Annotated in this window: 100 protein-coding genes (2 of these 100 running past the window's edge); 44 read left to right on the top strand and 56 right to left on the bottom strand. The window is 65.4% G+C overall.

The features are described from left to right. The 3 genes in view from AC1PQG_RS10355 to AC1PQG_RS10345 are tightly spaced (at most 36 nt apart) and all read left to right on the top strand, a layout consistent with a single transcriptional unit that may run on beyond the window. Positions 1-634 carry the 3' portion of a trans-sulfuration enzyme family protein gene (locus AC1PQG_RS10355; protein WP_481122483.1) on the top strand. 533 nt of this gene lie to the left of the window's left edge, so 634 of the gene's 1,167 nt are visible here — the last part of the coding sequence; the start codon falls outside the window, past its left edge; its stop codon occupies positions 632-634. 36 nt (positions 635-670) lie between these two features. Continuing rightward, positions 671-1,819, top strand: coding sequence for an FMNH2-dependent alkanesulfonate monooxygenase (gene ssuD, locus AC1PQG_RS10350; RefSeq protein ID WP_481122482.1), 1,149 nt, complete (start codon positions 671-673; stop codon positions 1,817-1,819). Continuing rightward, positions 1,816-2,664: an amidohydrolase family protein gene (locus AC1PQG_RS10345; protein ID WP_481122481.1), complete on the top strand. Its 849-nt coding sequence runs from the start codon at positions 1,816-1,818 to the stop codon at positions 2,662-2,664. Before ssuD (AC1PQG_RS10350) ends, AC1PQG_RS10345 begins: the two co-directional genes overlap by 4 nt. Positions 2,665-2,725: 61 nt before the next feature. Here the strand turns inward: AC1PQG_RS10345 and AC1PQG_RS10340 are convergent, their stop codons facing one another. Beyond that, a complete protein-coding gene (locus tag AC1PQG_RS10340) occupies positions 2,726-3,574 on the bottom strand; it encodes an amidohydrolase family protein (protein ID WP_481122480.1) in 849 nt (282 codons plus the stop codon). A gap of 157 nt (positions 3,575-3,731) precedes the next feature. Continuing rightward, positions 3,732-4,886 (bottom strand): FMNH2-dependent alkanesulfonate monooxygenase, encoded by a 1,155-nt coding sequence (ssuD, locus tag AC1PQG_RS10335; protein WP_481122479.1) that lies wholly within the window; start codon positions 4,884-4,886, stop codon positions 3,732-3,734. Between the two features lie 259 nt (positions 4,887-5,145). Between ssuD (AC1PQG_RS10335) and AC1PQG_RS10330 the strand changes: the two genes are divergently transcribed. From AC1PQG_RS10330 to AC1PQG_RS10315, 4 genes are read left to right on the top strand one after another with little or no spacing between them, the layout of a single operon-like run. After that, the gene (locus AC1PQG_RS10330; RefSeq protein WP_481122478.1) at positions 5,146-6,102 is read left to right on the top strand and encodes a sulfonate ABC transporter substrate-binding protein; all 957 of its coding nucleotides are present in this window, start codon (positions 5,146-5,148) and stop codon (positions 6,100-6,102) included. Positions 6,103-6,127: 25 nt separating this feature from the next. Further along, positions 6,128-6,913 carry an aliphatic sulfonate ABC transporter permease SsuC gene (ssuC, locus tag AC1PQG_RS10325; RefSeq protein WP_481122477.1) on the top strand — a complete coding sequence of 262 codons (786 nt, stop codon included), beginning with the start codon at positions 6,128-6,130 and terminating at the stop codon, positions 6,911-6,913. Between the two features lie 9 nt (positions 6,914-6,922). Then, a complete protein-coding gene (locus AC1PQG_RS10320) occupies positions 6,923-7,762 on the top strand; it encodes an ATP-binding cassette domain-containing protein (RefSeq protein WP_481122476.1) in 840 nt (279 codons plus the stop codon). Further along, complete coding sequence (locus AC1PQG_RS10315) at positions 7,762-8,526, top strand: GntR family transcriptional regulator (RefSeq protein WP_481122475.1); 765 nt, start codon at positions 7,762-7,764, stop codon at positions 8,524-8,526. The genes AC1PQG_RS10320 and AC1PQG_RS10315 overlap by 1 nt, the downstream gene beginning before the upstream one ends. Here the strand turns inward: AC1PQG_RS10315 and AC1PQG_RS10310 are convergent. The 3 genes from AC1PQG_RS10310 to AC1PQG_RS10300 are packed head-to-tail and all read right to left on the bottom strand — an operon-like array spanning position 8,523 to position 13,718. Then, positions 8,523-11,276, bottom strand: coding sequence for an Hsp70 family protein (locus tag AC1PQG_RS10310; protein ID WP_481122474.1), 2,754 nt, complete (start codon positions 11,274-11,276; stop codon positions 8,523-8,525). The genes AC1PQG_RS10315 and AC1PQG_RS10310 overlap by 4 nt on opposite strands. A gap of 10 nt (positions 11,277-11,286) precedes the next feature. Then, on the bottom strand, positions 11,287-13,131 hold the full coding sequence (locus AC1PQG_RS10305) for an Hsp70 family protein (RefSeq protein ID WP_481122473.1): 1,845 nt from the start codon (positions 13,129-13,131) through the stop codon (positions 11,287-11,289). After that, positions 13,128-13,718, bottom strand: a complete 591-nt coding sequence (locus tag AC1PQG_RS10300) for a DUF2760 domain-containing protein (RefSeq protein ID WP_481122472.1) — start codon at positions 13,716-13,718, stop codon at positions 13,128-13,130. Before AC1PQG_RS10300 ends, AC1PQG_RS10305 begins: the two co-directional genes overlap by 4 nt. A 154-nt stretch (positions 13,719-13,872) precedes the next feature. Between AC1PQG_RS10300 and AC1PQG_RS10295 the strand changes: the two genes are divergently transcribed. Then, positions 13,873-14,283, top strand: coding sequence for a cupin domain-containing protein (locus AC1PQG_RS10295; protein ID WP_481122471.1), 411 nt, complete (start codon positions 13,873-13,875; stop codon positions 14,281-14,283). Here AC1PQG_RS10295 and AC1PQG_RS10290 read toward each other — a convergent pair. Next, entirely contained in the window at positions 14,259-14,990 is a 732-nt protein-coding gene (locus AC1PQG_RS10290) for an NAD(P)H-dependent oxidoreductase (RefSeq protein ID WP_481122470.1), read from the bottom strand. The two genes, AC1PQG_RS10295 and AC1PQG_RS10290, sit on opposite strands and share 25 nt — an antisense overlap. Before the next feature lie 120 nt (positions 14,991-15,110). Between AC1PQG_RS10290 and AC1PQG_RS10285 the strand changes: the two genes are divergently transcribed. After that, entirely contained in the window at positions 15,111-16,103 is a 993-nt protein-coding gene (locus AC1PQG_RS10285; RefSeq protein ID WP_481122469.1) for a GlxA family transcriptional regulator, read from the top strand. Between the two features lie 147 nt (positions 16,104-16,250). Beyond that, on the top strand, positions 16,251-18,854 hold the full coding sequence (locus AC1PQG_RS10280) for a hybrid sensor histidine kinase/response regulator (protein WP_481122468.1): 2,604 nt from the start codon (positions 16,251-16,253) through the stop codon (positions 18,852-18,854). Positions 18,855-19,163: 309 nt separating this feature from the next. On the opposite strand, the gene AC1PQG_RS10275 is transcribed toward AC1PQG_RS10280, so the two are convergent. After that, positions 19,164-19,589, bottom strand: coding sequence for a hypothetical protein (locus tag AC1PQG_RS10275; RefSeq protein ID WP_481122467.1), 426 nt, complete (start codon positions 19,587-19,589; stop codon positions 19,164-19,166). Positions 19,590-19,646: 57 nt separating this feature from the next. After that, entirely contained in the window at positions 19,647-19,988 is a 342-nt protein-coding gene (locus AC1PQG_RS10270) for an ATP-grasp domain-containing protein (RefSeq protein WP_481122466.1), read from the bottom strand. A gap of 307 nt (positions 19,989-20,295) precedes the next feature. Here AC1PQG_RS10270 and AC1PQG_RS10265 point away from each other — a divergent pair, with 307 nt between their 5' ends. Next, the gene (locus AC1PQG_RS10265; protein ID WP_481122465.1) at positions 20,296-20,775 is read left to right on the top strand and encodes a VOC family protein; all 480 of its coding nucleotides are present in this window, start codon (positions 20,296-20,298) and stop codon (positions 20,773-20,775) included. A 45-nt stretch (positions 20,776-20,820) separates the two neighbouring features. Here AC1PQG_RS10265 and AC1PQG_RS10260 read toward each other — a convergent pair whose 3' ends face one another. Further along, the gene (locus tag AC1PQG_RS10260) at positions 20,821-21,342 is read right to left on the bottom strand and encodes a metal-dependent hydrolase (protein ID WP_481122464.1); all 522 of its coding nucleotides are present in this window, start codon (positions 21,340-21,342) and stop codon (positions 20,821-20,823) included. Positions 21,343-21,630: 288 nt separating this feature from the next. Between AC1PQG_RS10260 and AC1PQG_RS10255 the strand changes: the two genes are divergently transcribed. From AC1PQG_RS10255 to AC1PQG_RS10240, 4 genes are all read left to right on the top strand, one after another. After that, a complete protein-coding gene (locus AC1PQG_RS10255) occupies positions 21,631-21,963 on the top strand; it encodes a hypothetical protein (protein WP_481122463.1) in 333 nt (110 codons plus the stop codon). A 164-nt stretch (positions 21,964-22,127) separates the two neighbouring features. Continuing rightward, the gene (locus AC1PQG_RS10250; RefSeq protein WP_481122462.1) at positions 22,128-22,646 is read left to right on the top strand and encodes a hypothetical protein; all 519 of its coding nucleotides are present in this window, start codon (positions 22,128-22,130) and stop codon (positions 22,644-22,646) included. Beyond that, the gene (locus tag AC1PQG_RS10245; RefSeq protein WP_481122461.1) at positions 22,643-23,272 is read left to right on the top strand and encodes a hypothetical protein; all 630 of its coding nucleotides are present in this window, start codon (positions 22,643-22,645) and stop codon (positions 23,270-23,272) included. The genes AC1PQG_RS10250 and AC1PQG_RS10245 overlap by 4 nt, the downstream gene beginning before the upstream one ends. An 86-nt stretch (positions 23,273-23,358) precedes the next feature. Further along, on the top strand, positions 23,359-24,033 hold the full coding sequence (locus AC1PQG_RS10240) for a dihydrodipicolinate reductase (RefSeq protein WP_481122460.1): 675 nt from the start codon (positions 23,359-23,361) through the stop codon (positions 24,031-24,033). Between the two features lie 392 nt (positions 24,034-24,425). On the opposite strand, the gene AC1PQG_RS10235 is transcribed toward AC1PQG_RS10240, so the two are convergent. The 4 genes from AC1PQG_RS10235 to AC1PQG_RS10220 form a co-directional block, all read right to left on the bottom strand. Further along, positions 24,426-25,781 (bottom strand): DUF1329 domain-containing protein, encoded by a 1,356-nt coding sequence (locus AC1PQG_RS10235; RefSeq protein WP_481122459.1) that lies wholly within the window; start codon positions 25,779-25,781, stop codon positions 24,426-24,428. 29 nt (positions 25,782-25,810) lie between these two features. After that, complete coding sequence (locus AC1PQG_RS10230; protein WP_481122993.1) at positions 25,811-27,448, bottom strand: DUF1302 domain-containing protein; 1,638 nt, start codon at positions 27,446-27,448, stop codon at positions 25,811-25,813. A 21-nt stretch (positions 27,449-27,469) separates the two neighbouring features. After that, positions 27,470-28,564: a Rieske 2Fe-2S domain-containing protein gene (locus AC1PQG_RS10225; protein WP_481122458.1), complete on the bottom strand. Its 1,095-nt coding sequence runs from the start codon at positions 28,562-28,564 to the stop codon at positions 27,470-27,472. Positions 28,565-28,631: 67 nt separating this feature from the next. Next, positions 28,632-29,582: a PDR/VanB family oxidoreductase gene (locus AC1PQG_RS10220; protein WP_481122457.1), complete on the bottom strand. Its 951-nt coding sequence runs from the start codon at positions 29,580-29,582 to the stop codon at positions 28,632-28,634. Positions 29,583-29,825: 243 nt separating this feature from the next. Between AC1PQG_RS10220 and AC1PQG_RS10215 the strand changes: the two genes are divergently transcribed. Further along, a complete protein-coding gene (locus AC1PQG_RS10215) occupies positions 29,826-31,556 on the top strand; it encodes a sigma 54-interacting transcriptional regulator (protein WP_481122456.1) in 1,731 nt (576 codons plus the stop codon). Positions 31,557-31,570: 14 nt separating this feature from the next. On the opposite strand, the gene AC1PQG_RS10210 is transcribed toward AC1PQG_RS10215, so the two are convergent. From AC1PQG_RS10210 to AC1PQG_RS10195, 4 genes are all read right to left on the bottom strand, one after another. Next, complete coding sequence (locus tag AC1PQG_RS10210) at positions 31,571-31,903, bottom strand: hypothetical protein (RefSeq protein WP_481122455.1); 333 nt, start codon at positions 31,901-31,903, stop codon at positions 31,571-31,573. A gap of 260 nt (positions 31,904-32,163) precedes the next feature. Beyond that, positions 32,164-32,898 (bottom strand): hypothetical protein, encoded by a 735-nt coding sequence (locus tag AC1PQG_RS10205; RefSeq protein WP_481122454.1) that lies wholly within the window; start codon positions 32,896-32,898, stop codon positions 32,164-32,166. Positions 32,899-33,014: 116 nt separating this feature from the next. Beyond that, positions 33,015-35,180 carry a methyl-accepting chemotaxis protein gene (locus tag AC1PQG_RS10200; protein WP_481122453.1) on the bottom strand — a complete coding sequence of 722 codons (2,166 nt, stop codon included), beginning with the start codon at positions 35,178-35,180 and terminating at the stop codon, positions 33,015-33,017. A gap of 164 nt (positions 35,181-35,344) precedes the next feature. Further along, positions 35,345-36,397, bottom strand: a complete 1,053-nt coding sequence (locus tag AC1PQG_RS10195) for a DMT family transporter (RefSeq protein ID WP_481122452.1) — start codon at positions 36,395-36,397, stop codon at positions 35,345-35,347. A gap of 23 nt (positions 36,398-36,420) precedes the next feature. Here AC1PQG_RS10195 and AC1PQG_RS10190 point away from each other — a divergent pair, with 23 nt between their 5' ends. Beyond that, complete coding sequence (locus AC1PQG_RS10190; protein WP_481122451.1) at positions 36,421-36,660, top strand: hypothetical protein; 240 nt, start codon at positions 36,421-36,423, stop codon at positions 36,658-36,660. Continuing rightward, on the top strand, positions 36,657-38,018 hold the full coding sequence (chrA, locus tag AC1PQG_RS10185) for a chromate efflux transporter (protein WP_481122450.1): 1,362 nt from the start codon (positions 36,657-36,659) through the stop codon (positions 38,016-38,018). Before AC1PQG_RS10190 ends, chrA begins: the two co-directional genes overlap by 4 nt. 169 nt (positions 38,019-38,187) lie before the next feature. Here chrA and katG read toward each other — a convergent pair whose 3' ends face one another. Further along, entirely contained in the window at positions 38,188-40,383 is a 2,196-nt protein-coding gene (gene katG / locus AC1PQG_RS10180; RefSeq protein ID WP_481122449.1) for a catalase/peroxidase HPI, read from the bottom strand. Positions 40,384-40,555: 172 nt separating this feature from the next. Beyond that, a complete protein-coding gene (locus AC1PQG_RS10175) occupies positions 40,556-41,671 on the bottom strand; it encodes an HD domain-containing phosphohydrolase (RefSeq protein ID WP_481122448.1) in 1,116 nt (371 codons plus the stop codon). 487 nt (positions 41,672-42,158) lie between these two features. Here AC1PQG_RS10175 and AC1PQG_RS10170 point away from each other — a divergent pair, with 487 nt between their 5' ends. The 4 genes from AC1PQG_RS10170 to AC1PQG_RS10155 all read left to right on the top strand — a co-directional run bounded on the left by AC1PQG_RS10170 (position 42,159) and on the right by AC1PQG_RS10155 (position 49,699). Then, positions 42,159-43,286 (top strand): response regulator, encoded by a 1,128-nt coding sequence (locus AC1PQG_RS10170; RefSeq protein WP_481122447.1) that lies wholly within the window; start codon positions 42,159-42,161, stop codon positions 43,284-43,286. Positions 43,287-43,725: 439 nt separating this feature from the next. Beyond that, positions 43,726-47,514, top strand: a complete 3,789-nt coding sequence (locus AC1PQG_RS10165; RefSeq protein ID WP_481122446.1) for a response regulator — start codon at positions 43,726-43,728, stop codon at positions 47,512-47,514. Then, entirely contained in the window at positions 47,514-48,518 is a 1,005-nt protein-coding gene (locus tag AC1PQG_RS10160; protein ID WP_481122445.1) for a response regulator, read from the top strand. Before AC1PQG_RS10165 ends, AC1PQG_RS10160 begins: the two co-directional genes overlap by 1 nt. Further along, on the top strand, positions 48,515-49,699 hold the full coding sequence (locus tag AC1PQG_RS10155) for a response regulator (RefSeq protein ID WP_481122444.1): 1,185 nt from the start codon (positions 48,515-48,517) through the stop codon (positions 49,697-49,699). The genes AC1PQG_RS10160 and AC1PQG_RS10155 overlap by 4 nt, the downstream gene beginning before the upstream one ends. Positions 49,700-49,742: 43 nt before the next feature. Here AC1PQG_RS10155 and AC1PQG_RS10150 read toward each other — a convergent pair whose 3' ends face one another. From AC1PQG_RS10150 to benA, 11 genes are all read right to left on the bottom strand, one after another. Then, positions 49,743-51,113: a porin gene (locus AC1PQG_RS10150; RefSeq protein ID WP_481122443.1), complete on the bottom strand. Its 1,371-nt coding sequence runs from the start codon at positions 51,111-51,113 to the stop codon at positions 49,743-49,745. A gap of 117 nt (positions 51,114-51,230) precedes the next feature. After that, on the bottom strand, positions 51,231-54,767 hold the full coding sequence (locus tag AC1PQG_RS10145; RefSeq protein WP_481122442.1) for an indolepyruvate ferredoxin oxidoreductase family protein: 3,537 nt from the start codon (positions 54,765-54,767) through the stop codon (positions 51,231-51,233). Between the two features lie 174 nt (positions 54,768-54,941). Further along, a complete protein-coding gene (gene dmpH, locus AC1PQG_RS10140; RefSeq protein ID WP_481122441.1) occupies positions 54,942-55,730 on the bottom strand; it encodes a 2-oxo-3-hexenedioate decarboxylase in 789 nt (262 codons plus the stop codon). A 19-nt stretch (positions 55,731-55,749) separates the two neighbouring features. Further along, positions 55,750-56,532 (bottom strand): 2-oxopent-4-enoate hydratase, encoded by a 783-nt coding sequence (dmpE, locus tag AC1PQG_RS10135; protein WP_079437419.1) that lies wholly within the window; start codon positions 56,530-56,532, stop codon positions 55,750-55,752. A 106-nt stretch (positions 56,533-56,638) separates the two neighbouring features. Beyond that, a complete protein-coding gene (locus AC1PQG_RS10130; protein WP_481122440.1) occupies positions 56,639-58,099 on the bottom strand; it encodes a 2-hydroxymuconic semialdehyde dehydrogenase in 1,461 nt (486 codons plus the stop codon). A 237-nt stretch (positions 58,100-58,336) separates the two neighbouring features. Continuing rightward, entirely contained in the window at positions 58,337-59,284 is a 948-nt protein-coding gene (locus AC1PQG_RS10125) for a catechol 2,3-dioxygenase (protein ID WP_481122439.1), read from the bottom strand. A gap of 44 nt (positions 59,285-59,328) precedes the next feature. Beyond that, positions 59,329-60,645, bottom strand: coding sequence for an MFS transporter (locus AC1PQG_RS10120; RefSeq protein ID WP_481122438.1), 1,317 nt, complete (start codon positions 60,643-60,645; stop codon positions 59,329-59,331). A 55-nt stretch (positions 60,646-60,700) separates the two neighbouring features. Beyond that, a complete protein-coding gene (benD, locus tag AC1PQG_RS10115; RefSeq protein ID WP_481122437.1) occupies positions 60,701-61,486 on the bottom strand; it encodes a benzoate diol dehydrogenase BenD in 786 nt (261 codons plus the stop codon). Further along, positions 61,483-62,499: a benzoate 1,2-dioxygenase electron transfer component BenC gene (gene benC, locus AC1PQG_RS10110; RefSeq protein WP_481122436.1), complete on the bottom strand. Its 1,017-nt coding sequence runs from the start codon at positions 62,497-62,499 to the stop codon at positions 61,483-61,485. Before benC ends, benD begins: the two co-directional genes overlap by 4 nt. 60 nt (positions 62,500-62,559) lie before the next feature. After that, positions 62,560-63,045, bottom strand: coding sequence for a benzoate 1,2-dioxygenase small subunit (gene benB, locus AC1PQG_RS10105; RefSeq protein ID WP_481122435.1), 486 nt, complete (start codon positions 63,043-63,045; stop codon positions 62,560-62,562). Continuing rightward, the gene (gene benA / locus AC1PQG_RS10100) at positions 63,045-64,418 is read right to left on the bottom strand and encodes a benzoate 1,2-dioxygenase large subunit (RefSeq protein WP_481122434.1); all 1,374 of its coding nucleotides are present in this window, start codon (positions 64,416-64,418) and stop codon (positions 63,045-63,047) included. The genes benB and benA overlap by 1 nt, the downstream gene beginning before the upstream one ends. 725 nt (positions 64,419-65,143) lie before the next feature. Between benA and AC1PQG_RS10095 the strand changes: the two genes are divergently transcribed. Continuing rightward, entirely contained in the window at positions 65,144-66,964 is a 1,821-nt protein-coding gene (locus tag AC1PQG_RS10095) for a sigma 54-interacting transcriptional regulator (RefSeq protein ID WP_481122433.1), read from the top strand. Positions 66,965-67,020: 56 nt separating this feature from the next. Here the strand turns inward: AC1PQG_RS10095 and AC1PQG_RS10090 are convergent, their stop codons facing one another. Beyond that, positions 67,021-67,458 (bottom strand): RrF2 family transcriptional regulator, encoded by a 438-nt coding sequence (locus AC1PQG_RS10090; protein WP_481122432.1) that lies wholly within the window; start codon positions 67,456-67,458, stop codon positions 67,021-67,023. A 151-nt stretch (positions 67,459-67,609) separates the two neighbouring features. Here AC1PQG_RS10090 and AC1PQG_RS10085 point away from each other — a divergent pair, with 151 nt between their 5' ends. Further along, entirely contained in the window at positions 67,610-68,266 is a 657-nt protein-coding gene (locus tag AC1PQG_RS10085) for a class II aldolase/adducin family protein (protein WP_481122431.1), read from the top strand. Positions 68,267-68,341: 75 nt separating this feature from the next. Continuing rightward, the gene (locus AC1PQG_RS10080; RefSeq protein WP_481122430.1) at positions 68,342-69,535 is read left to right on the top strand and encodes a globin domain-containing protein; all 1,194 of its coding nucleotides are present in this window, start codon (positions 68,342-68,344) and stop codon (positions 69,533-69,535) included. 49 nt (positions 69,536-69,584) lie between these two features. On the opposite strand, the gene AC1PQG_RS10075 is transcribed toward AC1PQG_RS10080, so the two are convergent. Together AC1PQG_RS10075 and AC1PQG_RS10070 are read right to left on the bottom strand one after the other, a co-directional pair. Then, on the bottom strand, positions 69,585-70,844 hold the full coding sequence (locus tag AC1PQG_RS10075; RefSeq protein WP_481122429.1) for a benzoate/H(+) symporter BenE family transporter: 1,260 nt from the start codon (positions 70,842-70,844) through the stop codon (positions 69,585-69,587). Continuing rightward, positions 70,837-71,808 carry an aldo/keto reductase gene (locus AC1PQG_RS10070; protein ID WP_481122428.1) on the bottom strand — a complete coding sequence of 324 codons (972 nt, stop codon included), beginning with the start codon at positions 71,806-71,808 and terminating at the stop codon, positions 70,837-70,839. Before AC1PQG_RS10070 ends, AC1PQG_RS10075 begins: the two co-directional genes overlap by 8 nt. 118 nt (positions 71,809-71,926) lie before the next feature. Between AC1PQG_RS10070 and AC1PQG_RS10065 the strand changes: the two genes are divergently transcribed. The 4 genes from AC1PQG_RS10065 to AC1PQG_RS10050 all read left to right on the top strand — a co-directional run bounded on the left by AC1PQG_RS10065 (position 71,927) and on the right by AC1PQG_RS10050 (position 76,029). Further along, positions 71,927-72,844 carry a LysR family transcriptional regulator gene (locus AC1PQG_RS10065; protein ID WP_481122427.1) on the top strand — a complete coding sequence of 306 codons (918 nt, stop codon included), beginning with the start codon at positions 71,927-71,929 and terminating at the stop codon, positions 72,842-72,844. A 214-nt stretch (positions 72,845-73,058) separates the two neighbouring features. Continuing rightward, the gene (locus AC1PQG_RS10060; RefSeq protein ID WP_481122426.1) at positions 73,059-73,643 is read left to right on the top strand and encodes a TetR/AcrR family transcriptional regulator; all 585 of its coding nucleotides are present in this window, start codon (positions 73,059-73,061) and stop codon (positions 73,641-73,643) included. A gap of 80 nt (positions 73,644-73,723) precedes the next feature. Next, positions 73,724-74,887 carry an alcohol dehydrogenase gene (yqhD, locus tag AC1PQG_RS10055; protein ID WP_481122425.1) on the top strand — a complete coding sequence of 388 codons (1,164 nt, stop codon included), beginning with the start codon at positions 73,724-73,726 and terminating at the stop codon, positions 74,885-74,887. 53 nt (positions 74,888-74,940) lie between these two features. Beyond that, positions 74,941-76,029 carry an alkene reductase gene (locus AC1PQG_RS10050; protein WP_481122424.1) on the top strand — a complete coding sequence of 363 codons (1,089 nt, stop codon included), beginning with the start codon at positions 74,941-74,943 and terminating at the stop codon, positions 76,027-76,029. Positions 76,030-76,298: 269 nt separating this feature from the next. Here the strand turns inward: AC1PQG_RS10050 and flgB are convergent, their stop codons facing one another. The 15 genes from flgB to paaN form a co-directional block, all read right to left on the bottom strand. After that, positions 76,299-76,892, bottom strand: coding sequence for a flagellar basal body rod protein FlgB (gene flgB / locus AC1PQG_RS10045; protein ID WP_481122423.1), 594 nt, complete (start codon positions 76,890-76,892; stop codon positions 76,299-76,301). A 408-nt stretch (positions 76,893-77,300) separates the two neighbouring features. After that, positions 77,301-78,683, bottom strand: coding sequence for a porin (locus tag AC1PQG_RS10040; RefSeq protein WP_481122422.1), 1,383 nt, complete (start codon positions 78,681-78,683; stop codon positions 77,301-77,303). A 222-nt stretch (positions 78,684-78,905) separates the two neighbouring features. Next, complete coding sequence (paaE, locus tag AC1PQG_RS10035) at positions 78,906-80,003, bottom strand: 1,2-phenylacetyl-CoA epoxidase subunit PaaE (protein WP_481122421.1); 1,098 nt, start codon at positions 80,001-80,003, stop codon at positions 78,906-78,908. Positions 80,004-80,015: 12 nt separating this feature from the next. After that, positions 80,016-80,516 (bottom strand): 1,2-phenylacetyl-CoA epoxidase subunit PaaD, encoded by a 501-nt coding sequence (gene paaD, locus AC1PQG_RS10030; RefSeq protein ID WP_481122420.1) that lies wholly within the window; start codon positions 80,514-80,516, stop codon positions 80,016-80,018. Between the two features lie 10 nt (positions 80,517-80,526). Further along, positions 80,527-81,363, bottom strand: coding sequence for a 1,2-phenylacetyl-CoA epoxidase subunit PaaC (paaC, locus tag AC1PQG_RS10025; RefSeq protein ID WP_481122419.1), 837 nt, complete (start codon positions 81,361-81,363; stop codon positions 80,527-80,529). Next, complete coding sequence (paaB, locus tag AC1PQG_RS10020; RefSeq protein ID WP_481114431.1) at positions 81,363-81,659, bottom strand: 1,2-phenylacetyl-CoA epoxidase subunit PaaB; 297 nt, start codon at positions 81,657-81,659, stop codon at positions 81,363-81,365. The genes paaC and paaB overlap by 1 nt, the downstream gene beginning before the upstream one ends. Then, complete coding sequence (gene paaA, locus AC1PQG_RS10015) at positions 81,656-82,660, bottom strand: 1,2-phenylacetyl-CoA epoxidase subunit PaaA (protein ID WP_481122418.1); 1,005 nt, start codon at positions 82,658-82,660, stop codon at positions 81,656-81,658. Before paaA ends, paaB begins: the two co-directional genes overlap by 4 nt. A 53-nt stretch (positions 82,661-82,713) precedes the next feature. Next, the gene (locus tag AC1PQG_RS10010; RefSeq protein WP_481122417.1) at positions 82,714-83,523 is read right to left on the bottom strand and encodes an enoyl-CoA hydratase-related protein; all 810 of its coding nucleotides are present in this window, start codon (positions 83,521-83,523) and stop codon (positions 82,714-82,716) included. Between the two features lie 24 nt (positions 83,524-83,547). Continuing rightward, the gene (locus AC1PQG_RS10005; RefSeq protein ID WP_481122416.1) at positions 83,548-84,693 is read right to left on the bottom strand and encodes an ABC transporter substrate-binding protein; all 1,146 of its coding nucleotides are present in this window, start codon (positions 84,691-84,693) and stop codon (positions 83,548-83,550) included. Positions 84,694-84,725: 32 nt separating this feature from the next. After that, a complete protein-coding gene (gene pcaF, locus AC1PQG_RS10000; RefSeq protein WP_481122415.1) occupies positions 84,726-85,931 on the bottom strand; it encodes a 3-oxoadipyl-CoA thiolase in 1,206 nt (401 codons plus the stop codon). Between the two features lie 148 nt (positions 85,932-86,079). Beyond that, a complete protein-coding gene (paaK, locus tag AC1PQG_RS09995; RefSeq protein WP_481122414.1) occupies positions 86,080-87,405 on the bottom strand; it encodes a phenylacetate--CoA ligase PaaK in 1,326 nt (441 codons plus the stop codon). Between the two features lie 13 nt (positions 87,406-87,418). Next, positions 87,419-87,868 carry a hydroxyphenylacetyl-CoA thioesterase PaaI gene (gene paaI, locus AC1PQG_RS09990; RefSeq protein WP_481122413.1) on the bottom strand — a complete coding sequence of 150 codons (450 nt, stop codon included), beginning with the start codon at positions 87,866-87,868 and terminating at the stop codon, positions 87,419-87,421. Beyond that, on the bottom strand, positions 87,861-89,393 hold the full coding sequence (gene paaH, locus AC1PQG_RS09985) for a 3-hydroxyacyl-CoA dehydrogenase PaaH (protein WP_481122412.1): 1,533 nt from the start codon (positions 89,391-89,393) through the stop codon (positions 87,861-87,863). The genes paaI and paaH overlap by 8 nt, the downstream gene beginning before the upstream one ends. Then, positions 89,390-90,187, bottom strand: a complete 798-nt coding sequence (gene paaG, locus AC1PQG_RS09980) for a 2-(1,2-epoxy-1,2-dihydrophenyl)acetyl-CoA isomerase PaaG (RefSeq protein WP_481122411.1) — start codon at positions 90,185-90,187, stop codon at positions 89,390-89,392. Before paaG ends, paaH begins: the two co-directional genes overlap by 4 nt. A 12-nt stretch (positions 90,188-90,199) precedes the next feature. Continuing rightward, positions 90,200-91,867 (bottom strand): phenylacetic acid degradation protein PaaN, encoded by a 1,668-nt coding sequence (paaN, locus tag AC1PQG_RS09975; protein WP_481122410.1) that lies wholly within the window; start codon positions 91,865-91,867, stop codon positions 90,200-90,202. Between the two features lie 339 nt (positions 91,868-92,206). Here paaN and AC1PQG_RS09970 point away from each other — a divergent pair, with 339 nt between their 5' ends. The 4 genes from AC1PQG_RS09970 (at position 92,207) to AC1PQG_RS09955 (ending at position 95,763) form a co-directional block, all read left to right on the top strand. Further along, complete coding sequence (locus AC1PQG_RS09970) at positions 92,207-93,235, top strand: hypothetical protein (protein WP_481122409.1); 1,029 nt, start codon at positions 92,207-92,209, stop codon at positions 93,233-93,235. A gap of 13 nt (positions 93,236-93,248) precedes the next feature. Further along, complete coding sequence (locus AC1PQG_RS09965) at positions 93,249-94,298, top strand: 2Fe-2S iron-sulfur cluster-binding protein (RefSeq protein ID WP_481122408.1); 1,050 nt, start codon at positions 93,249-93,251, stop codon at positions 94,296-94,298. Positions 94,299-94,395: 97 nt separating this feature from the next. After that, positions 94,396-95,337 carry a phenylacetic acid degradation operon negative regulatory protein PaaX gene (paaX, locus tag AC1PQG_RS09960; RefSeq protein WP_481122407.1) on the top strand — a complete coding sequence of 314 codons (942 nt, stop codon included), beginning with the start codon at positions 94,396-94,398 and terminating at the stop codon, positions 95,335-95,337. A gap of 105 nt (positions 95,338-95,442) precedes the next feature. Further along, positions 95,443-95,763, top strand: coding sequence for an antibiotic biosynthesis monooxygenase family protein (locus AC1PQG_RS09955; protein WP_481122406.1), 321 nt, complete (start codon positions 95,443-95,445; stop codon positions 95,761-95,763). Between the two features lie 9 nt (positions 95,764-95,772). On the opposite strand, the gene paaY is transcribed toward AC1PQG_RS09955, so the two are convergent. Beyond that, on the bottom strand, positions 95,773-96,390 hold the full coding sequence (paaY, locus tag AC1PQG_RS09950) for a phenylacetic acid degradation protein PaaY (protein WP_481122405.1): 618 nt from the start codon (positions 96,388-96,390) through the stop codon (positions 95,773-95,775). An 80-nt stretch (positions 96,391-96,470) separates the two neighbouring features. Here paaY and AC1PQG_RS09945 point away from each other — a divergent pair, with 80 nt between their 5' ends. From AC1PQG_RS09945 to AC1PQG_RS09925, 5 genes are all read left to right on the top strand, one after another. Further along, positions 96,471-97,253 carry an IclR family transcriptional regulator gene (locus AC1PQG_RS09945; RefSeq protein WP_481122404.1) on the top strand — a complete coding sequence of 261 codons (783 nt, stop codon included), beginning with the start codon at positions 96,471-96,473 and terminating at the stop codon, positions 97,251-97,253. A gap of 227 nt (positions 97,254-97,480) precedes the next feature. Beyond that, complete coding sequence (locus tag AC1PQG_RS09940; RefSeq protein WP_481122403.1) at positions 97,481-98,356, top strand: branched-chain amino acid ABC transporter permease; 876 nt, start codon at positions 97,481-97,483, stop codon at positions 98,354-98,356. A 3-nt stretch (positions 98,357-98,359) separates the two neighbouring features. Continuing rightward, complete coding sequence (locus tag AC1PQG_RS09935) at positions 98,360-99,292, top strand: branched-chain amino acid ABC transporter permease (RefSeq protein WP_481122402.1); 933 nt, start codon at positions 98,360-98,362, stop codon at positions 99,290-99,292. Continuing rightward, positions 99,289-100,053, top strand: a complete 765-nt coding sequence (locus tag AC1PQG_RS09930; RefSeq protein WP_481122401.1) for an ABC transporter ATP-binding protein — start codon at positions 99,289-99,291, stop codon at positions 100,051-100,053. The genes AC1PQG_RS09935 and AC1PQG_RS09930 overlap by 4 nt, the downstream gene beginning before the upstream one ends. Before the next feature lie 18 nt (positions 100,054-100,071). Beyond that, positions 100,072-100,869: an ABC transporter ATP-binding protein gene (locus AC1PQG_RS09925; protein WP_481122400.1), complete on the top strand. Its 798-nt coding sequence runs from the start codon at positions 100,072-100,074 to the stop codon at positions 100,867-100,869. Between the two features lie 117 nt (positions 100,870-100,986). On the opposite strand, the gene AC1PQG_RS09920 is transcribed toward AC1PQG_RS09925, so the two are convergent. From AC1PQG_RS09920 to aliA, 3 genes are all read right to left on the bottom strand, one after another. Further along, positions 100,987-102,351: a porin gene (locus tag AC1PQG_RS09920; RefSeq protein WP_481122399.1), complete on the bottom strand. Its 1,365-nt coding sequence runs from the start codon at positions 102,349-102,351 to the stop codon at positions 100,987-100,989. A 69-nt stretch (positions 102,352-102,420) separates the two neighbouring features. Beyond that, positions 102,421-103,194 (bottom strand): enoyl-CoA hydratase, encoded by a 774-nt coding sequence (locus AC1PQG_RS09915; protein ID WP_481122398.1) that lies wholly within the window; start codon positions 103,192-103,194, stop codon positions 102,421-102,423. Between the two features lie 18 nt (positions 103,195-103,212). Then, the gene (gene aliA, locus AC1PQG_RS09910; RefSeq protein ID WP_481122397.1) at positions 103,213-104,829 is read right to left on the bottom strand and encodes a cyclohexanecarboxylate-CoA ligase; all 1,617 of its coding nucleotides are present in this window, start codon (positions 104,827-104,829) and stop codon (positions 103,213-103,215) included. A gap of 397 nt (positions 104,830-105,226) precedes the next feature. Between aliA and aliB the strand changes: the two genes are divergently transcribed. Then, on the top strand, positions 105,227-106,375 hold the full coding sequence (gene aliB, locus AC1PQG_RS09905; RefSeq protein WP_481122396.1) for a cyclohexanecarboxyl-CoA dehydrogenase: 1,149 nt from the start codon (positions 105,227-105,229) through the stop codon (positions 106,373-106,375). A gap of 12 nt (positions 106,376-106,387) precedes the next feature. On the opposite strand, the gene AC1PQG_RS09900 is transcribed toward aliB, so the two are convergent. Beyond that, positions 106,388-106,858 (bottom strand): MarR family winged helix-turn-helix transcriptional regulator, encoded by a 471-nt coding sequence (locus AC1PQG_RS09900; protein WP_481122395.1) that lies wholly within the window; start codon positions 106,856-106,858, stop codon positions 106,388-106,390. A gap of 114 nt (positions 106,859-106,972) precedes the next feature. Here AC1PQG_RS09900 and badH point away from each other — a divergent pair, with 114 nt between their 5' ends. The 5 genes from badH to AC1PQG_RS09875 all read left to right on the top strand — a co-directional run bounded on the left by badH (position 106,973) and on the right by AC1PQG_RS09875 (position 111,814). Beyond that, the gene (gene badH / locus AC1PQG_RS09895; protein WP_481122394.1) at positions 106,973-107,740 is read left to right on the top strand and encodes a 2-hydroxycyclohexanecarboxyl-CoA dehydrogenase; all 768 of its coding nucleotides are present in this window, start codon (positions 106,973-106,975) and stop codon (positions 107,738-107,740) included. Between the two features lie 47 nt (positions 107,741-107,787). Then, the gene (badI, locus tag AC1PQG_RS09890; protein WP_079435991.1) at positions 107,788-108,570 is read left to right on the top strand and encodes a 2-ketocyclohexanecarboxyl-CoA hydrolase; all 783 of its coding nucleotides are present in this window, start codon (positions 107,788-107,790) and stop codon (positions 108,568-108,570) included. A gap of 71 nt (positions 108,571-108,641) precedes the next feature. Next, entirely contained in the window at positions 108,642-109,796 is a 1,155-nt protein-coding gene (locus AC1PQG_RS09885; protein ID WP_481122393.1) for an acyl-CoA dehydrogenase family protein, read from the top strand. Between the two features lie 58 nt (positions 109,797-109,854). Next, complete coding sequence (locus AC1PQG_RS09880) at positions 109,855-111,030, top strand: acyl-CoA dehydrogenase (RefSeq protein WP_481122392.1); 1,176 nt, start codon at positions 109,855-109,857, stop codon at positions 111,028-111,030. Positions 111,031-111,127: 97 nt separating this feature from the next. Continuing rightward, positions 111,128-111,814 (top strand): nitroreductase, encoded by a 687-nt coding sequence (locus AC1PQG_RS09875; protein WP_481122391.1) that lies wholly within the window; start codon positions 111,128-111,130, stop codon positions 111,812-111,814. Positions 111,815-111,915: 101 nt separating this feature from the next. On the opposite strand, the gene maiA is transcribed toward AC1PQG_RS09875, so the two are convergent. The 3 genes in view from maiA to AC1PQG_RS09860 are tightly spaced (at most 53 nt apart) and all read right to left on the bottom strand, a layout consistent with a single transcriptional unit that may run on beyond the window. Next, positions 111,916-112,554 carry a maleylacetoacetate isomerase gene (gene maiA / locus AC1PQG_RS09870; protein WP_481122390.1) on the bottom strand — a complete coding sequence of 213 codons (639 nt, stop codon included), beginning with the start codon at positions 112,552-112,554 and terminating at the stop codon, positions 111,916-111,918. 13 nt (positions 112,555-112,567) lie between these two features. Further along, positions 112,568-113,884, bottom strand: a complete 1,317-nt coding sequence (fahA, locus tag AC1PQG_RS09865) for a fumarylacetoacetase (RefSeq protein ID WP_481122389.1) — start codon at positions 113,882-113,884, stop codon at positions 112,568-112,570. Between the two features lie 53 nt (positions 113,885-113,937). Then, a protein-coding gene (locus AC1PQG_RS09860; RefSeq protein ID WP_481122388.1) for a VOC family protein crosses the window boundary here: on the bottom strand, positions 113,938-114,101 show its 3' portion. Its footprint extends 385 nt past the window's final position; 164 of the gene's 549 nt are visible here — the last part of the coding sequence; its start codon lies beyond the right edge, outside the window — the gene reads right to left on this strand; it ends in the stop codon at positions 113,938-113,940.

The following is a 114,101-nucleotide window of genomic DNA, read 5'->3' as shown; positions in this document are numbered from 1 at the left end:
GGTGGCCGTAGACTCCACTGTAGCGACGCCGGTGCATACCCGCCCGCTGGATCTCGGAGCCGACTTCGTGGTCCATTCGGCAACCAAGTACCTGAACGGCCACTCCGATGTGGTCGCCGGCGCGGTGGTCGCCCGCGCCGACTCGGACGACTGGCAGACCATCTGCCAGTACCGCGGCCAGGCCGGCGCGATACTCGGCCCCTTCGAAGCCTGGCTTCTGCTACGGGGCATGCGGACCTTGTTTCCGCGCGTACGGACCGCGAGCCGCTCCGCCCTTCACGTTGCCCAGCGCCTTGCGAAGCACTCGGCGGTGATCGAAGTCCGCTACCCCGGCCTGCCCGGCGATCCAAACCACCCGATCGCCGCACGCCAGATGCGTGACGGCTTCGGCGGCATGCTGTCCTTCCGCGTCAAGGGCGGCGCCATCGGCGCCCGCCGCGTGGCCGGCAGGCTGCGCCTCTTCAAGGAGGCCACGTCCCTCGGCGCGGTGGAGAGCCTGGTCGAGCACCGCGCCCCCGTCGAAGGCCCCGACAGCCTGTGCCCCGACGACCTGTTGCGCCTGTCCATCGGGATAGAGGCCGTAGACGACCTGATCGCCGACCTGGAGCAGGCCCTCGCCGGGATACCGGCATGACACCGCGCCTCCCGATATCAACCCATTAGGACCGTCATGAGTCTCGACATCTTCTGGTTCCTGCCCACCTCGGGCGACACCCGCTATCTGGGCAAATCCAACACCGGTCGCCCGGTCACCCAGGAATACCTGCAGCAGATCGCCGTCGCCGCCGACAACCTCGGCTACGACGGCATCCTGATTCCCACCGGCAGCGGCTGCCTCGACCCCTGGGTGACCGCAGCCAGCATCGCCGGCGCAACCCGGCGCCTGAAGCTGCTGGTCGCCCTGCGCACGGCCCTCACCCGCCCGACCGCCGCCGCGCGCATGGCGGCCACCCTCGACCAAGCCACCCACGGCCGCCTGCTCCTCAACGTGGTGGCGGGCGGTGACTCCACCGAGCTGGCGGCGGACGGCATCTTCCTCGATCACGACGCGCGCTACGCCGAGGCCTCGGAATTCCTGGCAATCTGGCGGCGGCTGCTGCAGGGGGAAACCGTTGACTTCCATGGCGAGCACCACCGCGTGGAAGGCGCCCGGAATTTCTTCGAGGCCGTCCAGCGCCCCTATCCGCCCCTGTATTTCGGGGGATCGTCACCGGCCGCCCACGAGCTGGCCGCCGAGCATGTCGACACCTATCTGACCTGGGGCGAGCCCCCCACCGCCGTCGCTGAAAAGATCGCCGATGTCCGCGCCAGGGCCGCCAGGCATGGCCGGACGGTCAGGTTCGGCGTACGCCTGCATGTGATCGTGCGGGAAACCAACGACGAAGCATGGGCTGCCGCGGAGCGCCTGATCAGCCGCCTAGACGATGAGACAATCGCCAAGTCCCAGGCCCGCTACGCGGCGATGGATTCGGTCGGCCAGCAACGCATGGCCGCCCTGCATGGCGGCCGCCGCGACAAGCTGGAAGTGAGTCCCAACCTGTGGGCCGGCGTCGGCCTGGTGCGTGGCGGCGCCGGCACCGCGCTGGTCGGCGATCCGCAGACCGTGGCCACCCGCCTGAAGGAATACGCCGACCTCGGCGTGAGCAGTTTCGTGCTGTCCGGCTATCCGCACCTGGAAGAAGCCTATCGCTTTGCAGAACTGGTCTTCCCGCTGCTGCCGGGCAAGAAGCCGGTCACCATCCAGGACCACGTGATGACCGGCGGCCCCTTCGATGCCCGGACCGTCAATTCCAACAACACCGAAAAGGTAACCGCATGACCCGCGTCATCGACCTGCGCTGTCGCCCCGCCTACCTGCACGACTTCTTCGGCGCCACGCCGGGAAGCGCCGCCAATGAAACCGCCCGCTGGCTGAACCGCCGCGTCGGCACCCGGGGCGACGACGAACATTACGCCCGTTCCCGGACACCCGCAGGCTTCCTCGCCGAAGTACGGGAAGCCGGCCTCAGCAAGGCCGTGGTCGTCGGCCGCCACACGCCTGGCCAACACCTGCCGATCGACCTGATCCACCGGATCACCGACGGGCACGACGAACTCCTCGGCATCGCCGGCGTGGATCCGCAGTTGCAAGGCCAAGCCGCCGTGGACGAAGCCGAGCGGGCGATCCGCGACCTCGGGCTGGCCGGCATCGACATCGAGCCCGGCTTCGGCGAACCGGCCCGCCACGCCGACGACCCGGTTTACTTCCCGATCTACGAGCTGTGCGCCCACCTCAAGGTGCCGGTCTTCCTGATGAGCGGCCCGACCACGCCGGACCCGCGCTTCAACGATCCGGCCGCCCTGGCCCGCGTGGCGCAAGCCTTCCCCAGCCTGCCCATCGTCTGCTACCACGGCTATTGGCCGAACGTGCAGCAGGCGCTGGGCGTGGCCTTCCGCTACGAGAACATCCACCTCGTACCGGACATGTATCTCTTCGTCGCCGGCAGCCAGGCTTACGTGGACGCGGCCAACGGCTTCCTTGGCGATCAGCTGCTGTTCGGTTCGTCCTATCCCTTCCGGCCCATCCGGCAGAGCATCGACGACTTCCAGCAACTGGGCTTCAAGGAGTCGTTGCTGGACAAACTCCTGTACGGCAACGCCGCCCGCCTGTTCGCCATCGACTGACGCCCAGGCTCCCCGGGCTCGACAGCTGCACCGCCTCGGCCGCTGTCGGGCTCGTCGTCTGCTACAGGCCGAGCAAGCGCGCGGCGTTGTCGTGGAGCAGCTTGGGCAGCACCTCTTCGCGCCAACCGAGGGCCAGGAAATCGTCCACCGTCTGCCGCATCGCACGGAACGGATACGAGGTCGCAAACAGGAACTGGTCCTGCAGTACCCCGTTGGCGGCTTCCACGTAGCGCCGGCCGCCGGGTGCGAACAGATACATGTCCGGCACCAGATAGACGTTCTCGTAGCGGAAGGCCACGCCGACGATTTCATCGGCGCGCGGATAGAAGCCGTGGTAGCAGACGATGGGCAAGTGCGGGAAAGCCCGGGCCACACGCCCCACCGCCGCCGGATCGTTGAAGTCCAGATCCGGCGTGGTCGGGCCGCTCATCAGGCACACCGGCACGCCGAGGCTCTGGCACGCCTCATACAAGGGGAAATACAGGCGGTCGTCCGGCAGCAGGGCCGGGACACCGAAGCCGGGCTCGATATTGACGGCCTTCTGGCCGAGGACGTTCACCGCCCGTTCCACCTCCCGGATGGCCGCCTCGACGCCCGTCGTCTGCGGGTCCACCGACGCCAGGCCGATCAGCTCGGGATGAGGCGACGTCAATGCATGGATGCGGTCGTTGGAGATCCGCAGCCCCGGCGTATCCCGACCGACCACCACCGCACGGTGGATCCCGCTTTCGCGGACCTCCGCCACGTAACCGTCCACCGTCAGGGAGCGGACGAAATGGTCGTCCTGCGTCGAGCCCGTGCGGCGGTTCAGCCATCTGGCGGACTCGAAACTGGCCGTGCCTGGCGTGGCGCCATAAAAATCGTCCAGCAGGGCCGGACGACTGCGGAAATCAATGATCTTCTGGGTCATGGTTCGATAGTCAAACAGGCAAACATGCGCACATCGGCCGGCGCGCTTGCGAACAGGCAGCGGCCTGTCCCACGCGAAGCTGAATGCGCTGATACAGGGTTACGTCGACGAGCCGGTGCTCACCGGCTCGTCGACGACCGATACGTTGGGAGGCGCTTCAGGCTGCGCGGGCGTTCTCCGGCGAAGCGGCAGGGCGCCGGCTGATGCCCTCGAACGGACCACCGGTCACCGCCTCCCCGGCCTGTGCCAGATGGGCCTTGCCGGGCAACAGCGGGAAGACGAGCTCGGCGAAGCGATAGGCTTCTTCCAGATGCGGATAGCCCGACAGCACGAAACTCTCGATCCCGAGATCCGCATATTCGAGCAGGCGCGCCGCCACGGTCTGCGGATCGCCAACCAAGGCCGTACCTGCACCACCGCGCACCAGCCCGACGCCGGCCCACAGGTTGGGACTCACCTCGAGCTTGTCCCGGTTGCCGCCGTGCAGGGCCGTCATGCGCTGCTGGCCGACGGAATCGTAGGCCGAGTAATCCTTCAAGCTGGCCGCGATGGTTTCGTCGTCCACATGGCTGATCAGCTGCTCGGCCGCCGCCCAGGCCTCCTCGTTGGTTTCCCGCACGATCACGTGCAGGCGCACACCGAACTTGACGGTCCGGCCATGCCTGGCCGCCTTGGCGCGGACGTCGGCGATCTTCTCGGCCACCGCTGCAGGCGGCTCGCCCCAGCTCAGATAGGCATCGACGTGCTTGCCCGCCAGCTCATGGGCAGCCGGTGACGAGCCGCCGAAATACACGGGCGGCGTGGGCTTCTGGACCGGCAGGAACTTCTGGCGGGCGTTCTCGACCTTGTGGTACTTGCCCTCGAAATCCACGGTTTCGCCGGACAACAGCTTGCGCCAGATGGTGAGGAACTCGTCGGCCTCCTCGTAGCGCTGGTCGTGATCGAGAAAGATGCCGTCACCGGCCAGCTCGGCTGCGTTACCGCCCGCCACCACGTTGATCATCAGGCGACCATTGGTCGCCCGATCCAGGCTTGCGGCAATCCGTGCGGTGGTGGTCGGCAGGGCCGCCGCGGTCCGCACGGCGACCAGGAACTTCAGGCGCTCGGTCAGCGGCGCCAGCGTGGCTGCCGTGATCCACGGATCTTCGCAGCCGCTGCCGACGGGAATCAGGATGCCGTCGTAGCCGAGGTTGTCGGCCGCGACCGCCACCTGCTGCAGATATTTGTGGGTCACCGGGCGGGCGCCCTTTGTCGTGCCCAGATAGCGTGTGTCGCCGCCCGAAGGCAGGAACCAGAGAAAGTCGAGGCTCAAGGTCGTACTCCAGGAAATAGGTCGTTGTCGGTGCTGCGCAGTGCCGCCAAGTTATCCGCGGCCCTATTTCCGGGGAACCAATTTATTTTAATTAGCTTAGTCAGAACCGGATATAACAGGTTCTGACACGTCACAACTAAATCTAATAAGCTAATTCGGAAAAATTGGTTCGGATGCAATGAGGCCATCCCGATAATGAATGAAAGCCGAATCGCCATTGCCGGTGATTCTTCAATTGATTCATTTCGAGGACTGCACGATGAACCGTTTCAAATCTGCCCGTCGTCACGCTCTGGGTCTCCTTCTGGGCCTGGGCCTGCTGCCCGCCTTCCATGGCGCACAAGCCGCCGAACCCGAGGTGCTGCGCCTCGGCTACCAGAAATACGGCACCCTCGTGCTGCTCAAGGCCCAGGCTTCCCTGGAAAAGCGCCTGGCCCCGCTGGGCGTTTCCGTGAAATGGGTCGAATTCCCCTCCGGGCCGGCTCTGCTCGAAGCCCTGAATGTCGGTGCCATCGATTTCGGCCAGGCCGGCGAAACCCCGCCGATCTTTGCGCAGGCGGCCGGCGCCAATCTCGTCTATGTGGGTAACGAACCGCCCGAACCCGCCGGCGAAGCCATCGTGGTGACGAAGGATTCTCCGCTCAAGACCGTTGCCGAACTGAAGGGCAAGAAGATTGCGCTCAACAAGGGCTCCAATGTCCATTACCTGCTGGTCAGGGTGCTCGAAAAAGCCGGGCTGCAATACAAGGACGTGGAAACCGTCTTTCTGCCCCCGGCCGACGCCCGTGCCGCCTTCGAGCGCGGCAGTGTCGATGCGTGGGTGATCTGGGATCCCTTCCTCGCCGCCGCCGAAAAGCAGATCGGTGCGCGGGTACTGGCCGACGGCAAGGGCGCGGTGAACAACCACGCCTTCTTCCTGGCTTCCCGCCCCTACGCCGAAAAGCACGGCCCGATCCTCACCGCACTACTGGACGAACTGGCCAAGAGCGACCAGTGGGCCAGCCAGAACCGCAAGGAAGTCGCCCGCCAGATTGCCCCCCTGCTCGGCCTGGACCTGGCCACCACCGAACTTGCCGTCAATCGCCAGAACTTCGGCGTCAAACCGATCAGCGATACGGTCGCCGCCGAACAGCAGCGCATTGCCGACACCTTCCATCAGCTGAAGCTGATTCCCAAGCCCGTCCTGGTGAAGGACGCGCTGCTGCCCAAGCGCTGAGGCGCACGGCCGCGGATCGACGATCATGAGCACGCACACCGAAAACCGGCTCTTCAGCCGCGCCGTGCCCTGGATCCTGCCCATCCTGCTGCTCGCCGCCTGGCAGACGGCGAGCAGCCTGGGATGGCTGTCCACCCGCATCCTGCCCGCACCGTGGGATGTGTTGAAGGCCTTCGTCACGCTGGCGGAGTCGGGCGAGCTGTGGAACCACATGCGGATCAGCACCTTGCGGGCCCTGTCCGGCTTCGCGCTCGGCGGCGGCCTGGGCTTGCTGCTCGGGCTGCTCACCGGCAGCCTGCGCAGCGCCGAAACGCTGCTCGACTCCACCTTGCAGATGGTCCGCAACATTCCGCCGCTGGCATTGATCCCGCTGGTGATCCTGTGGTTCGGCATCGACGAGGCGGCCAAGCTGTTCCTGGTTTCCCTGGGCGTGTTCTTCCCGATCTACACCAACACCTTCCACGGCATCCACTCGGTGGACAAGGGGCTCATCGAGATGGGGCGCAGCTACGGCCTGTCCCGCTGGCAGCTGTATCGGGAGGTCATCCTGCCCGGCGCCCTCCCGTCGATCCTGGTCGGTGTGCGCTTTTCCCTCGGCTTCATGTGGGTGATCCTGATCGTCGCCGAAACCATCTCGGCCCAGTCCGGCATCGGCTACATGACGATGAATGCCCGCGAGTTCCTGCAGACCGACGTGGTGCTGGTCGGCATCCTGCTCTACGCCCTGCTCGGCAAGCTCGCCGACATGCTCGCCCGCGGGCTGGAACGCACCAGCCTGCGCTGGCACCCCCGCTATCAGCCCCAACACTGAGTGAGCGCCATGACCTCTCAAACCCCGACACCTCCCACCTTGAAGGCGGTTTCCCACAAGGGCGGCCAGTCCGTCGCCGTCCGCGGCCTGGAAAAGACCTATGGCGTGCGCAAGGTGCTGCAACACCTCGATCTGAGCATCGCCGCCGGCGAGTTCGTGGCCATCGTCGGCCGCAGCGGCTGCGGCAAGAGCACGCTGCTGCGCATCCTCTCCGGCCTGGAATCGCCCACCGCCGGCAGCGTGAGCCTGAACGACGACCAGGCCAATGCCCATGGCGACGTGCGCTTCATGTTCCAGGAGCCCCGGCTGCTGCCGTGGAAATCCGTCATCGCCAACGTGGCCCTCGGGCTCGACAGGCACGCCCGCCCCCAGGCAGAAGAAGCCCTGCGCCACGTCGGCCTTGGAGAACGTGCCGGCGACTGGCCGTCCTCCTTGTCCGGCGGCCAGAAACAGCGGGTGGCGCTGGCCCGCGCCCTGGTCCATGAACCCTCGCTGCTGCTGCTCGACGAGCCCCTCGGAGCCCTCGACGCATTGACGCGCATCGAAATGCAACGCCTCATCGAATCCCTGTGGCAACGCCAGCGCTTCACCGCCGTGCTGGTCACCCACGACGTGGCCGAAGCCGTGGCGCTGGCCGACCGGGTCATCCTGCTCGAAGACGGCCGGGTCGCCCTGGACGAACGAATCGACCTGCCACGCCCCCGCCACCGGGGCAACCCGGCCTTCGCGGCGCAGGAGGAGCTCATCCTCGAGCGGGTACTCAGTTCGGACCCCCTGCAGCAGGACACCGCCAGCAGACAGGCCGACGCGGCCGAGCCCCCCAAACGCCACCTGAGCAGGGTTGCCTGATGAACGGATCCGCACTGAATCCCCGCACACCGCTCGCTCCGCCCGTACCACTCTACGAACAGGTGCGCGAAAGTGTACGCGGCGACATCCTCAACGGCACGCTGCAGCACCACGCCCGCATCCCGTCCGAGAAGGAGTTGATGACCCTCTTCGGCGTGAGCCGGATCACCGTCCGCCAGGCGCTGGGCGACCTGGAGCGGGACGGCATGATCTTCCGCATTCCGGGCAAGGGCTCCTATGTCGCCAAGCCCGAGGAGAAGGCGACCCAGGAACTGGCCCGCCTGCAGGGCTTCGCCGAAGCCATGGCGGAACAAGGCTACTCGGCGCGCAACCGGGTCGTGGGCCTGGCCAAGCTGCCGGCCGACGCACACATTGCCGAGCGCCTGCGCATCCCCGTCGGCGCCCCCGTCACCGAGATCCGCCGCGTGCGCTACCTGGACGACAAGCCGATCTCCTTCGACATCACCTACGTCAGGGAAGAGCTCGGCCGCAGCCTGGCCCGCGAGGACCTCGCCGGCCGCGACCTGTTCCTGATCCTGGAAAAGGACTACGGCCTCCCCCTCGGCCATGCGGACCAGTCCATCCAGGCGCTGATCGCCGACGACACGCTGGCGGCCTATCTGGACGTGCAAACGGGCTCGCCGGTCCTGCACATTGAACGGCTGGCGTTCACGCGGGACGGAACGCCTGTCGAATTCGACTATGTGTATTACCGCGGCGACGCCTTCCGCTACCGGCTCCGCATCGACCGGGAACGGCGCTAGATCAAGCGCAGTCCCGCCGGCAAGGCCTCGCCGAAACTGAGGCGGCTTTCGGCCTCGTCCAGCCGGACGACTTCCCGCAGCATCGTGATCCAGCCCTGGGGCGCACGGATCGCGGTGAGGCGGCGGATCACCTCTTCGCGCAACGCGTCGGGCAGATCCCGACTGCGGTCGCCGGTCAGGCGGGCGATCTGCGCGGCCGCAAAGCCGGCTGCCGGCAGTGCCTTCCAGTCGAGAGCCAGCACGGCCGCCAGCCACTCGGCGCCAATCTCGGGGGGCACGACCTGATGCGCGCTGCCGTACAGCGACGCGCGCGCGCCGACGCGGCCGAGCGCCCAACATGCCTGCGCCCTTTCGGCCGGGCGCTGCAGGCGCTCCACCAGCCATTTGCCGACCTCGATGCGGTGCATTACCGGCACGCCCTCCAGCACCGCGGCCAGCCGCAGCATGTCATCGTAGCTGGCTTGCAGCGGCGCACGGGCGCGCCCTTCGGCGGCGGGCTCCAGATGGCCGGCCAGCACCTCCAGCACCTGCAGTTGCGCGGCTTCGGGAAGGCCTCCCGCCACGCGGCGCCACAAGGTCCACCAGGCGCTCCAGTTGCGGCCCTCGTTGGCATATTGGATGCCTTCCCCAAACAGCGCCCACAGCCGCTCGATACGCCACTCGTCGAGGGCCGCGCCGAGCCCCGGGCGCAGGCAGTAGCCAGCCAGGTTCAACCACACCCGCTCGTGCTCTGCAGAACGGCGCCGACGCCGGGCCCGCTCGAGGAGGGCGTCGAAGAGCGGGCGCAGCAGCGCCGTGTCCCACTCGTCCCGCGGGCCGAGCAGCTGTTCGAGGCGGGTACGCAGCTGGCGCCCCCCTTTTGGGTCTACGTCCTTGCCCTGGCTGCCGAAGACCCCGTCGATGAGCCCGATGGCCTCGACAAGACCGGGAGCAGCCGGCGGCGGGACTTCGGCGGCCTCGCCGCGCAACGCAAAATCCAGCTTCCAGCGGGGGCGGTCCTCGCCGGTGCCGACGCAGTTCATCTCCAGGGTGCCGACTTCCGTCATCGTGGCGCTCAGGCTCACGACCACGCTGCTGCGCCCGCCATGCGATGCAGGCAGCAATGCGGCGACAGGCGGCAGGTGAATGAAATCCGCCTGGTCCGGATCGACCAGATCGCCGGCCTGCCAGGGACTGTCACCACTGGTCGAGACAAGGTGGAAACGCACCGGCCGGCCCAGTTGCAGCGCAAAGCGGCGCTCCGGCAATACCACTTCGCGGCAGGATTCCGTGCCCCGTGGCAGCACGCAGATCGCGCTCCGCCGCCCGTCCTCCTCCAGCACCAGGAAATAGCTGCGCGCCGAGCCGCCGCCGATCGCCGGGCCCAGGCCAGCGCGCGCCTCCCGCACCAGGGCGAAGGCGACAGCACCGCGCGCGACGGCCACATCGGGGGCGTCGTTGTGCAACACGCGCGGCGCACTGCCACGCCAGGCGGTAAGCACGTCCACCAGCCGCCGGCTCAGGGCATCTGCGCGGAACACACCGCCATTGAGCAATACGGTATCCGGCACCGCGAGCCCACCGGCGGGCGGCGCGTCGGGCCCCAGGGCCTCTCTCGCAGCACTCGCATGGCGCTGCAGGAAGGCCGCCAGATGACGGGTGATCGCCGGATCGGCCGGATAAGGCAGGCCGAACTCGACGATCGCCGCCCGGCGCCGCTGCGGCGTTTCATCAGAGCCGCCGACGGGCAGAAAGCCATCGACGACAAGCGCCTCGACTTCGGCGCGGGTCAGCACGACGGAACGCGCCGCGCCGATCAGCCGGGCGCCCTCGCCGAGCAAGGTCACGCTGAGCTGCTCCGGCCCGTCGGCCGCCAGCAGCTGTTCCTTGGCTGCCCGACAGCGCTGCACCAGTTGTGCAAAACGCGCCGCCGACAGGCGCTCGGTGCTCCCTAGGCGGCGCTCGGCAAGATGGGCGAGCGCCATGTCCATGTTGTCGCCGCCGAGCATCAGATGGTCGCCGACGCCGATGCGGGTCAGGCGCGGTACGCCGCCCTCACCCGCCTCCACCTGGACCAGGGTGAGGTCGGTGGTGCCGCCACCCACGTCGCAGACCAGCACCAGACGCGACCCGGCGAGTTCGCTGGCGAGCTGCTCCCGATGGCGGAACAGCCAGTCATGAAAGGCCGCCTGAGGCTCTTCGACAAGGCGTAGCTGCGGCAGGCCGGCCAGCCGCGCGGCTTCAACGGTAAAGGCGCGAGCGCCTTCGTCGAAGGATGCCGGCACCGTGAGCACGATGTCCTGGGCCGCCAGCGGGGCATCCGGAAAACGCGCGTCCCACGCGGCCCGCACATGGGCGAGGTAGCTGGCGCTGGCAGCCACCGGCGATACGCGGGGCACATCATCAGCGGCCCCCCAAGGCAGGATGGGCGCGCTGCGGTCAACGCCCGCGTGGGACAGCCAGCTCTTGGCGCTGGCCACCAGGCGCCCCGGCACCTGGGCACCCAGATCGCGGGCGTAACTACCGATGATCGCCGGCGGGCCTTCATCCCCGTTCGACGCCGCCTGCCACGGCAGGCTCAACGAAGCCGTATCCAGCTCGCCAGGCGCCGGGTGGTAGCGCAGCGAAGGCAGCAGCGGCCGGGCCGCAACCTCGCCGCGGCCGACCAACTGCTCGATGGCCAGCAACTCGATGCGCGCATCGCCCGGCGCCGCGTAGGCGACGACCGTGTTGCTGGTGCCGAGGTCGATGCCTACGGTGTAGCGGCTCACGACTTCCCGCTCAGACGCCACCTTCACCGCGCACGTCGAACTGCACCTTCCAGCGCTCATGGCCGCCGACCGGCAGCGCCTCGAGCTCCAGCGTGCCGGTTTCGGTAATACGGGCATGCAGCTTCACGCGCACGACCTCGCCGGGCACGCGGCCTTCGGCGGGCAGCGTGGCCTCGATCTCCTCCAGCTCCTGCAATTCATCCGGCGCCCAGAAATCCAGCGTGCTGCCGACCTGGTCCTGGCGGCGCACCGACGAGCCGAAGAAGCGGAAGCGCACCGGCTCGCCGACGACCAGGCCGAACTCCTGCTCCGGCAGCGCCGCGTCGGTGCCCTCCTCCATGCCGAAGGGGGCCAGGCACAGGGCCTGCACCGGCGGCTCCATGCCGGGGATCGCCGGCATCGCCGACTCCACCGCCACATAGTAGGCCCGCGCCGTGCCGCCGCGGATCCGCACGCCACGCCCGCGCCGGACATAGCCGTAATAGGCGGCACCGCGCGCCACGGCCAGATCCAGGTCGGCCCCGCCGAGCAGGCGGGCCGGCGCTGCGCCTTCAGACGCCAGCCAGCCGTTGAGGATGTCCAGCACGCGGCCGGCGATGAGCTCGGACTTGAGCACGCCGCCATTGAAGAGCACCGCGGTCGGGTGCAGGAAGCTCGCGTTGGCTCCCGGCGCATCGGCAAAACCTTCCAGTTCTGCCGTCGCGTCGAGCTGACGGCCGAGGAAGGCGGCCAGATGGCGCGTGATCGCCGCGTCCTGCGCATAGGGCAGGCCCAGCTGGGTCAAGGCGCCGCGCGCCCGCGTCTGCGGCCGATCGGTGGCCGCGACCTGCGGGAAGAAGCCGTTGACCAGGCTGGCCGTCAGTTCGTCACGGGTAAGCTCGGTGCGGATCGAACCGCCGATCAGCCTCGAACCGCGGCTCGGCACGACAATGGGCACACTCACCACCGTGGCGTCGGACAGCAGCGTCTCCTTCGCCCCGCGACAGGCATGGGCCAGCGCCCGCGTCTGCCACGGATCGAGCTGGGAGCCCTGGGCGGCGAGCTTGCGTGCGACACCGTAGGCCAGCGCCAGGTCCATGTTGTCGCCGCCGAGCAAGATGTGTTCGCCAACCGCGACCCGGTGCAGTTCCAGGTTGCCTTCCTGCTCCAGCACCGCGATCAGCGACAAGTCGGTGGTGCCACCGCCCACGTCCACCACCAGGATCAGATCGCCTTTGCGCACTTCCTTGCGCCATTGCCCGCCGCTCTTCTGAATCCAACTGTAGAGCGCGGCCTGCGGTTCCTCGAGGAGCGTCATCGGGCCGTAGCCAGCGGCCTGGGCCGCCTCGGCGGTGAGCTCGCGGGCCGCCGGATCGAAGGACGCCGGGATCGTGACGGTCACGTCCTGCTCGGCGAAGGGCGCCTCCGGGTGGGCCAGGTTCCAGGCGTCGCGCAGATGGGACAGGTAGCGGATCGACGCGGTGAGCGGCGAGATGCGCGGCACGTCGGCAGAGGCCTCGGCCGGCAGGATCGCCGCGCGGCGGTCCACGCCCGCGTGGCACAGCCAGCTCTTCGCGCTCGACACCAGACGGATCGGGGTGGCGGCGCCACGGCTGCGTGCAAACTCGCCGACCGCGAAGTCCTGGGTACGCGACCACGGCAGATGGAGATCGCCATCGGCGAGCTCGTCGGCGTGGGGCAGATACAGGAAGGACGGCAGCAGCGGGCGTTCATCCACGGTGCCCGGGCCGCTGAGCTGCGGAATCGCCAGCACCTGCTGGACGGCCTTCTCGCCGTCACTGGCCTCGATGTCCACGTAGGACAGGGCGCAGTGGGTCGTACCGAGATCGATGCCGATCGTGTAGCGGGCGCTCACAGCTCCACCTCGGCCTGGGCAATGATGGACGTATCGTGGCCGTCGGCCAGGCTGGGGAGGCGGCTCTCGGTGACCCGCCAGCCCCGGTGGCTGAGGCTGCCGGTAAAGGGCGGGCTACCCACGACATTGCCGGTCAGGCGCACCGCCGCGGCATCGAAACCTTCGGCCAGCGTGACGCGGCTGCCCTCGCTCTCCTTGCGCACCGGCTCGATGCGGAAGTGCTCGTTCAGTACCTTGCGGCAGCCTTCATGCACGACCCGCGCGGCGGCACCGATATCGGCGTCGGAATACGCGGCGATATCCTCCTGCACGAAGTCGATGAGGCGCGCATCCCTTTGCAACAGCCCCAGGAGCTGCTGTGCCGCCTCATGAGGGGCACGCTGCAACACCGCGGGCGCCACCGGCGCAGCGGGCGCAGCCGGAGCTACAGGTGCTACCGGGGCAACCGGAGCCGGCTGTGGGGCGTGATCAGCGCCGTCCCGCAGGCCCGCGACCCGGGCGGCAAAACCGGAGTCGGTCAGTATGGACAGGAAGCTGCCGCAGGCCAGCGCGATGCGACGCGGGAAGGAAAGCGGAGTTTGAGACATGGGAACACCAAGCTGTTGATTTTGTCGCGTCGCAATATAACCCACTCGGGGCCGACGAACGATTCTTCCGCACTACCTGGCGCTTCCGCCCCGGCTTGGCTAGCTTTACAGCAGCACCCTGCTTTCGCCGTGGTGCCCCCGCAAGGAGCCCCGCATGTCCCCCTCCCGCCCATCCCCGACCGTCGTCGCGGTGCGCCCCGACAGCGAAGTCCTGACCAGCCAGCGGCTACCCTATTTTGTCGGTATTTCCGGCGCCACGGCCGGCAGTGGCGGCTTGTCCATGCATCTGGTGGTGATTCCGCCGGGCGGCATGTTGACGCCCCACCTGCACCGCGGCCACGAGACGGCGATCTACGTCCTCGCCGGACGTGTCGAAACACGCTACGGCCCGGGGCTGCGCGACAGCGTGATCAGCTGCGCCGGCGACTTCCTGTTCATTCCGCCGGAGGTGCCCCATCAGGCCATCAACCTCAGCAACGACGAACCGGCCCGCGCGATCGTCGCCCGCAACGATCCGGCCGAGCAGGACAAGGTCGTGCCTTACGACCCGGCAGACGCGCGCTGAGAGGCCGTGGCGAGGGGCCACAGCCGGTCGTCGTAATCGGAGAGGCTCGGAAACTGCAGCGGCACGTCGCCCTCGATCGTCTGGAGGCGCGTCTTCCAGTCGTCCATGATCCCGTTGCGCGCCTCTTCGCTGATGTAGGGAATGTGCCAGCCGACGAAGGGTGGCAGCACGTCCAGCCCCGCATAGCCCAGCGTACCCTGCAGCAGGTGGCGCAGCATGCCGTCCAGCGGGCCGTGGATGCCTTCCGGCCCGAACATGTGCTCCTGGCCGCCCAGCGTGAGGCCGACCAGCGCACGACGGCCAACCAACCCACCGCGGTCGTAGACGCGCTTGCCGCCATAGACCTGGCCGGACACGAAGACCCGGTCGATCCAGCCCTTCAGCATGGCCGGCGTCGAGAACCAGAAAACCGGGAAGACCAGCACCAGCAGGTCGCACCACAGCAGCTTGTCGAGCTCGGCCTGGATGTCCGCGCTGAGGGTGCCGCTGCCGGCGCCGTGGCGCTGCTCGAGGGCATAGACGCAGTAGTCGGGGTTGGCGCGCGCGCCAAAGTCCGCCGCCGAGGCCACAGGCTGGAAACCCATCGCGTAAAGGTCCGACACCTGCACCTCGTGGCCCTGCCGCTGGAATTCCTCCACCGCCGTCGACTTCATCGCCGTGCAGAAGGACTTCGGCTCGGGGTGGGCGTGGACGATGAACACTTTCATGAACGGGCTCCGTTTCGTCTCTGATGAGTAGGCGGTGATGAATACGGGCACAGTTTAGAAACCGGGCTCCGCTGTGTAGAGTGGCGAAACTGACTATTTCTGTGCGATATCCGCCACTCCATGATCCGCGCCGCGATCCTCGCCTTCGACGAATGCCACGCCTCCAGCGTCGGCGGCTTTGCCGACATCCTGCAGGTCGCCAACGCCCATCTGGCACACCGGCAAGGCGCAGCGGCGGGACAGTTCGAGTGGCAGTTCGTGTCGATCTCGGGGCAGCCCGCCATGGCCAGCAACGGGCTGCCATTGGCGACTCGCCGGCTGGAGCCCAGCGAGCGCTACGACCTCGTCTTCGTTCCCAGCCTGCACTACGGCGGGCGGCAAGCGTTCGAACAGATCCTCGCCGCCCAGGCCGACACCTGCGCCTGGCTGGTGGACCAGTGGCAGGCCGGCGCATGGATCGCCGCCAACTGCACCGGTACCTTCATCCTCGCCCAGACCGGCCTGCTCGACGGCAAGGCGGCGACCACCACCTGGTGGCTGGAGCAGCAATTCCGTGCCCGCTACCCGCAGGTGGACCTGCAACTGCGCTCGGTGATCACCGAGGCGGAGCGGCTGGTCTGCGCCGGCGCGTCAGCCTCCTACCTGCTGCAGGCGATCCGCGTCATCGAGCGCTTCGTCGGGCAGGCCATCGCCTCGCAGGTGGCCCGCAGCATGCTGATCGACGTCAGCCAGACCAGCCAGGTGCCCTACCTGCCGCTGCTAGCCGAACGCGCCCACACCGACGCCCTGGTGGAACGCGCCCAGCAGTGGCTGCAGCGCCACATGACGCAGGAGCTGCGCATCTCGGAGCTGGCTGCCGCGCTGGCCGTCAGCGACCGCACACTGATCCGGCGCTTCAAGGCGGCCCTGCAGCAGACGCCGCTCACCTACCTGCAAGACCTCCGCCTCGAAGCCGCCCGTGCCCTGCTCGAAACCGGCAACCTGAGCGTGGACCTCATCGCCGGCGAAGTCGGCTACACCGACACCAGTTCGTTCTCGCGCCTCTTCCGGCAACGCATCGGCATGAGCCCCGGCGCCTATCGCAACCGCTTCCAGATCAACGCGTTCCCATGATGGCCGCGGCCAAGCCTGCGCGACGGCCACGGTCCATGCTGCCAGGTGTGCGATAGGACACACTTCAGAAAGGTCTGCACATACCCGTTTCGGTGATAATGGTTTCCCGCTTACCCAGCCCGATCCGTCGCACACGCCGCCACCCGTATGCCGTCAGCCCAAGGCGCTCTGCCCAGGTTTTCCAGCCACATCTGGCTGACGCTCGGCCTGTTCTTCGTGATGGTGATGACCTTCGTGGTCTATGTGCGCGCCGAAAAGCAGATCGACCGCGCCAACGAACTGCGCCACCAGTCCTTCCTGCTCGCCGAAGAACTCCGCCAATCGTCCGACGACCTGACGCGCATGGTGCGGACCTACATCGTCACCGGCAATCCGCTGTACAAGGCCCGCTACCAGGAGATCCTCGACATCCGCGACGGCCGGCGTGCCCGTCCGGTGAACTACCAGCACATCTACTGGGATCTGGTCCTCGCCGACGACCACCGCCCACGCCCTGCCGATGCCGCGATGCCGCTGCTGACGCTGATGCAGCAGGCCGGCTTCACCGCGGAAGAGTTCGCCAGACTGCGCAAGGCCAAGGCCAATTCCGACGCGCTGACGCGCACCGAGTTTGCCGCCATGGCCCTCGTCGAGGCCGGTGGTCCCGGAATGACAGCCCAGCGCGAACAAGCCATCCTCATGCTGCACGATGCCGCCTACCACCACGCCAAGGCCGACATCATGGCGCCCATCGGCGAATTCGAAACCATGATGGACCGGCGCACGCTGGAAAGCGTGCACGCTGCTGAAGCCGAGGCCATCCACATCCGCTCCGCCTTCGGGCTGATGTTCGTGCTGCTCGTCGCGCTGGCCTACAGCGTCCATCGCCGCCAGAAGAAGATCCTGGGTGGATCGGTGCTCGACATCTATACCGCCATCGCCGACCTGGGCCGGAAGGATCGGTCTGCAGCCATTCCTCGCGTGAAAGGGATCGAAGGCAGCGTTCTCGACCGCCTCGCCGACACGCAGGATCGCCTGCGCCAACTCAGCACGGAGCGCGCCGATTCGGTTCGCGAACAACTGCGCCTCAACCGGGCCCTGCGCCTGCTGAGTGACTGCAATCTGGCCCTGTTCTCTGCAGAAGACGAAACCCAGCTCCTGTCAGACGTCTGCCGCCAGATCGTCGAGACCGGCGGCTACCAGATGGCCTGGGTCGGCCTCGGCGCAGACGACGCGGACTGCGGCGTGTATCCGGTCGCCCGCTTCGGCAGCCAGGCCGACGAATACTTGTCGAACATCCGCGTATCGTGGAACGAAGAGCTCGCCACCGGGCGCGGCCCCACCGGCACCGCCGTGCGCACCGGGACCACTCAGATCATCCAGCATTTCCAGACCAATCCGCGCATGGCGCCGTGGCGCAGCCACGGTAGCCAATCCGGCTTTCGCTCCAGCATCGCCTTGCCCCTCAACGTCTCCCGCAGAACGATTGGTGCGCTCACCCTGTACGCGGCCGACTGGGACGTGTTCAATCCTGAAGAGGTCGTGCTGCTCGAAGAACTGGCACGCAACCTCGGCTTCGGCATCGAAACCCTGCGTACCCGCGACCAGCGAAAAGCCGCCGAAGCGGCCAGCCGCGCCAAGAGCATGTTCCTCGCCAACATGAGCCACGAGCTGCGCACGCCGATGAACGCCATCCTCGGCATGACCAGCCTCGCCCTGCGTAATGCCGGCACCCCGCGCATGCGTGACCGTCTGGAAAAGATCGGCCAGGCCTCCCGGCACCTGCTGCAGGTCATCAACGACATCCTTGATCTTTCGAAGATCGAGGCGGAGCGCCTGGTGCTGGAGCAGATGCCCTTCACGGTACGCGATGTGATCGGCAACCTGGTGTCACTGATCGGCCACCAGGCCACGGACAAGGGACTGCAGGTCCGCATCGACATGCCGCCGCCGGTTGGCGCGCTGCGCTGCCAGGGCGACCCGCTGCGCATCGGCCAGATCCTCCTCAACCTGACCAGCAACGCGATCAAGTTCACCGAAGAAGGCACCGTCACGATCAGCGTGCGCAGCGTCGAAGAAACGGCGGATCACGTCCACCTGCGTTTTTCGGTCATCGACACCGGTATCGGCATCGCCCCGCAGGACCACGAGCGCCTCTTCAACGCCTTCGAGCAGGCCGACGGCTCGATGACCCGCAAGTACGGCGGCACCGGGCTCGGACTGGCCATCAGCCGGCGGCTCACGCTCCTCATGGGCGGGCAGCTCGGCGTCGACAGCCAGCAGGGCAAAGGCAGCACCTTCTGGCTCGTACTGCCCCTCGACAGGCTGACCGGCAGCGACGACGCGACCGCAACGCCAGCCCATGACGCCGAAACGCAGATACGGGCCAAACACGCCGGTACCCGTGTGCTGCTGGTGGAAGACGAACCCGTCACCCGGGAAGTCGCCCGCGAGATGCTGGAAGAAACCGGCCTCTGCGTCGACGTGGCCGCCGACGGCGAGGAGGCCGTGACCATGGCTGCCCGAAACGCCTACGCACTGATCCTGATGGACATGCAGATGCCGCGCCTGAACGGCCTCGACGCGACCCGCGCGATCCGCAACCAACCCGGCCACGCGACGACGCCTATCCTCGCCATGACCGCCAACGCCTTCGACGAAGACCGTCAGCGCTGCCTCGAAGCCGGCATGAACGACCACCTCGGCAAACCCGTCGAACCCACCGCCCTGTTCGCCACCGTGCTCCGCTGGTTGTCGACGCCGCGGGGCTGACGCGGCGAGCCCTGCCTTTTCGGCGGCAGACATCAGGACGCCCTGCGCGGGCCGCCCCATAAGCCCCTGGAGCACTCCACGGCTCCCCTCGATATTGTCGATCCGCTGGCCCGGCAGTTCGACCATTTCGGCGACGTGATCCTTGGTCGATGCAAACCCTTTGTCAGCGCCTACGACGGACTGCAGAACCTCCGTGTAATCGATGTGCTTCTCCAGGCTGCGCGAACGGGGCGCATCATCGAGGTCCTTTGAACTCCGTCAGTTCGAAGCGACGGCGCGACTTGCAGGCGATGTCTCTCGACCTGCAAGTCAGCCCTGGTGGTTGCCGAGAACATAGCGCACGACGGCCATGGCGAAAGCAAAGCAGAAACCGTAGGTGAAGGTCTCCAGGCGCAAGACTTCCTTCTCTCGGCGCTCCCGCCAAGCACCAACGACTTCCATGATGAGGCCCGCAGCCACGGGCGTAAGCAAAAGGTTAGCAACCCGAAGCCACTGCGCTTCGATAAATAGATTGGGAACCAACCAGATACTGAGGCCGCCGCCGGCTGCGCCAAAGATGAGGTAGCCAACTGCAGCAAGCCATGGCCGAACAGGACGTGGGCGGCGAAAGGGCTCTTTGATCGAGTGGCCGATCAACTCGGCGATGGCCTCCAGGACCAGCTGAAGTAGTAATTCGCCAAAGACCTGAAGGATCCATCCCAGCAGTTGGAGAACGATCTCAACAATGAATTCCACGTGATCTTGGAGGGCAGATGTTTCAGGTAAGGGATAAAGGGGAGCGCCTGGGCTGGATTATTGATCTTCAAGTATGGCTACGAAGCGTGACGCCGGCCAATTCTTTCGGTCTGAAACCTGGCCATCGCCGAGTTCGATCAATCGCGGCCTTCCCTTTGAAGAAAGCACGACATCAACGGAGAAAAATGGGCTATCGATGCGTGCAGCAATGCACTCCACGATTTCGGGAACAACTCCGCTATAGGAAAAGACTTTGCGCTTGAATTCCCCAAGCTCGAAATCCTCTGCGGAGTACAGCGAACAGACCAGTCCCGCCGCTTGAGCAGCACTGAACTCCTCTTCGTACGTCTCATCAGGCCTCTTCTTTTCGAACGGATCACACGGGTAGAGTAGGCGCATGGCTTTTCGGAGTAAGTTGAAGACGACTAACTATCTATTTATCTGGACGGCCAGCTTCGCGAGTGCGCTCGATACCTTCATGGCAGTCTACGAACGAAGGAAGTCTATGTCCATTGGATGAAGATGTTGATCCACCCATGGCTCGCACCACCAATCCAGTAACGGAGCTACTGAAGTTGAGCAATTTCAGAGCTGCCTAGCGGTCTAGCTAGCCGCAGGTCCGCAACCTCAAGGACGGAAACTTGCCCAAGACTTCGGGCTGCCTCCATGGCTCAAGCCCGCCCCCATCACCCGTCGGAGAACGAAAATGGCCAGCAAGAACACGATCTGCCTCTGGTACAACGGCGCCGCGGAGGAAGCCGCCCGGTTCTATGCAGCAACGTTTCCGGACAGTGCGGTGGGCGCGATCCACCGCGCCCCCGGCGACTATCCTTCGGGCACGGAGGGCGATGTCCTGGTGGTCGAGTTCACGGTGATGGGCATCCCGTGTATCGGCCTGAACGGTGGTCCGGGATTTTCGCATAGCGAGGCTTTTTCTTTCCAGGTAGCGACCGACGACCAGGCCGAAACGGATCGCTTGTGGAATGCGATCATCGACAACGGCGGCCAGGAAAGTGCTTGCGGCTGGTGCAAGGACAAGTGGGGCCTGTCGTGGCAGATCACGCCGCGCGCCCTCACGGCCGCCATCGCCGATCCAGATCGCGCGGCGGCCAAGCGGGCTTTCGAGGCGATGATGCAGATGGGCAAGATCGACATCGCGGCAATCGAAGCGGCACGGCGCGGCTGACACGCCTGCTTGCCGGGAGAGCTCCACGCCGCCTCGCCTAGGCGGCTATCGAGCTGCCGAGCGCACGCACTCCATGATCCACGCACAGTGAATCCCGTGGAACCAGACGTAGTCAGCGCAGGCAAAGGCGCCGATCCACGACGCAGCCACGACGAGCAGGTCGCAGCGCCCGCTCTTCCACCAATTGAGGGAATGACGGCAACACAGCCACGGTACGCCGAGGGGGTTGGGCCAGTCCGCCAGCAAATGCATCAACCCGCCGATGGCAAAACCCACTCCCGGCGCTGCCAGCGAAGTTTTACCGAGCTGCTCGTAGGAATAGAAAAGAAGCGCGATCCAGGCCAGGCCCCAATGCGTCAGGGTCCGGTGGGTGATCCATAAACGGCGTGACCTGGACCACCAGGCCACTTCCAGCCAGTCTGGCGCGGTGCTGCCAATAAAGCCCATCACAAAGCTCAACGCGCTCCACATCTGATAAGGGCCACCCGCGCCGGCGTGGGCGACCACCGCTGCCGCGATGACCGCTGCGGCCCAGCCTGTGGCGTGATGCGCTCTGTTTGAAGCCATTGCTCGACGACGTGCATTTCCCGCAAGGGAAAATCGGGGGGTCGTATATTGGCAGAGTATTGAATGAAAATACAGTCCCATACAGTATCGGCGTGTTGTTGCCATGCCGAACCAGGGCCCGCCCGTCATGCCTTGCAACCAAGGGGCAGGACGACGGGAACCGGCGCCAGCACTCACTCTCTGGACATGTACGGACCCGATTCGTATGCTATACAGCTATCAGTCGGGTTTGGAGCAGGCTTTGAACTACATCTCGCTCAACATCGTTTCGGGCAACGGGAGTCACTTTTGACGAAGCAAATCACATTGACCCTGTTTGGGCTGCTCTTTTCGGTCAGTGCGTACTCTCAGGTTGGCAGTTCAACGCTGTGCAATTCCCTTTGCGCCTCCGACAAAAGGGAATGCCGCGCCAATGCCAAGAAAGAGACAGCTTTCGATACCGACCCACCCATTCGATACAAGCCCAATACGCGAGGGACTTTTCCTCAAAACGAAACAGGCTCCCCCCAATTTGACGAAAACCAGGAATTGAGGGGCAGCAGTTTCGCCAGCAGGCTGTCAGAACGGCAGTCCAAGTGCGACCTTACCTATTCCACCTGCATCAAGACCTGCCTTCAGTGAAGAGCATTGGTCCATTTCGTGATCGGTAGCCAGGGTTCCGACACGCGGGATCGGCACGTTATTGACTAATGACCATGCCGACCCCAGGCACATCAAGGCGTGAGCCTTGCGCAAGCAGCATGGCTCCACTATAAGAAATGCATGAGCGTCCTGGGGAGGTTGCCATGAACTCGTGCAAGGTGCGGCGTTGGACGCTGACAGCACTATACAAGGCCACGCTGAGCGCAACCATCGGTATGGTCGGCATATCTGCGGTGCATGCACAGCAGCAGACGCCACCGAGGGCAACGGAGTTGCGGATATATAAGCCCATCGATGCCAGCAAATTGACGGTCGAGAAGCATGAGGCCTTCAAGGCCGATGTGTTCAAGGGCGTCGCACTGTCGCCCGAGCAACAGATGACCGTGCTCGGTAATCTGGGAACCCTGGGGTGTACCCCGACGAAAGTCATGCAGCAGACCTTGCCGACGCCGCCGGGTCTAGCCTCCGGGGAAGCATGCAGAAGCAACTATGCCGGTACGCCGCAGGAATTGCGGGCGCTGCGCAAGGTGCTCACGGAACTGATCCGCAGGAACAATGCCGCCGACATTGCACCTTTCGAGGCGGGCATTCCAAAGGACTGCCCTTACAAGGAACTGTATTACTACCTGGATCTGCTGGCCCAGGTCACGGGAGGGGCGTGAGCATGTCGGTGGCGATACGAGTGCTTGCAGGAGCATGCCTGTGCTCGATACTGCTCGGCAACCCGACGACTACATTTGGGGTGGTCATCGACGTCAGTGGCACGGCAAAGAAATATGAGGTCAGCGCTCAGGAAACGGGCACACCGAACCTGCCTCTGACCCTGGTCGAACTGGACCAGAAGGACCAGGCCGCCCACATCCAGTGGCAACGGGACTACGAGAGACGCGGCTGGGAGTGGCATCTGTTCTCCACGCAACTCCTGTTCTGCATCGTGATGGGAATCGTCGCTTTCGGACTGTGGATCACCTACCTGCAATTCAAGCGCGACTACATGGGCCGGGGCCGGGGCCGGGCCCGCGCCCAAAAGACGGAAGCGGCCCATGCACAGGCCGGGCAGGCGCCGGCCGCCGAGTCCGCCAGCGAGGAGCCCGCACCACCGGCAACAACTAACTCGACGATCAAGATCGGGCCCGCAGGCATGGAGATGACATCGCAGATAGTAGGTCTACTGGTGCTGGCGCTATCGGTGGCTTTCTTTTACTTCTATGTGAAAGAGGTTTACCCCATGCGCGAGATCGAACGCGCCAAGGTGACGCCTTCCGCATCCACCAGCGCGGAACAGTAGAAGGCATCGGCAAGTCCCCAAATCCCCCCAACACAAGCTCACGCCCTTCCCTCACAATCCTCTGCTTTCAATCTCAAGCGGTAGTCATGCAAGTCATCATCGTAGGGGCCGGCAAGCTGGCGAAGGAGCTGCTCGGCTCACTTGAGCTGGACACGCGGCATCAGGTCGTTTCGTGGGAAGAACGGGCACCGGTCGGTGGGCAGGCCATCGTGGTCCATGCGGGGTCGGGACGGGAGTTGGCGGCGGTGGGTGCGTTTTGCGAGGAGACGGCCTCGCCGCTCATCGAGCTGTCTACCGGGTCGGCCGTCGAGGATGGCGAGTTCGCCTTTCCGGTGGTGTTGTGCCCCAACACCAACATCCTGATGCTCAAGTTCATGGCCATGCTGGAGGCCTCCGGGCCGCTCTTCCGGGGTTACGAAATCGAGCTGGTGGAATCCCATCAGGCGTCGAAAACGTCGGTGCCGGGCACAGCCGTGAGCATCGCCCACGCGCTCGGGCTGGCACCGGAGGCGATCCAATCCGTCCGCAAGCCGTCGGTGCAGCACGACACACTGCATATCCCGGAGAACCAGTTGGCCCGCCATGCTTTCCATCGCATCCGCATCGAGGATGGCGCCTGCAGCGTACAGATGGAAACACGCGTCTATGGGGACACGCCCTACGCCAGCGGCGTGGCGCGCATCGTTGAGGCGGTGTACGCCCATCCGCTGGAGAACCGGGTTTATCCAGTGATGGAGTTCATCACCAGGGGCTGGTTATAGGCGTTGGCCCGCTCGCCATGAAAAGTGCCGGCACCGGTTCAGGCTAAACCAGTGCAGCACTTCATAGCGATCGCCGATCCTGGGATGAGTCGCTCCCCGACAACGCAGGACGCCTGCGGTCAGGAAGGGGAACGTCATGTGGAAAGCACTGCCGGCCATCACCGCCACGCTGATCATTGGGGGTTGTGACGGCTCCGCGCGGTCACTCCTGCCCGCGCGGCGATGGAAGCCTCCCAGAAGAGAAGGGTTGCCTACACCTATCAACCACAAAGCACGTTGATCCATGTGGCAGTCGCTCAGCGCTACTTAAATGCAGCCCTCTCGCCCGCAGAGCCGGCTGGGTCGCGGGCCCGAAGCCCCGGGACTCCCAGCCGGACAAGGTTCAATGCGCGTTACCGATCGGCATCCGCAGCAGCAGCGTCGCCGGTAAAGAAGGACTCATTCTTGCGGGACACCACCTTGTAGGTTTCATCCTGGAACAAGCCCTGGACCGTGCTCATCGTCCCCGCCTGGAGGTTATAGATGGTCACCGGCTTGGCCAGAACCGCCGGTACGGCCGGAACGAAGAAGGTGGGAACGACGGAGCTTCGCCACAGCTTGCCCTCCGAGTCATAGCCATCCATCAGCACCAGCAGCCAGGTGTCCTCGTCGAAGTAGTACTTGCGCTTGGGCACCGCGTGGCGCTTGCCGGAAACGACGGTGGCCTCCACTTCCCAGACGCGGTGCAGCTCCCACCGGAGCTTGTTCGAATTGAGGTGGAATTTGTCGAAGGCCTCGGATTCCTTTGCCGTGACGAGTTCGTTGTTGTTGTACGGGATATACATCTCCCGCTTGCCTACGAGCTTCCACTCGAAACGGTCCGGGTGCCCCATGAAGCCCATGACCTCGTCGAAGTAATTGGCGCCCGACGAGACGAAGTCGGGTGTGTCATAGGCTACCGTGGGTGCCCGACGGACGCGGCGTTGCCCGACGAGATACTGCCAGGCCTGGCGCGGGAGCTTGGCATTGATGCTGTCGCGCAGGACCAGGGACTCGCCGGCCTTGAACGGGGGCGCGGTAGTGTTGAAACGCTGCAGGAAATACTCCCCCGTCCAGCCCTTTGCCGAGCCGTCCTTGTAGTAGTAAGGGTGCTGGAAGAAATTGTCGGTGCGCGTCGCCATCGTCCGTGCGCCGTTGGAGGTCCCGACGATGTTCTTGGAGCCGAATTCGACTGACTCGGGTTCGATGCGGAGGATGTAGTTCCAGATCACCTCGATACCGGTCTTGGGGATCGGGAACGGAATACCACCGAAGCAGCCCTCCACCGACATTCCGGCATCCACGGTTTTGCAGCCGGTGGCATTGCGGGCCGTTCCGTCATAGACGTACTGCGGCGCGACGGCCGTGCGATGGGTCGGGAAGACGTTGACGTGATAGCTGTCCGGATATTTCTTCAGCAGCGCCATGGTGCCTTCGGAGAGCTTGCCCGCGTACTGGGCCATGTTCGATGCCGAGATCTGTACGGTGGGCTTTTCTCCCGGAAACAGATTGACCGGAATGTCGCCAACCCGGGGGCCGCTGACTTTGCTGCTCCCGCCGCCGCTCCAGGCAGGGATGCTGCCATCCTTGTTGCCGGCCTTTTCGCCGCCGAGGGGGGTCAGGACCGTCTTGAGCTGGGACGCCTCGTCCGCCGAAACGGAGGCTACGGCCAGCTGGAACGGGAACAGTGTGCTGGCTACGGCCAGACAGATCATTGTTTTGCTCTTCATGTTGGGATTCCTTGTTTGGCGGAATGGGTTCAGAAGCTGCGCTGAACCGACAGCGACACGAAATCGCGGTCGCCATGGAAGTTCTGATAGGAGTTGAGGCCGGTCGTCGTGGCGACGGAGCCCGCGGAGCCCACGTAATGGGTGTAGTTGAGCCCCAGCTGCCAGGCCTTCTGGTACACCGCCTTGGCGCCGACGCTCACGCTGCCGCCATGCTCTGCCGGGAACAACACGCCATTGACCGACGAGCGCCCCCACAGGCCGTAACTCACGCCGACCGGCAATTGCAGATCCGTCTCAGGCAGGACCTGGAAATACTCCGGCGTGAAGACGAACTGCAACGCCCCCGCATCGCGCGTCGCATTGGGGTCGAGCGCCTCGGGGTTGTCGGTGACCCGCAGCCGGCGATTGAAGGCGAATTCGCCGATGAAGGACGCCCCGTCCCACAAGGCATTGGCGCCCAGCACGCTGATGGCCGACAGATTCAGATGCAGCGTGTCGCCCTTGGGGAAACGGGCATTCCGGTCACCATCCGCGGCGGGATCATTGATCGGAAAGACAAAGCTGCCCGCGGCAACCAGCGGCATGTTGGTCCGGTAAGACATTTCCCCCGCGACGTTGGTCTCGCCGACGAGGGTGCTGAAGCTCCCGCCCACCGTGCGGATGTTGCGCCCATAGACCATCACGTAATCCTGCGGCACAACGCCGCCGGCCCCGGCATTGAAGCGGGCATAGAACTGGGGCAGCTTCTCGTGGAAGGTTGCCGCGTAGAGCCCGAACTCGCTGTCGCCGGCCTTGAAGCGAAGCTGCATGCCGCCCTGCCCCGAATTGCCGGGCTCGATGTCCTTGCCGCGCTTCGCCAGCCCGTAGGGGGTGTAGAGGATTTCTCCACCGTCATCCACGAAGTCGGCAAAGCTGAAATAACTGCCTGCCGCCGGCAGGCGGGACTTGCGCCATTCGGGCTGGACGTAGGCGCCAAAGATCACGTCCGGCGTAATCTGCAACTGCACCGAGACCTGGCCGACTGGCCGGGCCACCTCCTTGAACTGGGAGTTCGGCACGGACAGCGCACGTGCCAGATCCAGCGGCGTCTGGGCCCCGGCGATGGCGTTGTTGCCGAAGAACAGGCTCTCCCCATAAAGCTGTGTGAAACGCCCCGCCTTGACGTTGAGGTTCATCTCCCCCAGCGATTTCTTCGTATAGACGAAGGCGTCCAGCAGTTCGGCGTTACGTCCCTGGGCGATACGGGTGTGCTTGTTGAATTCGTCGTAGGGCCCGGTCTGGTTCAGGCCGGCCGCATCGGCGGCACTACGGTCGTTGTGGTGTTGATAAACGTCGTCGTACCACCCCGCCGCGCTGATCCGGAAGCCGCTGTCGCGCTTATAGCGCACACCGAGTTCGGTGAGGATATCGACCCGGTTCGAGATGAGCCCCCGACCGAAATTGCGGTCACCATCATTCGTATTGACCTGCGGCGTCAATCCGGCGGTGCCCGCCGGCGCGACACTCGAATTGACGCTGCGCGCGCGCCAGGCCGTGCTGTATTTGAATGTGTTGTCCCAGGAAATGGCCAGGTCCGGGGAGTCCGTCTCGACGTTGAAGGACAATGCGGGGCCGGACAGGGCCATGCCCGCAGCGGCACAGGCGACCGCCCTTGCCATGAGCTTCATTTGCATGATCACCCTCCCCGCTCAGGCGTGCTCGAGGGCCTGGGAGCTGGACGCGCCCCCTTCGAGAGACACAAGCTCATTGGCGATCACGCTGCGCAAGATCCGACGGGCCCTTACCGCTCCCACATCGCTGGTGAGCAGAACCGGGTTCAGGCTCATCAGATCGGCGTTGCCGATCGCCACGTACTGCGCATCGACATAAGGGCCGTCCTCATCCACGAAGGCGTCGTGCATGCCCTTGACCTTGGCGGCGTTGTACTCGGCGTCCTCGACGAGGTGATTTCTGCGGGTCGCGAAGAAGTAATGGGTCGTGCCGTCCGTTTCCGGCGTCGTGGTGTGCAGGTCGTACTGCCCCACGCAATGCTCGAGATCCAGCGCCCCATCGTCCTGGGTGGCGCCGATCTGCAACTGGACCGTAGAGGGCGCCATGAAGATCACTTCGACAAAATGCCGCGCCTCGGCCATCGGCTCCGGCAGGAACTGGTTCAGGATGAAGATCGGTGGGGTCTGCTTCCATTCCCAGCGGGTGGAAACGGTACTGTTCGTTTCCTTGATCTGCGGCACCTGCGGCGTGAGCTGCCCGCGGGTTGAGATGATTTCCCCGTGCAGGTGGTCGACGTGACTGAGATCCATCACATTGTCGGTGATCAGCTCGTAATAGGTCTTCCGGTGCATGTAGGTGTAACCCACGCCGTTGGGATGCCCTTCGGTCAGCGGGCCGACGTCCGGCAGCCTGGATTCGTCGGCGGGCTCGTCGCCCATCCAGATCCAGATGAAGCCGTAACGCTCGCTCAAGGGAAAGGTGCGGACCCGTGCTGCGCGGGGAATGTGGCCGTTACCGTGAGGATTGCGATTGCAGGCGCCGCTGCAGTCGAACTTCAGGCCGTGGTATTTGCAGACCACGTCGTCACCGCTGCGCACGCCCATGCTGAGCGGCACGAAGCGATGGGGGCAGCGATCGAGCAGCGCCACCGGGCTTCCGTCCTGCGTGCGGTAGATCAGCACGGGGGTGTTGAGAAGCTTGCGGGCAAACAAGTCTTCCGGCCCGACCTCCGATGACAGGGCTGCGACGTACCACGCGTTCTTCAGATACGTGACGCTTCGTGTTGTCTCCATTTTTTTCTCCAGGTGTGAATCCCGGGCGATCGCCCGGTAATGAGATGTGGCGATGCGGCCGCCACGTTTACAAATCGATGAGCAGGCTCGGCGTGCGCGCGCGTGAGCAGCACGGGGTGAAGCAGCGGTTGGCGTCCCGTTCGGCCGCGCTGAGGAAGACGTCCCGATGGTCCGGAACACCATCCAGAACCGGCAGGACGCAGGACCCACAGATGCCCTGCTCGCAGGACAGGGGAACATCGACGCCGTGATCGAGCAGCGCCTGCGCGGCCGTCGTCTGCGCGCCGACCCGGACGGTGATGCCGCGACGGGCCAGCACGAGCTCGAACTCGCCGCCCTCCGTCAGCGGCGCGGCGGATGCCGAGAAATGTTCGAAATGGACGCGGGCATCGCTCCAGCCCGCCTGATCGGCCGCATCGCGGACGTGGCGGATGAAGCCCTCCGGGCCGCAGACATACAGATGCGCCCCGTCGTCACACCCGGAGAGAATCTGCCCGGCGTCGAAGCGGGCTTGATCCGGCTCGCTGTCGTAATAGCAGCGAACCTGCCCAGACCAGGGTGCCTGCGCCAGCAACTCCCGGTACGCGGCACGCTCGGGGCTGCGGGCGCAGTAGTGGAGCTCGAAGTCGCGCCCCTGGCGGTGTAGTTCCTCCGCCATCGCCAGGATCGGGGTAATGCCGATGCCGCCTGCAAGCAGGATCGAGACGGGCGCCGGCACCAGTGGGAACAGGTTGCGGGGGTGGCTGATGGTCAGCGTATCGCCGGGTTTGATGTCCCGGTGCGCGCACGCCGACCCGCCCCGCCCTGCCGGATCGCGGAGAATCGCCACCTCATAGGTGCCGCCGCCGGCATCGGCTCGGCAAAGGGAATATTGACGGACCATGCCATTGGGCAGCGCGATGTCGATGTGCGCCCCTGCGGAATAAGGCGGCAGCGATCCGCCATCTACAGACGTCAGAACAAGACTCAGAACATCAACTGCGGCTTCGCGCTTCTCGAGCACGCGCGCAGCGAGCATGGGTTGAGGACTCAACACAGCCGGGGTCTCCTTTGGGATGAAAGTACGTCGGCCACTTCGGGCTCTTGCCTCTCACTTCGCAAACCCCATGCCACAGCATGAAAATCACTTTAATCTATTGATTGATAGATATTTTTTACACATACATCGATACATGGCTAAAATCTGATTTACTGAAAACAAAAATATCTAGTTTTCTGAAACAGGAATTTTCTGTTTTCAGAAAACAGGAGACCCCGTTACATGCCCCATCCAGCAGCTGCCCACCTGCGCTTCATCCCCCGCGAGATCGATGACAAGGAGATCGCCAGGCACGTCAAGTTCGACCCGGACAGCGGCCAGATCCTGGTGCTGGATCAGCGCATGCTGCTGATCCACGGCTTCACCCTGGCGGCCTTGCGACGGGAATTGATGGAGCGCCTCGGAGGCGAGAGCACCCGTGAGCTGTTCACCCGCCTGGGCTACCAGCAAGGTGCAGAGGACGCCCGCCGACTCCACGCAGCGGAGGGCGGACAAATGGAAAGGACACTCGCCTACGGCCCCCGCTTGCGGGAGATGGAAGGCTTCGTGCGGAACCAGGCCGTCGACCGGGTCCAGTTCAACCAGGAAACCGGGGACTTCTGGAGCGACTATTACTGGGAGTCATCCTGGGAGGCCGAGATACACCGCGCCCAGTTCGGCATCAGCGGCGCGCCGGCGTGCTGGATGATGGTCGGCTACGCCACCGGCTTCACAACGGCGCTGATGGGGCGTCCGATCCTGTGGCGCGAGGTCGAGTGCGTGGCGATGGGACACGCCCGCTGCCGGGTGGTGGGGCAGCCCCTGGAGGAATGCGAAGACGCGGAATCCCACCTGAGCTTCCTGCAGGTCGAACACTTCATCTCCACCCCCAGGCGGCGCAGCGCCAAGCCCGTGTCTTCCGCCGCGCAGAAGGAAGCCCCACAGCAACTGCCCGATCTGATCGGTGCGTCGCACAGCTTCAACGAGGTGGCCTACCTGATAAAACGCGTCGCCCCGACCGACGCCACCGTCCTGCTGACAGGCGAGAGCGGCGTCGGCAAGGAACGCTTCTCGAAGGCGCTGCACGCCCTCGGCCCGAGAGCGGAGAACCCCTTCATCTCCATCAACTGCGCGGCGATTCCTCAGGAGCTGGTGGAGGCCGAACTGTTCGGCGTGGAAAAGGGCGCCTTCACCGGCGCCACGGCCTCACGCCCGGGGCGCTTCGAACGGGCAAGCGGCGGAACGCTGTTTCTCGACGAGATCAGCAGCCTGCCCCTGCATGCCCAGGGGAAATTGCTGCGCGTGATCCAGGAAGGCGAACTCGAACGGGTCGGCGACACGCAGGTCCGCCGGATCGACGTGCGCATCATCGCCGCAACCAACCGCGATCTGCGTAGTGAAGTGGAGGCGGGCCGATTCCGCGAAGACCTCTTTTTCCGGCTGAACGTATTCCCGGTCAAGATTCCCCCGCTGCGGGAACGCCGCGAGGACATTCCACTGCTGGTGGATACCTTCGTCAAACGCTATTCGGCCCGGTTTGGCAAAACCATTGCCGGCCTCACCCAGAGCGCTGGCGAAAAGCTGTGGGCCTACCACTGGCCGGGCAATATCCGCGAACTGGAGAACATCATCGAGCGCGCAGTGATCCTCGCGGAGAACAACGGGAGCATCGACGTGGAGCATCTCTTTTCCGGCGGCGAGCAGGTGCCGGAGACCGCCCCACTCTCCTCGTCCAGCATTCACTCGCCAGCAGGCATCGCACCTCCGCAAGCCGGCATAGAGGCGTCCTTTTCGGTCCGCCAAGCCATCGAACGGATTCTGGACGGGAACATGTCCCTCGAAGAAATCGAGTCCCTGACGATTGCCGAGGCGCTGCGTCGTACCGACGGAAACCTGTCCGCAGCAGCTCGCCTGCTGAAATTGCGGCGTGGCCAGCTGCAGTACCGGGTGGATAAGAGGGCTGGCGAAGTGTGAAGACTCAGGCGTGCTCAGCCAGGAATCATCCCGGCGTAAACATTCTGAGTGTGGGTAACGGACGCCGGTGCGGCTTCGCTGCGCGGCGCGATAGCCGCCCTGGTCTGCATGAGGTCTCCCGCGGTGAACGCGCGTTCGACCAGCGTTGCCAGATGCGCCGAGAAATCCTGAACGCTGGTCTTGCCCTTGACGTGCAGCAGCAGTTGCGTGGCCCCGTCCGTTGTCAGGCCGGCAACGACACCCTCGGCATTGATGCGGTAGCTCACAGAGATGCAACGCTGCCCGGGGATGAGGACTTCGACGCAGGCCACGCCGTCTCGCTCCCCCACCGGAAAATGGAATGCCACGGACTTTGCCTGAAAGACGTATCCCGATGCGGGCGTAATGGCCCCGCCACGTACATAAGCCGGCAATTCCCTGGCCGCAGCGTGACACCGGCACGAAACCACCACAGGCGCCGGCGTCGGCAACTGGCGCACGGCACGCTGCGCGGCTTCGAACGCATCATATGCGTGCGCCAGGCGGGCGGGCCGGTCAAGACACGGAGCGGAGACAGAAAAGACTTGCAGGGTGAGTACCTTTTTCGCGTTTGATATGTGAGCCTAACTCAGAAACATTTCAGCAAGATGTTCGCGGCTATGCCGCTAGGCTTGCCTGACGGCGTCGTAAAGGCAGTCAGGCAATGCTCATCGCACAAAGTTCCAAATCCGGATTCAGGCATTCCGCTGTTTGTCCCCGTGCCTTCGTGTTCGTCACCCGCCAGTGCCAGGACCTGAACCTCCGCGCGAAATCGTCGGGCGGTCCGCTCCCCAATGTCGACCGCCTCCGGAGGCAGCGTTCTGGCCAGGTGGCCGGCATCGTCGTGCCCCGAGGCAACGGCGTACATGAACTGGCCGGCCAGCTGTGCGGCGTCGAGGGGCAGTGTGGGACCTACAGCGATGGCGTCATCCCATTCGCCACGCCGCAAGGCCGCACGCAGCCACGCTGGCGTGAGCGGCAGGCCTTGCTGCAGTTCTCCTTGCGCTTCTTCCGTCGCACTCCGCTCATAAAGGGCGATGAGACAGGCCGTTTCGCCCTCGGGAAGAGGAGGCAGCGAGTGCCCAACGGGCAGGCCGCCCCCGCAGGGAAGCCAGGCGACCGGCGCGTCCGGAAAATCCGACGCGAGGGGAAGCTGGAGCGAGGCGCGCAGGTTCAAGAGCACCGGGACCGCCAGATACTCGGTCGGCTCCTGCGTCAATGAGCAGGTCTGAAGCGTAGCGGCGGACAACGAAGGCACCCCCAACACGGTGTTTTTGTTGGGATCAGATGTTGTGCCGATTGGAAGCCGACGAAAATGAAGCAATTACTTGACTTCGCCAAATTCAGCAAAATCAAGACAGAAGCAAGCTCAGGGCGGAAGGCCGTTCAGATCCTCCCGCCCGAAACACGCGTATCCGGTGACACGCGTGCGGGGAATGATCAACTCCGGATACGGAAGCGCCCAACCAGACCGACCAGATTCGTTGCCTGTTGACGCAGCACCACCGACGCCCGGGAGCAGGTTTCGGCGTCGCCGCTGTTGCGGTTGGTCACGCGATCGATCTCACCGAGGCCGATCGACACTTCGGAAAAGCCGGAAGCCTGCTCCTGCGAAGCCCTGGAAATTTCGGACAGCAGGTTGGAAACCTGGGTCGTCGCGTCCACGATCTCGCCCAGCGCAGTGGCCGTCGTATCGGCGATGGTGGCGCCACGGCGGGTTTTCTCGGCGGAGCCGGAGATCAGGCTGGATGCGCGCTTTGCCGCTTCGGCGCTGCGTGTCGCCAGGTTGCGCACCTCATCGGCGACAACCGCAAAGCCACGCCCGTGCTCCCCGGCGCGGGCGGCTTCAATGGCCGCATTCAGCGCCAGCAGGTTGGTCTGGGTGGTGATCTCGTCGATGACGCGGATGATTTCGTTGATGCTGACGCCGGCCTGTTCGATCTCGCCCATCGCCAAGATCATTTCGCTCATGTGCGTGCTCGCACTCACCGCCGAGCTCTGCGCCGCCTTGGACAGGCCGTCCGCCTGGCTTGCATTGTCGGCGTTGTCCCGCGTCGTGGAGGTCAGCTGCTGCATCGCGGCACCGATCTCCGTCACCGACGACGCGGACCGGGCTGCCCCCGTTGACAGTTCATTGCTGAGATCCGAAACCTGCTCGGCATTGGCGGTGATCTCCCGGGCCCCGTTCTGCAATTGCCCAACGACATCGTTCAGGTTGTCCAGCATCCGCTGCAGCGCCATGCCCAGCTGGTCCCGGTCGGAAGCAAGGTCGATCCGGAGATTCAGATCGCCCTGAGAGATTCGTTCGGCGATATCGGCTCGGGCCTGCAAACGGGCCGCCATATCGTTGAGGGCCACGCCCAGACGGCCGACTTCGTCGTCGGAACGGCTCTCGACGCGACTGGAAAAATCGCCCTGACAGATAGTGTTGGCCAGTTGTTCGGCCTCACGCACAGGACGGGCCAGGGAAGCGGCGGCAAACCACAGGAAGGTCGTGCCACCCACCGCCGCCAGCAAGCCGACCAGCACCTGCCAGCCCGTATACGCCCGGGCCTGGGCCGCGAGGTTGTTGTCCAGCGCGTAGGCTTCCGCCCGCACCACGTCCTTGCTGACCCGGATCAACACCGCCCACGGCTTGCCGGTGCGCCCGAGCTGGATCGGCGCCATTGCCGTGATCAGACCCGTGCTCTCATCGAGGCGCGCATCCGCTTTGCCGGCCTTGATGTCGGCCACCACAGCCGAAACATCCTTGCCGGGCAACAGTTCCTGCAGGGGCTTGCCGATCATCTCGGGCTTTTCGCTGTCGGCGACGATCAGGCCCATGTTGCTGACGATCAGCACTTCGCCCTTGCCGCCGAACAGGCCACGATCCGCCTGCAGGGACAATTCCTGTACGAAGTTCAGGTTGTAGTCGGTTCCGGCCACGCCGACGAACTTGCCGTTGACCATGATCGGCACCGACAGCGTGGTCAGCCAGACCTGGGTTCCCTGGACGATATACGGAAAGGGATCGAGCACGCTTTCCGTATTGGTGTCCCGCGGACCGATATACCAGCCGCCTTTCAGGACACCATTCGGATGCTTGTCCATGGTGTCGTATTCGACCAGTGGCTGAACGGCGATATTGCCTTTGGCGTCCCGATTCCAATAGGGCGTGAAACGCCCGGTCCTTTCGTTATTGCCGGCCTGGCCGGTACGGAATTGCTCGTCGTGGCCGTCCAGCGCGTTCGGCTCCCAGCAGGAATACGTGCCGTTGAAATCCGGATTGTTCTTCAGCACGTTCAAGAGCACGGCGTTGATCTGATTACGCCCCAGGCTCAAGCCGTTTTCTTTTTTTCCTAATTCGAAAACGTGGGCCATGGTCCGCGCCGCATCCAGCGCCACATCGAACTTCGCCTGGATGACGCCAGCCTGGGTTCCGGCAAGTCCTTTCAGGCTGGCGAGCGTGTTCTCCTTCACCAGTCCGCTGACCCGCTCGCTGACGAGTTGCTGCGTGTCGCGCGAGGAATACACGCCGAAACCGACCGTGGATATTACCGAAACGACCAGACACGCCCCGGCAACCGCAGAAATACGATGCTGAATAGATTTGAACTTGATGGCCATACTTTCCCCTTTGACACTCCCCTGTACAACGCCATTTCGAAAGTGCTATGGATTTCAGCGGCACTGCTCCATAACTAGACATTTCTTATGCTTTTGAGCTATTTCGAATAGCCTCGGGCTTATTGCGCAAAATTGATGCCATGTCAGGCCAGCATTTCCCAGCGTCAATGGCGGTGCCCCCGATGGTGCGCATCGGGGAAATGGGCGTGGCTATGGACCATCGGTTCATGGCGATGCCAATGGATATGTCGGATACCAGGGGGAACCGGCGTATCGTGCGCGTGCTGATGGTGCGCATCGTGGATGTGTTCGTGGCTATGCTCCAGCGCCTCGTGGGCGTGGGTGTGTTCATGCCTTTCGGTCAGATGCAGCCAGATTCCCAACGCCATCAGGGCACCAGCGGCCAGCAGCGGGGTCGTGACCGCCTCCCCGCTCGCCACGCCCAGAAGGGCACCGAAAAACGGCGCAACCGAGAAATACGCCCCGGTCCGGGCGGCTCCGAGATGACGCATGCCGACCACGAACAGCACGAGGCTCAGCCCATAGGCCAGCAGACCAACGACCATGGCGGCCTGTGCCAGCCACCAACCCGGCAGCTCGGCCCCCAGCAGCAAGCCCAGGGCCAGATTGACGCTACCGGCCGCCAACCCTTTGACCGCGGCAATCCAGGTCGCATCGGCCAGCGCGAGCTTGCGCGTCAGGTTGTTGTCGATGGCCCAGCACAAACAGGCGCCCAGAATCGCCAGTGCCGGCAGCATTCCGGCGAACCGCGCTTCTCCCGGCCAGCTCAGGATCACCGCACCGCCCGCAATGGCGAGCATCCCGACGGCGATACGCCGATCGACATTCTCCTTGAAGCCCCCCCATGCCAGCAGCGCGGACAACACACCTTCCGCATTCAGCAGGAGCGCGGCGCCGGATGCCGGCATTCCGGACAGCCCGAACATCAGCAGGACCGGTCCGGCGACTCCGCCCGACAGCACGGCGCCCGCCAACCAACCGGCTTCGCCCTTCTGCAGCGAAACTGACTGGGCCCGGGTCACCAGGCGATAGAAACCCAGACCGATTCCGGAGCCCAGATAGAACAGGCCGGCAAGCACCCAGGGACTGACGGCGTGGAGGAACCATTTGGCAATCGGAGCGCTGGCGCCAAACAGCAACGCAGCGACAAGCGCGGCCACCACGCCTGGGTTGAAAGCATGACTCTGCGAACTCATGACGGCAAGAACGGAGACCGGGCTTGAATTGTGGCACGCCAGTCAGGCTGCTTCGTTACGCGCAACTCAAGAACAAATTTGTAGATTTATCTCCCAAAGCGTGGAGTACATTCACGACCATCTGGATTGCACTCATCACCAACCTGCCCATGGAGAACACCACCGTTCGCGACAACATCCGCGATGACGGTCAGCTCCTGGAGCTCGCTAGCCACATCTTTGACGCTGTCATGGCCTCCTTCGAGAAAGATCCGAAACCATGAACACCCCCCTGGCAGCCAAACCCGCATCCTTCGACGGCGCCCCCATCGAAGTCAGCTTCTGGCAGGCCTTCCTGTTCTGGCTGAAGCTCGGCTTCATCAGCTTCGGCGGCCCCGCGGGGCAGATTGCCATCATGCACCAGGAGCTGGTGGAGCGCCGGCGCTGGATTTCGGAACGGCGCTTCCTGCATGCGCTCAATTACTGCATGGTGCTCCCCGGCCCGGAAGCGCAGCAGTTGGCCACCTACATCGGCTGGCTGCTGCACCGAACCTGGGGCGGCGTCGTGGCCGGCGGGCTGTTCGTGCTGCCGTCCCTGTTCATCCTAATCGGCCTGTCGTGGGTCTATGTCGCGTACGGCGATGTGCCGCTGATCGCCGGCCTGTTCTACGGCATCAAACCGGCGGTCACCGCCATCGTCATGCACGCGGCGCACCGCATCGGCTCCCGCGCACTCAAGAACAAAGTGCTGTGGTCGATTGCCGCCGCTTCGTTCGCGGCCATCTTCGCGCTCAACGTGCCGTTCCCAGCCATCGTGGCCGCGGCGGCAGTACTCGGCTACTTTGGCGGCCGAATCGCGCCGGACAAGTTCACGGCCGGCGGCGCGCACGGCAAGACCGACAAATCCTTCGGCCGGGCACTCATCGACGACGACACGCCGACGCCCGAACATGCACGCTTCAGCTGGAAGAAGCTGACGAACGTCGCCATGGCGGGCGGCCTGTTGTGGCTGCTGCCGATGGGCCTTCTCACCGCCGCTTACGGCTGGAGCCATACGCTGACGCAGATGGGCTGGTTCTTCACCAAGGCCGCCATGCTGACCTTCGGTGGTGCCTACGCCGTACTGCCCTACGTGTATCAGGGCGCCGTCGGCCACTACGGCTGGCTGACGCCGACGCAGATGATCGACGGCCTCGCCCTCGGTGAAACGACGCCGGGGCCGCTGATCATGGTCGTCACTTTCGTCGGTTTCGTCGGCGGCTACGTGAAGGCGGTGTTCGGTCCGGGCAGCCTGTTCCTGGCCGGCGCCGTGGCCGCCACGCTGGTCACCTGGTTCACCTTCCTGCCGTCCTTCGTGTTCATCCTGATGGGCGGCCCCTTCATCGAGACGACCCACAACGACCTTAAATTCACGGCGCCGCTGACGGCGATCACTGCCGCGGTGGTGGGCGTCATCCTCAATCTGGCGCTGTTCTTCGGCTACCACGTACTGTGGCCAAAGGGCTTCGGGGGCACCTTCGAGTGGATGTCGGCACTCATCGCCCTCGGGGCCGCCATCGCCCTGTTCCGCTTCAAGGCCAACGTGATTCATGTCATTGCGGGGTGCGCGCTCGTCGGCCTCCTACTGAAGACGCTGCAGTGATCGGCTGGCCGCCGTTGCCGAACGGTGACGCCCTGTTTGCAGCCGGAGGGCTTGGCGCCCCGCGGGTGGCGTGCGGGAAGATGCCTTCAAGCCGGCAATTCCCCACACGCTCCACCCAGCATCAGGATGGAAGCCATCTCCCGGCCTTGGAGCCTGGGTGGCACGGCGCTCAAGCGAGATCGAAACGATCCAGGTTCATCACCTTGTCCCAGGCCGCCACGAAGTCACGCACGAACTTGCCCTGCGCATCACTCTGGGCATACACCTCGGCCAAGGCGCGCAGCTGCGAGTTGGAACCAAAGACGAGGTCGACACGCGTGCCGGTCCATTTGACCTCCCCGCTCTTGCGGTCACGCCCCTCGAAAATATCGGCGGCGTCGGACGTCGGCTTCCACTCGGTCCCCATATCCACCAGATTGACGAAAAAGTCGTTCGTCAGTTGCCCTGCCCGTGCGGTGAACACACCGTGCTTCGATCCGCCCACATTGCCCCCCAGCACGCGCAGGCCACCGACCAGCACGGTCATTTCCGGCGCGCTGAGCTTCAGCAACTGGGCCTTGTCCACCAGCAGGGTTTCAGCCGGCACGCGGAAGGCCTGCTTCTGGTAGTTGCGGAAACCGTCGGCCTGGGGCTCCAGCACGGCGAAGGATTCCGCGTCGGTCTGTTCCGCCAGCGCGTCGCCGCGGCCCGGCGTGAATGGCACTTCGATGGAATGTCCGGCGGCCTTGGCGGCGCTCTCGACGGCCGCACAACCACCCAGCACGATCAGGTCGGCGAGGGACACCTTCTTGCCGCCGCCCTGCGCACTGTTGAAGCCCTGCTGGATCTCTCCCAGCGTTGCCAGCACCTTGGCCAGCTTCGCCGGCTCGTTGGCCTCCCAATCCTTCTGCGGGGCCAGACGGATGCGGGCGCCGTTGGCTCCACCGCGCTTGTCGGAGCCCCGGAAGGTGGACGCGGAAGCCCAGGCCGTCGACACGAGCTCGGAAATGGACAAGCCCGATGCGAGTATCTTCGCCTTCAGCGCGGCGATATCGGCCGCATCGACGAGCGGGTGATCGACCGCCGGGATCGGGTCCTGCCAGATCAGGTCTTCGGCCGGCACTTCCGGGCCGAGATAGCGCACCTTCGGCCCCATATCACGGTGCGTGAGCTTGAACCAAGCGCGTGCAAAGGCTTCGGCAAAAGCCTGCGGGTCCTTGTGGTAGCGGCGGGCAATCGGCTCGTAGATCGGGTCGAAGCGCAAGGACAGGTCGGCGGTGGTCATCATCGGCCGGTGCTTGATGGACGGGTCGTGGGCGTCCGGGATCAGATCCTCATCCTTGACGTCCTTGGCCAGCCATTGCGAGGCACCCGCCGGGCTCTTGACGAGCTCCCACTCATAGCCGAACAGCGTATCGAAATAGCCGTTGTCCCAGGTGGTGGGATTGGGCTTCCAGGCGCCCTCGATGCCGCTGGTGGTCGTGTCGATGCCCTTGCCGCTGCCAAGGCTGTTCTTCCATCCAAGGCCCATCTGTTCGAGCGGAGCGCCTTCCGGCTCAGGCCCGACGAGTTTCGGGTCACCAGCGCCATGGGCCTTGCCGAAAGTGTGGCCGCCGGCCACCAGCGCAACGGTTTCCTCGTCGTTCATGGCCATGCGGGCGAAGGTCTCGCGTACGTCGCGGCCGGAGCCGACCGGGTCCGGATTGCCGTTGGGGCCTTCCGGGTTCACGTAGATGAGGCCCATCTGGACCGCAGCCAGCGGGTTGGCGAGATCGCGCTCGCCACTGTAGCGCTTGTCACCCAGCCATTCGGTCTCCGGCCCCCAATAGATGTCTTCCTCCGGCTGCCAGATATCGACGCGGCCTCCACCGAAGCCGAAGGTCTTGAAGCCCATGGACTCCAGCGCCACGTTGCCGGCCAGGATGATCAGGTCAGCCCACGACAGCGCGTTGCCGTACTTCTGCTTGACCGGCCACAGCAGGCGGCGGGCCTTGTCCAGGTTGCCGTTGTCGGGCCAGCTATTGACCGGCGCGAAGCGCTGGTTGCCGGTACCGCCGCCGCCCCGCCCGTCGGCGGTTCGGTAGGTGCCGGCGCTGTGCCAGGCCATGCGGATGAACAGGCCGCCGTAATGGCCCCAGTCCGCCGGCCACCAGTCCTGCGAGTCGGTCATCAGCGCAGTCAGATCCTGCTTGACCGCCTTCAGGTCGAGCTTGCCGAAGGCTTCGGCATAGTTGAAGCCCGGATCCATCGGGTTCGAGGCCGGGGCATGCTGGTGCAGGATCCCCAGGTTGAGTTGCTTCGGCCACCAGTCCCGGTTGGAGCGCACGCCGGCCGTCGCCGGAGCGCCGTGCATGCCGGAAAACGGGCACTTTTGTTGTTCGCTCATGGTCGTCTCCTCCTCGTCTAAACACACCAAGGACTTGCGGAACGAGAAACAAGTTCCACCTGATGGACAGCTTAGCAGCGGCCCATGGAGATACCATTTGCTTTGCCTTATCCCGGTGATATGCGGCGCCTATCCTCACCGTGACAGCCGCTGAAGCCTGCTCTGCGGTGCCTCAGCAGTACGCCGCACCGGCTTCGGGTCGGATGCCCTCGCCTTCGGGGTCGCCGTACAGGCGCTGGATATCATCGATGCTCGACAGGCAGGCCAGGAAACTACGCACCACGTCGGGATCGAAGTGGGTGCCGCTGCTGGCCACGATGTGGCCGATGGCCTCTTCCTTGGACCAGGCCTGCTTGTAAGGACGCTTCGAGATCAGGGCGTCGTAAACGTCGCAGATTGCCGCAATGCGCCCCTCGAGCGGAATCTCACTGCCGCGCAGGCCAACGGGATAGCCCGATCCGTCCCACTTCTCATGATGTGTGAGTGCGATCCGCCGCGCCATCCCGATCACCTCGGCGGGATGTTCGGGGATGATGTCACCACCGATCTCCGGGTGCTGGCGCATCACGTTCATCTCGTCGGAAGTCAGCCGACCCGGCTTCAGCAGGATGCTGTCGGGGACGCCGATCTTGCCCACGTCGTGCAGCGGACTCGCCACGCGCAGCATCTCGGCCCAACGTTCATCCTTGCCGTAGGACAGCGCAACGGCCTCGCACATCCGGCTCATACGGACGATGTGCTCGCCTGTTTCGTTATCCCGATACTCCCCCGCACGGGCGAGGCTCATGTTCAATTGGTGAGCCATTTCCTCCACGTGGGAGAGCATGGTGTCGTAATAGACATAAGTGGCAAGCCCCATGTCCATGAACACCACATTGGTCACCGCGTTCATGTAACGCAGGCGTGTCTCGCGGCTATCGGGAATCGCTGCCTGCACAATGCAGGTCAGTTCATTGAGCACGATGGCGTAAGCGCCCATGTAGAGCCGCAGATCCACACCGAGCTGATGATGGGTGCGACCGATGCGCCGGGCAGCGGATAAATAATCGTCGTCGAAATTACCGGCGAAGACATGCTTTAGCCAGTGATCCTTCTGGCTGCGCCGCGCCCTGACGAGTGTCTCCTCATTGCCGAAAGCCCGCGCCGACACGCTGCTGGCTTTCAGCCTCGCGTACAGCACATCCAGGATTTGATCGATACTGGCCTCGATAAGCGGGAGAAATTCCTTGAGGGTATCCAACACATCCCCGTCGATCGACAGGAATTCGCACCACTGATCCAACTTCATTTGCATCGATCAAGCCCAAGCAGACCCGGTTATCAAAAAAAGCGAAAAAATGAAAATTTTTATATTGTCAGGGACAGATTCTAATCGCCGTCAGAACACCGGTCGGTTGATAAAAATCAACCGGCGCGGCCCCCAAATCCACTACCGAGCCCCATCCCGTTAAATAATTCTCGCTGTACCTTTCTCTCCAGCGAAATGCATCAAGCCGGAAGATCCGCACCAGACAATGTTCGCGGGCTTGTCATTATGACGAGAAATACTCCCTGGCGACGCCCGGCATGCAGAAAGATCCACCTATTATGAATACGCTCACCCAATAGCCATGGATGCGGCTTCCCCAACAGCAGATCAGCAAGCACCGAAATGCACGAACCACGGCCCGTCCAGGCGGATCTCCATGCTAATCTCGCACCGGCTGAAGTAAGGTAAGCGCATGCTCGCGCCCCGACCGAAAACCACATCAAGGCGTGAGAGGCCAGGAATTACCATGGGTGAAAAGGTTCGTATTGCGATCGTCGATGACAATTCTCCGCAACGCTTCATTCTGAGCAAACTGTTGGGCAATGACTATGCGGTCGAGACCTTCGAAAACGGCGATGCCTTTCTCGCCAGCACTGACGCTTTCGCGGTCGTGCTGCTCGACATCGGCATGCCCGGCCTGGATGGCTACGACACCTGCAGGGCGTTGCGCAAACGGCCCGGCGGCGACGCAACGACCGTCATCTTCGTATCCGCCCACGACACCGCGGACGACCGGATTGCAGCCTACGAGGCGGGCGGCGACGATTACATACTGAAGCCGGTTGCGGCCCATGAGTTGCGCCACAAGCTGCACAGCATCGCCGCCCACCGGACAGCGATCCATGCCCTCACCCGCCAATCGAGCACCGCCCAGGTCCTGGTCCAGAAAGCCTTCAGCCGGGTCGGGGATCTGAGCACGGTAGTGGACGCCCTGCGCAAGCTCGCAACCCTGGGCAGCCATGAAGCCATTGCCGAGTTGTTCATCGGTATTCTCGGGGCTTGGGATCTGAACGGCGCGGTACGGGTGATCAGCCACGACGGCCCGCTGGATCGCACGACCGATGGCCCACTGTCACCGCTGGCTGCCTCCGTACTCGCCACCCGGCGCGACTCGGAACACCTCTTCGAGTTCGGTAGCCGTGCGCTCGTCACCTACCCGCACATCGCTATCCTGATTCATAACCTGCCGACCGACGAGCCTGAACGACGATCAAGCCTGCGCGAGCATCTATCGACGCTGACGGAATGCGCCGATCTGCGCCTGCATGACATCGAGGCCCTGAATGGTCAGCCCATCGAGGCCAACGATGGACTCCCCCAACTGGCCGAATTCGGCCGGATATTGGCGCAGATCGCGGAGCAAAGTCGCGACAATCTGTCCCAAGGGCAGCACCTGCTTGTCGAACCACTGGAAAATCTCGAACGCGCGCTGGACAGCATGAGCCTGACGGACATCCAGCGGACCTATCTGGACGATTTGTTCCGGGCTGCCCAGGATGATTTTCATCGATATTTCGATCGGGCCACCGACATTGACCTGGAATTCCGGGAAGTCGTGGGGCGCCTGCTGAAGCAGGCAGCCAACAGGCGCTGACCAGCACCTCGAAGGCCGCACGCCCGGCGGAAGAAAATCGCAGCGGGCATGGCGTCGTACTCCTGACTGCAGCCGCCAAAATACAGGAAGAACATCCTCCCGTGACACCCGGCAGGGAAACCCTTATCCCGTATCGGGTATATTCATCGTGCTCCGGGCCTGCAGGGACAAGCCGGGCTCGCCCGTGCATTCCCAGCAAGGCATATCCCGAATTGTGTCCCATTGCACTACCTCCCAGCATTCACCGGGAATACTATTGGCAGAAAGAAAAAGCCGGTCGATTTTTCTCGGATGAATCCAGGAGTCCAGAATCAGTTCCATTTATTTCATTTCGAAAGACCCCGAAAGCATTGGTGAAATAGACAGGCGCTATCTTCTCATCCAGTTCCTGTCCATTTTTCTGCCGGTAGCGCTGATCGTCATCGGGGGCGCCTGGCTGTTGGGACGTTCTTCGGAGCAGGCCGCGGTCACGCCGATCCTTGCGCACGAACAAGAGCATGTATCGGCAGCCCGTCGTCGCCTGGAGGAAGACCTCGCCTTTCCCCTAGACCATATCCGCAGTCTGGTGACGGAGCCCCCGATCCGCAATGCCTACCTGTCCCCGTCCAGGGAGACGCTCGCGGCAATGCAGGAGGCTTTCATCACGCTACTGTCGCGCAACCCGGGCTACAGCTCGGTTCGCTGGATTGACCAGGATGGCCAGGAGCGGGTTCGCGTCGACTGGAACGGCGTCGACGGAAGACCCCTGCCGCGTACCCAACTCCAGAACAAGCGCGACCGCTACTTCTTCAAGGACATCATGGGGATGCGGGACAACCTGGCCTACATCTCCCCCCTCGATCTGTTGATGGAAGGCACTCACATCGTCGAGCCCTACACGCCGACGCTCAGGGTCGGGCAGCGCGTGTTCGACGAGCACGGCAAGGTCCGTGGCTTCCTGCTGATCAATCTTGCCGCACGCAATAACATCGAGACGTTCATCAAGAGCGCTGCACCGCTCGCCTCCCGCTTGCAGTTGCTCAATGAAGACGGCTATTGGCTGCGAAGCACCGATCCGACAGAGGAATGGGGGTTCATGCTGAAGCGCCCCCACACCTTCGGTACTCGCTATCCCGAGGCCTGGCGGGCCGTCACGGCTACAGACAAAGGGCAGCAACGGATCGCGGACGATATCTGGACGTGGTCCACCATCGCGTTGTCGAAAAGCTATGAGGGCCGCGTCGAAACCCGCAATATCTGGACAGTGATCAGCCGCCTGCCGGAGGAGAGCCTCGCTGAGGTGCGCTGGAACGTCTGGTCGCACATCTCGGTCGGCACACTCCTCCTCCTGACCCTGTTTGCAGTCGGATGTCGCAGACTGGTCATCTCGAACGCTCAGCGTAACGCGTTTCACAACGCCGAGCAGATCGCCCGTGAGGAAGCCCGGGCCACCCAACTACTCTATCAGGCTCAGCAGAACTTCCAGGTCGTCTTCGAAGCCAACTCCAACGGCCTCGCGGTGGTGGATGCGAACGGCAGGATCGTCATGGCCAACCGGGAGTTGAGCCGGATATTCGGCTATGCCCATGAGGAGTTGATCGGGCACCCTCTCAATCTCCTGCTACCGGATGAAAGCCGTGACGTGCATACGTCCTTTCTTGCCGCCTATTTCCGCCAACCGTTCAACCGCAAGATGGGCAAGGGCGATGCCCTTTACGGCAAGCGCAAGAATGCCAGCCTGTTTCCGATTGAAGTCGGTCTGAGCCACTTCCGCGACAACAACCAGGATTTCGCACTGGCCAATGTGGCCGACTTCACAGAACGCAACCGCGCGGACGAACTCGAGAAATTCCGCGGCAGCGCACTGCAGCTCATTGTCGAGGGGGCGCCCTTGGAGCAGATCCTCAATACCATCGTACACGGCATCGAAAAAATAGACCCGACTGCCCTGTGCAGCATCCTGCTGATCGGCCCAGGCGGTGGACAGCGCCTGCACACCGCGGCCTCCAGTCTGCCCACCTTCTACATGAAGGCCATCGACGGACTCCCCATAGCCCCGGGCGAAGGAGCCTGCGGCACAGCAGCCCACACCGGCGAGCGGGTGATCGTCGAGGACGTCCAGACCCACCCCTACTGGACGAAGTATCGGGACGTCGCAGCGCAGGCCGGGCTCGCCTCATGCTGGTCCGAACCCATAAGGGATTCAAGCCAGCACGTGCTGGGGACCTTTGCCATCTACCACCGCACGCCATGCATCCCAACCCATAACGACATCCAGCTTGTCTGCCATGTGTCGACGCTGGTCTCCCTAGCCATCGAGCGCAAGTATGCCGAGGTCACGCTGGCCGACTACCGGGACCACCTGGAGAATCTGGTAGAGGAACGTTCGCGCACCATCAAGAAACTCAACAAGCAGCTCGAAAGACGGGTCGAGGAAGCCGAGGACGCCAACCGGGCGAAAAGCACCTTCCTCGCCAACATGTCCCACGAGATTCGCACCCCGCTGAATGTGATCATCGGCTTCTCCCAACTGCTCAAGAAGCCCATGGCGGGAACTAAACACGCAATCCGGCTCGACGAGATCGTCTCCGCGGGACATCACCTGCTGGCGATCATCAATGACATCCTCGACCTGTCCAAGATCGATGCTGAGCAGATACACCTGCAGAATCTGCCATTCCGCGTTCCGACGGTTATTGATAGCGCCTACAGCATGCTCACCATTCAGGCGGAGGAAAAAGGCCTCAAGCTGCGCCGGGAAATTGACGATCGCCTTAACGACACGGTCGTCATCGGCGACGCCATTAGACTCGGGCAGATCCTCATCAATTTCATCAACAACGCAGTCAAGTTCAGCGACCGGGGAAATATCGTCATTCGTGCCCGGCTTGGAGCGCTTCACGATGGCGTGGTTGAAGTAAGTTTCGAGGTGGAGGACGAGGGTATCGGCATTTCCGATGAACAGCAGACCCGCCTCTTCCAGGCCTTCAGCCAGGCAGACACATCCACATCACGAAAATATGGTGGAACCGGACTGGGGCTGGTCATCTCACGCAAACTCGCCATGCTGATGGGGGGGGACGCTGGTGTACGCAGCCAGCCTGGGGTAGGCAGCACGTTCTGGTTTAAGGTCCGGCTATCCCTCGGAACCCCGGACATGTTGCGCCAGACTTCCGGGCCGGAGACGGACGACGCGCCAATACGCACCAACGCCCGGGTTCTCCTCGTGGAAGACAACGAACTCAACCAGGATGTGGCACAGGAAATCCTCGCCGAGTCCGGACTCACTGCGGACATTGCCAACCATGGAGCGGAAGCGCTTGAAATGGTCCGACTCAAGACCTACGACCTCATCCTGATGGACATGCAAATGCCTGTCATGGACGGGCTGGAGGCCACCCGGCGTATCCGGGCTCTGCCGGGTTGCGAGACCATCCCGATCATCGCGATGACGGCCAACGCCTTCGAAGAAGACCGCAATCGCTGCAGGGACGCCGGCATGAGCGACTTCGTATCCAAACCTGTCGAACCCCCCTCACTTTACCGAACCCTGCTCCATTGGCTGGGCACAGACACAACCATGTCCCCTTCTCTAGACGCATCACGCACTGCAACACCCCCCCCCCCTGAGCCCCCGGCCCCGCCCACAGCAACCGACAAGCCATCGGCGGCCCAGGGACTGGCCGTCATTGCTGTCGAGCGTGGCGTCTTGATGTGGGGAAGCACGGAAAAACACCACCGCTTCCTGCAGAAATTCGTCGACCAGTTCGGCGACTTTGCAACGCGACTGGACGCGGCGGCGAGCGACGCCGACCGAGCCGCCCTCGTGCATAAGCTCCGGGGGGCCGCAGCCAACATCGGCCTGGAATGGCTGGCGGATACAGCCCGCACCCTCGAACTGCAGCTCAAGCAGGAGCAGGACTGCAGCGCCGCCCTCGAAGCGTTCAGGCTGGCACTGTCCGCCACCCTGGCGCACATCGCCGCCACGGTAACCGGCGATGAAGCCGTGCCGAGTCATCCACAGCCAACGCCTGCAGTCCTGCAGCCCCTCTTCGAACAAATACGCGTGGCGCTGCAGAAGGACACGCCGGACGATGTGGAACCCCTCCTCGCGCAACTCAGGTCTCAAGTCCCCGAGGAGCCATTGAAGACACTGACCGACACTGTGTCCCGCTACGACTTCCGCGGCGCCGAACGCGCACTTTCCGCACTGGCCCAAGCTTGCGGCCTAATCGACGGAGGCCGGTGATGGCAGTCGGCCCGATCCTCGTCGTCGACGACGAACCCCTGAACCTGGATGCCATTCGCGAGGCCCTCAAGGCCAGCTATCGGCTGGTGTTTGCCACCAGCGGCAGCGACGCCCTTGCTGCCACGCGGCGGCACAAGCCGTCCCTGATCCTGCTCGACATCCAGATGCCTGGCATGGACGGCTACGAGGTCTGCCGGCAGCTGAAGGCCGATCCGCGTACCGCCGCGATCCCGGTCGTCTTCGTGACCAGCCTGTCGGAAACCCCGGACGAGACCTACGGCTTCCAGGTCGGCGCGGTGGACTACATCACCAAGCCCATCCACCCGGCGATCGTCCAGGCGCGTGTCGCAAACCAGCTCAACCTGGTGCGAGCCTCCGAACTCGAGCAGAGCCACCGGGACGCCATCAGCATGCTCGGCGAAGCCGGGCACTTCAACGATACCGACACCGGCCTGCACATCTGGCGGATGGCGGCCTACGCTCGCGCCATCGCCGCAGCCGCGGGCTGGAGCGATGAGGCCTGCGCGCTGCTGGAACTGGCCGCCCCAATGCACGACACCGGCAAGATCGGCATCCCCGGAACTGTACTGCGCAAACCCGGCAAACTCGATGCGGAGGAATGGGTCGTCATGCGCACCCACACCACCATCGGTCACGAGATCCTCAGCAAGAGCAAGGCGCCGGTTTTCCAGCTGGCGGCCGAGCTTGCTCTACGCCACCACGAGAAATGGGATGGTAGCGGCTACCCGGACGGCCTCTCCGGCAGCGCCATTCCCGAATCGGCGCGCATCGTCGCGCTGGCGGACGTTTTCGATGCGCTGACGATGAAACGGCCATACAAGGATGCCTGGCCCTTGGAACGCGTGATAACGTTCGTCGAAGAAAACTCGGGAACCCATTTCGAGCCACGTCTGATAGAGATATTTACCGCAATCCTCCCGCAGCTTCTGCAAATCAAGGAGACCTGGGACGCACGGGAGAACGCCACGGAAACGCAAACATGAGTGAGGACCTGTTTGACACCGACAGCACGCCCCGGGCGCGAGTGATGATCGTCGACGACGACGAAATTTCCGCCAGCCTGCTCGAGAGCCTGCTGGAGGACGAATTCGAGACCTGTACCCTTCCATCAGGTGAAGCCTGCCTCGACCATGTGATCCGCTTCAGCCCCGATGTGGTGCTACTGGACATCCAGATGGACGGCATCGACGGCTACGAGACCTGCCGCCGCCTGCACACACTGGAAGAGTGGTCATCACCCACCGATCAGCCGGTGGTCATCTTCTTCTCCGGTCACGACACCCTGGAAGAGCGTCTCAAGGCCTACGAATCGGGTGGCGACGACTTCATCGCCAAGCCGCCGGCACCGGAGGAAGTATTGAGCAAGGTCCGCGCACTGGTCACGCTGGTGGCCGAGCGCAAGCGCGTGCAGTCCGAAAAAGATTCCATGCAGAAGATGGCCATGTCCTTTCTCACCAATCTGGGGGAGAGCGGCGTGGCGCTGCAGTTCCTGCGCAGCGGCCTGGCCTGCACGGATATGGCCGATCTGGCGCGCCTGACGATTGCCGCCCTGCGCGACTACGACCTGGATGCCAACGTGCAACTCGGCGCCCCTGGCCGGACCAAGACTTTCGTCCCGTCAGGGACCGCGACACCGCTGGAGGAATCGGTGTTCGAGCAGGTTCGCAAGATGGAACGCATCTTCCAGTTCCGCCGCAAGATCGTCATCAACTATCCCCATGTCTCCATCCTCGTCAATAACTTCCCGATTGAGGACGAAGAGCGCTGCGGGCGTCTGCGCGATCACCTGGCAATCATTGCCGAGGGCTGTGAGGCGAGCATGCTGGCGCTGCTACGCGATACCGAGATACGAACCCGGACGGCCCTGCTGCAGGACACTGCAGCCGGCGTGGAACACGCCATCGTCACCCTGCGCGAGCAGTACCGGGCCTTGCAGGCGGAAACCCGCCTGAGCCTGCATGACCTCAACCAGTTCTTCGCCAAGGAACTGATGTATCTCGGCCTGTCGGACGTCCAGGAAGAGCAGATGCTGGCCATGCTGTCCCGTGGGATCGAACAGACGATGACGGCCTTCGACAAGGGGCTGGATTTCGACTCCCAGTTGGGCGGTCTGCTGGCCAACATCCGCGGAGGCGGTCCCGCCTCGGACCCGTCCCGCGTTTGAAACTGGGCCCTGCGGACGATTCGTCCGCAGGGCTTGGCCCACCTTAGAACACGTGGTTCACGCCGAGCATGTAGCCGCTCGGATCGTAGCCCGGCTTGGCCACCGTGCCGACCAGGTTGCCGCCGTCAGTGAGGCTATAGGTACCGTTGGTCTTGTTGAGCACCTTGCCCCAGGTACCGTACAGCGTGGTCGAATCCTGCAGCTTGTAGGCGTAGCCCAGGCCCAGCAGATTGGCATCCCGGTTCTTGATCGACTTGTCGTCGAGCTGGCTGTAGCTCACCAGCGCCTTGCCGCGCCACAGCGGGATGCCGGCGCTGACGCTCCAGCCGTCAGCCTTGGACAGGGTGCCCGTGACGTTCTCGTAGTTGCCGCCGCTGATGCGGCCAGCCACATAGTTTCCGTACAGGGTCGCAAAACCCAGGTTGTAGCTGCCGCCGACCTGCCAGCCGCGGCGCTTGGCGAGGCCGGTTTCCTGCGGGCCGGTCGCCGGGGCGACGTAGCTGGCGTTGTCCACGTTCCACGCCGTCGCCGTGGCGTTGAGCGGGCCGGCGCTGTAGTACAGCGCCAAATCGCCGCCGCGGCCAGCCTTGTCGGTGGTGACGGTCGTTGAACCGGCCGCCACCGGGGTGACCATGTTCACGTTGTTCTCGCTGCCGCTGCTCAGGGTGAGCTGGCCGGAGAAGCCGGCGACCTTGGGCGAGGCGTAGACGAGGGAGTTGTTGAGGCGCGTCGGCATGCCGCCGATCACCGGCAGCAGGCCGGCGGAGGAACCGAAGAAACCGGCCCCCATCGCTGCCGACATCACCGACGAAGTGTAGGAACCGGCGTACTGGCGACCGGCCGTGACGGTACCGAAGCGGGTCGCGAGGCCCGCGTAGATCTGCCGCGAGAAGATCTGGCTGCCGTTGCTGGTCTGGCCGCCGCTGGAGACGGCCGTGTTGTTGATGCCCGGGGTGATCGCGCCGGTACCGACCGAGCCGGTATCAAACAGGATGCCGGCTTCCATCAGGTAGACGGCCTTGATCTCGTCACCCAGTTCCTTCTCCCCCTTGAAGCCGATCCGCGACGAGGACATGCCGCCGGAGCCGATGGTGGACTTCTGGCCGTAGCCGCTGTTGACGGTGGAGGCGCTGACGTCGGCGACACCATAGATCGTCAGCGTGCCGGACGGGCCGGTCGGCACGCCCATCTGCAGGCCGGCACCGCGGGCCGGGCCGCCGGTCTGGATCTCGGTCTTCTTCTGTTCTTCCTGGTTCTTCATGAGCTGCTGGATCAGCTGGCGCTGTTCGGCCAGCTCGCGCTTGAGCGCATCGATCTCGGTCTCGGCGAAGGCCGGTGCAGCGGCGCTGCCGAAGGCGGCCAGCAAGAGCAGGCTCAGCGGGCGACGGAGGGTGGCGGGCTTGTTGTTCTGCATGGTCAGTCTCTTCCTTGGTCCGGTGGTTAGCCGGGATGGGTTGGCCCCTCTGTGGGGGCTGTATGTCGGGCTGGTGGCGGCGAGCCCCCAGCCCGGTGTTGCTCGGTGGCGCGTGGCTCAGGCCCGCATCTGCAGCGGCTGGACGTTGCGGAAAGCCTCCAGGCGCTCGGCCAGCAGGGCCTTGGCGGCGGCTACGTTCTTCTCCTTCACGTGGCCGTAGCCGCGGATCTCGTCGGGCACGCTGGCCAGGTCCACCGCCGCGGCGTGATTGGCGGCGTCGAGCCGGGCGAGGATGTCGTCGAGCAGCACGATGTAGTCCTCGATGGCCTGGCGTTCCTCACGGCGCTCTTCGCTCTTGCCGAAAACATCCAGGCTGCCGCCACGCAGGGTCTTGAAGCGGGACAACAGGCGGAACGCCTTCTGCACCCACGGTCCATAAACCTTCTTCTGCAGCTCGCCGGTCTTCGGGTCGCGGTCGGCCAGCAGCGGCGGCGCCAGGTGGTACTTCAGCGTGTAGCCGTGCTTGAACTGGGCATCGAGCTGGGCCAGGAAGGCCGGATCGCTGTGCAGGCGGGCCACCTCGTACTCGTCCTTGTAGGCCATCAGCTTGTAGAGGTAGCGGGCGGCCGCCTCGGCGAGCGCGGTCTGGCCGGGGACGAGGCGGGATTCGGCGCCGTGCACCTTCTTCACCACCTCGGCGTAGCGCTTGGCGTAGGCCTCGTCCTGGTAGGCGATCAGCTCGGGGATGCGCACTTCGAGCAGGCGCTTGAGCTCGCCCTGGGCGCCCACCGTGTCGAGGATCGCGCGGGCCGCCGGCGTCAGGGTCGGCACAGCGCGCAGGGCGATCACCGGCGCATTGCCGCGGGCCACTTCGGCCTCGACAAAGGCCCGATCCACCACCGCCATGCGGCCCCACTTGAAGGCGGCCAGGCTCATCTCCACGCCGACGCCGGACTGGCGGATGGCGGTTTCGATGGACTCGGCGGCCAGCGGCAGCGTGCCGGCCTGGTAGGCCACGCCGACCATGAACAGGTTGGTTGCCATGCTGTCGCCGAACAGCCCCTCGGCCAGCGCCTGGCCGTCGAGGAAGACGTTGTCGGCCTTGCGGGTAACGCGGTTGAGGCCGGCGGTCAGCCCGGTCACCGCCGGGAAATGCACGTGGCGGTCAGACACCATGTGGCCAGTCGGCGTCTCGGTGGTGGACACGATGGCGATGGTGCGTTCCGGGTGGCACTTGTCCAGGTTCTTCGGGTCCGTCGCGTTGAGGATGTCGAAGCCCAGGTAGAGGTCGGCACTACCGTCGGAAATCTTGTTGGCGCCGACAAAGGGCTGCGCGCTGATCTTGATGTCCGAGATCACCGCCCCGCCCTTCTGGGCCAGGCCGGTCTGGTCGAGGCCGACCACATGCTTGCCTTCCATCCGAGCGGCGTTGGCGAGGGTCGCCACGACGGTCACCGAGCCGGTGCCGCCGATGCCCATCACGTGCACGCCGAAGTCGCCCTTGATCTTGAACTCGGGCTGCGGGATGTCCCGCTCCAGGGCCGGGATGCGGCCCTTCTTCTTTTTCTTCGGCGCGTCGCCGGCAGCCGGCTCGGGGTTCGGCGTGACCGTCACGAAGGACGGGCAGAAGCCCTTCACGCAGGAGAAATCCTTGTTGCAGGACGACTGGTGGATGCGCGTCTTGCGGCCAAATTCGGTCTCGACCGGCTCCACGCTCATGCAGTTGGATTTCTCGCCGCAATCGCCGCAGCCTTCGCAGACGCGCTCGTTGATGACGGTCACTTCCACCGGTTCGGCGGCCTTGCCACGGCTGCGGGCGCGGCGCAGCTCGGCGGCGCATTCCTGGTCGTGCAGCAGCACGGTGGTGCCCGGCGTGGCGGCCAGCTCGCGCTGGGCCTCGTCGAGGCGGTCGCGGTGCCACACTTCGGTGTGGCCCGCCAACTGGATGCCAGAGTAGTCGGACAGGTCGTCGGTGGTCACGATGACGCGGCGCACGCCGTTGGCGAGCAGGTCGGAGACCATCGCCGCCACCGGGTGGGCGCCCATGATGTCCTGGCCGCCGGTCATCGAGGTGTGCGCATTGACCAGCAGCTTGAAGGTGATGTTGGCGCCGGTGGAGGCCGCGTAGCGCACCGCCAGGCTGCCCGAGTGAGCGTAGGTACCGTCGCCCATGTTCTGGAAGATGTGCTGGGTGTCGGTGAAGGGCGCCATGCCGATCCACTGGGCGCCTTCGCCGCCCATATGGGTGCCCATCACCACGTTGCGGTCCATCCACATGGCCATCGTGTGGCAGCCGATGCCGGCCGACACGATGCTGCCTTCCGGCGCCACCGTCGAACTGTTGTGCGGGCAGCCGGAGCAGTACCAGGCGGTACGGTTCATGGTCGGCAGCTTGTTGCGCGCGTGGATGTCGTCGAGGCGCTTGATCCAGGCTTCCGCCGATTCGATGCGGGCCTTGCGCGACAGGCGCTTGAGCAGCGCGCGGGCGATCACGTCGGACTCGAACTCGCCGTAGTGCGGCAGCAGCTCCTGGCCCTCGTCGTCGAACTTGCCGACGATGCGCGGCGCGTTGGCGCGGCCGTAGAGCACCTCCTTGGCGAACATTTCCAGGAAGGGACGCTTCTCCTCGATGACGAAGATCTCTTCCAGCCCCTCGGCGAACTCGCGCACGATGGTCGGCTCCATCGGGAACAGCATGCCCATTTTGAGGATGCGGATGCCGTAGCGGCGCAGCGCCTCGTCATCCAGCCCCATCTCGAGGAAGGCCTGGCGCACGTCGTTGTAGGTCTTGCCGGCGGTGACGATGCCGAGCCAGGCGTCCTTGTTGTCGAAGACGATGTTGTTGAGCTTGTTGGCGCGGGCGTAGCGGCGCGCCACTTCGAGGCGCCGGGTGTACAGGGACTGCTCCATCTCCAGCGCCTCGACGCGCACGTTCATCCCCAGGTTCATGTTGGGGAAGAAGGGCTTGCCGTCGAAGCTGAGGTCGGGCGTCACGAAGTCGAGGCGCGCCGGGTCCACGTTGGCCGTGCCGCTGCCGTCCGCCACGTTGGTGACGATCTTCATGCCGATCCACAGGCCGGACAGGCGCGACATGTTGTAGCCGTGCAGGCCCAGGTCGAGGATCTCCTGCACATTGCCGGGGAACAGGGACGGGATGCCCACGTGGTAAAGCATCGGCTCCGACTGGCTGCACAGGGACGAGCTCTTGCAACTCGGGTCGTCGCCGGCAATCGCCAGCACGCCGCCGTTCTTGCCGATGCCCGTGTAGTTGGCGTGCTTCAGCGCGTCGCCGCTGCGGTCCACACCGGGCGCCTTGCCGTACCACATGCCGGTCACGCCATCGAACTTGGGCTTGCCGACGGTGTGCATCATCTGCGTGCCCCACACGGCGGTGGCGGCCAGGTCCTCGTTGAGGCCGTCGACGAAGTGGATGTGGTTTTCGAGGAGCAGCTTCTGCTGCTTGATCAGCGCGGCGTCGAGCATGCCGACCGGCGAACCCCGGTAGCCCGAGATGAACATGCCGGTCTTGAGGCCACGGCGGGCGTCGGTGCGCACCTGGTCCAGGCTGAGGCGCACCAGCGCGTCGATGCCGCCCAGGTTGATGCTGCCCTGCTCCTGCGTGAAGATATTCGAAAGGTCTTGCTTGGATGACATGAAAAAGTCCTCTTCCGGTCGCCCCGCCCTGCTCCTTCCATTTCTTCAGGCCGAACGGGAGCCGGCCTCGCTCGCGGGGAGCGTCGCCAGGCACCGGCACGGGCCGGAAATCAGGAGCGGAGAGTCAGCGGCGGGAATTCACGCCCGGCGGACTGCATGCCGCCGGGCCGTGCTTTAAACGAAGCGCATCGAGACGGAGCCGAGATCCTGGAAGCGCACGTTGACGTGGTCACCCGGATTCACCGTGATGGCTTCGGTGACGCCGCCGGTCATGATGAAAGTACCGGCCGGGATCTCCTGGCCGCGGGCGCCCAGGTGGTTGGCGAGCATCGCCACGGCAGTCAGCGGGTGGCCGAGCACGGCGGCGCCGGCGGCCATCGCCTTGATCTCGCCGTTGATCTCCATCACCACACCGAGGGTGCGCAGGTCCAGCCCTTCCAGGTCGCGCATGGTGTTGCCGACCACGAAGCGGGACGACGAGGTGTTGTCGGCGATAACGCTCTTCAGGTCGAACTTGAAGTCGCGGTAACGGGAGTCGATGACTTCCACGGCGGGCAGAACGAAGTCCACCGCCGCCATCACGGCGCCGACGTGGCAGCCGGGGCCCTTCAGCGGGGCCTTGGTGACGATGCAGATCTCGGCCTCGACCTTCGGGTGGATCAGCTCGGCGTGCTTGATGTCGCCGCCGTCCGGGCGGGCCATGTAGTCGGCGACGAAGCCGAACACCGGGGTTTCGACGCCCATCTGCTTCATCTTGGCGAAGGACGTGAGGCCGCACTTGAGGCCGGCGACCTTGTTGCCGCGGGCTTCCTTGCGGCGGCGGATCTCGTCCTGGATCGCGTAGGCGTCGTCCCAGTCCATGTCCGGATGATCGTCGGTGATCTTGGTGACGTCGCGGGCCTGCAGCTCGGCGCTTTCCAGATGCTCGGCGAGGGAGAGGATGGTGGCTTGATCGAGTTTCATGGGAATGCCCTTGCTGGAATCAGATGAAGCGCACCGACGTGCCGCCCAGGCCGCCGACGCTGCAGGTGAGGCTGTCACCGGCCTTGACCGGGACGAGCGGGGATTGGGAGCCGGACAGGATCACCTCGCCGGCCTTCAGCGCGATACCCAGGCGGCCGAGGGTGTTGGCCAGCCATACCACCGCATTGACGGGCGAGCCCTGCACGGCGGCGCCGGTGGAGGTGCTGATGATCTCGCCGTTCTTCTCGAGGACCATGCCGGCCAGCGCCAGGTCGAGGTCGCGCGGGCTCTTGCGCACGCCGCCGAGCACCAGCACGCCGCAGGAGGCGTTGTCGGCGACGGTGTCCTGGATCTTGATCTTCCAGTCGCGGATGCGGGAATCGACGATCTCGAAGCACGGCACCACGCATTCGGTGGCGCGCAGCACGTCGGCGGCGGTGACGCCGGGGCCCTGCAGGTCGCGCTTGAGGATGAAGGCCACTTCGGCTTCGGCCTTGGGGGCGATCATGGAATCGACAGGGATCGCTTCGCCCTCGTTGTAGATCATGCCGGAGGTCATCTGGCCGAAGTCCGGCTGATTCACCTTGAGCATGTCCATCACCACCTTGCTGGTGACGCCGATCTTCTTGCCGATGATGGTCTCGCCGGCGTCCAGGCGGCGCTGGATCATGCGCAGCTGGATCTGGTAGGCGTCCTCGATGGTGATCTCGGGTTCGCGGTCGGTGAGCGGGTCCACCGCGGTGCGGGTGATCAGCGCGTTGTAGAGCTCGTCACCGTATTGCTCGATCTTGTTCTGGTTCATGGAAGGCTTCCGTCAGTCTGTTGGGTGTAGGTGCCGGCCCCGGAGGGAGGGAGCCAGGGCCGGCGGGCGCACCATGGGGGCAGTGCGCCGTGGGAGCGGAGTCAGGTCAGTACTTGATCATCACGTTGCGCAGCTCGGTGTAGAACTCCAGCGAGTGCAGGCCACCTTCACGGCCGATTCCGGACTGCTTGGAGCCACCGAAGGGCGTGCGCAGGTCGCGCAGGAACCAGCTGTTGATCCAGCACAGGCCCACTTCGATCTGCGTGGCCAGGCGGCTGGCGCGGCTGATGTCCTGGGTGTAGATGGAGGTGGCGAGGCCGTACTTGGTGTCGTTGGCCATGCGCACCGCCTCTTCTTCAGTATCGAAGGGCTGGATGTGGCAGCACGGTCCGAAGATTTCCTCGCGCACGACGGAGGCGGTTTCCGGCAGGCCGGTCCAGATGGTCGGCTCGACCCAGCAGCCGTCCTTCAGCGCGTCCGGCATGTTGGGCACGCCACCGCCGGTGACGATGGTGGCGCCTTCAGCCTTGGCCTTCTCGTAGTAGGACAGCACCTTCTTCTGGTGCACCTTGCTGACCAGCGGGCCAATCTTGGTGTCCGCATCGAAGGGAAGGCCCGGCTTCATCGCCTCGGCCTTGGCCTTCAGTGCATTCACGAACTTGTCGAAGATCGGGCGCTCGACATACACGCGCTCGGTGCCCAGGCAGACCTGGCCGCAGTTTTCGAAGACCGAACGGGTGACGGTATTGACCGCGTTCTCGAAGTCGCAGTCGGCGAACACCACGGCGGCGTTCTTTCCGCCCAGTTCCAGCGACACCGGGCGGATGCCGTCGGCGCCGGCCTTCATGATGGCGGTGCCGGTCTTGGTCTCGCCGGTGAAGGTAATGCCGTCCACGTCCGGGTGGGCGGTCAGCAACGCGCCGGCGGAATCCACGCCATAGCCGTTGACCACGTTGTACACACCAGCGGGCACACCGACCTTGTTCATCACTTCGCCGAGCAGGGTCGCGGTGGCCGGGGTGACCTCGGAAGGCTTGACGACCACGGTATTGCCGCAGGCCAGCGCCGGGCCGACCTTCCAGGTCATCAGCAGCAGCGGCAGGTTCCACGGGCTGATCACCGCGATCACGCCGCGCGGCGTGCGCACGCCGTAGCTGCGCGCGGTCTTGCCGTCGGGGGTACGCATCTCGAAGGACTCGGTGGAGACGTTCTTGATGGTGTCGGTGAAGATCTGGAAGTTGGCCGCGCCGCGGGGAATATCAATGTGGGACGCCAGGTGGGCTGGCTTGCCGGTGTCGGCGATTTCGGCCTGCAGGAAGTCATCGAAGCGGTTGTTGATCTCGGCGACGATGCCATCGAGCATCTTGCAGCGCTCGACCACCGACAGCTTGCCCCAAGGGCCATGCAGCGCAGCCTTCGCGGCAGCCACGGCGGCATCCACTTCAGCCTTGCCGGCCTCATGGACCAGGCCGATCAGGGAGTTGTCCACCGGGTTGCGGTTTTCGTAGGTCTTGCCGCTGACGTTGGTGACGTACTCACCGTTTATGAAGTTCTTGAATTCTTTCATGTCTTTCTCACTGTCTGAGGTCTCGTAGGCCCGGCTGGTCACGGCACCTGGGCGGGCACGGCCCGACGGGAGCTGGACACTTCTTCCGGAGTGATCGCTCGGCGGGGCGCTGTTCTCGGCCTCGGTCGATCGACTGAATCTAGTTTAGCGAGATTTAATTAAAATCTCGATATTTTTTTATTCTGTTGTTATCCCATGACGACGCCCTTGCGGGCGTCGCCGTGGATGCTGCAAGAATCAGGTGAACACGCTCAGGAAAGCCTCGTTGAGCTTGCGGTCGTGATAGAAGATCGCGGGCCCGAGGGTTTCGTCGTACCACGTGATGACAGGCTTGTCCGGATAGGCGATGTAGCCGCCGGAGAACACCTCGTTGCGGTTGCCGGACGGGTCGAAGAAGTAGATCGTCTCGCCGCGGGTGATGCCGTGGCGGGTCGGCCCGATGTCGATCGACGTGTGGGTGCGGGACAGCACGTCACCGGCGTGCAGTACCTTTTCCCAGCTGCCCAGTTCGAAGGACACGTGGTGCAGCTTGCCCTTCACCGGCTGGCGAATGAAGGCCACGTCGTGGGCCTTGTTGGCGCAGGTCAGGAAGGTGCCAATCATGAAGTCCGGCTGGTTCTTCAGCACCACCTTCTCGGTGATGTAGAAGCCGAGGACCTCGGTGAAGACCTTCACCGAGCCGTCCAGATCATCGCCGTACAGCAGGCAGTGATCGAAGCGCGACGGGGAGATGCCGACCAGGCCGTCCGGCCACGGGTTCGGATTGACGTCCGGGCCGTCGGTGCCGCAGTTGTTGCCGATCTGCTCCTTCTCGGCAAACAGCTCCATCACGTGGCCGGTGGGCACCGTGAAGCGGAAGCGCTTGCCGGTCTTGGGATGCTCGCCGGCCTCGACCCAGCCGAGGTCGGAACACAGGCCGCAGGCTTCCAGGTCGGCCGCCAGCTTGTGGAGGGTCTCGACGGAGTCGACCTTCCAGCCCATGTAGTCCATGCCCGCGCTGTCGGCTTCATGCAGCACGATGCTGTGGTGGTCGTGCTCATCCCAGGCCTTGAGGAACACGCGGCCCTGGGCGTCGCGTTCCACTTCGATCAGCCCCAGCACGTCCTTGTAGTGCTTGAGCGCGGGTTCCAGCTCCAGCACACGCAGGGAAATGTGGCCGGGGCGCAATACGCCGGTGATTGCCATTTGATTTGTCTCCTGGTTGGGTTGTGGGTTCGGCCCTGCTCCGCTCAGTGGTGGGCGGATGCGGAACGACCGTGGTTGATCATGGAAACGGCCAGGGTGGCGATCACTGCGGGGATCGCGATGGCCATGAAGTTGTGCTGCAGCGGGAGGGACATGCCGACCAGGGTGCCGATGACGATCGGTGCCAGGATCGCGCCACTGCGGCCGACTCCGGACGCCCAGCCGATGCCGGTGGAGCGCACCGCCATCGGGTAGTACTGGCCGACATAGGCGTAGGTGAGGATCTGCGTGCCGATGGTCGAGGCACCGGCCAGGCCGACCAGCACGTACAGCACTTCGGTCGGGACCTTGTAGCCGAGCAGCGTGATCGACACCGCCGCCAGCGCGTAGAAACCAACCAGCACGTACTTGATGTGGAAGCGGTCGGCCAGCCAGCCGCCGCCGATGGCCCCGATCATCGCGCCGAAGTTGAGCACCAGCACGAAGGTCAGCGCCGAGCCGAGGCTGTAGCCGGCACCAGCCATCAGCTTGGTGAGCCAGGAGCTGAGGGCGTACACCATGAACAGGCACATGAAGAAGGCGACCCAGAACATCGTGGTGCTGAAGCCGCGGCCATCCTGGAACAGCTTGCCGATCGGCGCGCCGTGGGCGTGGTGGGCATGGGGCAGGACAAACTCGTCACCGGCGGCCGGCACGTAGGACGGATCGATGCACGGCAGGATGCGCTTCACTTCTTCGGCACGGCCGTGCTTGATCAGGAAGGCCATCGATTCCGGCAGCGACTTGAGGATCAGCGGGATCAGCAGCACCGGCAGGCCGGCAGCGACGAACACCGACTGCCAGCCGTAGCTCTCGATCAGCCCCTTGCCGAGCAGCGCCGCCAGCATGCCGCCCACCGAGTAACCGCTGAACATCAGCGTCACCAGCGTGCTGCGCATCTTGCGCGGCGAGTACTCGGTCATCTGGGCGACCACGTTCGGCATCACGCCGCCGATGCCCAGCCCCGCCAGGAAGCGGGTGACGCTGAAGCTCACCGGATCGGAGGTGAAGCCGGCGGCGGCCGTGAACACGCTGAACAACAGCATGCAGATCGCGATGGCCCAACGGCGACCGATCCTGTCGGCGATGGTGCCGAGGAAGATGGCGCCGAACATCATGCCGAACAATGCCGAGCTGACCATGAAGCCGGCGTTGGTCGGGGAAACGCCCATCTCCTTCATGATCGACGGCAGCGCGATGCCGGCTACCGCCAGGTCGTAGCCGTCGAAGATGATGATGAGGGCGCACCAGAACAGCACGAGGCCATGAAAACCGCCAAAACGTGCGTGATCGGTGAGCTTGTGTACGTCGATCTGTGCCATGTTGTCTCGCTTATTTAATTGTTATGAAAAATGGGGAGGGACGAAGCTCCGGGCGTCAGCCGAGGTCGCCGCCACCGACCGGCACGATCGAGCCGGTGATGTAGGAGGACTCGTCAGAAGCCAGGAAAAGGATCGGGGCCACCTGCTCGTCGATCGTGCCGTAGCGGTGCATCAGGCTCGAATCGATGGTCTGGTCGATGACGCCCTGGTACCAGGCCTGCTCCTGCTCGGTCGGCTGGGCCTGGTTGCGCGGGATGCGGCGCGGCGGCGCCTCGGTGCCGCCGGGCGCGGTGGCGTTGATGCGGATGCCGTCCTTGGTGTGCTCCATGGCGATGGAGGCCGTCAGCGCATTGACACCGCCCTTGGCCGCCGAGTACGGCACGCGATGCACGCCGCGGGTGGCGATGGACGACACATTGACGATGACGCCCTTCTTCTGCGCCAGCATCGACGGGAGCACGGCGCGGCAGCACCACAGGGTCGGGAACAGGGAGCGGCGGATCTCCGCCTCGATCTGTGCCTCTTCGTAATGCTCGAAGGGCTTGGCCCAAATCGTGCCGCCGACGTTGTTGATCAGCACATCGACGCGCCCGAAACGGGCCAGCGCCTCGGCCACCACCGACTCGGCGCCGGCGAAGGTTTCCAGGTCGGCCTGGAAGGCTGCGGCCTTGCCGCCAGCCTGGGTGATTTCGGCAACCACTTCCTCCACCAGCGGCGAGCGATCCACGGCCAGCACCGCGCCGCCCTCGGCGGCCACGTTGAGTGCTACGCCGCGGCCGATGCCCTGAGCGGCACCGGTGACGATGACGATCTTGTCGGTAAAGCGATTTGCACGGCTCATGCTGCGGCTCCTTCGCTGGAGGCGGAGAACTTCTCGAAGTAGAAGTTGGCCGGGGTCACAGCAGCGACCGCCATCCATTTACGGACACCTTCGACCATCGGAGGGGGGCCGCAGACGTAAACATCGACGTTGCCGTCGTTCAGATTGGCGGGCGTCAGGTGATCGGTGACGTAGCCGAGGCGCGGATGGCCGCTGGCGGCGTCCACCACACAGGTGACGTAGTCGAAATTGGGCATCGCCGCCTTCAGAGCCTCGAGCGTGTCCAGTTCGACGAGGTCATCGTTGGTATTCACGCCATAGGCCAGCAAAATAGGCTGGGTGGTCGGGTTCTCCTGCAGCCAGCGCAGCATGGACAGGAACGGTGCAAGGCCGGTGCCGCCGGCGAGCATCAGGATCGGGCGCTGGGCCGGGCGCAGGTAGAAGCTGCCGTAGGGGCCGGTGAAAGTCATCGCGTCGCCAGTGTTGGCCTTGCTGCGCATGAAGGTGCTCATCAAGCCGTTGGGGACGTCGCGGATCAGGAAGGACAGCTCGTTGCGGTTGGGCGCGGAGCTGAAGGAATAGGCGCGGGTTTCCTGGGTGCCCGGCACGTTCAGGTTGACGTACTGGCCGGGCAGGAAGGACAGCGGCTTGTCGGCCTGCAGGGAGAAAGACACGGTGGTCGCGGAGTCGCGGTCGATCTTCGACAGCTTGCCGCCATGGGTCGCCACCTCGGTCTTGCAGGCGGCGGACGAAGCCGGCACGCGGATCACGCAGTCGGATTCCGGGCGCATCTGGCAGGTCAGGATGAAGCCTTGCGCGGCTTCGTCATCGGTCAGGGCATCTTCGATGTACACGCCCTGGTTGTAGCGGCCACTTTCGCAGTGACACTTGCAGGTGCCGCAGGCGCCGTCGCGGCAGTCCAGCGGAATGTTGATCTTGGCCCGGTAGGCGGCATCCGCCACCAGCTCGTCGGCTTCGCAGGGAATGATGCGGGTAACCCCGTCTTCGAACTGCAGCGCAATGTTGTAGGTCATGGTGAGCGCCCCTCTGTCGTGGAGTAAAACAAGGGCCCGCCCTCCGGCGGGCCCGATACATCAGATGTGGTAGATGTCCAGCACGTGATGGATGTGGTCGTTCTTCAGGACCACGTACTTGCGCTTGATCAGCGGCTTCGGACCGGTGACGTCGAGGGTGTATTCGGACGTGCCGAAGTAGGTGTCGACGATCTGGTAACGGTAGCTATGGGTAGTCCAGTTGAAGCGCAGCCGGATCGTGCTGTCGTCCTGGGAGAGGATCTCCAGGTTGTTGATCGCGTGGCCGGTGCGGGTGTCCGGAATGGTGGCGCTCGAGCGTTCGGTCTCGATGCGGAACACGCGGTCTTCCAGGCCCTGCTTGTTGGCGTAGTAGATCAGCGAGACTTCGTTCTGCGGATTGGTGGTCAGCGTGCCGTCGTCATCCCAGGACGGCATCCAGAACTCGGCGTCTTCGGCGTAGAAGGCCAGCCAGTCGTTCCAGCGGCGTTCGTCGAGGGCACGGGCTTCCTGGTACAGGTAGGTTTGAATGGCTTCGTAGGACAGCATCACTTGTCTCCGTTGTTTTCTTCAGCGTGGATGGCTTTCTTCATGGCTTCGACCCAGTACTTGTGCTGCACGGTGTACAGGCCTTCGTCTTCGGTCTTGACGCCGGACAGCTCGGGCTTGAGGCCGATCGCCTTGGCGTTGTCGTCGGCGCCTTCAACCCAGTGCACCGAGCCGCGGGTCATGTCGTTCCACTTCACGGCGCGGGCGTTGAAGCCCTGCTGGCAGGAGCGGAACTCTTCCAGGTCGTCCGGGGTGGCCATGCCGGTGGCGTTGAAGAAGTCCTCGTACTGACGCAGGCGGCGGGCACGGGCTTCCGGGGCTTCGCCCTTGGGGGCGATGCAGTAGATGGTGGCTTCGGTCTTATCGACGGAGATCGGGCGCAGCACGCGGATCTGCGAGCTGAACTGGTCCATCAGATACACGTTGGGGTACAGGCACAGGTTGCGGGACTTGCTGAGCATCCAGTCGGCCTTGGCCTCGCCGAACTTCTCGACCCACTCGTCGCGCTTGGCCCACAGCGGGCGGTCTTCCGGGTTGGCCCAGTTGGTCCACAACACCAGGTGGCCATTCTTGAAGGAGTAGGAGCCGCCGCCCTTGCGCGCCCAGCCGCCGGCGCTCATGGCCTTGATGGTGTCGACCTTGCCGTCGGTGGTACGGCGCCCTTGCGTGGCGGCGTAGTTCCAGTGGGTGGCGGTGACATGGTAGCCATCGGCGCCGTTCTCGGCCTGCAGCTTCCAGTTGGCGTCGAAGACGTAGGAACCGGAGCCGCGCAGCACCTCGATGCCTTCCGGTGCCTGGTCCACGATCATGTCGATGATCTTGGCGGCTTCACCCAGATGCTCGACCAGCGGCTTGACGTCCGGGTTGATGCTGCCGAACAGGAAACCACGGTAGTTTTCGAAAGCGCCCAGCTTGACGAGATCGTGGCTGCCGTTGCAGTTGAAGCTCTCGGGATAACCAGCATCCGGGGTCTGGTCCTTCACCTTCAGCAGTTTGCCGGCGTTGTTGAAGGTCCAGCCGTGGAACGGGCAGGTGAAGCTCGACTTGTTGCCCTTCTTGTGACGGGCCAGCTGCGCGCCGCGGTGCGTGCAAGTGTTGAGCAGCGCGTTCAGGTTGCCGGTCTTGTCGCGGGTCAGCACCACCGGCTGACGGCCGACGTAGACGGTCATGTAGTCATTGACGTTGGCGATCTGGCTTTCGTGGGCGAGATAGACCCAGTTGCCCTCGAAGACGTACTTCATCTCGAGCTCGAACCATTCCTCATCGGTGAAGGCAGAACGATCCAGGCGGTAGATGTGATTGACGGGATCCTCTTCAAGCAAGGCATCGAGCTTGTCGAGACGGGTCTGGGTGTCGTGGCGGATCTGGGTCACGCTGGTCTCCTATTCGCGGTCTGAATCAAAAATCGCCCACGGGCGCTGGTGCAAAACGGTTTCTTCGGGCCGAGCCCTGCCCTGCCGGCGACCGGACGGGTCGACACGCACAAGGGGGTAAAACGAGCTGCGGTAAGGGCGCCGCCGGATGGCGGCCGGGGTAGCGACCGCCTAGGGCGGATCGCGGGGGGAAAGCATCGGTGGCATGATCTTAGTCTCCATTCGTGGCCCGCTTGTCTGCGAGGCTCTGTCCTGTTCGCCGAACTCCGGATTTGCGCAATTCGTTGCTTGATCGAGCATTCCGTTGAGTCTGGCCTTGCGGGAGACCTCGTAGCGAAAGGCGTGCCAGCTCTCGCAAAAAGTCAATTGGCATAACCTGCACAACCCAGCGCTGGCGCGGGATTTAGGTTAATTCTCGAGATTTTTTGGAGGGGCGCAGGTATGCTTCGCCGAGCATCGAAGCGCCTGAGCAAATGAATCAAATGCTTTAATCCATTCATTAATAATGCACTGCACAATGAATCAATGCATTCACGCCCCTGTCGGCGGAGGGGTCATCCGGAGTTGTTCCCCACCCGCCAACCGGCGTATCTTCGGTATTGCCGACATCGAATCGGCTTCAGGCACGCCACGTGCTACTACCCGCGGCTCTGATTCAGACCTATAAGCATTGAGGAGGGAGAGACAATGCACGCCAGAACCCGCAATGCCCGGGAGGTTCGTCCGTGAAATCGGCCAGCCGTCCCCCCGTGATTCCGCAAGGCCATCTGCCGGTCGTGTCGCCTGAACAGGCGGACAGCGACAAGCCGCACTTCCCCGAGGTCAACGACCTGATGGGGCGCCTGCACTTCTCCACCAGCGACGGCCGCATCTGGCTGGACGACCAACGCATGCTGCTGGTCCACGCCAAGGCACTGGGCATGCTGCGCCGGGACATGATCGAGCTGCTGGGCCTCGACGTGGCCCGTGGCTTCATGACCCGCATGGGCTACTACGCCGGCGTCGCCGATGCGCAGCTGGCCCGCAAGGTGCGCCCCAAGACCTCGATCCACGACATGTTCGTGGTCGGCCCGCAGATGCACTGCCTGGAAGGCATCGGTGTATCGGAAGCGGTGCGCATCGAGTGCGACGTGGAGCGTGGCATCCATTACGGCGAGTTCATCTGGACCAGCCCCGTCGAGGACGAAGAGCACATCCGCCATTTCTCCATCGGCACCGAGCCGGCCTGCTGGATGCAGATCGGCTACGCGTCGGGCTTCTCGTCCGAGTTCATGGGCCGCCAGGTTCTCTACCGCGAGGTCGAGTGCCAGTCGATGGGCCACCCGGTGTGCCGCATCATCGGCAAGCTGGTGGAGGAATGGGGCCCGGAGGCCGCCGAGGACCTGCGCTACATGATGCCGGAGACCCTGCAGTTGGGCGTACCACCGAATGTGGTGCGGCCGGCCTGCTCCATCGGCCAGCCCGGTGCGGAACAGATCCCGACCGACATGCCGGTGGGCATGTCGCCAAGCTTCAATTCGGTGATGCACCTGGTCCGCCGCGTCGCGCCGACCCAGGCGACGGTGCTGTTCCTCGGCGAGAGCGGCGTCGGCAAGGAAGTCTTTTCGCGCACCCTGCACCGCCTCAGCGCCCGCGCCGATAAGCCCTTTGTTGCGGTTAACTGCGCGGCGATCCCGGAGCAGCTGATCGAATCCGAACTGTTCGGCGTCGAGCGCGGCGCCTACACCGGCGCACTGCAGAGCCGCCTGGGCCGCTTCGAGCGGGCCGACGGCGGCACCCTCTTCCTCGACGAGATCGGCACCCTCAGCGCCAGCGCCCAGGGCAAGCTGCTACGCGCGCTGCAGGAGGGCGAGATCGAACGCCTCGGCGACTCCCAGACCCGCAAGGTGGACGTGCGCGTGATCGCCGCGACCAACGTGGACCTCCGCGACGAGGTGAAGGCCGGGCGCTTCCGCGAGGATCTGTTCTTCCGTCTCAATGTCTTCCCGGTACGCATCACACCGCTGCGCGAGCGCCGCGAGGACATCCCGCTGCTGATGACCCACTTCCTGTCCAAGTTCAACGCCCGCCATGGCCGGCATCTGACCGGATTCACGCAGCGGGCGGTGGATGCCATGCTGTCCTACGATTGGCCGGGCAACATCCGCGAGATGGAAAACGTCATCGAGCGTGGCGTGATCCTCGCGCCGGAGGGCGGCGCAATCGACGCCCCCCACCTGTTCACCAGCGGCGAACGTTTCACCGAGCAGCGCTTCACGATCAACAAGGACGGCAAGCTGGTGGCCATGGACCCATCGGTCTTCGTCACCGAACTGACGCAGGACCGGGAAGTCGAGCGGGTCAGCCGGCGCGTCAGCAACCTGCTCCTCGACGATCACGACGACTGCGACAAGGTGTCGCTGGACGAGATCGAAACCCTGCTCCTCAAGCGCGCCATCGAGCGCGCCCAGGGCAACGTGGCCGCCGCCGCGCGCCTGCTCGGCATCACCCGGCCGCAGATGGTCTATCGTCTGAAGAGCCGCGGCATCATCAACGAGGGCGAGTAAGCCCGTTGGCGGCGCGCACCATCCTGGCCGCGCCGCCCGCCCCTGGCTGCCAGACCCTAATCCACGCGGGTCAGCACATGCAGGATCTCGCGCTGGGCCGGCCCCAGCACCTCGGCCAGGCTCACCGTGTCGAGGGACTTGAAGAAAGCCTCCAGCGCGACGTCGAACACGCCCTTCAGGCGACAGCGCGACGTAAGCAGGCAGCGGCTGCCTTCGGTGAAACACTCCACCAGCGCCAGATCCACCTCCATCTTGCGCACCACTTCGCCAATCCTGATCTCCGCGGGCGGCCGGGCGAGGCGTAGCCCGCCGCCCTTGCCGCGGATCCCCTCGACGAAGCCGTTGCGGATCAGCTGATTGACGACCTTCATCAGGTGACTGCGGGAGATCTCGAAGCGCTCGGAGATCTCCTGGATCGTCGGCAGACGATGCTCGTTGGACGCCAGAAAAATCAGGACGCGCAGGGCGTAATCGGTGTGCTGGGTGATGTGCATGGCCGGCGATCAACTCTGAAACACGCCCGTTCCGGGCATCGATTGTTCCGATTATAGGGGATTCCCTTAAAGATTCATTTCCGTTGACTCTTTTAAAGATGCATTTTAGAGTCAACTTAAATTCTGCGCCCAACAACCACGGAGAGACCCGATGAAGCCCCAGCGCAACACGTCCCCGGAACACCCGACACTTGAACAGGCCTGCGCCGTAATGCGGCGCGCCTACAAGCTCGGCTGGATCAGCACCCGCGACGGCAACATCTCCGTCGCCATGACCGACGGGCGCGGCTTTCTGATGTCGGCCAGCGGCGTCATCAAGCACGCGCTGGTGCCGACCCAGTTCGTCTTCATCCCTGCCGACAGCGCGCTGGCGGACGACGCCTATCCCCGGCCTTCCGGCGAGCTGGAGCTCCACCGGCGCCTGCAGGTGCTCCTCGGCGGCCGCAAGCTGACCGTGCTCCACCTGCATCCGACCCACATCGTCGCCGCGCTGTATGCAGGTCATCACCTCGCCGAGTTGTCGGCCGGCTTCCCCGAAGTCACCCGCTACACCCGCGTCGGCCAGGACGTACCGGCCCTGCCGGCCACCAGCCTGGAGCTGGCCGAAGCCTGCGAAGCCGCTTTCCAGCCGGCGCTGGGGCCGGCGCCGCATATCGTCGGCCTGGATCGCCACGGCGTCGTCGCCGTCGGCCGGACTCCGTGGGAGGCCTTCGAGCACGTGGAACGACTGGAGCACATCTGCCGTATCGCGCTGACCGCCGGCCAGCCGGCCACCGCCGTCCATGCCGAGCCGACCCACACTTACTGATTTCCCTTAACGGGGGCACCCCCATCGCCCCCTGCAGTTCGACAAGACAATCCCAACAGAGAGGATCCCTCCCCCATGCTGTCCACCACCGCACGCCCACTCATCGAGGCGACCGTCCCCGTCCTGCTGGCCAACGGCGAAGCGATCACGCGCCATTTCTATGCGCGCATGTTCAGCCACAACCCCGACCTGAAGAACCTCTTCAACATGGGCAACCAGGCCAGCGGCAACCAGGCCCAGGCGCTGGCCGGTGCTGTGTATGCATTTGCCAAGCACATCGACAAGCCGGAAATCATCGGCCCGGTGCTCGACCGCATCGCCCACAAGCACGTCAGCCTGGGCATCACGCCAGCGCAGTACACCATCGTCGGGCGCCACCTGATGGCCTCTCTCGGCGAAGTGCTTGGCGCAGCGATCACCCCGGAAATCGCCGCTGCGTGGGACGAGGTCTACTGGCTGATGGCCACCGAGCTGGTGGCCCGCGAAGCCCGCCTGTACCAGGAGCGCGACTGGCAGGCTGGCCAGGCTTGGCCGGTAATGGACGTGGCCCACAAGGAAGTCACCAGCGCCGATACCGTAGCCCTGACGCTGAAGCCCCGCGACGGCGCGGCATTGCCGGACTTCGTGCCCGGCCAGTACCTCAGCGTGGCGCTGCCAATCCCCGAAGCCGGGCTGACCCAGGTGCGCCAGTACAGCCTGTCCGATGCGCCGGGCAAAGACGCGTGGCGCATCACCGTCAAGCACGTCGCTGAAGGCGATACGGCACCGGCCGGCGCGGTGTCGAGCCGCATCCACCGCAGCATCGAAGTCGGCGATCAGATCCGCGTCGGCCCGCCGGCCGGCGACTTCTGCCTGCAGGGCGACACGCGCCCGATCGCCCTGATCAGCGCCGGCGTCGGTATCACCCCGATGGTCTCGATGCTGCGCCATCTGGCAGCGACACAAGCCGAACGGCCAGTGCTGTTCGCCTACGCTACCGCAACGGCCGACCGCTATCCCCACCGCGACGAGGTAGAAGCCTGTGTCGATGCGCTGGAAGACGCCCGCTACCACCTATGGCTGGAAGATGATGCCGGTTCCGACCCCCAGGCCCTGCCTGGTCGCATGAACCTGGACACCGTCGAGCTGCCCGCCGACGGCGACTTCTACCTGTGTGGCCCGCTGCCCTTCATGCAGGAGCAGCGCCGCAAACTGCTGGATCAGGGCGTTACTCGCGACCGGATCCACTACGAAGTCTTCGGGCCCGACCTGTTCGCAGAGTTGCAGTAAGCGTCTCTCGGGTCCAGCCAGCGCGTGCTGGCCGGACCCGGCATCAAGCTCAGGACACCTGGCGCGCCGGCCACTGCAGCCGGTGCAGCACCAGATAGGCGAAGGAGCCGATGACCACGCCCCAGAAGGCGGAGCCGAGGCCCAGGAAGCTCATCCCCGACGCCGTCGCCAGGAAGGTGATGATCGACGCTTCCCGATGATCCGCCTCGTTGATCGTGCCCATGATATTGGCGGTGATCGCACCGATCAGCGCCAGACCCGCCAGCAGCGCGACGAACTCCTTCGGCAGCACGGCGAACAGGGACACGATGGTCGCCCCGAAGCAGCCGCCGATCAGGTAGAACACTCCGTTGGAAATCCCCGCCACGTAGCGCTTGGCCGGGTCGTCGTGGGCGTCCTTGCCGGTGCACAGCGCCGCGGTGATCGCCGCGATGACGATGGTGATACCGCCGAAGAAGGCCACAATCAGGGACGCAATGCTGGTGATCGCCAGGATCGGCCGCGCCGGCGTCGAATAGCCCGAGCTGCGCAGGATCGCCATGCCCGGCAGGAACTGTCCGGTAATGCTGACCAGCACCAGCGGCAGCGCCAGGCTCAGCGTCGAACCCCAGCTCCACTCCGGCCGGATGAAGGTCGGCGTGGCAAAGCTCAGCTGCACCTTGCTCAGGTCCGCCCCGCCAATACCCACCGCCAGCGCAACGCCGAGCAGCAGCACCAGCACCATGCAGTAGCGCGGCAGCAAACGCTTGAGGATCACGTACGCAGCCACCATGCTGAAGGTCAGCAGCGGCATCGAGCCTGCCGACTTGAAGGCGTTGCTGCCGAACTGGAACAGGATGCCCGCCATCATGCCGGCGGCGATGCCCTTCGGCACGTGCTTCAGCACCCGGTCGAAATAGCCGGTGATGCCGATCACGAAGATCACCAGCGCCGCGGTGATGTAGGCCCCCACCGCCTCGTTGAGGGACAGGCCGGGAAACAAGGTCACCAGCAGCGCCGTGCCAGGTGCGGACCACGCGGTGACGACCGGCACCTTCAGCACCCAGCTCAGAAAGATGCCCGACAGCGCCGCACCGATGGACACCGCCCACACCCACGAGGAGATCATGTCCGGCGACACATGGGCCGACTGGGCGGCCTGGAAGAAGATGATCATCGGCCCCGAATAGGAGATCAGCACGGCCAGGAAACCCGCCGTGACGGACGACACCGACCAGTCCTTGCTCAGCATGGTTTTCTCCGCACTCTGGTTGGGCTGAGCGTCGGTGTCGTCACCGGCACGCCAGCCCTGCAACACACGCTCAGTCATGGCCAGCCACTCCGCGCGGCCGGTACGGCGCCTCGAGGCGGGCCACCTCGTCCGCCGTCAGTTTCAACGAAATGCCGGCCAGCGCGTCCTGCAGGTGATGGGGCTTGGACGCGCCGACGATGGGCGTGGTGATGCCGGTCCGGCTCGCCACCCAGGCGATGGCTACCTGCGCCGCCGGCACGCCACGCTCCTGTGCCACGGCCTCGACCGCCGCGACGATGGTGTCCTCCGTCGCCTGCTGGTCGTACCACGCATGGGCCAGGTTGTCGGTATTCGCGCGCGTCGTCTGCGTCTTGCGCGAACCGGCGAGCAGGCCCCGGGCCAGCGGCGACCACGGCGTCACGGCGATGCCTTCCTCCCGGCACAGGGGCAGCATCTCGCGCTCCTCTTCCCGGTAGATCAGGTTGTAGTGGTTCTGCATCGACACGAAGCGGGCCAGGCCATGGCGCTCCTGGAAGGCCAGCATCTTCATGAACTGCCAGGAATACATGGACGACGCGCCGATGTAGCGTGCCTTGCCGGCGCGGACGATGTCGTCGAAGGCCTGCAACGTCTCCTCGATCGGCGTTTCCGGATCGAAGCGATGGGCGATGTAGAGGTCCACGTGGTCCGTGCCCAGCCGCTTCAGGGACGCGTCGATGCTGGCCATGATGTGCTTGCGCGACAAGCCGCGGTCATTCGGCCGCTGGCTCATCGGGTAGAAGACCTTGGTGGCGATCACCATGTCGTCCCGCGACGCGAAGTCCCGCAGCGCGCGGCCGAGGATCTCCTCGCTGGCGCCGAGAGAATACATGTCGGCGGTGTCGAAGAAGTTGATGCCGGCGTCGAGCGCCTGACGGATGAAGCCACGGCTGGCCTCCTCGTCGAGCACCCACTCGCGCCAGCTCGACTTGCCATAGGTCATGCAACCCAGGCACAGGGGCGACACCTTGAGGCCGGTGGAGCCGAATCGTACGTAATCCATACCATATCTCCTTTTGATGCAATGCGGATCTTGAGGAGGATTATGAGTATTGGCCGTGGATTGATAAATGTGTTGAAAACAGCAACACTGTTTGCATCAAGCAAACAATCGACACGCCGTGGACCATCTTCAAGCCATGCGGCTGTACACCCGCATCGTCGAACTGGGCAGCTTCAGCCGCGCCTCGGAACAGCTCGGCCTGCCGCGGGCCTCGGCCACGCAGATCATCAAGCAGCTCGAAGCCCACCTTGGCACGCGCCTCCTGCTGCGCACCACGCGCCAGGTCCGCCCGACCCTCGACGGCGACGCCTACTACCAGCGCTGCGTGGCGGTGCTGGCCGACATCGACGACATGGAAGCGTCCTTCTCCCAGGCCGCCCGCGACCCGCGCGGCCGCCTGAAGGTGGACATGTCCGGCTCCCTGTGCCGGCTGGTGCTGATGCCGGCGCTACCGGCGTTCTGCGCCCGTTATCCGCTGATCGGCCTGGAGATCAGCGTCAGCGACCGGCAGATCGACCTGGTACGGGAAGGGGTGGACTGCGTGCTGCGCATCGGCGAACTGCGCGACTCGAACCTGGTCGCCCGGCCACTGGGGCGCCTCGAACAGCTCAGCTGCGCCAGCGCCGACTACCTGGCCCGGCATGGCACGCCGCACACGCTGGGCGAGCTCGACGCCCACCGGATGGTGGACTACCTGTCCGCTTCGTCCGGAAAATCCATTCCGCTCGAATTCACCGACGGCGCGGCTGTCGTGACCCGCAGCCTGCCTTCCACGGTAGCCGTCAATAACGGCGACGCCTACGTGGCAGCCTGCGAGGCCGGCTTCGGCATCGTCCAGATGCCCCGCTACCACGTCACCCGCCAACTTACTGCCGGTACGTTGGTGGAGGTCCTCCCCGACCATCGCCCGCCGTCCCTGCCGCTGACCGTGCTGTATCCGCAGAACCGCCAGCTGTCGCCGCGGGTCCGGGTCTTCATCGAGTGGTTGCAGGACTTGTTTGCAGTGCAGCGAACGCGCACCCCGCAACAGCCGTGAAGTTTGTTACGGTCCGTTACATGTTTATATTGCGCCGCAACATCAATTTCATTAGTATGAAACCTGTCTCCTCCACCCTCCTCCTTTGGTGTGGATTTAAGCCCGAGCAACCTCCCCGGTTACTCGGGCTTCTTTTCGTCTGGAGTCCGGCCTTTTGTCATTGCATATAAAAATCTCTAGACGACTGGTCTAATCCGATCTAGGATTCACATCCATGAAGCAGCCTTACGCCGATACCCGCCAGCACATCCTCGACACCGCCAGCCACCTGATCGCGGCAAAGGGCTTTTCCTGCGTGGGTCTCAACGAGGTGCTGCAGTCGGCAGAGGTGCCGAAGGGCTCCTTCTACCACTACTTCAAGTCCAAGGAGCAGTTCGGCCAAGCCCTGCTGGAAGACTTCTTCACCCGCTACCTCGGCTTCATCGACGCCCTGTTCGCCAATCCGGAACTCCCGGCCCGCGATCGCCTGCTGAGCTACTGGCAGCAATGGCGGGACACCCAGTGCGAGGGCTGCGACGAGCAGAAGTGCATGGTGGTCAAGCTCAGCGCAGAAGTCGCCGACCTGTCCGAAGCCATGCGCCTCACTTTGCGCGATGGCACCGAACGCGTCATCGGCCGCCTGGCGGACTGCATCGCGGCGGGCGCCGCCGACGGCTCCCTGCCGGCCCTCGAACCGCTCGACACCGCGCGGACGCTGTACCAGCTGTGGCTGGGCGCCAGCCTGCTGGCCAAGCTGCATCGCACCGAATGCCCACTCGAACACGCGATGGGCGCGACGAAAAAGATCCTGTCCCTTTGAACCTTTGAGCAGACTGCCGCTCCGAGACATCATTTGCCGAGAAACTAGACGACTGGTCTATTCATACAAAAGGAATACCCATGCTGAACTTCGATTACTTCAATCCGACCCGCATCGTGTTTGGCGAAGGCAGCATCGCCCGCCTCGATGAACTGGTCCCGGCCGACGCCCGTGTGCTGGTGCTGTACGGCGGCGGCAGCGCCGAGCGCAACGGCACGCTGGCCGAGGTGGAGGCCGCCCTGCCCGGCCGCATCGTCAAGCGTTTCGGCGGCATCGAGCCCAACCCGGCCTACGAGACGCTGATGGAAGCCGTGGCGCTGATCCGCACCGAAAAGCTGGACTTCCTGCTCGCCGTCGGCGGCGGCTCGGTCATCGACGGCACCAAGTTCGTCGCCGCCGCCGTCAATTACAGCGCCAGCAACGACCCCTGGCACATCCTCGAAACCTTCGGTGCCCACATCGCAAGTGCCTTGCCGATGGGCGCCGTGCTGACGCTGCCGGCCACCGGCTCGGAGATGAACAACTTCTCGGTGGTCAGCCGCAAGTCCTTGCACGCCAAGCTGCCCTTCGCCAGCCCCCACGTCTTTCCGCAGTTCTCGGTCCTTGACCCGGTCAAGACCTACACGCTGCCCACCCGCCAGATCGCCAACGGTGCGGTGGACGCCTTCGTGCACGTCGTCGAGCAATACCTCACCTACCCCGCCAACGCGCCGGTGCAGGACCGCTACGCAGAAGGCCTGCTGCAGACCCTCATCGAGGTCGGCCCGCAGGCGCTCGCCACGCCGCAGGATTACGACGTGCGCGCCAACCTGATGTGGGCCGCCACCCAGGCCCTCAACGGCCTGATCGGCGCCGGCGTGCCGCAGGACTGGGCCACCCACATGATCGGCCACGAGATCACCGCGATGTTCGGCCTCGACCACGCCCAGACCCTCGCCGTCGTGCTGCCGTCCATGCTCGACCTGCGCCGCGAGGCCAAGCGCGACAAGCTGCTGCAGTACGCCGCCCGCGTGTGGAACATCCAGTCCGGCAGCGACGACGAACGCATCGACGCGGCCATCGCCCACACCCGCGCCTTCTTCGAATCCCTCGGCGTGAAGACCCGCCTCAGCGACTACGGCATCGGTGCCGACGCGGTGCCGCGCCTCGTCGCCCAACTGGAAGCCCACGGCATGACCGCCCTCGGCGAACGCCAGGACGTGGACCTGGCCCTCAGCCGCCGCGTGCTCGAAGCCGCTCTCTGACACCCCCTCCGACTCCCCATCAAGCAAGCCCCTCAACGACAAGGAACCCGACCATGACGACCCTCTTCGACCCCGTCCGCATCGGCGACATCGAACTCGCCAACCGCATCGTGATGGCGCCGCTGACCCGCAACCGCGCCACCGGCGGCGTACCCAACGAGCTGATGGTGGAGTACTACCGCCAGCGCGCCAGCGCCGGCCTGATCATCACCGAGGCCAGCCCGATCAGCCCGATGGCCCACGGCTACCTCGACACCCCGGGCATCTACACGCCGGAACAAGTCGCCGGCTGGCGCAAGGTGACCGACGCGGTGCACGCTGCCGGCGGCCGCATCGTGGTCCAGCTGTGGCACGTGGGCCGCATCTCCCACACCTCCCTGCTGCCCGATGGCGCCGCGCCGGTGTCGTCCACCGCCCGCCGCGCCGAGACAGTGACCTTCACCCGCGAAGGCTTCGTACCCACGTCTACGCCGCGTGCGCTGCGTGACGACGAACTGCCCGGTATCGTCGCGGACTACCGCCACGCCGCCCGCTGCGCCATCGAAGCCGGCTTCGACGGCGTCGAGATCCACGCCGCCAACACCTACCTGCTCGACCAGTTCCTGCGCGACAGCGTGAACGACCGCAGCGGCCCTTACGGCGGCAGCATCCCCAACCGGGCCCGCCTGCTGCTCGAAGTGGTGGAAGCGATCAGCGCGGAAATCGGCGCCGCCCGCACCGGTATCCGCCTCAGCCCACTGATGACCTTCGGCGGCAGCTCGCCGGTGGACAGCAACCCGCAAGCCCTCTACGACTACCTGATCGCCCAGCTGGCACCGAAGGATCTGGCCTTCCTGCATATCATCGAGGGCGAGACCGGCGGCGCACGTGAGCCCGAAGGCGCGCCGGCCTTCGACTACGCAGCCCTGCGCAGCGCCTTCGGCGGCCCGTGGATGGTCAACAACGGCTTCAACCGCGGCACCGCCTTCGAAGCCGTTGCCAACGGCGAAGCCGACCTCATTGCCTACGGCCGCGCCTTCATCAGCAACCCCGACCTGGTCCGCCGCCTGAAGGAAGACGCGCCGCTCAACGAACTGCGCGCCGACAAGCTGTACGGCGGCGGTGCCGAGGGCTACACCGACTATCCGGTACTGGCCGGCTGATCCGCTCGATCCCGTTGCACGCCGGTCTGGTAACGGCCTGCGTGCAGTGGGCCGACTTCTCGAAGTCATGAACAGAGCGCTTGCGGAATGCGCTCAGGATGTCGGTCCAGCCCGGATAGATCCCCGCAAAGTGGGCCCGTTGTCGCCGGAAGTCCCCGGCACATACAATCGGCGCCCACTTTTTTCATTCTCCGAAAAACCAGGAAGGGCACCTGCTGAACACGCCCCTGCGCCGCCAACCCTGCGGCGACACACCAAGCGCCTGACGCTCAGTCCTTCAGGCTGCCGAGCAGCTTGGCCTGATCCCTGAAGCCCCCTTGCACCTGGTTCAGGGAGAACTCCAGCCGCAGCACGTTCTCGGCGAACTTCGCCCGTTCGGAATCCATCTCGACGGTGTTGCCGTCCACCGCCCCCTGGCCGGGCACCTGGTACTTGAGGGCCAGCGCCTGGGCCATGCGTTCGGTGCGGCCGGGCAGATGCCCCCCCGTGGTGGACGTCATCTTGAGCTGCGCCGTCGGTGGCGTCAGCGCCGCCTGCAGCGCATCCTTCAGGTCCACGTCGCGGGCCTTGAAGTTGGGCGTGTCGGCGTTGGCGATGTTGGAGGCGATCACCTGCTGGCGCTCCGACAAGACGTTGAGCACCCGCTCGTCGTAATCGTCGTCGGTGCTGCCCGGCGGCGGCAGGGCCATGTGGCGGGAATCCGTACGCAGGCCATTGACCGTGGTCCGCTTGATGTTCTGGGACACCAGTTCGGCGAAGGACGAACCCGCCTCGTCGCTGCCGGCCATCTCCCGCCCGGTGAGCGGAGTGGCATCGGGACGCAGCAATGCCAGAGGCGCATTCAGATCAGGGATGGAAGCCATGGCGCAACCTTAGCATCCCTTGTCCATCGCCAATAGCCGATGGTGGGGTGTTTTTTGCCCGCTTACCCGGGCGACTCGCCTGCGCCCCACGCCGCCGGCCGTAGCCGCAAGCGCGGGCGCCCCGCAGGCAATCTCTGAGCGTTCGCACGCACCCCAGGCAGGTTCGCTCACAAGGCTTTTTGGCTTGCAGGCAAGGCTTTTTCGCTTGTGGTCAAGGCGGCCCCGCTCGCGCGCAACGCAGAATGCGCCGGCGCCGACGCATCCGGCCTTGCCCGCAAGGGCACGGCGCTCGGGCGCAAGCCCACGCGCCCCGGCGCCACGCCGGCTTTGCTTGAGCGGAAGCGCTTCCGGCGTGGAAGCAAGCGGCTATCCCTTGCCCCCACGCCGCCAGGCCTTGCCTGCAAGGGTTTAGAACACGTGATTGACGCCCAGCATGTAGCCGTTCGGGTCGTAACCCGGCTTGGCCACCGTGCCGACCAGGTTGCCACCGTCAGTGAGGCTGTAAGTGCCGTTGGTCTTGTTGAGGACCTTGCCCCAGGTGCCATACAGCGTCGTGCTGTCCTGCAGCTTGTAGGCGTAGCCCAGGCCCAGCAGGTTGGCGTCGCGGTTCTTGATCGACTTGTCGTCGAGCTGGCTGTAGCTCAGGTAGGCCTTGCCACGCCACACCGGGATGCCGGCGCTGATGCTCCAGCCTTCGGCCTTGGACAGCGTGCCCGTGACGTTCTCGTAGTTGCCGCCGCTGATCCGGCCAGCCACATAGTTCCCGTACAGCGTCGCGAAGCCCAGGTTGTAGCTGCCGCCGACCTGCCAGCCGCGGCGCTTGGCCAGGCCCGTTTCCTGCGGGCCGCTGGCCGGGGCGACATAGCTGGCGTTGTCCACGTTCCAGGCCGTCACCGTGGCGTTGAGCGGGCCGGCGCTGTAGTACAGCGCCAGATCGCCGCCGCGGCCAGCCTTGTCGGTGGTCACGGTCGTGGAACCGGCAGCCACCGGCGTCACCATGTTCACGTTGTTCTCGCTGCCGCTGCTCAGGGTCAGCTGGCCGGAGAAGCCGGCGACCTTCGGCGAGGCGTAGACGAGGGAATTGTTGAGCCGCGTCGGCATGCCGCCGATCACCGGCAGGAAGCCCGCCGAGGAGCCGAAGAAACCGGCGCCCATTGCCGCCGACATCACCGACGAAGTGTAGGAGCCGGCGTACTGGCGGCCCGCCGTCACGGTGCCGAAGCGCGTCTGCAAGCCCGCGTAGATCTGCCGCGAGAAGATCTGGCTGCCGTTGCTGGTCTGGCCGCCGCTGGACACCGCGGTGTTGTTGATGCCCGGCGTGATCGCGCCAGTGCCGACCGAACCGGTGTCGAACAAAATCCCGGCTTCCATCAGGTAGACGGCTTTCACCTCGTCGCCGAGCTCCTTCTCACCCTTGAAGCCCAGGCGCGAGGACGTCATGCCGCCGGAGCCGATCGTCGATTTCTGGCCGTAGCCGCTGTTCACCGTGGACGCGCTGACGTCGGCCACGCCGTAGATCGTCAGCGTGCCGGACGGGCCGGTCGGCACGCCCATCTGCAAACCCGCGCCGCGGGCTGGGCCGCCGGTCTGGATCTCGGTCTTCTTCTGCTCTTCCTGGTTCTTCATCAGCTGCTGGATCAGCTGGCGCTGTTCGGCCAGCTCACGCTTGAGCGCGTCGATCTCGCTCTCGGCGAAGGCTGGCGCGGCGGCGCCGGTGCCGAAGGCGGCCAGCAACAGCAGGCTCAGCGGGCGGCGGGCGATGGAACGCGGGGCGATGGATGATTGCTTCATGGGTACTCCTCCCTTTTATATGGATCGATGTCCGTGCTTCTTATGGCTTTGGTGCCCGTCCGGGCGGACGGGTGAGATGTGTCGGCGGGGTGGCGATGACGTTTTCAGGGCGCAGCAGTCCTCCTCTCCATGGACGGAGAAAAATGGGGTTAAGCGGGGCTCAACGGGATTGGCGCGGGCGCGGCGGGGTCGGCAGGCCGCCCCTTCCGCCGGATCGGGCTCTCAGCGCTCGTCGAAACTCACCAGCAGGTGCCCGCTGGTGACGCGGGACTGGCAGGTCAGCACGAAACCGGCCGCCATCTCGGACGGGTCGAGCGTGAAGTTCTTGTCCATCGTCACCTGCCCTTCCACCACCTTGGCCCGGCAGGTGCAGCACACGCCCGCCTTGCAGGAGAACGGTAGGTCGAGACCGGCGTGCAGCGCCACGTCGAGCACGTGCTCGTCGGGGCCGATCATCAGCTCGTGGCGCTTGCCGTCGAGCACGACAGACAGCGGAATGGTCCGCTCGGCGGCGCAGGCCTGGGCGGTCTTGCTACGCGTGCCCACCGGATGGGCGCCGGGCGGCAGGCCGACGGTGAAGCGCTCGGTGCGCACCCGGTCGGCGGGCACACCGGCCTCGACCAGCGCCGCCTCGGTGGCACCGATCATCTCGTCCGGCCCGCAGATGAAGACTTCGTCCATTGACGCCACCGGCAGCAACGCGGCGATGATGGCGCGCACCTTGTCGCCGTCGATGCGCCCCTGCAGCAGGTCCACCTCCTGGGCCTGGCGGGACAGCACGTGGATCAGCGTGAGGCGGTCCCGATAGCGGTCCTTGAGGTCCTGCAGGGCCTCGTTGAACATCACCGAGGACATGCGCCGGTTGCCATACACCAGCGTGAACTTGCTGTCCGGCTGCTCTTCCAGCGTGGACGCGGCGATGGACAGGATCGGCGTGATGCCCGAGCCGGCGGCGAAGCCCACCCGGTGGATGGCGCGCTTCTTCTTCACCGTGAAGCGGCCATCCGGCGGCATCACCTGCAGGGTGTCGCCGGCCTTCAGTGTTTGGGCTGCCCAGTTGGAGAACAGCCCACCCTCCACCGGGCGGATGCCCACCTCCAGCTCGCCGCGGCGGGCCAGCCGGCTGCGCGGGCTGCTGATGGAGTAGTTGCGGCGCACGTCCTGCCCGTCGATGGTGGCGCGCAGGGTCAGGAACTGGCCGGGCTCGAAGGCGAAATCGGCCTTCGTGTCGTCGGGGATCGCAAAGGTGATCGCCACCGCGCCGGCCGCTTCGGGGCTGACGCGCTTGACGGCGAGTTCGTGGAAACGGAGTGCTGTCATGATTGATGGGCCTTAGTAAGGCTTGAAGTAATCGAAGGGTTCCTGGCAGTCGAGGCACTTGTAGAGCGCCTTGCAGGCCGTGGAGCCGAACTGGGACGACACGACGGTGTGGTTCGAACCGCAGCGCGGGCAGGCCACCTCGTCCGGCGGCGGGCGCCGGCGCACGAACTGCACGACGCTCTCGGCCGGCCGCGTAGCGCCCGGCGGGGCGATGCCGTAGACGCGCAGCTTTTCCTTCGCCGCGTCGCTCATCCAGTCGGTGGTCCATGCCGGGGCCAGGCGGGTGACGACGCGGGCCGGGATGCCGGCCTGCGCCAGGCAAGCCTTCACGTCGTCCTCGATCTGCCCCATCGCCGGGCAGCCGGTGTAGGTGGGCGTGATGACCACCTCGACGCCGTCCTCCGTTTCCGCCACCTCCCGCAGGATACCCAGCTCGCGCAGGGACACCACCGGGATCTCCGGGTCGGTCAGCGGGGCCAGCGTCGCCCAGGTCCGCTCCACCAGCGTGCTCATCGCCCTGCCCTCACCAGGTGGCGCCCGGATGGGCGCGGGCCAGGCCCTGCATCTCGCCGAGCAGGTAGCCCAGGTGCTCGGAGTGGCGGCCCAGCTTGCCTTCCGGCACGTAGCCGCGCACCGCGGGGCGGCTCAGCGTGGCTTCCGCCAGGGTCTCGTCCACCAGCGCATCCCAGGCCGCCCGCAGGCTGGCCACCTCCACGCCGATGCCGCTGGCGACGGCTTCCGTTTCGGCCGGGCTCGGCAGCCAGAACTCCTCCGTGTAGCGGAACAGGTGATCCACCGCGGCCTGGGCGCGGGCGTGGGATTCGTCGGTGCCGTCGCCGAGGCGCACCACCCAGTCGGCCGCGTGGTGCAGGTGGTAGCGCGCTTCCTTCAGCGACTTGGCGGCGATGGCGGCCAGATCGGTGTCGGCGGAGCGCGTCAGGGCGTCCCACACCAGCACCATCAGCGCGCCGTAGAAGAAGTTGCGCACGATGGTGACGGCATAGTCCCGGTCCGACGCGGCATAGCCGACCAGCGGCCCGTGGTGCGGCAATTCCAGCAGCGTGTAGTTGCGGAAACTGGTCTCGTCGCGGAAGTAGGCCAGGCTGTCCTCGCTGACGCCGCCGCCCATCCGCGCGGCGGCCAGCTGGTACAGCAGGCGGGCCTGGCCGATGTGGTCCAGGCTCACGTTGGCCAGCGCGATGTCCTCTTCGAGGATCGGCCCGTGGCCGCACCATTCGGCGTTGCGCTGGCCGAGCACCACGGCGTTGTCGGCCAGGTGCAGGAGGTACGCGGCCCCCGCGCTTCCCGCTGCGTTGGGTGCACTGCCCCCCTGGGGGGCGCTCGCTTGGGTCGCGTTCATCACATGTGCCCCACTTCGTCCGGGATCGCGTAGAAGGTCGGATGGCGGTAGATCTTGTCGGCGGCCGGGTCGAACAGCTCGCCCTTGTCGTCCGGGTTGCTGGCGGTGATCGCCGCGGACGGCACCACCCAGATGCTCACGCCTTCCTGGCGGCGGGTGTAGACGTCACGCGCCATGTGCAGGGCCTGGGCGGCGTCCGCGGCGTGCAGGCTGCCGCAGTGCTTGTGCTCGAGGCCCTGCTTGCTGCGGACGAAGACTTCCCACAGGGGCCATTCCTTGAGTGCCGGGGTGTTCATGCTGCCTCCTTGTTCTTGCGTTGCTGTTGTTTGCGGGCGTGGGCCAGGGCCGCGTCGCGCACCCACTCACCGTCCCGGTGGGCCTTCACGCGGGTTGCCAGGCGCTCCCGGTTGCACGGGCCGTCGCCTTCGACGGTGGCCCAGAACTCGGCCCAGTCGATCTGGCCGTAGTCGTAGTGCTGGCGGGCCTCGTTCCACTTGAGGTCGGGGTCCGGCAGCGTGACGCCGAGGACCTCGGCCTGGGGCACGGTGGCGTCCACGAACTTCTGGCGCAGCTCGTCGTTGCCGATGCGCTTGATGCCCCAGCGCAGGCCCTGGGCGCTGTGCGGGCTGTCGGCATCCGGCGGCCCGAACATGGCGAGGCACTTCCACCACCAGCGGTTCACCGCGTCCTGCACCATCGCCTTCTGGGCGTCGGAGCCCTTCATCATCACCAGCAGCGCTTCGTAGCCCTGGCGCTGGTGGAAGGACTCCTCCTTGCACACGCGCACCATGGCCCGTGCGTAGGGGCCGTAGGAGCAGCGGCACAGGGGGATCTGGTTCATGATCGCGGCGCCATCCACCAGCCAGCCGATCACGCCCACGTCGGCCCAGCTGAGGGTCGGGTAGTTGAAGATCGAGCTGTACTTGGCCTTGCCGCTGTGCAGCGCGTCGAGCATCTGGTCGCGGCTGGTGCCCAGCGTCTCGGCCGCCGAGTAGAGGTACAGCCCGTGGCCGCCCTCGTCCTGCACCTTGGCGATCAGGATGGCCTTGCGCTTCAGGCTCGGCGCGCGGGAGATCCAGTTGCCTTCCGGCAGCATGCCGACGATCTCGCTGTGGGCGTGCTGGCTGATCTGGCGCACCAGGGTCTTGCGATAGGCCTCGGGCATCCAGTCCTGGGGTTCGATGCGGCCGTCGGCGTCGATGCGCGCCTCGAAGGCGGCGTCCTGCGCGTCGGGGGTCCGCGAGACGCCCGCCGGCTTGGCGGCGGCGTCGGGTATGTCCATTGCCTGGGTATACATCTGTTCTCTCCTTTACACGGGCCGGTCGGCACGAGGCTCGCCGGCCCTGGTCTTCAGGGCTTGCCGGGTCCGGCCATCCAGGCCGGGGGACGTTTCTGCAGGAAGGCCGCGAAGCCTTCCCGCGCCTCTTCGCTCATGCGCTGGCGGGCGATGCGCCGTGCGGTCTCCTCGGCCGTCGCGGCATCGAGGGGGCGGCCGGCGATTGCAGCGATCAGGGCCTTGGCAGCCCCTTGCGCCTGCGGCCCGCCGGCCAGCAACGCATCCACCAGGCGGCCGACCGCGTCGTCGAGCCGCTCGGCGGAGACAACCTCGTGCACCAGGCCGATGGCCTTGGCGTCGGCGGCGGGAATCCGCTCGGCGGTCTGGAAGTAGCGCAGCGCCTGGCGCGGGCCGATGGCCCGCAGCACGTAGGGGCTGATGACCGCCGGGATGATTCCGAACTTCACCTCCGACGTGGAAAACACCGCGTCGTCCGCCGCCACCGCCATGTCGCAGGCCGCCGCCAGGCCGGTGCCACCGCCCAGCGCCGCCCCCTGCACGCGGGCGATGGTCGGCTTGGACAGCCCGGCCAGCGTCTGCAGCATGGCGGCGAAGCGGCGCGCATCGCTCAGGTTGTCGGCTTCGCTGCGAGCCGCCGCGCGCTGCATCCAGTTGAGATCGGCCCCGGCCGAGAAGTGGCGCCCGCGCCCTGCCAGCACCACCACGCGCACGCCGGCATCGGCCTCCACTTCGGCACACGCCGTGGCGAGCTCGTCGATCAACTGCTCGTCGAAGGCGTTGAACACCTCCGGCCGATTCATCCACAGCGTCGCCACCGGACCCTGGCGTTCGATCTGGAGACTCGTATAGGCGGTGTCGCTCATGGCGTCGTTCTCCGTCGTCATCGCTCAGTTGCTCAGCGTCCAGTCGCCGTTGCGCACTTCGAGCATGCGGAACGAGGACAGGTCGAGGCCCATGTGGTCGCTGGCGGACATGCTGACCTTGCCGCTGGTACCCACGTAGCCGCGGGTCGCCTCGAGGGCGTCGCGGACCTTGGCCTTGTCGGTGGCGCCGGCGCGCTTGATGGCCTCGACGGCGAGCATCAGGCCGTCATAGGCATAGCCGCCGAAGGTGGACACGTCCTGCTTGTAGCGCTCCCGGAAGGCCTTGTCGTAGGCCACCACCACCGGCTTCTGCGGATCGGCAGCGGGCAGCTTGTCCGGCACCAGCTGGGCCGGCGACGGCAGGCGGACGCCCTCCGCGGCAGGGCCGGCGAGCTTCAGGAACTCGTCCGAGGCCACGCCGTGGGACTGGTACAGCGGCAACGCGATACCGAGCTGGCGGTAGTTGCGGGTCACGATGGCCGGCCCCTGCCCCAGGCCGAACACGAAGATCGCCTGCACGCCGGGCGCCGACTTCAGTTTGGTGAGCTGCGGGCTCATGTCCGTATCCTTCGGCCCGTAGGTCTCGCTGGCCACCAGGCTGATGCCGTACCTGGCGGCCACCAGCTCGGCTTCCTTCTTGCCCGACTGGCCGAAGCCGCTGGTCTCGGACAGCAGCGCGATCCGCGTGAGGCCGCGCTTCTTCATGTCCTCGAAGACTTTCTCGGCCGCCATGCGGTCGGTGTGCGGCGTCTTGAAGACGAACTTCTTCACCGGCTCGACGATGACCACCGCGCCGGCCAGGGAGATGAAGGGCGTACCGGACTTCTCGGCCAGCGGCACCATCGCCATCGTCGCGCCAGTGGTGGTGCCGCCGATCAGCAGGTCCACCTTGTCGTCGTCCAGCAGGCGCTTGGCGAAGCCGTTGGCCTTGTTGGCGTCGCTGCCGTCGTCGTAATGGACCAGCTGCAGCGGCCGCCCGAGCACGCCGCCCTTCTTGTTGATGTCCTCCACGTACAGCTGCAGCGTCTTCAGTTCCGGGTCGCCGAGGAAGGCAGCCGGGCCGGTGACCGACAACACCGAGCCGATGCGGATCGGCTCGGCGGCCTGGGCGGCCAGGCTCGCCAGCGCCACGGCCGCGCCGGCGGCGAATTTCCTGAAAGTCTTATTCATTGGGTGTCTCCTCCTTGTCCTGCTTATGGTTGTCAGATGCGTTCGATGACCATCGCGATGCCCTGCCCGACGCCGATGCACATGGTGCAAAGGGCGTAGCGGCCGCCGCGGCGCTGCAGTTCGTAGAGGGCGGTGGTGACCAGCCGGGCGCCGCTCATGCCCAGCGGGTGGCCCATCGCGATGGCGCCACCGTTGGGATTGACCCGCGCCTCGTCGTCCGCTAGCCCGAGCTCGCGCAGCACCGCCAGGGACTGGGCGGCGAAGGCCTCGTTGAGTTCGATGACGTCCATCTGGTCGAGGCTCAGGCCGGTCTGGGCCAGCACCTTGCGCACCGCCAGCACCGGCCCGATGCCCATGATCCGCGGCGCCACGCCGGCGGTGGCCATGCCGACCACCCGCGCCCGCGGCGTCAGGCCATGGCGAGCCACCGCAGCGCCGGACGCCAGCAGCAGCGCACAGGCGCCGTCATTGACGCCGGACGCGTTGCCGGCAGTGACGCTCAACTCGGGGCCATTGACGCCCTTCAGGCGGGCCAGCGATTCCAGCGTGGTGTCGGGGCGCGGATGCTCGTCGGCGGCGAACAGCAGCTGCTCGCCTTTCTTGCGCGGGATCTCCACCGGCACCAGCTCGTCGGCGAAGCGCCCCGCTTCGTGGGCGGCGGCCCAGCGCTGCTGGGAGCGCAGCGCGAAGGCGTCCTGGTCGGCGCGGGCGATACCGAAGTCGGCCGCCACGTTGTCGGCGGTCTGCGGCATCGAGTGGGTACCGTGCAACTGGTGCATCAGCGGATTGACGAAGCGCCAGCCGATGGTGGTGTCGTAGATCGCGGCCTGGCGGGAGAAGGCCGCGTCGGCCTTGCCCATCACGAAGGGGGCGCGGGACATGCTCTCCACGCCGCCGGCGATCATCAAGCTGGTTTCGCCGGCCTTGATGGAGCGGGCCGCCAGGCCGACGGCGTCGAGGCCGGAGCCGCACAGGCGGTTGACCGTCGTACCCGGCACGTCGATGGGCAGCCCGGCCAGCAGGCCGGACATGCGCGCCACGTTGCGGTTGTCCTCTCCGGCCTGGTTGGCGCAGCCATAGACGATGTCGTCCACCGCCGCCCAGTCCACGCCCGGGTTACGGCGCATCAGGGCCTTGAGCGGCACGGCGCCGAGGTCGTCGGGCCGCACGGCCGCCAGCGTGCCGCCGTAGCGGCCGATGGGCGTGCGGATCGCGTCGCAGATGAGTGCTTCAGACATTCTTCATTCCTTCAAAAAACGCTCGATTGAGCGTGTGCAGAAATCGTCGCGAGCAGGCCCGAGGTCGCAATGAGGAGCGGAGCTGTACTGAAGTACAGCGAGCACCGGAATTACGAGATCGGGTCGCGCAGTAGATTTATGCGCATGCTCACAGCTGCTTCGGGCGCTGGTCGATGACGCGGCGGGCCTTGCCGGTCTGGGTGCGCGGAATGGTGTCGAAGTCCATCACCTGCACGCGGGTCGAGATGCCGATGAGGGTCTTGATGTGGTGGGCTACGCTGCGGCTGATCTCCTCGATGGCGCCACGGCCGACCTTGCCGGTGAGCTCCCGCTGCAGCTCGCAGCGCACCTCGACGTTGTCCAGGTGGCCGTCGCGGGTCAGCACGATCTGGTAATTACCGGTCAGGCGCGGCTCGCGCAGGATCTGCTCCTCGATCTGGGTCGGGAAGACATTCACGCCGCGCACGATCAGCATGTCGTCCGACCGCCCGACGATCTTGTCCATGCGCCGGAACGACCGCGAGGTCGGTGCGAGCAGACGGGTCAGGTCGCGGGTGCGGTAGCGGATGACCGGGAAACCCTCCTTGGTCAGCGAGGTGAACACCAGCTCGCCCTGCTCGCCGTCCGGCAGTACCTCGCCGGTTTCCGGATCGATGATCTCCGGGTAGAAATGGTCTTCCCAGATCACCGGACCGTCCTTGCTCTCGATGCACTCACAGGCCACGCCGGGGCCCATCACTTCGGTCAGGCCGTAGATGTCCACCGCGTCGAGCCCCAGCTTGCGCTCGATCTCGGCGCGCATGCCCTGCCCCCACGGCTCGGCGCCGAAGATGCCGACCTTGAGGGAGATCTCCTCCGGCGGAATGCCCAGGCGCTCGAACTCCTCGGCGATCACCAGCGAATAGGACGGGGTGACCATGATGATGTCCGGCCGGAAGTCGAGGATCTGCTGGACCTGCTTTTCGGTCTGGCCGCCGGACATCGGCACCACGGTGCAGCCGAGGCGCTCGACGCCGTAGTGGGCGCCGAGGCCGCCGGTGAACATGCCGTAGCCGTAGGCCACGTGGACCATGTCGCCGGGCCGGCCGCCGGCCGCGCGGATGGAGCGGGCAACGAGGTTGGCCCAGTTGCTCAGGTCGTTCTCGGTGTAGCCGACCACCACCGGCTTGCCGGTGGTGCCGCTGGAGGCGTGCAGGCGGCGGATCTCCTTCACGGGCACGGCGAACAGCCCGAAGGGGTAGTTGTCGCGCAGGTCCGACTTGGTCATGAAGGGGAAGCGACCCAGGTCGGCCAGGGACTTCAGGTCGTCCGGGTGGACGCCCTTCTCCACACACTTGCGGCGGTACGGCTCCACGTTGTCGTAGGTGTGGCGCACGGACCACTTGAGGCGCTCCAGCTGGAGCGCGGCAATCTCGTCGCGGCTGGCGGTCTCGATCGGATCGAGCTCACCGGGTTGGGGCAACTTGGCGGTCACGGGGTGTTTCTCCTCATCCTTTGTTGTCGATCACTTCGCCGGAGATCCGGTAGCTCTTGCCCCGGAACAGGGCGAGGGTCCGGCCTTCGCCGTCCCGCACGGTGGCGTCGTAAACGCCGGTGCGGCCGGAGGCGGACTGTTCGACGGCCTCTGCCTGCAGCGTGTCGCCTTCCCGCCCGGGGGCGAGGAAGTCGATATGGCACGCGGAGGCGACCGTGTTCTTGTTGTAACTGTTGCAGGCGTACGCGAAGGCGGTGTCCGCCAGCGTGAAGATCAGGCCACCGTGGCAGATGTGGTGGCCGTTGAGCATGTCCTCGCGGACCGGCATGGAGATCCGCGCGTAGCCGGGGCGGATCGCCTCGATGCGCATGCCAAGGGCCTGGGTGGCCCGATCGCGGGACCACATGCTGTCGGCGACGGCTTCGGCCAGCGCCTGGGCGTCGTCGGGGTGGTGTTCAGTCATGGATCTTCCTTCCGGCCAGCACCCGCTGCTGGATCAGCGGCGAGACCCGGTAGCGGTCTTCGCCATAGAACTGGGCCAGATTGGCGAGCACCGTGCAGATCGCCGGCAAGCCGACCAGATCGGCCCAGGCCAGCGGCCCACGGGGGTAATTGACGCCGAGGCGCATCGCCGCATCGGCGCCAGCCGCGTCGCAGACGCCCTGGTTCACCGCGTCCGCCGCTTCGTTGGCGAGCATCGCGACGGTGCGCATCACCGCCAGCCCCGGCACGTCGCCGAGACGCGAGACGGCGAAGCCCGCCGCCTGCAGCAGGCCGATGGCCGCGCCGACAGCCGGCGCCCAGCCATTGACGGCGGCGCCCACGGCGATGCGCGGCGCGCTGTGGTAATCCAGCGCGAGGTCGATCAGCACCAGGTTGGCAATGCCCGTTTCCGCTGCCCGCCGCGTCGCGGTGCGGCCATCGGTGACGAAGACCACCGCCTCGCCGACAGCTGCGATACGCTCGTCGCCGGCCGCGCCCCAGGTGTAGCCCACACCGCGCTCGTGGAGCCGGTCGGCCAGCGCCAGCGCCGCCGGGGATTCGCCGTACAGGGTGATCGCGCCCGGCAGGGTCTGGGCGACGGCCTCCTTCGGCTGCGGCCGTTCGGCGCCTTCCCGGTAATCGTAGAAACCACGGCCCGTCTTGCGCCCGAGGAAACCGGCGTCCACCAGCTCCTGCTGGATCAGCGACGGCGTGAAGCGCGGGTCGTTGTAGAAGGCCGACCACACGGAGCGCGTCACCGCGAAGTTCACGTCGTGGCCGATCATGTCCATCAGCTCGAAGGGACCCATGCGGAAACCACCGGCGTCCCGCAGCAGCGCGTCGAGGGTGGCGCAGTCCGCGCCGCCTTCGCCGAGGATGCGCAAGGCTTCGGCGTAGTACGGCCGGGCGACCCGATTGACGATGAAGCCGGGGGTCGAGCGGGCGTGCACCGGCGTCTTGCCCCAGGCCGCGGCGGTGGCGAACAGGGTTTCGGCCACGGCGGCATCGGTGGCCAGGCCGGAGACGATTTCCACCAGCGCCATCAGCGGCGCCGGGTTGAAGAAATGCAGGCCGGCCAGGCGCTCCGGCCGCTGCAGCGCGGCGCCGATGGCGGTCACCGAGATGGACGAGGTGTTGGTGCCGAACAGGCAGTCCGCCGCGACGATGTCTTCCAGGCTGCGGAACAGGCCCTGCTTGGCGCCCAGGTCCTCGACGATGGCCTCGATCACCAGCGCGGCATCGGCCAGTTCAGCCACGGCTTCCACGGCAATCAGGCGCTCGCCGGCGGTGCGGGCCGCGTCGGCATCCATGCGGCCCTTGTCGGCGAGCCGCGCGAACTGGGCGCGGATCGCCGCTACGGCCTGGGCCGCTGCACCGGGCCGGTTGTCCACCAGCTTGACGACATGCCCGGCGGCGGCCGCCACCTGGGCGATGCCGGCGCCCATCGCACCGGAACCGACCACAGCGACGACGGCAGAGGGATTCAAGGCAGCACTCACGCTCATTCCCCCGTGAACTTCGGTGCGCGCTTTTCCATGAAGGCGGCGACGCCTTCGGCGTAGTCCGCGCTCCAGCCCAGTTCGCGCATGAAGCCGCCCTCGAAGGAGAGCTGCTGCTCCAGCGTGTGGCCGGGCGCCGCGTGCAGGGCCTGGCGGGTGCGCACCAGCGCCTTCGTGGGCATGGCGGCGAGCTGGGTGGCGAGGCCGTCCACACGGGTGGCGAACTCGGCATCGTCGTAGGCGGCCCAGATCAGGCCCCAGTCGGCCGCCTTGTCGGCGGGCAACTTTTCGGCCAGCAGCGCCAGGCCCATCGCCCGCGCCATGCCGACCCGCTGGGGCAGGAACCAGGTGCCGCCGGTGTCGGGCACCAGGCCGATCTTGCTGAAGGCCTGCAGGAAGGACGCCGAGCGGGCCGCCACCACCAGATCGCAGGCCAGCGCCACGCTGGCGCCGGCACCGGCAGCGATGCCATTCACCGCGGCGATGGTCGGCACGCGCAGGTTCTGCAGGCGCAGCACCAGCGGCTTGTAGTTGCGCTCGACGACGTTGCCGATGTCGGGCATCGCCCCGTCGGGCGTCTTCGCCATGTCGGGGTCGGCCAGATCCTGGCCGGCGCAGAAGGCGCGCCCGGCGCCGGTCAGGACCAGCACGCGCACGCCCTTGTCGGCCTGCAGCGTGTCGAGGGCATGCCGCAGTTCGGCGTGCATCTCGCCGGTGAAGCTGTTGAGCTTGTCCGGGCGGTTGAGGGTCAGGCGAGCAACGCCCTCCTCCACCGTATAGAGGATGTTCCGGTATTCCATGACGGGGCTCCTTCAGGCGTGGTAGCGGCGCTGCACCACGCGGAAGCGGTTGGCGACGAAAGCCGAGTCGGCGTAGGCCGCGTTGGCCGCCGGGTTGCCGCCGGTGCCGTGGTAGTCGGAGAAGGCCGCCGACTGATTGACGAACACGCCGCCGCTCAGGTTGATGGACAGGGCGACCTTGCTGCGCCAGGTGGCCTTGGTCATCGCATCGAGCACGTCCTGGCGCGTCGAATAGACGCCGACCGTCAGTGCGCCGTGGGTGGCGACGACCCGCTCGGACAACGCGATGGCCGCCGCCGTATCGGCGGTCTTGACGATGAAGCTGATCGGGCCGAAGCGCTCTTCCATATAGAGCCGTTCGTCGGCCGCATCGCAGGCCAGCAGCACCGGCGTGCGCACGCGGGCCGCCGGGAAGTCCGGGTTCTCCAGCGTCTTCGAGGCCAGCACGACCTGCCCCAACTCGCCGCTGTCGGCCAGCGCGATGCGCTCGAGGGTGTCGTTGGACTGGATCGCGCCGAGCACCGCATGGGCGACCTCCGGCTTGGACAGGAAGCGCTCGACGGCGCGGGCCAGGTCGGCACACACCTCGTCGTAACTCTTGTGGCCTTCGTCGGTGTCGATGCCGCCGGCCGGGACGAAGATCGCCTGGGAGGTGGTGCACATCTGCCCGGAGTACAGGGACAGCGTGAAGGCCAGGTTGCCGAGCGTCGCCTTGTAGGCGTCCGTCGAGTCGATGACGATGTTGTTCACCCCGGCGAGCTCCGCATACACCTGGGCCTGGCGGCAGTTGTCGATGAGCCATTGGCCGAACACGTTGCTGCCGGTGAAATCCACCGACTTGATCGCCGGATGGGTGGCCAGCGCCTGGGTGGTGGCGCGCTTGTCGGTCACGCACAGGCTGACCAGATCGGGATTGAGGCCGTTCTCGGCCAGCACGGCGCGGATCGTCCGCACGGTGATGGCGGCCGGCAGGATCGCATTGCTGTGCGGCTTGACGATCACCCCGTTGCCGGTGGCCAGCGCGGCGAAGAGGCCCGGATAGGTGTTCCAGGTCGGGAAGGTGCCGCAGCCGATCACCAGCGCCACGCCGCGCCCGACGATCTCGAAGTGCTTCTTCATCACCAGCGGCGGGTTCTTGCCCTGGGGCTTTTCCCAGTGGGCCTCGGCGGGGACGAAGCTCTGTTCGCGCCAGGCGTAGGCGAGCGCTTCGAGGCCGCGGTCCTGCGCATGGGGCGCACCGGCCTGGAAGGCCATCATCCAGCCCTGCCCGGTGGTCTGCATGACCGCGTGGGCGATCTCGAAGCTCTGCTTGTTGAGGCGGTCGAGGATTTCCAGGCAGATGCCGGTCCGTCCCTGGGCGCCGACCGCCTGCCATTCCGTCATGGCCGTCTGTGCGGCTTCGATCAGCGCGTCCGGCGTGCACACCGGGTAGCTCGTGCCCAGCTCGACGCCGTAGGGCGAAGTCTCGCCGCCGTGCCAGCCGGTCTGGCCGGGCTGCCCCAGCTCGAAGTGCTGCCCCTTGTGGGCTTCGAATGCGCGGCGGCCGTCTTCAGGCGCGGTTTCGCCGTACAGCTTGGGACTGGGCATTTCCGGGTAGGCCGACCAGTAGCCCCGGGTGGCGATGGCCGCCAGGGCGCCATCGAGCGTGCTGCGATGCTTCTCGAACAGGGGGTGCGTCATCTTGTGTCTCCGTCGGGTTTGTTCTCCTGATCTAAACGTTACAAATCGAACTGATCCAAGTCAATGCTTGGTATCGAATTTTTCTGCTAGAAAGATTCTGAGTTACGTTTAACGGAACTAGTTTCTCTGTTTATTTTCGTTTTAAAACATTAATTTAATAGATTTCTCCGCCAATCAAAGCCGGCAGCGCCAGCAACAAAGCGATTCAATCTGTGCCCACCCTGAGATCTATTTGATACATATTTATTGACGAAATACATTTTTATGTATCACTATTGACCACGCACTCCGGATGGTCTTGCTGCCGGGTGCAAACACCAATCAAACAGGAGGAGCACGATGAGCAGTCACAAGGAACGTTTCGCCGACAAGATGGAATTTCCGCCGGCCACCCCGCAGCCCAACGTCTATCCGCTGTCATGGCACAGCAATACGAAGAAGTTGCAGGAAGTGTGGGAAGCCTCGCTGCGCGAGAACTGGGACCCGGAAAAGCTGCCGTGGGACACCCTGGATCTGGACAGCTACAGCTGGGAGGAGCGCGAGGCCATCGCCTACTGGTGGAGCCTGCTGTCGGTGTTCGACGCCTCGGCACCGCCGGTTTTTGCCGAGGCGCTGGTCAAGACCTACGAGGTCCATGAGGAAGACCCGGTGCGCAAGTGCTTCTTCTCGGTGACCCGCGACGAGCAGAACCACGAGATCATGTGCGGGCTGGCGATCACCCGCCTGCTCGGCCATCCCGACCCGCTCACCTATGTGCCGAAGACCGAACTCGGCAAGCGCCTGCAGAAGAACGTGCACTGGCTGTATTTCAACGGCGGCCGCTACTGGAGCGGCTACAAGCAGGCGGTGCCCAAGTACGACCTCGCCGTGCTGTTCAGCTCCTTCCTGATGGGCGAGATCGCCGCCGCCACCATCTTCAAGCAGATGTACGAGAACTCCCGTGAAGCGGTGTTCAAGGAAGGCTTCCGCAACATCGGCCGCGACGAAGGCCGCCACATGGCGATCTGCATGGCGGTGATGGAGCGCGACTACCCGGGCCTCGCCCCCGAGACGCGGGCCATCGTCACCAAGCAGATCCGCGCCGGCTACCTGTTCCTGTCCGCCGTGCTGTTCGAGCCGCCGATGGAGTTCTGGGACCTGCCGGCCGACTTCATCGCCAACCAGCGCGAGGCGGAGGAAGTGGCCCGCGCCGCCGGCTTCGGCATCCCCACCTATGAGGCCAAGCTGCAGAACTGGAAGAGCGCCATGCTCAACCTGAAGGGCGTGCTCGACCGCTACGACATCCCCTTCCCCGCCATTCCTGAAGTCGGGATCTCCGGGCAGGAGATCAGCGACATCGAGATGGAAGACATCATCCCGGTGTTCTGACGGAGAGGCCGCCATGTCCCGCATCATCATGCAAGCATCGGGTCGCTCGGTGGACTGCGCCTACGGCGACACCGTGCTGATGGCCCTCGAGAAGGCCGGCTACGCGCTGCCCAACAACTGCCGCGCCGGCGCCTGCGGCGAGTGCAAGGTCAAGGTCGTGTCCGGCCAGTTCGATCAGGGCATGGTCCTGGACATGGCCCTCTCCGCCGACGAGCGTCGGCAGGGCTACGGCCTGATGTGCATGGCCAAGCCCCTGTCCGACGAGCTGGTCATCGACTGGGGCAGCGAAGACGCCCGCCCCAAGCTGTTCCCGCCGCGGGAAGACGCGCTGTTCGTGGTTACCGACAAGCACACGGTCGCTGAACGGGTGGTCGAGCTGCGCCTGCGCCCGGTGGGCCAGCCGATCCGCTACTGGCCCGGCCAGTACGTGACCCTCGGCAACCCGCGCGCCGGCATCCCGGCCCGCGCCTACTCCATCGCCGGCGCTCCGCGCCCGGACGGGGAGATCGTGCTGCAGGTCGCCCGTGCCGACGACGGCCTCACCAGCGCATGGATCCACGACACGCTGGCCATCGGCGACAGCGTCAAGCTGTCCGGCGCCTACGGTACCTTCATCGGCGATCCCGGCGTCGACACGCCGGTACTGTGCCTCGCCGCCGGCACCGGGCTGGCACCGATCCTGGCCCTCACCGAGGCAGCGCTGCGGCGCGGCTTCCGCCGCCCGGTCACGCTCCTGTGCTCAGCGCGCACCGAAGCCGACCTGTACGGCCGCGGGCTGATGGCCTGGTGGCGCACCAAGCACCGCAATTTCGACTACGCCTTCACGCTCACCCGCGAGGAACGTGGGGGCTACCTGCACGGCCGCATCGACACGGTGCTGCCGGCACGTTTTCCGGACCTGTCGCGGCACACCGTCTTCGCCGCCGGCAGCCCGGCCTTCGTGGACAGCTGCGTCACCGCCGTGCGGGCGCTGGGGGCAAAGCCGGAGCAAATCCACAGCGAAGGTTTCTTCGCGCAACAACAGGCGGTGGACGTAGACCTAGCCCCCCTGCTCGCCTTCTGAGCTCCGCGGCCCGGCCTTGCCCGGCGGGCCGCGCTACCCAGACCGGGAGGGAGTCGCTACACTCCCCGGCTTCGCCGAAGATCCGCCACCCCGTCCCGTGCTCCCCCCGATCCAGCAACGCCTCGAAGACTTCCGCCAGCAGGGCCGCGTGCAGGCTGGCTCCCTGATCATCTCCGTGTTCGGCGATGCGGTGCTGCCGCGGGGAGGCCGGATCTGGCTGGGCAGCCTGATCCGCCTGCTCGAACCCATCGAGCTCAACGAGCGGCTGATCCGCACCTCGGTGTTCCGGCTCGCCAAGGAAGAATGGCTGCGCACCGAACCTTCAGGCCGGCGCACCGACTACCTGCTGACGCCGTCCGGCCAGCGGCGCTTCGAAGAAGCCTCGCGCCACATCTACGCCTCCAACGCGCCCCTGTGGGACCGCCGCTGGCGCCTGATCCTGACGGTCGGCGAGCTGACGCCGAAGGAGCGCGACCACCTGCGCCGCGCGCTGTTCTGGCAGGGCTTCGGCGCCCTCGGCGGCGACTGCTTCGTGCACCCCGGCGCGGATCTGCCCACCGCCTTCGACGCGCTGATCGCCGAGGGCCTGGGCGATGTGCTCGGCAAGCTCAAGCCGCTGGTGGCGGCCGACGCGCAACTCGGCGGCTCGGCCAGCGATCACGAAATGGTGCACGGCGCCTGGAACCTGCAGGAACTGGCCGACATGTACGCCGGCTTCGTCGCCCGCTACCAGCCGGTGCTCGGCCAGTTGCGCGACGGCCAGGACGCAGTGGACGACGAAAGCGCCTTTCTGCTGCGCGTGCTGCTGATCCACGACTACCGGCGCCTGCTGCTGCGCGACCCGGAACTGCCCGACGTGCTGCTGCCCACCGGCTGGCCGGGGCAACAGGCACGCATGCTGTGCCGCGAAATCTACCGCCGCCTGCTGACGCCCTCCGAACGCCACCTGGACCGGCATTTCCAGCTGGCCGACGGCCACACGCCGGAAGCCTCGCCCGCCCTGCTCGAACGCTTCCGCGAGGCCGACCCGCTGGCCTGAGCCAGCCCTCGGGTGCGGAGCTCGCCCCCAGCCGGACATTGCTCTTGTCATGCAACTCTCCTGCGCGTCTAATGCGCGGCTTTTTCATTGGAAGGGCCGCAAACGATGTACTCCTCCACCTTCATCTTCGCTGCGAAGCCTTTCGACGCGGAATTCCACCGTCTCGACGATGCCATCGCCAGCGCCGCCCGGACGATTCCGGGCTACCTCGGCGAAACCACCTGGGAAAATCCGCAAACCGGCCTCGTCTCCAATGTGTACTACTGGGACAGCCTGGAGGCCCTGCAATCCCTGGTCACTCACCCCCTCCACCTGGAAGCCAAGGAAAAACAGGCGCGCTGGCTTGACGGCTACCAGGTCATCATCTCCCAGGTGCTGCGCACCTATGGAGACGGCCGCCTCGGCGGATTGCCCGGACCTTTCTGACGGGCCCGTTCACCCTTCCTTCTGCCGCAGGGCCACCAGCGGCACCACGTCCGGAATGTGGATGCGCGGGCGGTCCGGCTCTACGGCCGTCAGCGGCGCGGTCTCCACCAGCGTGGCCAGGCAACGGCGGGTCAGGTCCTGGTAGGTGGCGGTGCCTTCGCCCTTCCAGCGGATCTCCTCTTCCGTCAGCGCCCGCACGACCTTGGCCGGCATGCCCGCCACCAGCATCCGCGGCGGAATCTCCATGCCGGCCTTGACGAAGGCCGAGGCCGCGACGATAGCTTCTTCGCCGATCACCGCGTTGTCCATGATCACCGCGTTCATGCCCACCAGCGCATTGCGCCCGACCCGGCAGCCGTGCAGCACCGCGCCGTGGCCAATGTGGCCGTCCTCCTCGACCACCGTGTCGGTGCCGGGAAAGCCGTGCATCACGCAGGTATCCTGCAGATTGGCGCCGCGCTCCAGGATCAGCCGGCCGAAGTCGCCGCGCAGGCTGGCACACGGACCGACGTAGCAGCCGGGGCCGACGATCACGTCGCCGATCAGCACTGCGGAAGGATGCACATAGGCGCTCGGATCGACCACCGGCACGATGCCGTCGATGGCGTAGACTTTCAGGGAATTCACTGCTGTTCTCCTTTTTGGGTTGTTGTGTTACATCTTCATCGATATTTTCGTATTTTTGTAATTATTTCGGCGAGCGAACGATGAGCGAAGACCTGGAAGGGAAACACGGCGTCCAGTCCCTGGAGGTGGGCATGAGCATCCTCCGGGCCATGACCACCGGCAAACGCTCGATGATGCTGAAGGACATCGCCGCCGCCGCCGGCATGCCGCCGTCCAAGGCCCACCGCTACCTGGTCAGCCTGATCCGCAGCGGCCTCGTCGAACAGGACCCGCAGACTTCCCGCTACGACCTCGGCCCCTTCGCGCTGAGCCTCGGGCTCGTCGCCCTCGACCGCATCGACCGCATACGCCTGGGTCTCAACGCAATCACCGACCTGCGCGACGCGGTCAACGAGACCACCGCCCTCGCGGTATGGAGCGACAACGGGCCAGTGGTGGTGCGCTGGGAGCGGCCGCGTCGGCCGATCACCGTCAATGTGGTCACCGGTACCACGCTCGGCCTGCTCAGCTCCGCAGTCGGCCAGGTGTTCTGCGCGTGGCTGCCGGAGCGCCAGGTCGAACCGCTGATCCAGCGGGAGATTGAAGCCGGCCGCAGCCAGGCCGGCATCGCCAGTATGGACGACGCGCGCCAGCTGCTCGCCGACGTCCGCGCCCGCGGCCTGTCGGTGATTTCCGGCAACTACATCCTGCGCGGTGTCGAAGCTGTCGCAGCACCGGTCTTCAACTTCAAGAACGAGATCACACTCGCCATCGTCCTCGTCGCCGTCGAAGGCTCGATGGACCTCACCGAGCACAGCCCCACCCTGGCCGCCCTGCACGACGCCGCCCACGCCCTGTCCCAGCGCCTCGGCGCCACCCTCTGATCCTCTCTCCCTGAAGCAGGCCTGCCGCTTCGTCCGGCAGCGCTTTCGCTCGCCTTCTCGAAAATTGGATACATAAATTTTCGTTGACGTTGTTTTTTGTATCACTTCTAATAAACAGAACAAATTACAAAATACAGAACACCGTCAGCGCCCGCGCTGGCGCCATCCAAGGAGGAGACCCCGATGCACGTCCGACACTTCGCAGTTCGACCGGGAGGCCGCCGCTGATGCTTGCCCAGTTCCTGCAGTTCCTTTTTTCCGGCATCACCGTCGGTGCCACCTACGCGCTGGCGGCCCTCGGCTTCACGCTGATCTACAACGCCAGCAACGTCATCAACTTCGCCCAGGGCGAGTTCATCATGCTGGGCGGCATGCTCGCGGTGTTCTTCGCCCAGTCCGGCCTGCCGCTGCCGGCGGCCATGATGCTGGCGATCCTGGTGCCTGCCGGCATCGGCGTGCTGATCGAGAAGCTGGCCATCGAGCCGGTGAAAGGCGCCGAAACGGTGAGCCTGATCATCATCACCATCGGCGCCTCGCTGGTGATCCGCGGGCTGGCGGCGGTCGGCTTCGGCAAGGGCACCTTCAGCCTGCCGGCCTTCTCCGGCGAGACGCCCATCGACGTGCTCGGCGCCACCCTGATGCCGCAGAGCCTGTGGGTGCTGGGCGTTACCGCCGCCGCGGTCGGCGCGCTGTGGTACTTCTTCAACTACAGCCTGGCCGGCAAGGCCATGCTGGCCACCGCCTGCAACCGCATGGCGGCGCAACTGGTCGGCATCGACACCAACGGCGTGCTGTTCCTCAGCTTCGCGCTGTCTGCTGGCATGGGCGCCCTCGGCGGCATCCTCATCGCACCGCTGACCCTCACCGCCTACGACGTAGGCGTGATGCTGGGCCTCAAGGGCTTCGTCGCGGCGGTGCTGGGCGGACTCGGCAACGGCCTCGGTGCAGTGGTCGGCGGGCTGCTGGTCGGGCTCATCGAGGCCCTCGGCGCCGGCTACATCTCGTCGGCCTACAAGGACGCGATCCCCTTCGTACTGATCCTGCTGATCCTCTTCTTCATGCCCCGCGGCCTGTTCGGCGCGCGCCTCACCGAACGGGTGTAAGCCATGCGAGCCTCTCCCTACATCGGCCTGCACATCGTCATCGCGATCCTCGCGCTGCTGCCCTTCGTACTGCCCAACAGCTTCTACATGGACCTGGCGATCCGCATGGCGATCAACGCGGTCATCGTCCTAGGCCTCAACCTACTGATCGGCTTCGCCGGCCAGATCAGCCTCGGCCACGCCGGCTTCCTCGGCATCGGCGCCTACGCGTCGGCGGTGCTGCCGACCCATTTCAACCTGCATCCGCTGCTCGCCATGGGTGTCGGCGCCGCGCTGGCCGGCTTGCTGGCCGCGCTGGTGGCGCGCCCGATCTTCCGCCTGAAGGGCAACTACCTGGCGATGGCGACCCTCGGCCTGGGCATCATCCTCAACATCGCGCTGCGCAACGAGGCGGCGTGGACCGGCGGCCCCGACGGCATGCCGGTGCCAGCCCTCGGCCTGGCCGGCTTCGAGCTGAACGGCGACCGCCAGTGGTACTGGGTCGTCGCCGCGCTGCTGGCGGTCAGCGTGTGGGCCTCCCTCAACCTCATCGACTCGCCCTTCGGCCGAGCGCTGCGCGCCCTCCACGGCTCCGAGGTGGCGGCCCGCGTAGTGGGCGTAGACGTGGCCCGCTACAAGCTCGCCATCTTCGTGATGTCGGCGGTCTTCGCCAGCCTGATGGGCAGCGTGACCGCCCATTACATCGGCTTCGTGACGCCCGGCGTGGCCGACTTCTTCCACTCCATCGAGCTGGTGACGATGGTCGTCATCGGCGGCATGGCCTCGGTGTATGGCTCCCTGATCGGTGCCGTGCTGCTCACCGCCCTGCCCCAGGCGCTGGCCACCTTCGAGGGCTGGGAGACGGTAGTTTTCGGCGCGATCCTGATGCTGAGCATGATCTTCCTGCCCCGCGGCCTGGTCCCGACCCTGACCGCCCGTTTCGGGAGGGGCGCATGATGCCGCTGCTCGAAGTCTCCGCCCTGTCCATCCACTTCGGCGGCGTGAAGGCCGTGCAGGACGTCAGCTTCAACATCGACGCCGGCGTGGTGTACGCGGTCATCGGCCCCAACGGCGCCGGTAAGACCACCCTGTTCAACCTGATCACCGGCGTCTACCGGCCGACCCACGGCGACATCCGCCTGGACGGCGAGACCATCGCCGGCCGCTCGCCGGAAGCCCTGGCCCGGCGCGGCGTGGCGCGCACCTTCCAGAACCTGCAGGTGTGCATGAACATGAGCGCCCTCGAAAACGTGATGGTCGGCGCCCACCTGCGCCTCGACCGCAACCTGCTCAAGGCCGCGCTGCGTTTTCCGAGTCTCGCCCGGCGGGACACCGAGCTGCGCGACGAGGCCGCCGAGCTGATGCGCTTCGTCGGCCTTGCCGACTACCTGTCGGCCCGCGCCGACGCCATGCCCTATGGCGCCCTCAAGCGCCTGGAGATCGCCCGGGCGCTGGCCATGCGGCCGCGCCTGCTGTTCCTCGACGAACCGGCCGCCGGCCTCAACCCCAGCGAAACCCTGGAGGTAGACGCGCTGGTGCGGCGCATCGCCGACTCCGGCGTGACCGTCGTCCTGGTCGAGCACGACATGAAGATGGTCATGAACCTGTCCGACCGCATCCTGGTGCTCGACTACGGCCGCAAGCTGGCCGAAGGCAACGCCGCCGAAGTCCGCCGCAACCCGGACGTGATCGCCGCCTACCTGGGCGCCCACGCCTGACCCCCGGAGCATCGCCCGATGGAAATCGCCCTGTCCCGCAGTGCCAACCCCATGGCCCCGTCCACTCCACTTCCGATCCCGTCGGGTCCGCTTGCCGCAAGCAATGCAGCGCCCCTGCTCCGCGTCGAAGGGCTGACCAGCGCCTACGGCCGCATCCAGGCCCTCAAGGGCATCAGCATTGAACTGCGCCGCGGCGAAACCGTGGCCCTGGTCGGCGCCAACGGCGCCGGCAAGACCACTTTCCTGCGCGCCCTGTCCGGCGTGCAGCCGATCAGCGGCGGCCGCATCCTCTTCGACGGGGAGGACATCTCCGGGCTGCGCGCCGACAAGCGCATGCGCCGCGGCATCTGCCAGTCGCCGGAAGGCCGCCAGGTCTTCGGTCCGCTGTCCATCGAGGACAACCTGCGCCTCGGCGCCTACACCCAGCCGCGCCAGCAGGTGGCCGACGACCTGGAGCGCGTCTATAGCCTGTTCCCGGTGCTCGCCGAAAAGCGCCGCCTGCCCGCCGGCACCCTGTCCGGCGGGCAGCAGCAGATGCTGGCCATCGGCCGCGCGCTGATGGGCCAGCCGCGCCTGCTGCTGCTCGACGAACCGTCGATGGGCCTCGCGCCGCTGCTGGTGGAAGAGGTCTTCGCCGTGGTGAAGGCCCTCAAGGCCGAAGGCATGAGCATCGTGCTCGCCGAACAGAACGCCTTCGCCGCCCTGGCCCTGGCCGACCGGGGCTATGTGCTGGAAACCGGCACCGTTGCCCTCGAAGGCAGCGGCACCGAGCTGATCGGCAACGAGCAGGTACGCAGCGCGTATCTGGGAATGTAATGGCAGACCGGGCACGCACGCTGTAGCAATCAAGAAAGAACGGCCTACGGTCCTGGCTTCTCCGAGACGTCCGGACCAGCGCTGTTCATAGCGCTGGCCCGGAGTACATCGCCTCGCTTAGAACACGTGGTTCACACCGAGCATGTAGCCGTTCGGGTCGTAGCCCGGCTTGGCCACCGTGCCGACCAGGTTGCCGCCGTCAGTGAGGCTGTAAGTGCCGTTGGTCTTGTTGAGGACCTTGCCCCAGGTGCCATACAGCGTCGTGCTGTCCTGCAGCTTGTACGTGTAGGCAAGCCCCAGCAGGTTGGCATCCCGGTTCTTGATCGACTTGTCGTCGAGCTGGCTATAGCTCACCAGCGCCTTGCCGCGCCACAGCGGGATGCCCGCGCTGACGCTCCAGCCGTCGGCCTTGGACAGGGTGCCCGTGACGTTCTCGTAGTTGCCGCCACTGATGCGGCCAGCCACATAGTTTCCGTACAGCGTCGCGAAGCCCAGGTTGTAGCTGCCGCCGACCTGCCAGCCACGACGCTTGGCGAGACCGGTTTCCTGCGGGCCGGTCGCCGGGGCGACGTAGCTGGCGTTGTCCACGTTCCACGCCGTCGCCGTGGCGTTGAGCGGGCCGGCGCTGTAGTACAGCGCCAGATCACCACCGCGGCCAGCCTTGTCGGTGGTCACGGTCGTTGAACCGGCAGCCACCGGCGTCACCATGTTCACGTTGTTCTCGCTGCCGCTGCTCAGGGTCAGCTGACCGGAGAAGCCGGCGACCTTCGGTGAGGCGTACACCAGCGAGTTATTGAGGCGCGTCGGCATGCCGCCGATCACCGGCAGCAGGCCGGCGGAGGAGCCGAAGAAACCGGCACCCATCGCGGCGGACATCACCGACGAAGTGTAGGAACCGGCGTACTGGCGCCCGGCGGTAACGGTGCCAAAGCGGGTCGCGAGGCCCGCGTAGATCTGCCGCGAGAAGATCTGGCTGCCGTTACTGGTCTGGCCGCCGCTGGACACCGCCGTGTTGTTGATGCCCGGGGTGATCGCACCAGTGCCGACGGAGCCGGTATCGAAGAGAATGCCGGCTTCCATCAGGTAGACAGCCTTCACCTCGTCGCCGAGCTCCTTCTCGCCCTTGAAGCCCAGGCGGGAAGACGTCATGCCGCCGGAGCCAATCGTCGACTTCTGGCCGAAGCCGCTATTGACGGTGGAGGCGCTGACGTCGGCGACGCCATAGATCGTCAGCGTGCCGGACGGCCCGGTCGGCACGCCCATCTGCAGGCCGGCGCCGCGGGCCGGGCCGCCGGTCTGGATCTCGGTCTTCTTCTGTTCTTCCTGGTTCTTGAGCAATTGCTGGATCAGCTGGCGCTGTTCGGCCAGTTCGCGCTTGAGCGTGTCGATCTCGCTGTCGGCGAAGGCCGGCGCGGCGGCGAACAGGCTGACGATCAGGCAGGCCAGGCCGCTGCGCCGCAGGTTCTTGGAAGTCGTGGTCATGAGTGCTCCTCCATCATGTGGATGTTTGTTATGGGTGTTGCGGAAAAATGGGCTACGCGCAGGCGGCGTTCAGCAGTCCCGGAAGACGGGCTTGCGCTTCTCGGCGAAGGCCGCCATGCCTTCCTTCTGGTCGGCCAGCGCGAAGGTGGCGTGCAGGGTGCGACGTTCGAAGAGCAGGCCTTCGTTGAGCGGGCTCTCGAAGGCGCGGCTGACCGCCTCCTTCATCATCATCAGCACCGGCAGGGAATAACCGGCGATCACGCGGGCAGTCTCCAGCGCCTCGTCGAGCAGGCGCTCGACGGGAATCACACGGGACACCAGTCCGCAGCGCTCGGCCTCCTGGGCGTCCATCATGCGGCCGCTCAGGCACAGGTCCATCGCCTTGGCCTTGCCCACCGCCCGCGGCAGGCGCTGGGTGCCGCCGGCCCCCGGGATGGTGCCGATCTTGATCTCGGGCAGCGCGAAGCGCGCGGTCTCCGCGGCCAGCACGATGTCGCACATCATCGCCAGCTCGCAGCCGCCGCCCAGGGCCAGGCCCGACACCGCGGCGATGACCGGCTTGCGGAAGGTCTTCAGGCGCTCCCAGTTGCGGGTGATGAAGTTGCCCTTGTAGGCGTCCATGTAGTCCATGGCGCGGATCACCGTGATGTCGGCACCGGCCGCGAAGGCCTTCTCGGAGCCGGTCAGCACGACGCAGCGGATCTCCTCGTTGGCCTCGAAGAGGTCCAGCGCGGCGCCGAGGGCATCCATCACCTCGTCGTTGAGGGCGTTGTAAACCTGCGGCCGGCACAGGCGGATCAGGCCGACCTTGCCGAGCACCTCGGCCAGAATGACGTCACTCATGGGGTTCTCCGCTCCGGGTCAGTCGGCGTCGCCAAAGGCCTTGGCGACGGTACGCAGCTTGAACTTCTGCAGCTTGCCGCTGGGCGTGCGCGGCAGGTCCTCGACGATCTCGAGGCGCTCGGGGAAGTACTGCCTGGCCATCTGCTGGCGTTCGAGATAGGCCGTCATCTCGGCAAAGTCGAAATGCGCACCGGGCTTTACCGACACGAAGGCGCACACCCGCTCGCCGAGGCGCTTGTCCGGGTAGCCGACGATGGCCACCGCGGCAATCGCCGGGTGCTTGTAGAGCAGGTTTTCGATCTCCACGACAGGAATGTTCTCGCCACCGCGGATCACCACGTCCTTGGTGCGCCCGGTGATGCGGATGTAGCCGTCCGCGTCGATGGTCGCCACATCGCCGGTGTCGAACCAGCCCTCGGCGGACACGCTGTTGAGCTGCGGTCGCTTCAGGTAGCCGCCGAACAGGGATGCACCGCGCACCAGCAGCGAACCGCACTCGCCGGCCGGCAGCGACTGCCCGTTGGCGTCCACCACCTTGAGCTCCATGCCCGGCAGCGGGCGGCCATCGGAGATGCCGGACATCTCCAGCGCCCGCGCGGGCTCGGTGACGGTCACCGCGCCGTTCTCGGTCATGCCCCACGCGGAACACAGGCGCATGCCGAGCAGCGCCTGGGCGCGCTCGATCAGCACCGGCGGAATCGGCGCTCCGGCGCAGCAGAACTTGTTGAAGGCCGGCGTTGTAGAGTCGCCCGCGTCCACCGCGTTGCACAAGTCGGCGACAAAGGGCGTGGACGCCATGCTGAAGGTGACGCCCTCGTCGCGGACGATCTGCAGCGCCCGCCGGGCATCCCAGATGTCCTGCAGCACCGTCGTCGAGTTGAGGATGATCGGCAGCATCGCCAGGTAGCCGTAGCCGGTCAGGTGGGCCATCGGCGAAGCGCCCAGCACGATGTCGTCCGGCCCCAGCTCCATGCGCTCGATGTAGGCATGCAGATTGGAAAACAGCGTGTTGGAGGTGTGCATCACGCCCTTCGGCTCGCCGGTGGTGCCGGAGGTGTACATCAGCAGCAGCACGTCGTCCGGTTCGAGACCGGAGCCCTGCAACGGCGGCGTATCGTCGCGCAGCAGCCGCGCGTCGAAACTGTCGGGCCCGTCGCCACCAATCACCACGAGCTGCCGGCTGCCGGTCAGGCTACGGGCCATCGCCTCGTAGTCGAAGCCGCGGAACAACTTGGGCACGACGAAGACCTTGGACTCCCCGAAGCCGAGCATGAAGTTGAGCTCGTGCTGGCGGAAGATCGGCATCAACGGGTTGGCCACCGCGCCAATGCGCACGCAAGCCAGCGACAGCGCGATGAACTCCCAGCAGTTCGGTAGCTGGAAACTCACCACGTCCTGGCGTCCGACGCCCAGCCGGACCAGCCCGCGGGCGATGCGGTCGACGCGCGCGTCGAGCTCCCGGTAGCTGAACCGCTGCGGCGCACCCCGCTCTGCCGCATAGGCCACCACCGCGGCCTTGTCCGGGCAGTCCCGCAGCGCGCGCTGCAGGTACACATCCACGGTTTCGTCCCGCCACAACCCGGCGGCTTTCATCGGCTCCATCCTGGGAGCCAGCAGTACCGGGTCGAACTTCATTGGCGTCCTCCCCGGATCGCCTGCGGCTTCCCTGGCTGCACCAGGCCGACGGCGCTTGGTGCGCCCTTGATCCTCTCCTGCATGTCTCGCTCCTTGAGTGGTGTGTCGCTGTTGTGATCTTTTGCGGAACTGCGTGCTGCGCGATGGCGTGAAACGTATCGATACGACAGATTTAAGTCAACATATTTACTTTTTGCAAGGGTCGAGGCTGATCTTCATTTCATGCACCGCACAAGAAAAGGCCTATTAAATGGCTTAAATTATGGGGTTCTGATGTTTTGCTATTGCACATCGAAATTCAATCCAAAAATTCAATCGGCAATTTGTGTAAATATATTGACAGAATTGACGGCGGATTTTTAGAATCCGTCCAGACCCACAACAAAGGACGGAGAAGATGGACTTCAGCCTCAGCGAAGAACAGAAGGCGCTGGTCGAATCGGCCAGCCGGTTCGCCCGCAATCGCCTGGCGCCGGATTACCGGGCGCGGGAAAAAGCCGAATGTGTCGAGCGGGAGCTCGTCGTGGAGATGGGGGAACTGGGCTTTCTCGGCCCTGAGCTACCGGAACAGTTCGGCGGGCTCGGCGTCGATTGCGTGACCAGCGGCCTGCTGCTGGAGCAGATCGCCTACGGCGACTTCAACGTGTCCTACGTCAATCTGCTCACGTCCCTGTGCGGGCAGATCGTGTCCTCCCACGCCAAGCCAGAAGTAGCAAAGGAATGGATGGACCTGGTCGTCACCGGCAAGAAGCTCATTGCCATCGCCCTCACCGAGCCCAGCGCCGGCTCCGACGCGGCCCGCCTCAAGCTGAAGGCAGTGCGCAACGGCAAGGACTTCATCCTCAGCGGCGAGAAGACCTCGATCTCGATGGCCACCCAGGCCGACGTGGCGGTGGTCTTCGCCCGCACCGGCAGCGAGGCCGACAAAGCGCGCGGGATCAGCGCCTTCCTGGTGCCGATGGACCTGCCCGGTGTGTCCCGCACCGCTTTCGACGACATCGGCACCCGCCCAGTCGGACGCGGCTCGATCTTCTTCGACGGCGTGCGCGTGTCGGAAGACATGATGCTCGGCGATGAGGGCCAGGGCTTCATCCAGGTGATGCAGGGCTTCGACTACAGCCGCGCGCTGATCGGCCTGCAATGCATGGGCGTGGCCCGCGCCTCGCTGGACGAAGCCTGGCGCTACAGCCAGGAACGGGAGGCCTTCGGCAAACCGATCGGCGAATTCCAGGGCGTCAGCTTCCCGCTGGCCGAGGCGGAAACCTACTACGAAGCCTGCCGCAACCTGTGTCTGCGCACCCTGTGGCTGAAGGACCAGCACCTGCCCCACACCGCCGAAGCAGCCATGTGCAAGTGGTGGGCGCCAAAGCTGGCCTGCGAAATCATCCACCAGTGCCTGCTCACCCACGGCCACGGCGGCTACGGCGCCGACTATCACTTCGGCCAGCGCTACCGGGATGTGCTCGGCCTGCAGATCGGCGACGGCACCGCGAACATCATGAAGATGATCATCGCGCGCCAGAAGACCGCCCAGTACGCGGTCTGACCCCCTACAGCCTCAGAGCTGGGACATGTTGCGCTGCAGGAGGTTGATGTAATGGATGAACGCCAGCCGATCGTCAAAGGAAAAACCTTTCAGGGCCTCGTCGTAGAAGGTGTGGATGGGGTCCGCGAGGGACTTCCACAACTCAACGCCCTTGGCGCTCAGGCGCACCTTGCGCTCGCGCCGGTCTTCGGCGCCGGTGATGCGCTCGATGAGACCGTCGCGCTCGAGCCGGTTGAGCAGGCCGGTGAGGTTCTGGCGGCTCACCAGCAGATAGCGGGACAACTCATTGACGCTCATCCCTTCCGCCGCCTGCGGACGCGACAGCGCACCCAGCACCGACCACTGCTGCGTCGTCACGCCGAAGTCCTCAAGGGCTTGCGTGCCCTTGGTGTGCAGCGTGTTGGCAGCCTGAAAAAGCCGGAAAAACAAGCGGTTGTTGATCTCAATGCCGGCAAGGCTTTTTTCGGTGGTGAGGTCGGTCATCGATGCAAGACGGTGCGGTGGATGCCGCATTGAAGCGCAAAGCAGCACGCAAACGCAACGGGGACAGCCCCGAAACCTGATACCCAGAACACACATTCAACAAAGGAGAACAGCATGCGAGGCATCAAAGGGAAAGTCACCATCGTCACCGGCGGCGCAGGCGGTATCGGCGCCGCCATATGCCGGCGCTTCGCGGAAGAAGGCGCGCTGGTAGCTGTGTTCGACATCAACAAGGACGCCGCCGAGACGGTGGTTGCCGACATCCGCGCCAAGGGCGGCAGCGCGGCGGCCTTCGGGGTGGACCTGACCAGCCAGGAGTCGGTGGTCGCCGCCGTCAAGGCCGCCGAGCAGCAACTCGGCCCGACCCACATCCTGGTGAACAACGCCGGCTGGGACCACGCCGCCCCCTTCCTGAAGACCGACAAGGCCCTGTGGGACAAGATCGTCGCCGTCAATCTCTACGGTCCGCTCTACATGCACCACGCGGTGCTGCCCGGGATGTACGAACGCGGCACCGGCAAGGTGGTGAACGTGGCCTCCGACGCCGCCCGCGTCGGCTCCTCCGGCGAAGCGGTGTACGCCTACTGCAAGGGCGGCCTGCTGTCCTACTCCAAGACCATGGCCCGCGAGCTGGCCCGCAAGCAGATCAACGTCAACGTGGTGTGCCCCGGCCCCACCGACACCGCGCTGTTCCGCGACTTCGCCGGCGAAGGCGAACAGGGCGAGAAGCTCAAGGGCGCGCTGGCCAAGGCCATCCCCTTCGGCCGCCTCGGCCAGCCGGAAGACCTGCCCGGCGCAGTGCTGTTCCTCGCCAGCGACGACGCGTCCTTCATCACCGGCCAGGTCATCAGCGTGTCCGGCGGCCTGACCATGGCTGGCTGAGCGCCCTCAAACCCCACACAAATACCCAAGGATCAAGGAGACACAACATGGAATACCGCGACATCCTCTATACCAAGGCCGACGGCATCGCGACCATCACCATCAACCGGCCGAAGCAGTTCAATGCCTTCACCGCCAACACCTGCGAGGAGATGATCCACGCCTTCAAGGACGCCGACTACGACCGCAGCATCGGCGTGGTGGTGCTGACGGGCGCCGGTGAGAAGGCCTTCTGCACCGGCGGCGACCAGGGCACCCAGGATGGCGGCTACGGCGGCCGTGGCACCATCGGCCTGCCCATCGAGGAAGTCCAGAGCGCCATCCGCGACTGCAACAAGCCGGTCATCGCCCGCGTCAATGGCTACGCCATCGGCGGCGGCAACGTGCTGGTGACCATCTGCGACCTGGCCATCGCTTCCGACAATGCCCAGCTCGGCCAGGCCGGCCCGCGTGTCGGCTCCGTCGATCCCGGCTTCGGCACCGCCCTGCTCGCCCGCGTGGTCGGCGAGAAGAAGGCCCGCGAGATCTGGTACCTGTGCCGCCGCTACACCGCCCAGGAAGCCCTGCAGATGGGCCTGGTCAACGCCGTGGTACCCCAGGACCAGCTCGACGCCGAAGTGAAGAAATGGTGCGACGAGATCGTCGAGAAGAGCCCGACCGCCATCGCGCTGGCCAAGAAATCCTTCAACGTGGACACCGAGATGATCCGCGGCATGGGCGGCCTGGCCATGCACGCCCTCAAGCTGTACTACGAGACACCGGAGTCCGCCGAGGGCGGCAACGCCTTCCGCGAGAAGCGCAAGCCCGAGTTCCGCAAGTACGTGCGCTGAGCTTCGTGCGCGGGGGCGTCCTTCGCCCCCCGCCGCGAGCGCGCTCCCCAGCTCCCAACCGGACACGCATCATGATCAGAGACCAGGAAACCCTCAATCTGCTGCTCGACACCATTTCCCGCTTCGTGCGGGAACGGTTGATCCCCCACGAGGCCATCGTCGCCGACACCGACCGGATTCCCGATGAACTGATCCAGGAGATGCGCGAACTGGGCCTGTTCGGCCTGTCCATCCCCGAGGAACACGGCGGCATGGGCCTCACGATGGAAGAAGAAGTGCTGGCCACCTTCGAGATCGGCTACACCTCGCCATGCTTCCGCTCGCTGTTCGCCACCAACAACGGCATCGGCGGCCAGGGCATCATCATCGACGGCAGCGAGGCGCAAAAGGCCCACTACCTGCCGAAGCTGGCCACCGGCGAGATCATCGGCTCCTTCGCACTGACCGAGCCCGACAGCGGCTCCGACGCAGCGAGCCTGCGCACCACCGCCGTCCGTGACGGTGACTTCTACGTGCTCAACGGCACCAAGCGCTACATCACCAACGCCCCCGAAGCCGGCATCTTCACGGTGATGGCGCGCACCGACCCGACCAAAAAGGGCGCCGATGGCATCTCCGCTTTCATCGTCGAGGCGGGCACGCCGGGCCTGTCCCTCGGTCCAATCGACAGGAAGATGGGCCAGAAGGGCGCCCACATCTGCGACGTGATCTTCGAGGACTGCCGCATCCCGGCCGCCAACCTGATCGGCGGCAAGGAAGGTGTCGGCTTCAAGACCGCCATGAAGGTGCTCGACAAGGGACGCATCAACATCGCCGCGGTGTCGGTCGGCGTGGCCCGCCGCATGCTGGACGACGCGCTGCGCTACGCCTGCGAGCGCAAGCAGTTCGGCAAGCCGATCGCCGAATTCCAGCTGGTCCAGGCCATGCTGGCCGACAGCAAGGCCGAACTGTACGCGGCCCAGTGCATGGTGGTGGATGCCGCGCGGCGCCGCGACCAGGGCCTCGACGTGGGCACTGAAGCCGCCTGCGCCAAGATGTTCGCCTCCGAGATGTGCGGCCGTGTCGCCGACCGGGCGGTGCAAGTCTTCGGCGGCGCCGGCTACCTGGCCGAATACGGCATCGAGCGCTTCTACCGGGACGTGCGCCTGTTCCGCATTTTCGAAGGCACGACGCAGATCCAGCAACTTGTCATCGCCCGCAATATGATTCGCGAGCACACCGGCTGAGCCGGCCAGACCCAAGCAGATACTTACCCAGACCAATAACCATCAGGAAGAGACGACGATGACGAATTTCAAATGGGACGACCCCCTTCTCCTCGATCAGCAACTCAGCGACGAAGAGCGGCTGATCCGCGAAACCGCTTACGCCTACTCCCAGGAGAAGCTGGCCCCGCGCGTCCTCGAGGCCTTCCGCAACGAGCACACCGACCTGGCGATCTTCCGCGAGATGGGCGAACTGGGCCTGCTCGGCCCGACGATCCCCGAGGAATACGGTGGCGCCGGCCTCAACTACGTGAGCTACGGTCTGATCGCCCGCGAGGTGGAACGGGTGGATTCCGGCTACCGCTCGATGATGAGCGTGCAGTCATCCCTGGTGATGGTGCCGATCAACGAATTCGGCAACGAAGCCACCAAGCGCAAGTACCTGCCCAAGCTCGCCACCGGCGAGTGGATCGGCTGCTTCGGCCTCACCGAGCCGAACCACGGCTCCGACCCCGGCTCGATGATCACCCGTGCCCGCAAGGTGGACGGCGGCTACAGCCTCACTGGCAGCAAGATGTGGATCACCAACAGCCCGGTGGCCGACGTGTTCGTCGTATGGGCCAAGGACGACGCCGGCAAGATCCGCGGCTTCGTGCTCGAAAAGGGCTGGAAGGGTCTGTCCGCCCCGGCCATCCACGGCAAGGTCGGCCTGCGCGCGTCGATCACCGGCGAGATCGTCATGGACGAGGTGTTCTGCCCCGAGGAGAACGCCTTCCCCGAGGTGCGCGGACTCAAAGGCCCCTTCACCTGCCTCAACTCCGCCCGCTACGGCATCGCCTGGGGCGCCCTCGGCGCCGCGGAGGACTGCTGGCACCGGGCCCGCCAATACACGCTGGACCGCCAGCAGTTCGGCCGCCCGCTGGCCGCCAACCAGCTGATCCAGAAGAAGCTGGCCGACATGCAGACCGAGATCACCCTCGGCCTGCAGGGCTGCCTGCGCCTGGGCCGCATGAAGGACGAGCACATCGACGCGGTGGAGATCACCTCCATCATGAAGCGCAACTCCTGCGGCAAGGCACTCGACATCGCCCGCATGGCCCGCGACATGATGGGCGGCAACGGCATCTCCGACGAGTTCGGCGTGGCCCGCCATCTGGTGAACCTGGAAGTGGTGAATACCTACGAGGGCACCCACGACATCCACGCGCTGATCCTCGGCCGCGCCATCACCGGCATCGCCGCCTTCGCCAACTGAGGGCTGCAACGCACATCGTCCGTACCATCTCCACTTGGCCTGCGTCGGCTGACGGCGGGGTGCCGCCCCGCACCCCGCCATTTTTTGGAGTTGTCCAATGTCCTTCGACACCGCAAGTTGCTTCGACCAGATCGCCACGGCACGCAAATCCATCCGCGCCTTCCTGCCCACGCCGGTGGCGCGGGAGAGCATCGAGGCCATCCTCGAGGTCGCCGCCCGCGCGCCATCCGGCAACAACATTCAGCCCTGGCGCATCCACGTCGTCACCGGCGGCCTGCGCCAGCAACTGGTGGATGAAGTGTGTGCCGCCTTCGACGCCGCCGACGCCAGCCACCAGGCCGAGTACCACTACTACCCGACCCAGTTCTCCGAGCCCCACCAGAGCCGCCGCCGCAAGCTCGGCGGCGACCTGTACCGCCTGCTGGACATCCCCCGCGGCGACAAGGCCCGCATGCACGCCCAGACGCGCCGCAACTTCACGTTCTTCGACGCGCCGGTCGGCCTGATCCTGACCATCGACCGCCGCCTCGCCCAGGGCAGTTGGATCGACTGCGGCATGCTGCTGCAGAACATCCTGCTCGCCGCCACCGCCCGCGGCCTCGCCACCTGCGCCCAAGCCGCGTGGATCGACTACCACCGCATCATCGCGCGCCTGCTGGAGTTCGAGGAGAACGAGCAACTCGTCTGCGGCATCGCGCTGGGTTACGCCGATCCCGACGCGCCCGAGAACGGGCTGGAAAGCGAGCGGGCGCCACTGGAAGAGTTCGTGCGCTTCCACAGCTGATCCCGCATAGCCAGCCTCGGAATACTCTCTCCCTCCCCCGTCGTCGTTGAAGGTCGACGGAACCTTGGCCGGTGAGCCCTCGACAGCTCACCGGCTTTTTTTCACTCCGCATCCGGCTGGGCTGCCGGCGCGGCGCGCTGGAATGCCTCCAGCGCCATGCACCGGTCGAAGATCCGCATCACTGTCGGCACATGGTCGAGCCGGCACGTAAAGCGCCGGGCATTGAATACCTGCGGCACCAGACAGCAATCGGCGAGGGTCGGCGCATCGCCGTGGCAGAAGGCGCCGGTCTGTGGATCGGCGAGCAGGCTTTCCACGGTGGCCAGCCCCTTCTCGACCCAGTGGCGGTACCAGACGCTCCGGGCAGTTTCGTCCACGTCGAGGGCATCCCGGAGATAACCGAGCACGCCGAGATTGTTGAGCGGGTGGATCTCGCAGGCGATGGTCTGCGCGATGGCGCGGATGCGTGCGCGGTCGGCTGCGCTCCCCGGCAGCAGCGGCGGTTCCGGATGAAGCTCGTCCAGGTACTCGATGATCGCCAGGGATTGGGTCAGTACATGGCCATCCTCGACCAGCGTCGGCACCAGCCCCGCCGGATTCACCGCCAGATAGCCCTCGCTGCGCTGTGCGCCCTTGGCCAGATGCACCGGCACGGTGTCGTAATCCAGCTGCTTGAGGTTGAGGGCGATCCGCACCCGGCAGGACGCGGAACTGCGGAAATAGCTGTAGAGCTGTCGCATGGCACCCTCCTCCTCAGGCCGCAGCCGGCAGCACCCGGCCCATGACCTCTCCAAAGCCGATCCGCGCAGCACCCGGCTTCTCGCACCAGGCGCGCATGAATACCGCGTCGCCGTCCTCAAGGAAGGTCCGCGCTTCGCCATTGGGCAGCACGCGCGCCTGCTTGCCGCCGCCGGTCAGCTCGAGGAGCGAGCCCGCTTCCTCGGGTGCCGGCCCGGACTGGGTGCCGCTGCCGAGCAGGTCGCCCGGCCGCAGGTTGCAGCCATTGACCGTATGGTGGGCAACCATCTGCGCAATCGTCCAGTAGGCGTGCCTGAAGGTGGTCCGCGACAAGGCTGCGGGCGGCTCACCCGCCTCGCGCATGCGGGCTGTCTCGATCAGGACCTGAAGCTGGATGTCGAAGGCGCCGCTTGCGCGGTTTGCCGGCGACGCCAGGTAAGGCAGCGGCTGCGGATCGTCGTCCAGCCGCTGCCAAAGCACGCGGTACGGCGCCAGCGCTTCCAGGGTGACGATCCACGGCGAGATCGTCGTCGCGAAACTCTTCGACAGAAACGGGCCCAGCGGCTGGTATTCCCAGGCTTGCAGGTCGCGCGCCGACCAATCGTTGAGCAGGCACAGGCCGAATACGTGCGCGTCGGCCTCGTCGATGGGGATGGGCTTCCCGATCTCGTTGCCGCAGCCGACGAAGATCCCCAGCTCCAGCTCGTAGTCCAGACGCTGGCTCGGCCCGAAGATCGGGGTGGTCGCCCCTGCCGGCAGCGTCTGACCGAGTGGCCGGGCAAAAGCCTGGCCGGACACCCCGATAGAGGAACTGCGTCCGTGGTAGCCGATGGGCACCCACTTGTAGTTGGGCAGCAGCGGAGTGTCTGGACGGAACAGCCGGCCGACGCGGGTCGCGTGGTGGATCGACGTGTAGAAATCGGTGTAGTCGCCGATGGTCGCCGGTAGGTCGTATTCGGCCTCGGCCTGCGCCATCAGGCAGTCCCGGAGCGCCGGTTCGGCCTCCGAGCCGGCGCGTAGAAGACGGGACAGCGCCAGACGCAGCGCGGACCACTTGGCCGCATCCAGGGCCATCAAGGGGTTGAGGCTGGCACCGGCACAAACCCTGGCCGCCTCCGCCGCCTCCCCGGCGAAGACGCCGCGAGCGTCTGCAGCGGCCAGATCGAGAATGCGCTCGCCAATGGCGACGCCGATGCGCCACACCTCGGCCGACCCGGCCCGCCGATACACCGCAAAAGGCAGGTTCTGGATGGGGAAATCGCCACCGGCAGCATTGGCCGACGTCACCCAGCTCTGCAGCGCCGGATCATGGGTCTCGTTCAACAAGGTCATCGTCTGGATTCCCGGTGGCGATCAACAACGAATTCCGCGTCATGTGCGGCCTATCAGGGCTCGGTCGCACTGGCCCCGCTGCCGGCATGCAACCACGCCGCATGCCGGGGCGCCCGCTTCGTCACCGCCCACTCGTCCAGCATGGCCTGCTTCACGTCGTCCAGCTTCTGCAACATCTCGGGCGTCGCCGTATTCGCCGCCAGCTCCAGGCGATGAC

This window comes from Zoogloea sp. GDB6 (genome assembly GCF_056724105.1).
This window is presented reverse-complemented; position numbering and strand designations above follow the sequence as displayed.

Coding starts and splice junctions, on each gene's coding strand:
- ssuD (WP_481122482.1), top strand. CDS start 671: ATGAGTCTCGACATCTTCTGGTTCCTGCCCACCTCGGGCGACACCCGC.
- AC1PQG_RS10345 (WP_481122481.1), top strand. CDS start 1,816: ATGACCCGCGTCATCGACCTGCGCTGTCGCCCCGCCTACCTGCACGAC.
- AC1PQG_RS10340 (WP_481122480.1), bottom strand. CDS start 3,574: ATGACCCAGAAGATCATTGATTTCCGCAGTCGTCCGGCCCTGCTGGAC.
- AC1PQG_RS10330 (WP_481122478.1), top strand. CDS start 5,146: ATGAACCGTTTCAAATCTGCCCGTCGTCACGCTCTGGGTCTCCTTCTG.
- ssuC (WP_481122477.1), top strand. CDS start 6,128: ATGAGCACGCACACCGAAAACCGGCTCTTCAGCCGCGCCGTGCCCTGG.
- AC1PQG_RS10320 (WP_481122476.1), top strand. CDS start 6,923: ATGACCTCTCAAACCCCGACACCTCCCACCTTGAAGGCGGTTTCCCAC.
- AC1PQG_RS10315 (WP_481122475.1), top strand. CDS start 7,762: ATGAACGGATCCGCACTGAATCCCCGCACACCGCTCGCTCCGCCCGTA.
- AC1PQG_RS10300 (WP_481122472.1), bottom strand. CDS start 13,718: ATGTCTCAAACTCCGCTTTCCTTCCCGCGTCGCATCGCGCTGGCCTGC.
- AC1PQG_RS10295 (WP_481122471.1), top strand. CDS start 13,873: ATGTCCCCCTCCCGCCCATCCCCGACCGTCGTCGCGGTGCGCCCCGAC.
- AC1PQG_RS10290 (WP_481122470.1), bottom strand. CDS start 14,990: ATGAAAGTGTTCATCGTCCACGCCCACCCCGAGCCGAAGTCCTTCTGC.
- AC1PQG_RS10285 (WP_481122469.1), top strand. CDS start 15,111: ATGATCCGCGCCGCGATCCTCGCCTTCGACGAATGCCACGCCTCCAGC.
- AC1PQG_RS10280 (WP_481122468.1), top strand. CDS start 16,251: ATGCCGTCAGCCCAAGGCGCTCTGCCCAGGTTTTCCAGCCACATCTGG.
- AC1PQG_RS10270 (WP_481122466.1), bottom strand. CDS start 19,988: ATGCGCCTACTCTACCCGTGTGATCCGTTCGAAAAGAAGAGGCCTGAT.
- AC1PQG_RS10265 (WP_481122465.1), top strand. CDS start 20,296: ATGGCCAGCAAGAACACGATCTGCCTCTGGTACAACGGCGCCGCGGAG.
- AC1PQG_RS10260 (WP_481122464.1), bottom strand. CDS start 21,342: ATGGCTTCAAACAGAGCGCATCACGCCACAGGCTGGGCCGCAGCGGTC.
- AC1PQG_RS10250 (WP_481122462.1), top strand. CDS start 22,128: ATGAACTCGTGCAAGGTGCGGCGTTGGACGCTGACAGCACTATACAAG.
- AC1PQG_RS10240 (WP_481122460.1), top strand. CDS start 23,359: ATGCAAGTCATCATCGTAGGGGCCGGCAAGCTGGCGAAGGAGCTGCTC.
- AC1PQG_RS10235 (WP_481122459.1), bottom strand. CDS start 25,781: ATGAAGAGCAAAACAATGATCTGTCTGGCCGTAGCCAGCACACTGTTC.
- AC1PQG_RS10230 (WP_481122993.1), bottom strand. CDS start 27,448: ATGAAGCTCATGGCAAGGGCGGTCGCCTGTGCCGCTGCGGGCATGGCC.
- AC1PQG_RS10225 (WP_481122458.1), bottom strand. CDS start 28,564: ATGGAGACAACACGAAGCGTCACGTATCTGAAGAACGCGTGGTACGTC.
- AC1PQG_RS10220 (WP_481122457.1), bottom strand. CDS start 29,582: ATGCTCGCTGCGCGCGTGCTCGAGAAGCGCGAAGCCGCAGTTGATGTT.
- AC1PQG_RS10215 (WP_481122456.1), top strand. CDS start 29,826: ATGCCCCATCCAGCAGCTGCCCACCTGCGCTTCATCCCCCGCGAGATC.
- AC1PQG_RS10200 (WP_481122453.1), bottom strand. CDS start 35,180: ATGGCCATCAAGTTCAAATCTATTCAGCATCGTATTTCTGCGGTTGCC.
- AC1PQG_RS10195 (WP_481122452.1), bottom strand. CDS start 36,397: ATGAGTTCGCAGAGTCATGCTTTCAACCCAGGCGTGGTGGCCGCGCTT.
- chrA (WP_481122450.1), top strand. CDS start 36,657: ATGAACACCCCCCTGGCAGCCAAACCCGCATCCTTCGACGGCGCCCCC.
- katG (WP_481122449.1), bottom strand. CDS start 40,383: ATGAGCGAACAACAAAAGTGCCCGTTTTCCGGCATGCACGGCGCTCCG.
- AC1PQG_RS10175 (WP_481122448.1), bottom strand. CDS start 41,671: ATGAAGTTGGATCAGTGGTGCGAATTCCTGTCGATCGACGGGGATGTG.
- AC1PQG_RS10170 (WP_481122447.1), top strand. CDS start 42,159: ATGGGTGAAAAGGTTCGTATTGCGATCGTCGATGACAATTCTCCGCAA.
- AC1PQG_RS10160 (WP_481122445.1), top strand. CDS start 47,514: ATGGCAGTCGGCCCGATCCTCGTCGTCGACGACGAACCCCTGAACCTG.
- AC1PQG_RS10155 (WP_481122444.1), top strand. CDS start 48,515: ATGAGTGAGGACCTGTTTGACACCGACAGCACGCCCCGGGCGCGAGTG.
- AC1PQG_RS10150 (WP_481122443.1), bottom strand. CDS start 51,113: ATGCAGAACAACAAGCCCGCCACCCTCCGTCGCCCGCTGAGCCTGCTC.
- AC1PQG_RS10145 (WP_481122442.1), bottom strand. CDS start 54,767: ATGTCATCCAAGCAAGACCTTTCGAATATCTTCACGCAGGAGCAGGGC.
- dmpH (WP_481122441.1), bottom strand. CDS start 55,730: ATGAAACTCGATCAAGCCACCATCCTCTCCCTCGCCGAGCATCTGGAA.
- dmpE (WP_079437419.1), bottom strand. CDS start 56,532: ATGAACCAGAACAAGATCGAGCAATACGGTGACGAGCTCTACAACGCG.
- AC1PQG_RS10130 (WP_481122440.1), bottom strand. CDS start 58,099: ATGAAAGAATTCAAGAACTTCATAAACGGTGAGTACGTCACCAACGTC.
- AC1PQG_RS10125 (WP_481122439.1), bottom strand. CDS start 59,284: ATGGCAATCACCGGCGTATTGCGCCCCGGCCACATTTCCCTGCGTGTG.
- AC1PQG_RS10120 (WP_481122438.1), bottom strand. CDS start 60,645: ATGGCACAGATCGACGTACACAAGCTCACCGATCACGCACGTTTTGGC.
- benD (WP_481122437.1), bottom strand. CDS start 61,486: ATGAGCCGTGCAAATCGCTTTACCGACAAGATCGTCATCGTCACCGGT.
- benC (WP_481122436.1), bottom strand. CDS start 62,499: ATGACCTACAACATTGCGCTGCAGTTCGAAGACGGGGTTACCCGCATC.
- benB (WP_481122435.1), bottom strand. CDS start 63,045: ATGCTGTCCTACGAAGCCATTCAAACCTACCTGTACCAGGAAGCCCGT.
- AC1PQG_RS10090 (WP_481122432.1), bottom strand. CDS start 67,458: ATGCACATCACCCAGCACACCGATTACGCCCTGCGCGTCCTGATTTTT.
- AC1PQG_RS10085 (WP_481122431.1), top strand. CDS start 67,610: ATGAAGCCCCAGCGCAACACGTCCCCGGAACACCCGACACTTGAACAG.
- AC1PQG_RS10080 (WP_481122430.1), top strand. CDS start 68,342: ATGCTGTCCACCACCGCACGCCCACTCATCGAGGCGACCGTCCCCGTC.
- AC1PQG_RS10075 (WP_481122429.1), bottom strand. CDS start 70,844: ATGACTGAGCGTGTGTTGCAGGGCTGGCGTGCCGGTGACGACACCGAC.
- AC1PQG_RS10070 (WP_481122428.1), bottom strand. CDS start 71,808: ATGGATTACGTACGATTCGGCTCCACCGGCCTCAAGGTGTCGCCCCTG.
- AC1PQG_RS10060 (WP_481122426.1), top strand. CDS start 73,059: ATGAAGCAGCCTTACGCCGATACCCGCCAGCACATCCTCGACACCGCC.
- yqhD (WP_481122425.1), top strand. CDS start 73,724: ATGCTGAACTTCGATTACTTCAATCCGACCCGCATCGTGTTTGGCGAA.
- AC1PQG_RS10050 (WP_481122424.1), top strand. CDS start 74,941: ATGACGACCCTCTTCGACCCCGTCCGCATCGGCGACATCGAACTCGCC.
- flgB (WP_481122423.1), bottom strand. CDS start 76,892: ATGGCTTCCATCCCTGATCTGAATGCGCCTCTGGCATTGCTGCGTCCC.
- AC1PQG_RS10040 (WP_481122422.1), bottom strand. CDS start 78,683: ATGAAGCAATCATCCATCGCCCCGCGTTCCATCGCCCGCCGCCCGCTG.
- paaE (WP_481122421.1), bottom strand. CDS start 80,003: ATGACAGCACTCCGTTTCCACGAACTCGCCGTCAAGCGCGTCAGCCCC.
- paaD (WP_481122420.1), bottom strand. CDS start 80,516: ATGAGCACGCTGGTGGAGCGGACCTGGGCGACGCTGGCCCCGCTGACC.
- paaC (WP_481122419.1), bottom strand. CDS start 81,363: ATGAACGCGACCCAAGCGAGCGCCCCCCAGGGGGGCAGTGCACCCAAC.
- paaB (WP_481114431.1), bottom strand. CDS start 81,659: ATGAACACCCCGGCACTCAAGGAATGGCCCCTGTGGGAAGTCTTCGTC.
- paaA (WP_481122418.1), bottom strand. CDS start 82,660: ATGTATACCCAGGCAATGGACATACCCGACGCCGCCGCCAAGCCGGCG.
- AC1PQG_RS10010 (WP_481122417.1), bottom strand. CDS start 83,523: ATGAGCGACACCGCCTATACGAGTCTCCAGATCGAACGCCAGGGTCCG.
- AC1PQG_RS10005 (WP_481122416.1), bottom strand. CDS start 84,693: ATGAATAAGACTTTCAGGAAATTCGCCGCCGGCGCGGCCGTGGCGCTG.
- pcaF (WP_481122415.1), bottom strand. CDS start 85,931: ATGTCTGAAGCACTCATCTGCGACGCGATCCGCACGCCCATCGGCCGC.
- paaI (WP_481122413.1), bottom strand. CDS start 87,868: ATGACTGAACACCACCCCGACGACGCCCAGGCGCTGGCCGAAGCCGTC.
- paaH (WP_481122412.1), bottom strand. CDS start 89,393: ATGAGCGTGAGTGCTGCCTTGAATCCCTCTGCCGTCGTCGCTGTGGTC.
- paaG (WP_481122411.1), bottom strand. CDS start 90,187: ATGGAATACCGGAACATCCTCTATACGGTGGAGGAGGGCGTTGCTCGC.
- paaN (WP_481122410.1), bottom strand. CDS start 91,867: ATGACGCACCCCCTGTTCGAGAAGCATCGCAGCACGCTCGATGGCGCC.
- AC1PQG_RS09970 (WP_481122409.1), top strand. CDS start 92,207: ATGAGCAGTCACAAGGAACGTTTCGCCGACAAGATGGAATTTCCGCCG.
- AC1PQG_RS09965 (WP_481122408.1), top strand. CDS start 93,249: ATGTCCCGCATCATCATGCAAGCATCGGGTCGCTCGGTGGACTGCGCC.
- AC1PQG_RS09955 (WP_481122406.1), top strand. CDS start 95,443: ATGTACTCCTCCACCTTCATCTTCGCTGCGAAGCCTTTCGACGCGGAA.
- AC1PQG_RS09945 (WP_481122404.1), top strand. CDS start 96,471: ATGAGCGAAGACCTGGAAGGGAAACACGGCGTCCAGTCCCTGGAGGTG.
- AC1PQG_RS09940 (WP_481122403.1), top strand. CDS start 97,481: ATGCTTGCCCAGTTCCTGCAGTTCCTTTTTTCCGGCATCACCGTCGGT.
- AC1PQG_RS09935 (WP_481122402.1), top strand. CDS start 98,360: ATGCGAGCCTCTCCCTACATCGGCCTGCACATCGTCATCGCGATCCTC.
- AC1PQG_RS09930 (WP_481122401.1), top strand. CDS start 99,289: ATGATGCCGCTGCTCGAAGTCTCCGCCCTGTCCATCCACTTCGGCGGC.
- AC1PQG_RS09925 (WP_481122400.1), top strand. CDS start 100,072: ATGGAAATCGCCCTGTCCCGCAGTGCCAACCCCATGGCCCCGTCCACT.
- AC1PQG_RS09920 (WP_481122399.1), bottom strand. CDS start 102,351: ATGACCACGACTTCCAAGAACCTGCGGCGCAGCGGCCTGGCCTGCCTG.
- AC1PQG_RS09915 (WP_481122398.1), bottom strand. CDS start 103,194: ATGAGTGACGTCATTCTGGCCGAGGTGCTCGGCAAGGTCGGCCTGATC.
- aliA (WP_481122397.1), bottom strand. CDS start 104,829: ATGAAGTTCGACCCGGTACTGCTGGCTCCCAGGATGGAGCCGATGAAA.
- aliB (WP_481122396.1), top strand. CDS start 105,227: ATGGACTTCAGCCTCAGCGAAGAACAGAAGGCGCTGGTCGAATCGGCC.
- AC1PQG_RS09900 (WP_481122395.1), bottom strand. CDS start 106,858: ATGACCGACCTCACCACCGAAAAAAGCCTTGCCGGCATTGAGATCAAC.
- badH (WP_481122394.1), top strand. CDS start 106,973: ATGCGAGGCATCAAAGGGAAAGTCACCATCGTCACCGGCGGCGCAGGC.
- badI (WP_079435991.1), top strand. CDS start 107,788: ATGGAATACCGCGACATCCTCTATACCAAGGCCGACGGCATCGCGACC.
- AC1PQG_RS09885 (WP_481122393.1), top strand. CDS start 108,642: ATGATCAGAGACCAGGAAACCCTCAATCTGCTGCTCGACACCATTTCC.
- AC1PQG_RS09880 (WP_481122392.1), top strand. CDS start 109,855: ATGACGAATTTCAAATGGGACGACCCCCTTCTCCTCGATCAGCAACTC.
- AC1PQG_RS09875 (WP_481122391.1), top strand. CDS start 111,128: ATGTCCTTCGACACCGCAAGTTGCTTCGACCAGATCGCCACGGCACGC.
- maiA (WP_481122390.1), bottom strand. CDS start 112,554: ATGCGACAGCTCTACAGCTATTTCCGCAGTTCCGCGTCCTGCCGGGTG.
- fahA (WP_481122389.1), bottom strand. CDS start 113,884: ATGACCTTGTTGAACGAGACCCATGATCCGGCGCTGCAGAGCTGGGTG.